The organism is Mangrovimonas futianensis (assembly GCF_021245805.1).
Classification (GTDB): domain Bacteria; phylum Bacteroidota; class Bacteroidia; order Flavobacteriales; family Flavobacteriaceae; genus Mangrovimonas; species Mangrovimonas futianensis.
In genome coordinates, this window is the sequence record NZ_JAJJNF010000005.1 from 1 (window position 1) to 115,343 (window position 115,343).

Sequence of the window (115,343 nt, forward strand, 5' to 3'; positions counted from 1 at the left end):
ATACTGCAACGGTTACGGTCTACGACAACCCAGAGCCATCTGTTGGTGATGCGTCAGACTGTGAGGGCGAGGACATCACCTTGGACGGTCCTTCCGGTTATGTAGGTTACAGTTGGAGTTTTGGTGGTTCCGAGGTAGGAACTTCCGAAGATTTAACGATAACTGGAGCAACTTCGGCAGATGCTGGTGTTTATACACTGACGGTGACCGATAATAATGGTTGTTCTGGAAGCGATACTGCAACGGTTACGGTCTACGACAACCCACCTTGTGATATAAGTGGACCAACTGAAGTTTGTTTACAATCGCCTGACGGATCTGGATATGTGTATAGTTTTGAAGGAGATGCTACAGGTTTAACCTTTGAGTGGACTGTAAATGGTGGTACTATAATAGGAGCTGATAATGGAACTTCAGTTGAAGTATTGTTTGATTCTGAAGGAAATAATAAAGTATGGTTAACAGTTACAAATGGAACAACCAATTGTACTTCTACTTGTAGTTATGATGTTATGGTTTATGATTGCTGTAGCGATGAAACGGCCTATGCCTATAACACCCAATGTACAGGAGTTGATAACCTTTGTTTCTTGGATTATGAAGACGAATTAAATGAGAACCGATGGGGATGGACACTTTCAGGAATCGATTTAGAATCTGATATCAGTGATGATTTGGGAATACAATACAACAGTTATACGGTTGACTTATATGCCGGAAATGGGAACGATTGTATGCCAACAGATGGTCCTGGACAGTATGTAGGTACAGCCACCATTACTAGAAATGGAGATGATATCACTGTGTCTTATAACTTAATTGATGATACTGAAGATACCTATTACGCACTTTATGGTTTGCATGTGAATATAGGATGTTACCAATTTGCTTTGAAGCCAAAGGGTAAAAAGAAAATGGTTAATACAGTAGCACCTGGTCAATATAACGCTAGTGGAAGTGGTAATGGCAGTTCAGAGGGTGTTGTTACTATTGATGTTGATGATACAGTAAAAGACGGCAATCAGTATTGTTTGGACAACCTTTATGTGATTGTTCATGCCGAGGTTGAGATTTGTACAACGGAGCCTATGACTTCAACGCCAACAGCGGTTAGATTGGTAGAGACAGCGAAGGTTGAACCGATACAAAATGAGACAGTAGCTGTAGATTTTAAGGCCTATCCAGTGCCATTTAAGGATATAGTCAATATTAGTTATCGTTTTGATTTCGATACTAAAGTAACGTTGGAAATCATTGATTTAAGTGGTCGTTTGGTTTACACCAAAAACATTCAAAATTATGTAAAAGGAACCAATGGTATGGAGACTATTGACTTGACCAAAACAAATAGTCAAATGTTATTTGTTAGATTGATTACTGATCATGGAATTAAGATTAAGAAAATTGTAGCCAAGTAATAGTAGCTATTAAATAAGTGTGCCTTCAATCAAATGATAGGTACAAGTAAAAAGGGTAAATGATTTCATTTGCCCTTTTTTATTATTAAAAGTAGGATAGAGGTTACTAATTTTTAATTATGCACGCATAACAAAAACAGTTATATTTGTGATACAAACTAATTTAATATGACTGATACCACACTTACCAAAATGCTTGATATCAAGCATCCTATTATTATGGCTCCTATGTTTTTGGTGTCAAATGTAGCCATGGTAAAAGAAGCTATGGCTTGCGGTATAGCTGGATGCATTCCTGCATTAAACTACCGTACCTTAGCTGAATTACGTTCTGCTATTCAAGAATTAAAGGCAGCTAAAGTGGCTGGTGGCGCATTTGGTTTTAATTTAATTGTCAATAAGTCCAACGTTAAGTATCAGGAGCAGCTGCAAATTCTTTGTGAAGAAGGTTGTGATTTTATAATCACCTCTTTGGGAAGTCCGCAAGAAACCATCCGAAAAGCGCATGAGGTAGGAATAAAAGTGTTTTGTGATATCACAGATTTAGCTTATGCCCAAAAGGTAGAAGCACTGGGAGCGGATGCCGTAATAGCCGTAAATAATCAAGCAGGAGGGCACCGGGGTGAAATGAAGCCGAAAGACCTAATCTCCTTGTTAAACGAGCATTGTAATATTCCCGTCATTTCTGCTGGAGGTGTGGGAACCAAAGAGGAATTAGATAAAATGCTGTCATACGGAGCTATTGGGGTTTCAGTTGGAAGTCCGTTTATTGCCTCCAAAGAATCAAATATTACGGAAGAATATAAACAGGCTTGCGTCGATTTTGGAGCCCAGGATATTGTAATGACCGAACGTATTTCAGGAACACCTTGTACGGTGATAAACACCCCTTATGTTCAAAAAATAGGAACCAAATCCCCATGGCTAGAACGCACCCTCAATAAAAATAAAAAACTTAAAAAGTGGGTGAAGATGTTACGATTTTATATTGGTATGAAGGCCACAGAAAAGGCAGCCCAACAAGCAACTTATAAAACAGTGTGGGTGGCAGGTCCCAGTATTGAGCATACCAAACAAATTTTACCAGTAAAAGATATTGTTGAAAAGCTGATTCATTAAGGTTCTTTTTAGATTCGAAATGCTTCAAGGGGAATTTAAAATTTGGATTTGATTTTCAATTTTTAAAGATTTAAATTCGTCATCTTATTTAATCTTATATTATGAAAAAGTTATTCCCTTCTGTTTTTATTGTGTTAATGGTTTTGATTTCTTCCTGCCAAAAGGAAGTTACTAAACAAAGTGATTTATTATTAGGGTCAGGATGGGAATTGGAAGCCATCTCAAATACTGGTAAATCTTTTGAAGAATTGTTTCCAGGTAAAAAACCCTATTTGGAATTCGACCAAGAAGGATCTGTAAAGGGAAATAGTGGATGCAATGGGTATACCTCAGAATATAAAATCAGTGAAAATCAAATGTCCTTTGGTGAGCCTGGTCCAACAACAATGATGTATTGTGGCGAGGGAGAAAATATGTTTCGTGATGCTTTAAAGAAAATTACTCATTACGAGGTAGATGATGAAGGAAAGCTTAAACTAGTTTCAGAGAGCGAAACTTTGCTAATCTTTAAAGCCTCTGATTTGGAAAATGATGCTAATGAGACTTCTGTGAACGTACGATTTGATAAACAAGATATCACCGATAAAAGTTATTTCAAAGCTAATGGAACAGAGCCTTTTTGGGGCTTGGAGATTGATGAGCAATCCATTACCTTAAAAATGATGGAAGACACTATTACAGTGCCAAATCCTAAAAGTATTAAGGCTATGGACGCCAATGTGAAACAATATGATGTGGAAACTGAGGCTTACGCTCTAAGGATTGTAATTATTCAGGATCCTTGCGAAAATCAAATGTCTGGAGAAAAGTTTCCATATTCGGTGAAAATGGAATTAAAATCAACAGGTGATTCTGAAATCAGACCTCTTCATGGATGTGGTTATTATATGACAGATCCAAAATTAAATGATATCTGGACTCTGGAAGAAATGAATGGGAATCCTATAGACAGGAGCCAATATCCAAATAAACTCCCATCAATTATAATCGATTCGGAAAAGAATATTTTTATTGGCCACACTGGTTGCAATGACATGAAAGGGTCATTATTTTTCGAGCCTAATCTTTTGAGGTTTAAAGATATTATAACTACCAAAAAAATGTGTGTTCCCGATAACGGACAAGAACTGGCTTTCTTGCAGGCACTGAAATCAAGTATTACCTTTAAAGTTGATAATGATCGATTGACATTATCAAATCCTAATGGGGAACTATTGATGTTTAGAAAAGATAATTGATTTTCATTCTCCAGCTAGTTCGGATACGAGATTCATATTTATTTCATGCCCTCCTTCAAAAGGGTAAATTTCCAATCTATCGCCAAATAAGGATTTGGCACGGTTGATTTCTATTTCAATTTGTGGCGTATCCAAGTATTCGTCTTGGTTTCCATAAATTAAAAGGACTTTGGTCGATTGTTGTAAATGTTCAAAGTCTAAAGGTTTCAATTCATGTGGAATTTTACCGGAATGAATAATAATTTGATCACATGAAATTCCCCTTTTTGCTAAATATCTTAGAGCGACACTAACTCCTTGAGAAAATCCCAAGACAATAAAGTTGCCTTTTGGAGGTAGTTTTTCTTGTTTGAAGAGGCCATCAAAATACCTTATTATATTTTCCATTTCCAATGGGGTATTCTCCTTGGTAAGCCAACTAGCTCCTACATGTCTCATTTTAGGCGGTAGGTAATATTTGCTTGGTGCTTGAGGAGCGATGATGAAATTTTCTTCCTTATTTAAGGATTCAAAATATCTTAAAAAGTATCTGGTTAAAAAGCCCATCCCGTGGCAAACAAACCAAATATTCTTTGTTTTATCTGTCAAAGAATTGAGTGTTTCATAAGTGTTGGAGGTTTGATAGGATATTTCCTTTTGGGTTGAATTCATTTTAACAGCTCGTTTTGTATTTTTACAGCTCCTAAAAATACATCAAATTTATGCCACTATCTAAAGAAGACGTTCTTGCCCAAGCCAATTTGGCAAGTAAAAACACCTTAATGGAAACCTTGGAAATTGAAATGATTGATTTTGGCGAAGATTTTTTGACTGCGCGAATGCCCGTTAATTCTCGGGTTTATCAACCAGATGGCGTACTTCATGGTGGGGCTACGGCGGCTTTGGCAGAAAGTGTGGGTAGTTTTGCATCTCATATTTTCACCAACATTGAAGAGAAATTTGTTCGTGGTATTGAAATTACGGCAAATCATTTAAAAAGTGTGACCGAGGGGTATGTTTATGCCAAGGCTACTTTTATTCATCGGGGGAAAACAACACAATTATTGGATATCCGTGTTACAGATGAACATGATAATTTGATTTCCATTTGTAGATTGTCTACTATCTCGCTTCCAAGAAAGAAATAATGGATCAAGATCTTTTTTTCTCAAAAATAAAATTACAGTTTCAAAAGCAATTACCCTTTGTAGCTTATCGCAAACCAAATCAATCTCAAGTTGATTTACTGTTGCAACGGACCAATGATTTACATGAGGTTGAAAGTTATCAAGAATCAGGCTTTGTATTTGCGCCATTTAAACTGGAAGAAAAAACAATTTTATTTCCCTTTACTGATTGTGAATCGTTATCTCTACAGAGGTATAATAAGGAATCACAAGAAACCTTTCAAGGCACATCAAACTCTTCAAAAAGTGATATGCTAGAACACATGGCATTAGTTGAAAGGGCAGTAGAAACAATGGTTCAGGAAGGTGAGTTTAAAAAGGTAGTCCTTTCAAGAAAGGAGATTGTTAAAACCGATGACATTAATCCCGTTACGGTTTTTAAAAACATTCTTGGTTTTTATAATGGTGCGTTTTGTTACATTTGGTATCATCCCCAAGTAGGGTTATGGCTGGGAGCTACACCAGAGACTTTGCTTCAAGTAAGCAGAAATAAATTCTCTACCATGTCATTAGCCGGAACTCAAAGGTTTAAAGATACTTTAGAAGTTGAATGGGGAGAAAAAGAACTTGAAGAGCAGCAAATTGTAACCGATACAATTGTGGAAGCGATAAAAAATGTCATCCCAAAAATTGAAGTTTCTAAAACCAAAACACATCAGGCAGGCAGTTTATTGCACTTAAAAACCGATATCTCAGGAATACTAAAACCATCATCTCTTCAATTAAAGGAATTGGTAAAAGTTATACACCCAACACCAGCGGTATGTGGTTTGCCTAAAGATAGAGCCAAAAAATTCATTTTGGAAAATGAGCACTATCAGCGAACTTACTACACAGGGTTCTTAGGCGAATTGAATAAAGGGGAAGTTCAGGAGAGAAATCGAAACCGCAGAAATGTTGAAAATTCAGCCTATAGATCATCCTCAAAAAACACCCACTTTTTTGTTAATTTAAGATCTATGGAGTGCCTTAAGAATGAAGTGCACCTGTTTGTTGGTGGAGGTATAACCACTTCATCAAATCCGTTGGCTGAGTGGCAGGAAACGGTTTTTAAAACAGAAACTATGAAGCAGGTTTTATAATTTCTTCTGGTAAGCTTCCCGATTTTTTAAAATAGTTGCCATGTGCTGCTTTGACCAATCTGATAAGGCATCTACATAAGGAATTAGACTTTTTCCCAAATCGGTTAGTCTATATTCTACCTTAGGTGGTATTTGTGGATATACTTTTCTATTAACCAATCCATCCGCTTCTAAATTTTTTAAAGATACCGAAAGCATTTTTTGAGATATATCACCAATGGCTTGATGTATTTCATTAAAACGCAAGACCTCCTGCTGTTCCAAAACCATTAAAATGAGAAGTGACCATTTATCACCTATGCGATCTAAAATGTTTCTTACGGGGCAATTTGATGATTCACTAAAATTAACAAATTCTTTATTCATGATAATCAACTGGTTTTTAATAATACTAACTTTTAAGTAAGTATTTGATGTTCAGGTTCGTTCTTGTTTAAAAGAAACTTACTTTTTATCTTTGACTAACCAAAAGTAAGTAAATATATTTAATAAACTATAAAAGAATACAAATGATATTAATTACAGGGGCCAGTGGCCATTTAGGAGCAGCAGTTGTTAATGAACTTTTAAATAGAGTAGAAGCATCTCAATTGGCAGTTTTGTCAAGAAACGCTGAAAAAGTCAATAAATTTAAGGAATTGGGTGTAGAAGTAAGACAGGGTGATTATGATGATTATGATTCTCTTGTCAAGGCTTTTAAAGGAGTTGATTCTCTTTATTTTGTATCTGGAAATGATATTGCCTCAAGAATGCAACAACATGAAAATGTGGTTAAAGCGGCTAAAGAAGCAGGAGTAAAACATATTGTTTATACAAGTTTTCAACGCCAAACAGACGAATTGGATTCAATCATTCAATTTGTTGCCGAATCACATATTAAAACAGAAGACCTTATAAAGGAGTCTGGAATACCTTATACCATTTTAAAACACGGTTTGTATCTTGAGGTATTACCACTTTTCATAGGTGATAATGTTTTGGAAACTCAAACGGTATTTTTACCAGCAGATGAAGGTAAGGTTTCTTTTGCATCTAGGGCAGATATGGCTCAAGGGGCTGCCATTATTCTTTCAACAAGTGGTCACGAAGGAAAAACTTATGAGTTTGGAGGAGAGGTATCTTATGGAATGAAAGATGTGGCCGAGATTTTATCTACGTTATATGGAAAGGATATCTCCTATGTAAGTCCAACGATAGAAGACTTTATTAATGCTTTAAGCGAAGTAGGAGTTCCTCAGGGTGCTATTGATGTGACAGTTGGATTCAGCCAAGGTATTGCCGCGGGTGAATTTGATCAACCTACAAACACTTTAAAGGATATTTTAGGACATGAGTTATTATCGCTTTCTACCTTTCTTGAAGCAACATTTATTGGTGAATAATCCATAAATTGTATCATCTATTATTCATGCAATGACAACCAAAGACCTTAAAAACTGGCAGAGCGCCTTACCCTATAAAGACACGACTCAACCTGTGTTATTTATAGGGCATGGTTCTCCCATGAACGCCATTCAAGACAATCAGTTTACTAAGCAATGGAACCAATTAGGAGAATCATTAGAACCTCCAGTCGCCATATTGTGTATTTCAGCACATTGGTTGACCAATGGTACTTTTGTGACTAACATGGAAGCCCCTAGAACTATTCATGATTTTGGCGGATTTCCTCAACAACTTTTTGAAGTAGAATATCCAGTAAAAGGGGAACCAACTTTGGCAGAGGAAATTAAGCATCATATAACCTCTACTCATGTAGGTTTGGATGAAGAATGGGGATTAGACCATGGGGCTTGGAGTGTCATTAAACATATGTACCCTAAAGCCAATATTCCAGTTGTGCAATTGAGCATCAATTATTTTAAGCCGCCAGAATACCATTATGAATTAGCGCAACAGCTTTTGGATTTACGAAAAAAAGGCGTGTTGATAGTAGGTAGCGGAAATATGGTTCATAATTTAAGAATGGTGGCTTGGCATAAAATGGAGGACACCTATGGTTATGACTGGACGTTAGAAATAAATGATATTTTCAAATCTAAAATCTTGGATGGAAATCATCAAGATTTAATGAATTATCAAAAACTGCATAAGGATATCGCTAAAGCGGTGCCCACTCCAGACCATTACTATCCTTTGCTTTACACTTTGGGGTTGCAAACTAAAAATGACAGGATTGAATTTTTTAATGATCAGGCGGTAGCGGGTTCTTTAACCATGACATCCGTTAAAATTGGATAAATTTTATCTATCATTCCATAAATTTAAAAATACGTTAAAGCCTATACATATTGATGCTTTCATAGTTATCGCTCGTAATTTTATAGGATAAAAATCAAAATATATACATATGAAAACTTTTAAAAATAAATCAATTATTATAACAGGAGCCGCTATGGGATTAGGTTATGCAACTGCAAAATTTTTAGCCGAAAAAGGAGCAGATCTTACCTTGGTGGATTTTAATAAAGAAAAGCTAGAAGAAACAGCTAAGGAATTAAAGGACGCATTCTCAATAAGAGTTGTTTCTGTTGTTGCAGATGTATCTAAAGAAGAAAGTGTAAAAGAATACGTAGCTAAGGCCAAAGAGGCTTTTAGTAAGATTGATGGATTCTATAATAATGCTGGAATTGAAGGTCGACAAGCCGATATGGTGGATTATGATCTAGACGTATTCAAAAAGGTGATTGATATCAACTTGATGGGTGTTTATTATGGTTTACGTTATGTACTTCCAGAATTGGTTGCCAATGGTGGTGGACGAATTGTAAACGTGGCCTCTGTAGGTGGTATTCGAGGGGTTTTGAACCAAACACCTTATGTGGCTTCAAAACACGCTGTGGCTGGAATGACTAAAAATGCAGCTTTAGAGTATGGAAAGCACCAAATTTTCACTAATGCCATTGCACCTGGGGCAATTTTAACACCTATGGTTGCTGAGGCTTTTAAACAGGTTAATCCAGATGATCCAAAGGCAGCGGAAGCAGATTATGCACAAAGAAACCCAACCAGACGATTGGGGAAACCTGAGGAAGTTGCCAGTTTGGTAGCCTATTTGTTAAGTGATGACTGTAATTATGTCAACGGTCAGGTAATAGCCATAGATGGTGGTGAATCTAATATGTATGGTAACGCCTAAGGTAATGGGTAAGAAAGCCAATCACTATAGATTAACAATGGAGGAGGTGATTTTAAAAGATCCCAATGAACCTCTTAAAGATCCGATCACTTTGGAATTTGATAATCATGATGACATTTTTAAAATTATGGATATCGTGAAACAAAAGCAATTGTTTGAAAGTGAAAGTCAGGCTCAAGAATTTGCCTTAGGACTTAAGCTTTTTGGCGAAGTGATGCTAAAAAATAGAAACCATCCAATTTTTGAATCATTTTATCCAGCGTTTAGTGCTTTTATGAAGACACTAAAAAGTCAATGATTCATATTCAAACTTAATTTAAAAGGAGCCAATTTGGCTCCTTTTTTTTTATCGATTTCATTGATTTTTATAAACCGTATTGAAAACATAATTAAGATTTTATAAAAATTATAAACTAAATCGATTTCGTTTTCCGGGAAAAATTTGAACATGATTTTTATCATGAAACCCTCTTTACAACTACTCTAACTTTGATGTATAATAATGATTAATCATTTTAAGTCATGAATATTTCGCACATAGAACACATTGGAATTGCGGTAGATAACTTGGAAGAATCCATTCAATATTATGAAAATGTATTGGGGTTAACATGCTACTCTATTGAAGAGGTAAAGGATCAAAAAGTAAAGACGGCTTTCTTTCTGGTTGGTGATACTAAAATTGAATTATTGGAAAGCACTTCACCTGATGGTCCAATAGGAAAATACATTGAAAAAAGAGGGCCAGGAATACATCACTTAGCTTTTGCTGTGGATAGTGCTAATAAAGCCTTAAAACAAGCAGAGGAACGTGGAGTGAGATTGATAGATGCCCAATCTAGAAAAGGTGCAGAAGGACTTAATATTGGCTTTCTTCATCCAAAGTCAACAAACGGCGTTCTAACAGAACTTTGCTCCAAAGAGCTATAATAAGATAAATAATTTATAAAGTTTGGAACTTATGACAACGCAAGATAAAATCAACGAACTTATAGAAAAACGAGCTAAAGCACGATTGGGTGGAGGTGAAAAGAGAATTGATTCACAACATGCTAAAGGAAAATTAACAGCAAGAGAAAGAATAGAAATTCTTTTGGATGATGATAGCTTTGAAGAGTTTGACATGTTTGTAACCCATAGAACGAAATCATTTGGGTTGGATAAACAAATATTTCTTTCTGATGGTGTGGTAACAGGTCACGGTACCATAGATGGTAGAATTGTCTATGTGTTTGGACAAGATTTTACCGTTTTTGGAGGATCACTTTCTGAAACCTACGCTTTGAAGATTTGTAAAATTATGGATATGGCCATGAAGGTAGGTGCACCTGTTATTGGGCTTAACGATAGTGGAGGGGCACGTATTCAAGAAGGAGTGAGATCTTTGGCTGGTTATGCTGAGATATTCCAGCGTAACATTATGGCTTCGGGAGTGATTCCTCAAATATCTTCAATATTAGGTCCTTGTGCTGGTGGAGCCGTTTATTCTCCTGCATTAACCGATTTTACCATCATGACAGACCAAACCAGTTATATGTTTGTTACTGGGCCTAAAGTAGTACAATCGGTAACAGGTGAAAATGTTACCACTGAACAGTTGGGAGGGGCAAATATCCATTCTACAAAATCGGGGGTTTCTCACTTTTTAGCTGAAAATGACGAAGAAAATTTATTGTTGATAAGAAAGCTTCTTAGCTACATGCCTTCAAATAATTTGGAAGATCCACCAATAATTTCAACGTCTGATCCAATAGATAGATTGGATGATGTCTTAAATAGCATCATACCTGAAAATCCGAATCAACCTTATGACATTTTGGATGTGATCAGCACAATTACCGACAATGGGGAATTTTTAGAGGTTCACAGAAACTATGCTAAAAACATTGTTGTTGGGTTTGCGAGATTTAATGGCCGTTCCGTAGGAGTGGTTGCCAATCAACCTAAATTTTATGCGGGTGTTTTAGATACAGAAGCTTCTAGAAAGGCAGCGCGTTTTGTTCGTTTCTGTGACGCTTTCAACATACCATTGGTTACTTTGGTTGATGTCCCTGGGTTTTTACCAGGAACAGGTCAGGAATATGCTGGAATTATTCTACACGGAGCGAAACTGTTGTTTGCTTATGGTGAGGCAACAGTGCCGAAAGTGACCATTACCTTAAGGAAATCTTACGGAGGTGCCCATGATGTAATGAGCTGTAAACAACTCCGTGGCGATTTAAACTATGCCTGGCCAACTGCAGAAATAGCTGTAATGGGAGCAAAAGGAGCGGTGGAAGTTTTGGAAGGTTCCAATATCAGAAAAATTGAAGATGATGATGAGAAGCAACATTATATCGAGGAAAAAGAAAACGAATATACCGCCAAATTTGCCAACCCTTATGTGGCAGCCAAATATGGTTTTATAGACGATGTGATTGAGCCAAGAAATACAAGATTCCGAATTATTAGAGCCTTGGAACTATTAGCTAATAAGAAAGAGGTGAATCCACCTAAGAAACATTCAAATATTCCATTGTAATGAAAACGATCCTATTATATACCGATGTTTTGGATGAGGGATATATCATCCTGATGACAGGACTTTTGATTGTCTTTGGAGGACTACTATTACTTACGTTATTCTTTAAGTATGGATTGCCTTTTATGCTTTATATCTACAAGTTGATTACTAAAGGTCCAGACAAGAAGGTTAAAGAAATTTCGCCAACAGTCAATGAAAATTTCACCGGGGAAATTGCAGCAGCTATTTCAGTGGCAGTACATATGTATCTCGATGAACAGCATGACAATGAAAATGCCATACTTACTATTAAGCAAGCAAGGAAAATGTATTCACCATGGAGCTCAAAAATTTATGGTGCCTATAACAATAGATTTTAACCCATTTATTTAGAAAATCTAAAGATCATGAAAAATTTCACATTCAATATAAACGAGAATAGCTACAGTGTTAGAATCTTATCGCAAGAAGATAACACCATCGAGTTAGAAGTCAACGGAACAAATTACTTGGTGAAAATGAAGGAAGAAATAAAAAGCAGGAAGACACCTACTTTAGTTCGTAAACCTTCAACAACAGCACCAGTTGAGCCAATTAAGGTCAATCCAAGTTCTTCAAAAACAACCATCACTGCACCAATTCCAGGTGTTGTGTTATCTCTTAAAGTTCAGGTTGGAGATACTATTAAAGCCAATGATTCCTTGATGATTTTGGAAGCCATGAAAATGGAAAACAATATCGTATCAGAAAAATCAGGAACCGTTACTGCTATTAATGTAAAACCTGGTCAGCAAGTATTACAAGGAGAAGTAATGATAGAGATTGAATAGAATTGAGAATGCTTATTGTCTTTACGGCTAATTAAGCGTAAAAAACTACACAATGAAAAAAATATTATTGATAATAGGTGTAATCTCCCTTCTCATCTCAATGAGACCTATTTTGGGGTTGACTTCAGCAGCTTCCAATACAGTTGGAACTACTGCTGTGACAAGTGTTACAGAGGAAGAGCAGGAGGATAGTTTTATTTCAGAAGGAATTAGTGGTGTTAAACAGTTTTTAAGTTATACGGGTTTTGCTAATGCCCAAGCGGGTAATATCATTATGATCGTAATTGGAATTGTTTTCATTTACTTGGGAATTAAATTTGACTATGAACCCCTTTTACTGATTCCGATTGGAGTAGGGGTGATTATAGGGAATATTCCATTTGTTGCAGGGAATCAAACCGGGATTTATGAAACAGGATCTGTTTTGAATTACCTTTACTTTGGGGTGGTTAAGGGAATTTATCCTCCTTTAATTTTCTTAGGGATAGGAGCTATGACCGATTTCTCATCTTTGATTGCCAATCCAAAATTAATGCTTTTGGGGGCTGCGGCGCAAATAGGTGTTTTTGGAACCTTTTTGGGAGCACTATATCTAGGTTTTAATTTACCCGAGGCAGGAGCGATAGGCATTATTGGTGGGGCTGATGGTCCAACAGCGATTTTCTTATCTTCTAAATTGGCCAACGGAGTGAACCTTTTACCAGATGGAACTACGGTTAAAAACCTAATTGGTCCTATTGCCATTGCAGCCTATTCTTATATGGCATTGGTGCCAGTCATTCAACCTCCAATAATGAAGTTGTTGACTACCAAAAAAGAACGACTCATTAGAATGAAACCACCAAGAGCAGTTTCTCAAAAAGAAAAAATGATTTTTCCTGTTGTTGCCTTATTATTGACTACCTTTATCTCACCAAGTTCATTACCATTATTGGGAATGTTGTTCTTTGGAAATTTGTTGAAGGAATCTGGTAGAACAGAGCGTTTAGCAGAGACTGCAAGGACCAAAATGATAGACATCGTAACCATTCTTTTGGGTGTGACCGTGGGAGCTTCTACCCAAGCAGATATTTTTATCACCAAGGACTCTATGTTGATCTTTGGATTGGGAGCTATTTCCTTTGTTATAGCCACTATGGGAGGTCTTATTTTTGCTAAATTCATGAATCTATTCCTTAAGGGAGATAATAAAATAAATCCTTTAATCGGGGCTTCAGGAGTTTCTGCTGTTCCAGATAGTGCAAGGGTGGTACATGCTGAAGGTTTAAAAGCAGATCCTAAGAATTATTTACTAATGCATGCTATGGCACCAAATGTGGCTGGAGTTATTGGGTCAGCCATTGCGGCAGGTATTATTCTAAGCTTTTTAGGCTAACATTATTTTAAAGTATAAAGTAAATTGTAATACATTTTGTATGAGTACTCAGAATAAATCACTTTTTTCAAATTTCAGTCCTACCTCCAAGCAGGAATGGAAAGATAAAGTGGACACCGATTTAAAAGGTGTGGATTTTAATAAATTGATTTGGAAGAATTTCAACGGTTTAAATTTTCAACCGTTTTATAATTCAGAAGATGGTATAGAGAGTTTGCCAAATACGGGCCTTAATTCTCAAGACTTAGTTAACTTTAGAAGTATTAAAGTAAGCACTTCAGAAGAAGGGAACCAGTTGGCAAAACTGGCCATAAATGAAGGGGTGAATGGTTTGTTGTTTGAAATTGATGGTAAAATTCAGGTCGAAGCACTTTTAAATGGCGTCGATCTCAATAAAGTTGCTATAAGTTTTTTACTTCAATTTGATCAAATAGACTTTGCCAAATCCTTTTTGATTTATGCAGTTTCAACTTTGAAGCAAAAGGAAAACTTAAAAGGTTATTTTGACTTTAGAGGTATTTCAAATTATGTCACAAATGGTTCTTTAAATAAAGCTTTTTTTGACAATTCCTTAGAATTATTGAAACTTACGGGAGCTTTCCCAAACTTTAAAGCATTTACTATTACTGGGGCTTCTTATTTGGATTCAGGTTCCAACCAAGTTCAAGAGGTTGCTTATTCATTGAATTCATTGGTATTTGTTGTTGAAAAATTGATGGAAAAAGGTGTTGACGCCAACCAAATTTTTCAAGGCTTACATGTGGAATTGGCGATAGGGTCAGAGTATTTTATAGAAATAGCTAAGTTTAGAGCCTTTCAGAGTCTTTTAAATTTACTAGCTAATGAATATGGAGTTACAGATTTTAATCCATTTATAACGGCTAAAACTTCGGTTTGGAGTAAATCGGTTACCGATGCCCATACCAATTTGTTGAGAGCTACTACTGAGGCTATGTCTGCAATTCTTGGTAATGTTGATGGTGTTTTGATTGATCCTTATGATAAAGAATTCAATGAAGCATCCCAATTTTCAAATCGTATAGCAGGAAATATTGCCACCATATTAAAAGAAGAATCCTATTTAGGAAAGGTAGCTAACCCGGTTGACGGATCTTATTATATTGAAGAAGCTACTCAAAAGATTGCAGAAAAGGCTTTGATTTTATTCAAGGAGGTTGAAGCTCAAGGAGGCTTTTTTGAAGCCTTTGAAAAAGGCTTGATTCAAGATCAAATTTCTGAAATAAGACAAGAAAAAATAAAATGGATTAGCCAGAGAAGGTTACCATTGGTTGGAGTCAATAAATATCCTAACCTTATGGAAACAGTTTCTTCAGAAGTTTTATCCTCAGGAGCGTCTTCAGACCAAAAACTTTTAAAACCGAGAAGAGCATCGCTAGAAATAGAGGTTGTTAGAAAAGCAACTGAATTATTGGTAGAATCTATTGGGAAAAGACCTGTTATTGAGCTTTGTAGTTTTGGAAATTTAACCATGAGAAAGGCAAGAGCCGCTTTCTCCTATGATTTTCTAGGGGTATCAGGATTTAAAGTTTTAGATGAGAAAAGTTATGAAACGGCTCAATTGGCGGCAGAAGCGAGTGCAGAATCTGATTCTGAGGTGGTTGTTATTTGCAGTTCCGATCCAGATTATCAAGAAAGTGCCTTAAACTTTGTTGAAACTTTCCGAAGTAAGAATTCTGAAAAGGTCTTATTGTTGGCTGGAAATCCAGTAGATTTACTCGACCAATTAAAAGAAGCAGGACTCGATGGTTGTTTGCACATAAAGTCGGATGTCATTCAAACCTTAACAGCCATTCAGAATAAAGTTCAAGAACATTATAAATCTTTAGAAGTATGAGAAAAGATTTTTCAAATCTAACATTAGATACGGTAAAGACTTCAAATAAACCTCCAGTAGAGGATCAAGATATTTGGAATACCCCAGAAGGGATTCCAGTGAAGAAACATTTTTCAAAAGCAGATATTGAAGACGCAGAACATTTAGGGTTTGCCGCTGGTTTACCTCCGTTTACAAGAGGGCCATATAGCACAATGTACACCACAAGACCATGGACCATTAGACAATATGCTGGTTTTTCAACGGCAGAAGAGTCTAATGCTTTCTATAGAAGAAATTTGGCTGCAGGTCAAAAGGGACTTTCTGTTGCCTTTGATTTAGCAACACACCGTGGGTATGATTCAGATCATCCAAGGGTGACTGGTGATGTAGGTAAAGCTGGTGTGGCCATTGATTCTATTTTGGATATGGAAGTGCTTTTTGATCAGATTCCATTGGATAAAATGTCGGTTTCCATGACCATGAATGGAGCTGTATTACCTGTGATGGCTTTTTATATAGCCGCGGCTAAAAAGCAAGGGGTGGCCTTAGATCAATTAAGTGGAACCATTCAGAATGATATTCTGAAAGAGTTTATGGTGCGTAACACTTACATTTATCCACCACAACCATCTATGAGAATTATTGGTGATATTTTTGAATATACGACCAAATATATGCCTCGTTTTAATTCCATTTCCATTAGTGGATACCACATGCAAGAAGCAGGAGCAACAGCCGATATAGAATTGGCTTATACGTTGGCCGATGGTTTGGAATACATTCGTACGGGATTGTCTTCCGGATTAAAAATCGATGATTTTGCGCCTAGATTGTCTTTCTTTTGGGCTATAGGGATGAATCATTTTATGGAAATTGCGAAAATGAGAGCGGCCAGAATGCTTTGGGCTAAGATCATTAAGCAGTTCAATCCGCAGAATCCAAAATCTATGGCATTGAGAACGCATAGCCAGACTTCTGGTTGGAGTTTGAGTGAACAAGATCCGTTCAACAATGTGGCAAGAACCTGTATTGAGGCGATGGCTGCTGGTTTGGGTGGTACACAGTCTTTACATACCAATGCATTGGATGAAGCTATCGCGTTGCCTACTGATTTCTCAGCTAGAATTGCACGAAACACACAAATTTATATACAAGAGGAAACACAGATTACTAAATCTGTAGATCCTTGGGCCGGTTCATATTATGTAGAATATTTGACTAAGGAAATTGCGAAAAAAGCGTGGAAGCTTATTGAGGAAGTAGAGGAATTGGGTGGTATGGCCAAAGCCATTGAAACCGGAGTTCCTAAAATGAGAATTGAGGAAGCAGCGGCGCGTAAACAGGCAAGATTGGATTCTGGTCAAGATATTTTGGTTGGTGTAAACAAATATCAAACGGACGAGAAGTCACAGATTGAAATCTTGGAAGTTGACAATTCAGCTGTTAGAAATTCACAAATTGAGCGTCTTAAAAAGCTGAAAGCCAACAGAGATCAAAATGTGGTTGATGCCAAATTAAAAGCCTTATCTGCATGTGCAGAGAGTGGTAAGGGTAATTTATTGGAATTGGCCGTTGAGGCGGCAGAAAATTTCGCTACTTTAGGTGAAATATCTGATGCTTTGGAAGTTCATTTTGGACGTCACAAGGCTGATACGCAATTAATAAGTGGTGTGTATAGAAAAGAAGTGAAAAATGATAGCGTGTTTGAACAGGCTCAAAAGTTGGCAGATCATTTTGCTGAAATAGAAGGGCGTCGTCCTAGAGTTATGATTGCAAAAATGGGACAAGATGGTCACGACCGTGGTGCTAAAGTGGTTGCCTCAAGTTTTGCTGACTTGGGATTTGATGTCGATATGGGACCTTTGTTTCAAACACCAGAAGAAGTGGCAAAACAAGCCATAGAAAATGACGTACATTTCGTTGGTGCCTCCAGTTTAGCTGCTGGTCACAAGACATTGATTCCTCAATTGATAGAAGAATTAGAAAGATTGGGAAGACCAGATATTATGGTGTTTGCTGGTGGGGTGATTCCAGAACAGGATTACCAATACCTTCTAGATAGAAAGGTTGCTGCCATCTTTGGACCAGGTACTGTGATAGCCAAATCGGCTATTACCATCATGGAAAAATATTTGGAACAAGAATAATTTTTAATAAAACCTAAAAATTAAACCCGGTACTGAAAAGTATCGGGTTTTTTCTATTATAAAGATTTTTTGAAGCTATTCAATATAAGTTGTGCGGCCTCAACAGGAGATATATGAGAGTCTAGAACTTCTTTTTTCAATTGAATTAACTGTTCTGAAATCTCTGGGTTTCCATAGAAGAGTTGTTTGAGATCTTCATTGATGTTATCATACATCCAGCGCAATTTTTGATGATTTCGGTTTTTCTCAAAGTAGCCACTTTCTGTCACCTGTTGTTTGAATTTGAGGATTTCTTCCCAAATAGTTTCAATACCCATGCCTTTTAAAGCAGAAGCTTTGGTTACCACGGGTGTCCATCCAGATGCTGCAGGTGGAAATAAATGCAATGCATTTTGGTATTGAATTCGGGCTCTGTCACTTTGTTTTATATTGTCCCCATCGGCCTTATTAATAACAACCATGTCAGCCATTTCCATGATTCCCTTTTTGATCCCTTGGAGTTCATCACCAGCTCCAGCCAACATTAATAATAGGAAGAAATCTGTCATTCCATGCACCGCTGTTTCCGATTGACCAACACCTACGGTTTCAATTAAAATAATATCATAACCAGCAGCTTCACAAAGTAACATGCTTTCTGCTGTTTTATTGGCAACACCACCTAAGGTTTCTCCAGATGCTGAAGGTCTGATATAGGCTTCATCCATCCCACTAAGTTCCTCCATTCGAGTTTTATCACCCAAAATACTCCCTTTAGAACGTTGGCTACTTGGGTCAATGCTCAAAATGGCAACCCGATGCCCGTTTTTAATCAAGAATTTTCCAAATGCTTCAATGAAGGTGCTTTTACCTACACCAGGGACTCCAGTAATCCCAATTCGGAGTGATTTTCCGGAAGCAGGCAAAATACCTTGAATGATTTTTTTTGCTAGCTTTTTGTCGCTTTCCAAGCTACTTTCAATGATGGTAATAGCGCGAGACAGTATGACGCGATCTCCGTTTAAAATACCATTGATATATTCTTGGGCAGAAAGTCTGTTTTTAGGTTTGTATGCCTTCATTTTGGGATTTCATTAAGCCTTGTAAAGATACTGATAACCTCTGTAAACACCATATAATATGAGGGTCTTTTATAGAGGGTTCAAGGGGATTTATGAAAAGTTTTATCGAAAAAGAATTATGAATAATTAGGCGTTATTAGTATCATTTGCCCCAAAGTTTCTGTAATTTTGTGCGACTATTTTTTCTATTACATGATTTATCCCAAAATCCCTTTAGCCCAAACAGTAATTCAACTTTGTAAGGCTAAAAATATTCAACATATTGTTATTTCACCCGGTAGCCGTAACGCACCTCTTACCATTGGTTTTACCAATGATCCTTTTTTTACTTGTTATAGTATAGTGGATGAGCGTTCAGCTGCTTTCTTTGCCATGGGAATTGCCCAAAAAATAACACATCCTGTAGCTGTAGTTTGTTCGTCGGGAAGTGCGTTATTGAATTATTATCCTGCCGTTGCAGAGGCTTTTTATAGTCATATTCCTTTGGTTGTTTTATCTGCAGACAGGCCCGATTATTTAATAGGAATTGGAGATGGACAGACAATCAATCAGGAAAATGTTTATGAAAATCACATTTTATATTCTGCCAATTTGAAAGTAAGCTCTGAAAAGAAACCAAAGCATTTGGATGAAACTGAGCCGGCTATAATCAAAAATATTGAAAACAAACTGGAGCGATTATTGGGACTAAAACAAGCCATTCATGAAGAGAATGTAGATGAAATAAACATGGCTATTAATAAAAGTATATCGTTACAAGGACCTGTTCATATCAACATTCCGTTTGAGGAACCTTTGTATTTAACCGAGGAGAAATTGAGCGTACAACCTGAGGTTGTTGAACTTGAAACAAAACCCAAAAGAATAGACCAATCTGAATTAAAGGGGCTTCTAGAAGATTGGAGTAATGCTTCAAAAAAAATGATTTTGGTTGGTGTAAATCAACCTAATAGTATTGAAGAAAAGTGGCTTGAAGAATTAGCTTCAGACCAAAGTGTTTTGGTATTTACCGAAACAACCTCAAACCTGCATCATCCCGAATTTTTTCCTAGTATAGATACTATAATTGCTCCTTTAGATGAGGCAGAATTTCAAGAGTTACAACCCGATATTTTGGTGACTTTTGGTGGGCTGATCGTGTCGAAAAAAATAAAAGCATTTTTAAGAAATTTCCAACCAAAACATCATTGGCATATTGATTTGCATCAAGCAAACGATACTTTTTTCTGTTTAGATAACCATATAAAAACCACGCCGAATCATTTCTTTTCTGAGTTTCTACCAAAGTTGACACATTTTAAAAAGAGTAACTACAGGACTATTTGGAAGGAAGTGAAGAAAAAACGCTTGGAAAGGCATGATAGTTATCTTCAAGACATCCCTTTTTCTGATTTTAAGGCTTTTAATTGGGTATTAAATAAATTACCAAAGAAAAGTAGTTTACAGATTAGTAATAGTTCAGCAATCAGGTATTCCCAATTGTTCAATTTGGATGAAACTATAGATGTGTATTGCAATAGAGGAACTAGCGGCATTGATGGGTCAACAAGTACTGCTGTTGGTTTTTCAGTGGCTAATGATAGGCCAACCACTTTTATTACGGGTGATTTGGGATTCTTTTACGACAGTAATGCACTTTGGAATAATTACATTCCCAACCATTTTAGGATTATAGTAGTTAATAATGGCGGTGGCGGTATCTTTAGAATTCTTCCGGGGGAAAAAAATACTGATAACTTTGATACCTATTTTGAAACCAAGCATCAACTAAATGCCCAACATTTATGTGCCATGTATGGTTTGGATTATCATTCAGCTCAAGACGAAACCGAACTAAAAAACGAACTAGAAAGTTTCTATAGTGAATCAAATAAAACAAAGCTATTGGAAATTTTTACACCTCGAACTTTAAACGATGAGATTCTTCTGAATTACTTCAAGTATATTAAATAAATGTTACAAGTGTCATTTCCTTTTTGTTTGGGTTTTTAATTATGTAATTTTAAAGTTATTATCAATCTAAAAAATAATCAAATGAGTAAAAGAGATGAACTAATTGAAAAATATGCAGCCGATATTAAAGATAAAATTGGCGAAACTGTAGATATGGATCTTTTGACAAAAGTAACCATAGGTTTAGGGCCATCTATCTACAATGCTGATTCCTCAACGGTTTCTGGGTCTGATGCTTCGGAAGTTGAACGTGTTAAAACCAATTTTTTAATCAAGAAACTTGGTTTGAAAGATGGACCAGAATTAGATGAGGCAATAGCTAAAGTGATGGAACAATATGGTGTTTCAAATCGCAATAAATATCGAGCAGTAGTTTATTATTTATTGGTAAAACATTTTAATAAGGCTTCTGTTTATTAGGGAGCGTTTATAAAATTAAGATACGAGCGTCACAAGTTGTGGCGCTTTTTTATTTTCGGTAAGTTAATTCGTTATACCTTTGCCACATGATACACTTAGGAGAATTCAATACCCTCACTATATTAAGGGATACAGAGCCAGGATTGTTTTTAGGAGACCAAGAAGATAATGAAGTTCTTTTGCCTAACCGATATGTTCCTCAATCATTTGAAATAGGTGATGAAATAGAGGTGTTTGTTTATTTAGATAACGAAGAGAGAATTGTTGCTACCACCGATAAACCATATATCATTAAAAATCAATTTGGTCTTTTACGTTGTAATCAAGTGAATCAATACGGGGCCTTTTTAGATTGGGGTTTGGTCAAGGAATTGTTCTGTCCTTTTAAGGAACAAGTATTTAAAATGACAGCAGGTCATTATTATTTTGTTCATTGTTATCTCGATGAAAAGACCGATCGCTTGGTAGCTTCAAGCAAAACCAATAAGTTTCTGGACAATACCCAACTAACAGTTGAAAAGTTTCAGGAAGTAGATTTAATTGTTTCCCATCCTACAGATTTGGGAATGGTCGTGGTGGTTAACAACTTGCATTCGGGCTTAATTTATAAAGATGATTTATATGGTGATGTAGAGGTTGGTGATCGATTAAAGGGTTACGTGAAAAAGGTACGTAATGACAATAAATTGGATATTGTATTACAGCCTATAGGTTATAAAAATATTGAACCAAGTGCCCAAAAAGTTATGGATGTCTTAAATGATAACAGTGGCTTCTTACCACTTCACGATAAATCAAATCCAGAAGAAATAAAAGAATTATTGGAAATGAGTAAAAAGAGCTTCAAAAAGGCTGTCGGCTCATTGTACAAACAGCGATTGATTGAGATTAAGCCTGATGGAATTTATTTAGTCTAGGGATTTTATTAGTCAATTTAAATAGATTTAGCTGTTCTTGAACCCATTTTTCAGCAGATAATAAGGATTTAAACTGTTTTTTGTTGGGAAATGAACAGAAGTGGTTTTCAAGTTCTATAGCCTTTTCCGATTGCTTGGAGTAAGTCACTATAGCTCTTGCTACTAATCCGTTGGCGGCGTTATGTAATTTCTCAAGATCTAATAAATTGATGGAGAATGAATTTATTCTGTTGCAAATCATACCATATGGTCGGCCATCAGAAAAATGCTCCCGAATTGCGTAAATCAATTCTTGGCCATTTATGAGGTCGACATTTGCACCTTCATCCATTTCAGTAAGTAAGTAATTCTCAAAAAAATAAACAGTTCCAATACTCAATTTAAAACTGTTTTGAATATCGCTTTTTAAGGCGCTATTTTTAACGGTCATATTAGTTTAGCTAGTTAATCAAAAGGATTATAAAAGTAATATTTATCTTCCAATTTCAAATCAAACTAGTTTAATTTAACACTAAGAGAATTTTAAAAAATTATTAGTTTCTATTGAATGCCGAATCTTTGTTTTATCCCTTTAGGTAAGGCTTCTTTATGAATCAAAATGGATATGGCTTTTAACCTCATATAAGCTTCGCTAAAATACACATAACCACCATAAGTAACACGGCTTTCATCAGTTCCCCACGAATTTTTAACCTTAAAATAAGTATTTCCTTTTTGGTCTTTGGCTAAACCTGTAATATGCATTAAATGGTCATCTGTTGTGTGGAAATTCTCGAATTCTTGTTGTCGGAAATCTGGGGTAATAGCCTTTTCTGATCTAATTTCAGTAAGAATCTCCTTGTTCATGCTTTCATCTTCAGGAATTACAGCGACACCGTGTTTGGCAGAAAAGGTTTTTTCGCTTACATCACAATCTAGCTCAACTGTATAACCATTTTCTAAGGCATGAGTAATTACTTGCATCAAATCATCTAAAGGTAGATTGTAAAAGCTGCCATTTGAAAAATTGTCTGGAATATTTAGAATAAATTTCGAATTGTATGGTTGGTGAGTAAAACTTGTTAAACTGATGTAATCATCAGGGTTTATTTGCACCATTTCCATAAACGATTTTGGCGTGTAGGATGTACCTTCAAAAGTAAAGGACTCCACTTGTTTTCCTAAATAGGAGTCTAGAATACCTTCTACAACCGTTTTCCAAGTTGGAGATAAGGTGTTGGCTGGGTTTTCTATGTAGGTGTCCAATACATTTTTTAATACCTCTTCCAGTTCAATATGGTTGTATTTTGTTTGACCGTTTAAATAACCGGTGTAAACTTCTTGCGGAACCAATCCAGCATCACGAGCACTATTAATAACATCATGTGCCAAACCACCTTGGCTAAACTGAGCATTGCCTTGTCTCATTAAATAATTCCAGGCTTTCTTAGGATAGGTTTGCCTAACTGAGTACATTTCTGAGAGATCAATAAACTTACCCGTCTTCCTAATGATTTCACTTTCCAAAAAGGAGGTTGTGGAAAAGCTCCAACAGGTTCCTGTGATGCCTTGACTAACCACTTCCGTGGCATCTAGATCGATTATAGGTGTGAACTCATATTTTTGGGAATAAAGTGAAAAAGACCCCATTAAAATTAGAGTCAAGAATGTATAAATTTTCATGCTTAGGGAGCTATATTGGTAAAAACATTTATTTTTGGCTAAAATAAAAAAAATGAGTGTAGCAGACTGGAAAATAGCCAAAGAATACGAAGACATCACTTATAAAAAATGTGGTGGTGTAGCAAGAATTGCCTTTAACAGACCAGATGTCAGGAATGCCTTTAGACCCAAGACAACAAGTGAGCTTTATGACGCTTTTTATGATGCTAATGAAGATACCAATATTGGTGTTGTTTTACTGTCGGCAGAAGGACCATCCTCTAAAGATGGCATCTGGAGTTTTTGTAGTGGAGGTGATCAAAAAGCGAGAGGTCATCAAGGTTATGTTGGAGAAGATGGTTACCATCGTTTAAATATATTGGAGGTTCAGCGTCTTATACGTTTCATGCCAAAAGTGGTGATTGCTGTTGTACCAGGATGGGCTGTTGGAGGTGGACATAGTTTGCATGTCGTTTGTGATTTAACCTTGGCTAGTAAAGAACATGCTATTTTTAAGCAAACCGATGCTGATGTTACTAGTTTTGATGGGGGGTATGGTTCGGCATATTTGGCGAAAATGGTCGGACAAAAAAAGGCACGGGAAATTTTCTTTTTAGGAAGAAATTATTCAGCACAAGACGCCTATGAAATGGGTATGGTCAATGCAGTTATTCCACATGATGAATTAGAAGCTACCGCTTATGAATGGGCTCAGGAAATCCTAGGCAAATCACCATTGTCTATTAAAATGTTGAAATTTGCAATGAATTTAACAGATGACGGAATGGTAGGCCAACAAGTATTTGCAGGAGAAGCTACTAGATTGGCATACATGACCGACGAAGCCATTGAAGGAAGAAATGCCTTTTTGGAAAAGCGTAAACCAAATTTTGATAAAAAATACATTCCATAGGAACCCAAATCGATTGTTATGGCATCATTTAAAACCTGGGTATCTGCTCTTAGGTTAAGAACTTTACCTCTATCTGTATCAGGTATTATTGTAGCTGGCTCCTTAGCTGAGTATAATGGCCTGTTTCATTGGGGGGTATTTACAATGGCAATATTGACTACATTAAGTTTTCAAATATTGTCTAATCTGGCCAATGATTATGGTGACGGCGTGAAGGGAACTGATAATTTGGACCGAATAGGACCACAAAGAGCCATTCAAAGTGGGGAAATAACCCCTACGAGTATGTTTTTTGCTATCCGAATTAATATTTTGATCAGTATTTTTCTAGCCGTTTTTACTATTTATGTGGCTTTTGGTTCGAAGTATTTTCTTTTGGGTTTATTGTTTTTGGTTTTGGGCATGTTATCCATTTATGCTGCCTTGAAATATACCATAGGTGGTAATGCTTATGGTTATAGAGGCCTAGGTGATATTTTTGTTTTTATCTTCTTTGGATTGTTAAGTGTTATTGGTGCTTATGTGCTTTTTGCAAAACAAATAGACCACGTTACTATTTTACCAGCATTCACTATAGGTTTTTTAAGTACTGCGGTTTTAAACCTTAACAATTTAAGGGATATAGAGTCTGATAAAAAAGCCAACAAAATTACGATGGCTGTAAAAATGGGATTTACAAGAGCAAAAAGATATCATATGTTCTTGGTTGGTGGTGCTATATGTCTCTCTTTTTTGTTTGGAATTTTATATTATAATTCCCCCTACAATTTTATTTTTTTTATTGCTTATATTCCGTTGATTATCCACATGAAGAAGGTACACAACTGTATTGAACCTGTTAAGTTAGATCAGGAACTTAAAAAGTTGGCTCTTTCAACTTTTTTATTAAGTGTTCTGTTGGCTGTAGGACATCTTTTGTAGGAAAAAGTTAAAATATTGTTTTCCAGTTTTATAAGTCGTATATTAGGGTGTTGGTAAGTCCTTTATCAACATAATGAAGTGTATAAATGACTTCATATTTTGGGGATTGAAAACTCAAACAGATTCAAGGATTTGTTTGAGTTTTTTTGTATTTTCAATGTTCAATTAAACACTTACCTAATGAAAATTACATTTTACGGTCATGCTAGTCTTGGAATAGAAGTTGGAGATGTCCACATTTTAGTAGATCCTTTTATCTCTGCCAATGAAGCGGCTGCAAACATCGATATTTCAAACCTAAAGGCTGATTACATATTATTAACCCATGCACATCAAGATCATATTCTGGATGTCGAAACCATAGCCAAACAAACCGATGCCGTTATCGTTTCAAACTTTGAAATTGCCAGTTATTATGAAAATAAAGGGTTTGAGGTTCATCCTATGAATCATGGAGGAGCTTGGGATTTTGAATTTGGTGTGGTTAAATATGTTATTGCACATCATACATCTTCATTTCCAGATGGAAGTTATGGTGGACAACCAGGAGGTTTTGTGATTGAAGGAGAACATAAAAATATTTATATTGCTGGAGATACTGCGCTGACCATGGATATGAAACTTATTCCTATGCGTACCCAATTGGATTTGGCCATTCTACCTATCGGAGATAATTTCACAATGGGAGTGGACGATGCCATAATTGCCAGTGACTTTGTACAGTGTGATAAGGTGCTTGGGTATCACTTCGATACTTTTGGATATATTAAAATAGACCACGAAGAGGCCAAAAGAAAATTTTTTGATAAAGGGAAAGATTTGATGCTGTTGGATATAGGAGAGAGTATTGAATTGTAAACAAGCGTGAAAGCCAAATAAGTAAACTGGCTGAAACATCAAAAAGTTTCACATTAACAGCTTCCAATTCATGAACCACGGAATAAAATCTTTAATAGGTCCGAAATCTCTTATCATTTGGGGAATTTTTTTCACCAGTATACAAATATGGTGTCAGGATTTAAAAATGCCTGAAACAACTGAAAACCGGAAACCTAAAATTGCTCTGGTTTTAAGTGGTGGAGGTGCTAAGGGTATTGCTCATATTCCTTTGCTTCAAGCTTTAGATTCCTTGAATATTGTACCAGATTTTGTTGTTGGTACAAGTATGGGAAGTATTGTAGGTGGCTTGTATGCCATGGGATATTCTGGTGACAGCATCTCTCAGATTGCTCACCAGGCCAATTGGCGAAAGCTGCTAGGAGGGAAAACCTTATTATCTAGTGTTGGTGTTGAGGAGAAAAGTGAGTTTGGCAGGTATCTATTCGAACTGAATTTAGTGAATGGAAAACCAAATATCAATCCAGCCATTCTCAATGATCAACTACTACGTGAATTTTTGTCTCAATTAACTTATCCGGTATACCGAATCGACTCTTTTGATGATTTGCCCATTCCTTACCGTGCTGTAGCCACAGATATTGTCAATGGAGAATTAGTTGTTTTAGATCGCGGATCACTTGCTCAAGCTATGAGAGCTAGTATGTCTATTCCAACAGTTTTTAAACCAGTAAGATATGAAAATACGCTTCTTGTCGATGGAGGTATTTTAAACAATTTCCCTACGGATATAGCAAAAAGCCTGGGTGCCGACATTATCATTGGTAGTGATGTAGGAGGCGGTATGTTAACTCGAGATAAATTAAGTGACCCGATTAAGCTTATTTTTCAAACAAGTATGCTTACTAGTAATTTAATTGTAGAAGAGAATAGGGCACTTTGTGATATTTTATTGAATCATGAAAAACACTTAACCTATTCCACAGGAGATTTTGTAAAGGCCAATGAAATTTATGTGGAGGGGAAAGAAGCTCTGATTCAAAATATGGATGCTTTGGAGCAGTTGTCCGAGATTTTAAAGAAGTATCCCAAACCTCGTCCTAACTTGCCTAAAATAGCTCCAAAATTCACTTTAGATACCATCGTCTATAAAAATATTTCTAGAGACAACCTTGATTTGGTGCGGGCTCGAATCAGAATTGAGCCAGGACAGACCTATAACGTAAATGATTTAAACTCAGGAATCAACCGATTAATGGGCACGAACCTCTTTGATGCCATTTATTTTAATCCGTTGGTTAAAAAAGACAGTTTGGGAATTGAATTGGAAGGGTTGGAGCGGTCAAGACATACCGTAAAAGGAGCTTTACATTATGATACTCACAGAGGTGTGGGTTTACTTATGAACTACACAGGAAGAAACATCATAGGTAAAGCTTCTAGAACTTTGGTAACAATAGATATTGCAGAACAACCTAGTTTAAGGTTACAACATCAAAAGATTTTTGGAGTACAAAAAAATTGGTGGTGGCGAACGGATTTGTTGGGACAGCTACTAAATGAAAGTGTTTACATCGAGGGTAGGAGAGCTGATGATGTGAATCACGATGTTGTTTTGTTTCAAAGCCAATTCAATAGAAACCTCTTTCCCTTTAAAAGTTATGTGGGTTTTGGGATAAAACATCAATATGACTATTTGCGACCCAAAACAGATCCTGATTTGGGAGATAATGTCCTAGGTCTTCGCAAATATGGGTTTCATAATTTAGAAGCTGGGGTACATTTCTTTTCTAACAGTATGGAAAGTGTGTTTTTTCCTAAAAGAGGAACCCTTATAAACGCTTTTATAAAACGTTCTTTATGGCGCCATATCAGGATTCAAGGTACAAACGCCTCTGAGACAATCAATGAAGGTTCAACCAACGGGTTTACAAAGTTTGGAGCCCATTTTGAAAAGCGCATCCATCTGGACAGGCATTTAGCATTTTTATTTTCAGGATCGGGATATTTTACTATAATCAACAAATTGGACGACAATGAAATCTCTTATGCCGATTTTGGTATATCATCGCAATATTCTCTAGGAGGTTATAATCCCAGTCCCATACCCGATAATTTTGTTTTCCCTGGGTTATATGAAACAGAGATTTTTGCCAGTCAAGTGATCATGGGGTCTGTTGGGTTACAATGGGAGCCAACCAGAAATATTTATTTTTCACCACATTTTCATTTGGCCTCCTTGGGATATGAAGGGTTTAAAGAATATTTTGAAAACTTTTCAAACCAAACAACAAGTTGGCATACCAATTTAAATTCAGGTTTACTAATTACAGGGGGGGCGACTCTATCATATGATTCCTTTTTAGGCCCAGTTCATTTGGATTTATCCTATGTTAATGGGATTAATAAATTACGTTTGTTTTTTTCGGTAGGGATCCCTTTGGGTAAGTCTAATTAATAAAGGTTCAGATACAGATGGTTTATTTGATAACATCGTTTTCAAAAATGAAACTGATAATTGATAACTATTAAAATGATTAAATTTTTTAGAAAAATCAGGCAAAATATGCTGAAGGAAAATAAATTCAGTAAATACCTAATATATGCGGTAGGAGAAATCATTTTGGTAGTTATAGGGATTTTAATAGCTCTTGCTATTAACAATAGTAATCAACATCGTGTTACGAGAAAAAAAGAACAAACTTATTTGAACGGTTTAAAAGCAGAATTCCAGATTAGTAAAATTAAATTGGGTAACCTAATTGAGGTCAATAAGAATAATTTTTATGGAGCTAAACAACTTTTGGAATTTATATCAGATAAAAATGAGAGACCAACTGAAAAGCAATTTTCAGAGTTGCTGTTTAATACATTTTCTTCCGATATTTCTTTTAATCCCAATAATTCACTTTTGAATGAAATAATAAACTCTGGAAGTTTAAAAGATATTTCAAACAAAGATTTGAGGATCCAATTGACTAATTGGATTTCTACCATAGAGGATGTTACAAAACAAGAAAATGAACTTGGAATTCAAAGAGAAAAAGTTCTCGATATTTTTAGAGAGGATGGTAATAGTTTAAGAACGATTTTTGAATTAACCGGTGTAAATGAAGAACTTGGATTAAAAGAAACCGAGCTTAACTTAAGCAATCTGGATTTATTGGATTCTCGAAAATTTGAAAATAATATTTTGATGTTTATCCTAACCGTGAAGGCCATGGAAAAGGCCCATTACGAACCTCTTATGGAAGATTTGAACTCTATTTTATTGTTGATTGACAATGAAATAAATTAAAATAGAAAACAACATTTTTTTATGAATAGCATTTAGTGGGAATATAAATTTTGGAATTTAGATGTGACCTAAAAACCATGAACAAAACCGTATTTGAAATATCCAAAATGGATTGTCCTTCAGAAGAAAATTTAATTCGAATGAAATTGGACGGGATGACTGGTTTAGTCCATTTAGAGTTTGATATTCCAAATAGAATTTTGACGGTTTTCCACCATGGGGGAATAGATTCTATTGAGAAAAGTATAGATGAACTTAACTTAGGAAGCACATTTCTTTCCACTGAAACATCAGACCAAACCGAGATTAAGGAACACACCAATCAAAAAAAGGTGCTGTGGATAGTACTAGCTATCAATTTTACTTTTTTCATTTTGGAAATGATCACAGGTCTGGTTTCAAACTCAATGGGTTTGGTGGCAGATAGTCTTGACATGTTAGCGGATAGTTTTGTTTATGGCATTAGTTTGTTTGCCGTAGGAGGGTCTTTAGTTAGAAAAAAACAAATTGCCAAACTGGCCGGATATTTTCAGATGTTTTTGGCGGTTGTTGGTTTTGTTGAAGTTTTGAGGCGTTTCTTGGGGGCAGAACATTTACCAAATTTTTCAACCATGATAGTTATATCCGTTTTAGCGCTTATTGCCAATGGTCTATGTCTTTACATTCTACAAAAATCAAAAGGCAAAGAAGAAGCCCATATGAAGGCGAGTATGATTTTTACATCTAATGATGTCATTATCAATCTCGGTGTAATTGTGGCTGGTCTTTTGGTACATTGGTTAAACTCAAACAAACCCGATTTAATTATAGGAACCATTGTATTTATTTTGGTAGTTCAGGGTGCTTGGAGAATATTAAAGCTGAGTAAGTAGTTGCAATGAAGATATATCTAGATAGAATGGCTCAATTAATAAAAGAAAGTTTAAGAAAAAAACTTTGGCTTATAGCCATCCTTTTGCTATTCAATTTTGGCTTTTCACAAACTGAAAAAGACCATAAGGACTTATCTGATTGTGCCTTAGAACTAACCAAACAGCAGGTTACTTATGACCCTAGGTATTTTTCAATTGATTATCCCAATGGCGATGTTCCAAGTGATAAAGGGGTTTGTACTGATGTGATAATTAGGGCATATAGAAAAATGGGTGTAGACTTGCAAAAAGAAGTACATGAGGATATGAAAATTCATTTTAATGAATATCCAAAACTTTGGGGATTAAAAACAACTGATAGGAACATTGATCATAGAAGGGTGCCTAATTTGATGACATTTTTTAATCGGATGGGCACGGAATTGTCAATATCTCAAAAGGGGCAAGATTACTTACCTGGAGATATTGTATGTTGGAATTTGGGAGGGGCCATAACCCATATTGGTATAGTGGTAGATAAAACATCGATCGATGGGAAGAGACCTTTGATTGTCCATAATATAGGTAATGGGCAAGTTTTGGAGGATTGCCTTTTTGATTTTAAGATTATAGGACATTACCGTTATAAAAATTAAATCCATTTTTACAATTGCATCCTTGTATATGTTTCAGTTTATAGTAAATCCTATTTCTTTTAATTATCTTTATTAGGTGATTTTTCAAAGCTCTTATTTTGAGGTAATTAAGGCTTTGTTTAAAAAGCTATGATATGACTTTAGAATTACTCATTAATTTATTGACTTCCATAGGTGTTATCATTTCGGTTATTTTTCTGGCTATTGAAATTAAAAAGAACACCCAGGCAGTCCGTTCTAATTTTTACGATTCTTTTGCTAACTCCAATCGGGAATTCCTAAATCAATTGATTATGGATAGGGATTTAGGAAAACTATTTGAAAAAGGAACGAAGTCATGGAGCAAATTGAACGAAGAAGACAAAAGAACCTCTAATTTTCTATACATCCAAATGTTTCGAATTTGGGAAAATTTGTATTATCAGAATAAGATGAAAGTTCTAGAGCCCTGGTTATGGGTGAGTAATAAAAACACAATCATTTCTTACTTCTATTTGGAAGGTATTCAAGAATGGTGGCAAATAAGAAGGCAATCATTTTCTAAAGAGTTTGTTCAGTTTTTAGAAACTTCAATTAAGCCTGAAAATGGCATTAAGGTTATTGAAGATTTATTGAAGTCAAATCTAATGGTGGAAAAACCAACAAAGAAAGTCTAAAAATAGCTTTAAATAGGTGTTCAAACAACCCAAATAAGAATGGAATCCAAAATAAGATATCAATTTTCAGAAGCCATCTGGAAACATGAGGGAACCGGAGGTTGGTATTTTGTGTCTCTACCAATAAAACTTTCAAAAGAAATACGGGAACATTTTAAATGGCAAGAGCAAGGTTGGGGAAGAATGAAAGCTAAGGTTCAACTTAAAGGACTGGAATGGCAAACTGCTATTTGGTTTGATACTAAAAGGGATACTTATTTACTTCCCATAAAGGCTGAAGTCAGAAGGAAAACAGATGTGGGAATAAATGAATGGATTGACCTGATACTTTGGATCTAATGAAAACTCATATTTTTACATTCTACATATTCATTTTCAAATAGTTGCAACCTTTTCTATTTTGTAATTAATTGAAAATCACTATATTTGGTTTGTACTCCTTATTTATAGCCATAGCTAGCTAAAATGGCCTCTAAACGAATTGATAGTTTTAAAATAACAACTTAAATAAAACTAAAATGATAAGAAATTACCGTAATGAGGAATGGAAAGAGGTTGTTTTTGACGATAAAATTCACGAAACTGAAAAATTTAAGATTTCAAATTATGGACGAGTTATCAATTGCAAGCAAGAGAAGGAGTTTATTCCCAAAGCATCCTTTGTTAACGGGTATCAAATACTACGTCTTCATTTGAAAGAGAAGAAAAGATGGACTTGTAGATATGTCCATAAATTGGTAGCAGAGCATTTTTTAAAGCGAGATGAGGGTATATATGTGATTCACCTCAATTATGACAAAACAGATAATCGCATAGCTAACTTGAGATGGGCTACCAAACGAGAAAAGGAAATACATCAATTCAGTAATCCAGAATATATTAACGCACCCAAAAGACGTACTTATTCGAAACTTACCGAAAATAAAGTCAAATTGATTAAGCGTAAAATCAATGATCCAAATCGTCGAACCCGCATGAAAATGATTGCCAAACAATTTGGCATATCAACCATGCAATTGTATCGTATTAAAACGGGAGAGAATTGGGGTTCGGTTACTGAAGATTAAAAACCGTTTGGTCAGTGGACATATTCCTTCAATCTGTTTTCTATTACCTCGTTATTTGTTAAATTAGATGCTATAACTAATTGGCTAATTTGCCCTCAATTTTAGCTCCTTACTAATTAACCAAATGACTAGCCATCAAGATCAAATAAATCAACTGCTAACCCGGCTTAATAGCCTTGTGGAAAAGCAAAGAGGTTTTTCTAAGGAAATAGATGATTTAAAGCACGCTATAGAAAAGCTGCAAAACTCGCAACCAGAGTCACTTCAAGAACCTGAAATAAAAAAGGAGGAGTTTACAGATAATGAGGTAAATGAAAAGAGTGATTCTTTAAGCTCTATTGAAGCGGAGACACCCTCAGATACTTTAAAATCCATACAACCTCGTATTCGTCCTGTTGAACCAAAAAGAGATACTGCAAAAGTTAAGTCAGATCTTGAAAAATTTATAGGCGAAAATCTTATCAATAAAATAGGAATAATCATTACCGTTATTGGTGTTTTCATTGGTGTGAAATATTCCATAGAACACGATTTGATAAGTCCGCTTACCAGGGTCATTTTAGGTTACCTTGCCGGTTTGGGACTTTTGGGCTTTGGTGTCAAACTGAAAACCAAATATGAAAACTACAGTGCTGTACTTGTTAGTGGGGCTATGGCAATTTTTTATTTTATTTCCTTTTCTGCCTATAATTTCTATCAGTTAATACCTCAAGCCTTGGCCTTTGTGCTTATGGTCATATTTACAGTTTTTACCGTGCTGGCTGCCTTAAATTATAATCGGCAAGTGATTGCTCATATTGGCCTGGTTGGTGCTTATGCGGTACCTTTTGTTTTGAGTAACGAATCTGGTAGGCCAGAAATATTATTTGGTTATATGGCCATTATCAATATTGGGATTTTGGTCATTGCATATAAAAAATACTGGAAACTACTTTACTATGTAGCTTTTGGTCTTACTTGGGCTATATATTTTACATGGTTTATCAGTGATTACAGAACTTCAGAATATTTTGGATTGGCTTTATCCTTTCTTAGTCTATTTTTCTTCATTTTTTATGCGACTTTTTTGGCTTATAAACTTCTGCAAAAGGAAAAATTTCAAAGAAGTGATATTGCTTTATTATTATTTAACTCATTTATATTTTATGGAAATGCCTATGTAATACTTTCTGGTCATGAAACAGGAAAGCAATTATTAGGACTTTTTACTTTGGGTAACGCATTGATTCACTTTTTGGTAAGTCTGGTGATTTATAGACAAAAGTTAGGGGATAAGAATTTGTTTTATTTGGTAGCAGGATTGGTTTTGGTCTTCATAACCATTGCCATTCCGGTTCAATTAGATGGAAATTGGGTGACCTTCCTTTGGATAGGGGAAGCTGCTCTTTTATTTTGGATTGGAAGAACCAAAAAGGTACCGGTTTATGAAAAGTTGTCCTATCCTTTGATGCTGTTGGCCTTTTTGAGTATCATCCATGATTGGATTGTGTTTTATAATGCCTATACACCTTCAACACCTGAGGATAGGATGATGCCTTTGCTTAACATTCAATTTTTAACATCCTTATGTTTTATTACCGGTTTTGGGTTTATTTTAAAGTTACATTTCAATCAAAAATATGATGCAGCTTGGAAGTCAAATAAGATTCTTTCAAAAATGGTTTCTTTCGGTATACCTGCAATTTTTCTATTGGGCATTTATTTTGCTTTCAGAATGGAAATTGTGAATTATTGGGGGCAACTTTTTACAGATTCATTGCTTGAAATTAAAGAAGATAACCAGCAATATCCTATGACTTATTGGAATTATGATTTACTCAAATTTGAAACTGTTTGGGTTATCAATTATTCTATGTTATTTATGTCATTGCTTGGGATTGTTAATATAAGGTGGTTTAAAAACAAATCTTTAGGTTTTGTTAATTTGGGTTTCATTGTTTTCGTGTTATTAGTGTTTTTAACCAATGGTTTGTATGCGCTAAGTGAATTACGGGAGAGTTACTTGGATCCAACTAAATTACCATATTATAAGACTAGTATCATGCATATTTTAATAAGATATTTGTCGTTTGTGTTTGTAGTACTACTTCTGATTACTATCTACAAATACCTTCAAGAATCATATCGAGAAAATAAATACAAACGAGCCTTTGATTTTTTGTTGCACACTACCATTTTATGGGTTGTAAGTAGTGAATTAATTCATTGGCTAGATATGGCTGAGTCTTCTCAATCTTATAAACTTGGTTTGAGTATTTTGTGGGGAGTTTATTCCCTTTTCCTTATAGCCTTAGGTATCTGGAAAAGAAACAAACCTCTTCGTATTGGTGCCATAGTTTTATTTGGACTGACGCTAATAAAACTCTTTTTCTATGATATTTCCCACTTAGATACCATAGCAAAAACCATTGTATTTGTCTCATTAGGCGTATTGCTGCTGATTATATCATTTTTATACAACAAATTCACACATAAAATTTCAGATGAAACGCCTCAATAAACAATTGTGTCTAATATTTCTTTTCACTACTTGCTTTAAGTTTTTTGGCCAAATGGGTCAATATGACTACCAAAGGGAATTACAAGGTATATCCCAAACATGGCATAAGGTGATTCTACCAGACGATATGTTTGGTAAGATTTCACAAGATCTCTCTGATGTTCGCATTTTTGGATTGACGAAAGAGAATGATACCATACAAGCTCCTTTTCTTTTGGAGGATACGTCTGATCAGTTTAATGCAAATGAAATTCAATTTAAATTACTTAATACGTCATTAAATAGTACAGGGTATTATTTCACTTTTGAAATTCCCTCCGAAGAGGTTATGAACCAAATGATCTTGGATTTTGAAAATGAGAATTTTGATTGGCATCTTACTTTACAAGGAAGTCAGGACCAGCAAGAATGGTTTACCGTCATGGAGGATTATAGAGTATTGTCTATTAATAATGACCAAACCAACTTCAAATTTACAACATTAAATTTCCCAGATTCAAAGTACAGATTTTTTCGAGTGCATATTCAGACAGACCAAAAGCCAGATCTAAAATCGGCCAGGCTTATAAAAAATGTGAAAATTACGGGAACCTTAAAAACCTATGCCATTAAAAAAATGGAGGTTGAGCAAGACAAAATTAATAAACAGACGCTTTTGGATGTGGAACTACTTATGCCCGTTCGTATGAGTAGTATTAAAATTAATGTGAAGGATACCTTTGATTTTTATAGGCCTCTAAAAATCGAATTTTTGGCGGATAGTATTCAAACTCAAAACGGCTGGAAGAATCAATATAATATACTTACAAGAGGGACTTTGGCTTCTGTAAAGGACAATACGTTTCCCTTTGAAAGTACAACGGTTAAAAAATTTAGGGTGATTATTGACAACAACAACAATCATCCTTTAACTATAGAAGATATAGAAGTAAAAGGCTTCTTATACCAATTGAAGGCGCGTTTTGTTGAGTCTGCAAAATATTATCTCACATACGGAAATAAAAGAGCCTTAGAACCAGATTATGATATCTCGCGATTTAGTTCGCAAATACCTGATTCTTTAATCGTATTAGACCTGGGAATTGAAGAAAAGATAGAAAAAAAAGGATTGCATCATAAAGAACCACTTTTTAAAAGTAAGTTCTGGTTATGGGGAATTATGATATTAATTATATTAATTCTAGGATTCTTTTCCGTTCGAATGTTAAAGAAATAAGACTGGGATGAAAATCTTAGTGTCCCGTTCTTAATTTAACAGAATTATAAGGCTTTTAAAACTTTGAAGGGTAGGGGATTTCGTAAATTTGAAAGTGAACTTTAAAATATAAAAAATGTCATTATTAGATAATAAAGTAGCATATGTTTCTGGAGGTGGATCTGGAATAGGGAAAGCTATTGCCCTATGTTATGCTAGGGAAGGTGCAAAAGTAGCCCTTTCAGATATAAATGAAGATCATGGAAAAGCTGTAGTTGATGAAATCATTAAAAATGGAGGTGAAGCCCTGTTTATTTTGGCAGATTCTTCAAAAGCTGAAGACAACGAACGCATTGTAAAAGAAATTGTGGCGGCTTATGGCCGTTTGGATGTGGCGTGTAATAATGCTGGTATTGGGGGGCAAGTTGCCATAACAGGAGAATACGCTATAGATGCTTGGGATAAAGTAATTGCCTTGAACCTAAATGGCGTTTTTTATGCGTGTAGATACCAATTGGTGCAGATGGAAAAAAATGGTGGCGGAAGCATTGTAAACATGGCGTCCATTCACGGAACGGTAGCAGCTCCTATGAGTCCAGCATATACGGCTTCAAAACATGGAGTGGTAGGATTAACCAAAAATATAGCTGCTGAATATGGGCAGAAAAACATTCGTTGTAATGCAGTGGGGCCTGGCTATATAGCTACACCTTTACTAGATGAAAATCTAGACGAGGAGACCAAAGCTTTTATAGCAAGCAAAGCCAGTATGAACCGATTGGGGAAGGCTGAAGAAATTGCAGAATTGGTGGTGTTTTTAAATTCAGATAAGTCATCCTTTACCACTGGAGGTTATTTTATAGCCGATGGTGGTTACACTGCTGTTTAATTTCTTTAAACTTTAAACAAAAAATAAAGGTTGCTAAATTAGCAACCTTTATTTTTTATGTGGATTAATTACCTATTCCAGGTAACCCTTCGGGCTTTTTAGTTTGCCAGTGAAACGTTTCTGCTTTTTGTTCCTTAGGCCATACTTCGTCTAAATTGTTGGCGTCATAAACCTTTCCGTTTTTAACAACATATTTGAGGGTATTGGTATTTCTTAATTCCTCCAATGGGTTTTCATCCATGATATTGATATCGGCTAATTTTCCAATCTCAATGGAACCAAGATCTCTTTCAAGTCCGAGAGCTGTGGCACCAATAATCGTAGCTACTTTTAGCGCATCATGATTTTTCATGCCGCCACTAGCTACAGCCCATAGTTCCCAATGATAACCTAATCCTTGTAATTGTCCGTGGCTTCCTATACCTGCCAGTCCATCAACTTCTACCAAATCCTTTATAAATATTGCATGCTTTTTAAATACATGTTCTTCATCCATAAACCATGCTGGTCTTCTACGACTTTTTTGTGCCAATTCTTCATATGGAGTGAAATATTGAAGTTTTTGATCGCCCCAAACATTCTCTCTGGAGTAAAAGTAATTCTCTCCCCAAGGACCTCCATAGGCTACCAAAAGGGTAGGGGTTACTGCCATTTGAGATTGTGCAATTGTTTTAATCACATCCTCATAAATAGGATAGATAGGTAGGGCGTGTTCATGCCCAGGGTATCCATCTAATAATTGTGTCATGTTCAATTTAAAATCCAAGCCACCTTCGGTTGTTGGCATTAAGCCGAGTTCTTTTGCTGCCATGATGACCCATTGGCGTTGTTGGCGGTTACCTACCAAGTACATTTTGATGGTTTTTGTTTGGTAGTATTCACTGTATTGTTTCAAAACTTTCTTGGCATGATCCAAGCTTTCAATTTGGTACATCCAGTAACCTACACCTGGTCCGGTACTATAGACTCTAGGGCCAGCCAGCATACCAGCATCAACCATATCGGCATAGGTTAGAACATCGGTGGTCATGGTTTGAGGATCTCTGGTAGTGGTAACGCCATAAGCTAAATTGGCCGAATACATCCACATTTGATTTTTATGGACGCCCCAAGTAGGCCACATATGAGCGTGAGTGTCTACAAAACCTGGTGTAATTGTCTTTCCCGTCACATCAATCACTTGGGTGCCCGAAGGAATATTTAAGCTTCCTGAGGAACCAATTGCTTTGATGCGATTATTTTCAATAAGAAGGTCTCCATTTTCAATGACCTCGTCATCCTTCATGGTTATAATGCGAGCTCCCTGCAATAATAAATTCCCTTTCGGAGTATCTTTTTTGTAAAAAACCTTAATTTTTATCTCTTCCGCTTCAAAATCATCAAATTTTTCTTCCTTTTTGTCCATGATGATGTCTTTGACCGTGCTATCCAATTTCTTGGTTGCTTCCAATTTCTCTTTTTGCTGCTTTTTTAGTTCAGCTATACTATCATTGAAGCGTTTGCCCTCGGCTAGATCATATCGGAAATGACTGGATCCAAGAGACCAATGGATGGTGTTACTATCATTTGACCAGGCAGGGAATTCGCCTCCTAAAACGGTTAATTTCATCGCTGGAAATGCTGCTTTTTCTGCTTTGGCAACAGAAATGGTAGGCGTTTTTCCATAACGCGGAATGGTAATGCTAAAAATATCATTATTAATTTGTGCTAAGGCTGTTTTGCCATCTGGTGAAATGAACACTTCACTAGGCTTGGAAGATTTATCATCTTCAGCACGATTGTCATCCATTTGTGGCAAAAGACTCGGTTCATGACTATCGCTATGATGGTCGCTAAACACATCGTAGGATCCAAAAGTTTCAATTCCTTTTAATTTTAAATGGCTTTTTTCATCTGTACCGTCCCAACGAACAGAAAGCAAACCGTTCTCTGGATGACTTAAATAAATGCGGTCATCCACTTTTGTGAAATGTGGCTTTTCCCTGCCCTTAGTCTTATCAATAAACGTTATATCCCCGCCATCAGAAGAAATCCAAACCAAATCCTCATTGGCTCTTTCTGCTACAGGACCAATGACATCTTTATAGGTTTGCGCCGAACTTCTGTGAAAGGCAATTCGATTTTGTTTGTATGACCACCTAGGGAAGGTGTAAATTCCAGGTTCTTTGGTAAGTTGTATAGGTTTTCCTTTTCCATTGGCGCTGACTTTATATAAATGGCCGCCATCGTTTTTCCAGGTGGTAAATACAATTTGACTTCCATCTGGAGACCAGGAAGGATGTGCCTCAGTAAAGTCATTTTCTGTAAGTCGTTTGGGTTTTCCATCAGGAAGTTCCATGACGTATAATCTATTTAAGGCTGTAAAGGCCAATTTGGAACCATCTGGAGACGGTTTGGCATCACGTATTTGCGTTATCAAAGCTTCTTCACTATCCTCAATAGGGTAATTGAATTTTACTCGAGGACCTAAATCCAATTTTAAATCCACAGTGAAAGGGATTTCCTTGGCTGTATTGAATTCGATAGAAATGGAATGGATTTTCCCACCGTATGAAGCGATTAAATTTTTACTATCGGGTGTAAACGACATACCAGGAAGAACACCTAAAGGGGCAATGGACTCTTGTTCGTCCCGTTGAACTGGATAAGCTAACCATCGTTCTTCACCAGAACTTAAGTTTCGAAGCACTAAACCTGTTTCAGCCTCAAACCGTGTTCCGTAAACCAGCCATTTGCCATCTGGCGATAGGGTTGGAGTAAATGCAGAGCCATATCTAGAGGTAATAACAGCCATATCTGCGTCTTCCATATCATAGGTGCCTATTTGATATTGGGGCAACTGGGCATTATAATTCCAAGCTTTGTTACGTTGTGAGAAATAGAGCAATTTACCATCCGCTCCAAAAGCTTGATCAATGGCCTTTAGATCTTTTGGCTTATCAAATAACTGACTTCCAGAGCCTCCATCTTTATGGTAGACGTGAAGTTTGATATTTCGACGACCTTTACTGCCTATGAGATAATCACCATCTGGAGTCCAGACTACAGAAAAGAAATTGTGTTTTTTCTCTTCGCTAATTTGTTTGTCTTTTTTAGTTTCCAAATCTAAGATCCAAATGTTATCGCAACCACTTTTATCAGAAATAAAAGCCAGTAATTTACCATCTGGACTAAAACGTGGATGAATATCATATGCCATACCCTGAGTGATTTGAGTAGCTTTACCACCAGAAATCGGAATGGTATAAATATCTCCCATTAGGTCAAAGGCTATGGTTTTACCATCTGGGCTAACATCCACAGAAATCCAGGTTCCTTTATCTGTGCTAAAGGAAATAGTTCTTTCTGGTTCCAGAGGTAATTCTTTGGTAGCTTTTTTTAGACTGTCGGCTGGTTTTGTTTTTTGTTGGGCTTGAATTGTAAATTGAAGAAATAAAACAAGGGCAATGGAAAAGAATTTTAAAATTTTCATTTAGAGATTGATTTTAGATAGTTAAATATAAGTAATTGATTTATAAGAAAATGACTTGATACTGTAATCGGCAAGATTTTTTTTGTTTTGGTTAGACGTTCCACTTTCATATAATAGATTTAGAGCTTATTTTTATTACTTTAGTATAAATGCCAACGTTTGGCTTTTTGAGAATTATTATAGCAGGCTCATGATTAACATTTTAACTAAAATATTACTGTATTTTGGTATCGGTTTGGCACCACTTTTTATCACAAGTCAAACCAATGAAATACAAATTAAATTCATTGGGAATTGTGGCTTGTACATGACTGATGGAACCACCCATTTGTATGTCGATTTTCCCTATAAATCGGGAGCTTATAATTATATGGAATACGAGAATGAGGAAATTGAGCAAATTAAGGAGGATGCCATTTTTTTATTTACCCATAAGCATGCAGATCATTATTCAAATAAACTATTAAAACCTTTTGAGGGTGAGAAATATGGCCCTTGGAATGTTGAAGAATTAGAAGAATTGGGATCGAAAACTTTAGATTTTCAAATTGAACCTTTTAGAACAGAACACAAGGTTTATGGCATATCTTTTAAACATTATTCCTATGTGATTACGTGGCATGGAAAACGAATTTTCCTCTCTGGTGATACTGGGGATGTTGAGGTAATTAAAAGCTTGAAAGAATTGGATTTGGCATTTATGAACCCATGGATGTTTATGAATTTGCAAAATGAGAGAATTCCTGTAGAAACCAAAATGTTTGGTATTTACCACCTATATCCCAATGAAAAACTTCCTGAGAAAGTACCTTCCAATATTATTTTTTTAAAAGAGCAGGGGAGGAAAATAAGTATATCTTATGAGTAATTATAATTTCAAGCACTAATTATGAATTGGGTTTTACTCATTATTGCCGGACTATTTGAAGTAGCCTTTGCTGCCTGTTTAGGGAAAGCCAAGGAGTCAACAGGAAGCGAAGCCACGTATTGGTATTTGGGGTTCTTAATTTGTTTAGCCATAAGTATGTTGCTATTAGTGAAGGTGTCTAAAGAATTACCCATAGGAACTGCTTATGCGGTTTGGACAGGAATAGGAGCTGTGGGAACTGTGCTTGTAGGTATTTTTGTGTTTAAGGAGCCAGCGACGTTCTGGAGGCTCTTTTTTATTTCTACGTTAATTATATCGATTGTTGGACTCAAGTGGGTTTCCCATTGATTAAAATCGAGACATCCAGCGTTTGGCTTCACTAAGTTTTCTTCGGGATATGGGGATTTCAGTCTTGTTTTTCAGAATAAATGCGTTATTCTGAATGGAGTCAATATGGCGTTTATTTACTAAAAATGATCGGTGACATCTAAAGAAACCTTTGTCCACTAAGATTTCATCAAAATAAGCCAGAGTTTTTGAAGATAGTTCTTTAGATCCATTATCAAGATGGATGTAACTGTAGTTTCGATCACTTTCAATTTTTACTATATGCTTTAAGGGGAGTTTTAAATAACCGTTTTGGGTTTGCAATAGTAAGTTCTGTTCGTCAAAAGTACTGGAATGGATGTTTTTTAACGCATTTTTTATTTGTTCTTGGCTATTGGTAAATGAGGTTGTTGTAAAACGATTAATAGCTTCTTTCAGTTCATTTTCATTAATAGGTTTTGTCAAATAATCCAAAGCATTAAAACGAAATGCCTTAATGGCATATTGGCTGTGTGCCGTAGTGAAAATGGTTTTGAAAGTAATATCCTCTATTTGTTCTAGCATTTCAAAACCGGTCATATCAGGTAGTTCTATGTCTAGGAACACGAGATTGGGTCTCAAGAGATTAATTAATTTCAAAGCTTCTTTCCCAGAATGGGCAGTACCTAATAGTGTTATATTGTAGGTGTATTGCTGTAACATATCCTGCAATACGGTAGCCATAAAGGCATTGTCCTCCACTATTAATGCTTTTGTTGGATTCATAGAGTGAAATATACAGATTATTTGAATACCGTTTGATAATTGCTGTGGCCACTTGATAATTGTTGTAAACCTTAAATGGCAATGCTTTACTAGATTAGAAGAGAAAATTATTTTTGCTATGTTCTATTCGCAGGGTGTTAAACCATTTTTCTTTTTATTCCTCATTACGTCTTTTGCGTTTGGCCAAGGGATGGATAAGGATTCCTTGTACCATGTATGGATGGACAGAAAGGCCAACGACCTAGAAAGGCTCAACGCTTATTACAACTACTATTATTCAGAAGAAGGAGGAGTTATAAATCATTCTAGAAATTTTGTTGCAGAAGTAGATGAAGCCATAGAACTGACCAAGAAATATAACAAACCTGAGTACTTGGGTATACTCTATCTTGTTGCTGGCCATAATATGGAAGATAGAGAAAATGATGAAAAGGTTTGTGAATATTTCCATTTAGGATTGACACAGTTGTTAGAACAAAAAGAAGATAAGTTTGTGCTTCCACATTTGCCAAGAATGCTCAGGATGAAATGCGCTAAGTATGATGAAAAGCATGTTGAAAACATCTTAAAGGTTCTGGAAAACAGACTGGAAGATAAAAATAGAGCAATGTTTAATTATATTTCCGCCTCTCTTCAACTTTTCTCTAATCCAGGAAAAAACAAAGAAATAGCTTGTGAATTTTATAGGAAAGGCTTGGAAGCTGCTTCGCAACAAAAACAGTTCGGACTTTTCTTTTTTGGTATAGAAAGAGCAAAACGGGCAAAATGTGATTTCGTTGCTCCAGAAAATATTGATAGAGTTATTGAGGAGTTTATTAAGACTAATGAAAGCAGTCTTAATATTAATGAAAATCATAAGAATTATTTATCGTTCTATTCAGAATTAAACGATTATTATTCAGATACTGATCAATATCCAGAAGCTTTGTGGGCCGGAAAAAAAGTGATTCAATATGCTGGAAAATATAAAGAGTTTAAAAGAGTTTATGCATTTAATTTAAATAGAGTAGGGAGAATCCATTCGGATATTGGAAATTATGAAGAGTCTGAAAAATACTTATTAGCAGCCTTAAAAATAGCCAAAGAACGTGAAAGTTTGACCAGTATAGGAGGAACTTATCTGGATTTAACCAATCTATACATAAATGAAAAAGAGATAGATAAAGCCAGTAAATATCTAGATTCGTCACTTACTGCAATGAAAGACAAAACTGAGTGTGTTCCCTGTTACGCTTTAGCTCGTAGAACAAGAGCTAGCTTTAATAATCTTTCTGGCAAGTATCAGGAAGGATTAGATGAGCTACTGGAGTTAAATGACTTTTACAAAGATAGGCTCAATCATCTTAATTCTTTTCAATTTTATGTTACTTTAAGTGAAACCTATTTAGGGTTGAAGCAATATGACAAGGCAATTTCTACAGCCAATTTTGCCGGTGGTTTAAAAATAAAAAACTTGAGTGCTGGTTCAGATTTATATGAAGTACTATATAAAGCTTATGAAGCCAAAGGAAACTATGCCAATGCATTAAAAAACCACAAGCAATATGTCAAGTTAGAGGATTCTTTAGTGGGTTTACGTAATAGAGAGGCTACGACCAAACTAGAGTTGGAAAGTCAGTTTGCACAGGAACGTTTGACAGATAGTTTGTACGTAGCCCAACAAAAGCGTGAAACCGAACTAGCCTTTCAAAATCAGCTAAGCAAGCAAAGATCAACAAAGAATCTTTTAATAGTATTGGGGATAGGTTTAACACTTTTTATTATTGGATTGTATTATCGTTTAAAATTTATACGAAGAACCGAGGCAGAGCTCAAACAAAAAAATGAAATCATTGAAGCCGAAAAGGAAAAAGCACAAGCTAGCGAACGTGCCAAACATCAATTTTTGGCCAATATGAGTCACGAGATTCGCACGCCCATGAATGCCATTAAAGGGATGACCGATATTCTCTTACGACGCAGACCTAGAAAAGATCAAACCGAGTATTTAGATGGTATCAAACAGTCTTCAGATTCATTGTTGGTTATTGTAAATGATATTTTGGACATCTCAAAAATTGAAGCGGGCAAGATTGAATTGGAAAGCGAACCGTTCTCAATAAATGACGTGGTAAACAATGTACAGACCATTATGCAGTTCAAAGCAGAAGAAAAAGGCTTGCAGTTGAAAACCATTTTGCCTCAGCAAGAAATAATGGTTAAAGGTGATGACACACGATTAAAACAAATTCTCATTAATCTGATAGGGAATGCCATTAAGTTTACCGAAAAGGGCATGGTCACCGCAACGGTTACTTCCAAAGAAGAAAACGACACGTTGAATTTACAATTCACTGTTTCTGACACAGGCATTGGTATTGACCAAGACCGAATCGAAAAAATATTTAAATCCTTTGAGCAAGCTTATAGTGATACCTCACGAAAGTTTGGTGGTACGGGCTTAGGCTTGAGCATTTCCAAAAAGTTGGTTGAACTCCATAAAGGTAAAATTTGGGTTGAGAGCAACAAAGGCAAAGGGAGTGCTTTCCATTTTACCATTCCGTATGAGGTTGCTGAAGTTGTTTCGGTCCAAAAAGAACCTGTAACTACTTCAGATAACAAGATTTCAGAAGCACTAAAAGGCACCAAGGTATTGTTGGTAGAGGACAATCAATTCAATGCCGTAGTGGCCGGGGAAGAACTAGAAGACGCCATAGAACATGTGACCGTTGATCTTGCCGAAAACGGTGCCATTGCCGTGGAAAAAGTAAAATTGAGCCATTATGACGTGATCTTGATGGATGTACAAATGCCAGTTATGAATGGTTATGAAGCTACCCAAGCTATTAGACAGTTTGATAACAACAAGTCAAAAATCCCCATTATAGCCATGACGGCCAATGTACTCAAAGAAGAAGTAGATAAATGTTTTGAGATGGGAATGGACGATTTTATAGGGAAACCATTCGATACAAAAGAATTAATTGAGAAAATTTATAAACTCACAAAACTTAATGGTCATGAATAATTTAAATCCAACAGTATGCATTGTAGATGACGAACCCTTATTGACAGAAATGTTGACCGATTACCTAAAAGGGCAATATGCAGGTTTTAACATAAAGACATTTCCAACAGGGGAAGCTTGTTTGAAGCATCTGCACGAAAATCCAGATGTCATCATTTTGGATTATTACTTGAATTCCAAAGAAAAAGAGGCCGCAAATGGAATTGATATCTTGAAGGAAATCAAAAAACAGAACAGGCATTTACCTGTTATCATGTTGTCCAGTCAAAAAAGCTACGGAACAGCTTCACAGACCATTATGTATGGTGCGATTCATTATGTGATTAAAGGTCAGGATGCTTTTGAGGAAATTTATGAACTTATCAAAGCCAATGTGTAATGGTTGATTTAAGTTTTTTAGAAAAATTCACAAAGGGAGATTCCAAGAAAATGCGACGTTATATAAGTCTGTATCTGGAGATAGCCCCCCAAACTTTGGCACAGATGAAAACCGATTTAGAAGCAGAAGCTTGGGAACAATTACGAATCAACGCCCATTCCTTAAAACCGCAAACCGATTATGTTGGGGTTAATGATTTGAAAGACGTTTTGATTGCTATTGAAAATGCAGTAAAATCTGAAGCATATGGAAATTTGAAAGAACTCTATAATAGGGCTATTGCACTTCATTTAGCTTCTGAAAAAAAGTTGAAGGAATATTTAAAAATATGGAACTAACTACTCATTGTTAATTATTCATTGACTTTAACCACTCCTCACGCAAGTCATGACTCAATTTTCCAGTACCATCATGTTTCCATCCAGGTGGTTTGGTTACATAATTCCAACGGTCTTTTAAGGTTTTCTTTCCCGTAAAAACATCTTTAAACATATAAGCCCATTCTAAAAATGCAATTTTAATAGGATTGAAGGTGTTGAGGTTTTTAACCAGTCCGTATTTAACCTTTTCGGTTTCCAATTCGGGTTGGAACGTACCAAAAAGTTTGTCCCAAATAATTAAAATACCAGCGTGGTTTCTATCCAAATAAATAGGATTACTTCCGTGATGTACACGATGATGGGAAGGCGTATTAAAAATGGCTTCAAACCATTTAGGTAGTTTATCAATGGCTTCCGTATGAATCCAAAATTGATAAAGCAGACTAATGGACATCTGTAGCATGATCATGGCTGGGTGGAAACCTACTAAGGGTAGCCAAAGCCAAAAAATAAAGGAATAGAAACTTCCAGACCACGTTTGTCTAAGAGCCGTACTTAAATTGTAATGTTGCGACGAATGGTGAACTACGTGCGAAGCCCAAAATAAGCGACATTCGTGTGAAATACGATGAAACCAATAGTAGGATAGATCATCAGCAAAAAATAACAAGACAAAGCTCCACCAAGTAACGGGAATAGTAAAAAATCTAAGATGTTCGTAAACCAGAAAAAGGCATCCTAAAACGATGGCTTTACTCAAAAAGCCTAAAAAGACATTGCCCAAACCCATAGCAATAGATGCAAAGGCATCTTTAACTTCATAGCCCTTGGTTTCCTTAAATTTTGAGCGTGTTGTTACAAACAATTCCACCAACATAGCCAAAATAAAAAATGGAATGGCGAATAAAATAATATTTGGAAAATCTGGCATATATCTTTTAAAAAATCTCTCTAAAATAACCATTTTTTATCAGTAATTTTGAGATGTAATGACAGCAGAGTACAAACAACACCAACTTCAGTTTAAAAAACCTAGCGGTACATCAAGAGGCATATTAAAAACCAAAGAAACGTGGTTTATCATTTTAGAACAGAATGGTAAAAGGGGAATAGGAGAATGTGGTATTTTAAGAGGACTAAGTGCCGATGACAGACCTGATTATGAGCATCAATTAAAATGGACATGCCACAACATTTCATTAGGGTTATCCGCACTATACAAGGCTAATAAAGAATTCCCCAGTATTCAGTTTGGATTGGAAATGGCCTTTAAATCTCTAGAAAGTCAAACACCATTTGAACTGTTTCCTTCTGCATTTACAAAAGGAGAGGAATCTATCGCTATCAATGGTCTTATTTGGATGGGCAATGAAGATTTTATGAAAGAGCAGATTGAATCTAAACTGTCCACTGGCTTCAATTGTATCAAAATGAAAATTGGTGCGATTGATTTTGAGACCGAATTCAAGTTGTTAAAGTCGATAAGAAAAACCTTTTCTAAAGAAGAAATAGAAATAAGAGTGGATGCCAATGGTGCTTTTCCTCCTTCAGAAGCCTTGGATAAATTAAAAAAATTGGCTGAATTGGATTTGCATTCCATTGAGCAACCCATAAAACAAGGTCAATTTCAAGAAATGGCACAACTTTGTGAGCTGACGCCTTTGCCTATAGCCTTAGATGAAGAATTAATTGGTGTTTTTGATGTAACAAGTAAGCAGGAATTGCTACAAACCATCAAGCCACAATACATTATTTTAAAACCTAGTTTTGTGGGAGGATGGGAAGGAAGCCAAGAATGGATTAATTTGGCAGAAAGAGAGAATATAGGTTGGTGGATTACTAGTGCATTGGAAAGTAATGTGGGTCTTAACGCTATTGCGCAATGGACTTACACACTAAATAATAAGATGCCACAGGGGTTAGGGACTGGTGGTCTATTTACTAATAATTTTGACAGCCCTCTAACGGTAAGTAATGGTACGTTACAGTACCAAAATAATTTAAATTGGAAATTTAACTTGTAGTTTATGTATATAACCCAAGCGTTTAATGTGCTGCATGATTGGTGGCGCTATTTGATAGGTCTTTTAGTTGTTATTTTTGCGGTAATTATTGGTCAAATACCCTTCACGGTAGCCGTATTTTTTAAGGCCTTTGAAAGCGGCGAGAATATATTTGGTATGGATGAAACCCAAATGATGGGCATGTTGGAATCCAACCTTAATTTATTTCTCATGTTATTATCTTTTGCAGCAGGTTTGGTTGGCGTCTTTTTCGTGGTCAGGACTTTACATAAACAAACAGTTACTTCCTTAACAACAGCACGAAAAAAAATAGATTGGGGGCGTATTTTATTTGCCTTTTTGCTTTGGGGCATTTTGAGTTCTTCCTTTGTTGTAGCAGATTATTATATGAACCCTGAAAATTACCAATGGAATTTTAAAATGATCCCATTTTTAATCCTCTTGTTGATTTCTGTGGTGTTTATCCCCTTACAAACCAGTTTTGAAGAGTATTTGTTCCGAGGCTATTTGATGCAGGGAATAGGTGTTATATCAAAAACTAGATGGTTGCCTTTAGCAATTACTTCACTTATTTTCGGTTTGTTACATATTGCAAATCCCGAAGTAGAAAAAATGGGCTACATCATTATGATTTATTACATAGGAACGGGACTTTTTCTTGGAATTATGACCCTTATGGATGATGGTATGGAATTGGCTTTGGGTTTCCATGCGGCCAATAATTTGTTTACTGCTTTGTTGGTTACCGCAGATTGGACAGCGTTTCAAACACACTCCATTTTAAAGGATATTTCCGATCCGACTGCTGCTGGTTTTTTTGACGTTTTTTTACCCGTTTTTGTTTTATTCCCAATCTTATTATTCATATTTTCGAAGAAATATCGATGGACCAATTGGAAGGACAAGCTTTTTGGTCATGTAGAAGAACCTATTAAAGAAGATTATAAAATTTTAGACTGATGATTCCAAAGTTCGATAAAATCCATAACCGTTTCAAACTCAACGAGTATCATTTTGCTCAAGATGATTTAAAGGAAGTTGCTTATAGCTACATAAAAGAAGGTTTACCCTATGAGAAGAAGGTGGGTGATTTTATTAATAACTGGATGGATGACAGTCCGCTTATTACCATTCAATCTTCTGGTTCTACAGGTGCTCCAAAAGAATTTCATGTAGAAAAACAGGCCATGGTTAATTCGGCGATTTCTACCGGTGATTTTTTCAAATTAAAACCAGGTGATAGCGCCTTACATTGTTTACCTATTAATTTTATTGCAGGGGAAATGATGTTGGTTAGAGGTCTTATTTTGGGCTTGGAATTGGATGTTGTTGAACCAAAATCCAAAATAGTTTTAACCAAAGACTATGACTTTGCTGCCATGACACCCATGCAATTGGAAAATAGCTTGGACACCATTGAACATGTCAAAATTTTAATCGTTGGAGGAGCTCCCATTTCAAAAGAATTGGTAGCCAAAATCCAACACATTTCTACACGTGTTTATATGACTTATGGTATGGCCGAAACTTTAAGCCATATTGGCTTGAAAAAATTAAATCATACCACAAAAAAGAACGCTCCATACAGAACACTTCCTAAAATTACGGTTTCCAAGGATGACAGGGGATGTTTGGTCATCAATGCCCCTAGATTATCTCAGGAACCTATAGTGACCAACGATTTGGTTGAGATTTATTCTGAAACCGAATTTGATTGGTTAGGAAGAGTTGATAATGTTATTAATTCAGGTGGGATAAAATTACTTCCAGAGTTGATGGAAGCCAAGATTCAGGACCAAATGGATAGACGTTTCTTTTTTGCCTCCCAACCAGATCCTACATTAGGAGAGAAGGTTATTTTGGTGGTTGAAGGAGATTCCAATGTGGTAGAGCCGAAAGTTTTTGAAGCTTTGGATACCTATGAGAAGCCCAAAGCCATTTACAATATACCTCAATTTGAAGAAACTTCCTCTGGAAAAGTAAGAAGAGAAGAAACTCTTACAAAACTTTTGAAAATGTAAGAATTTCTTGTAGTTTTAGTAGGTAAACTTCTGAAACTATGAGAAATCAGTTAATCTTTGTTCTTCTTCTAGGGGGTATCCAATTATTTTCACAAAATGTACCGACTAGGAATCTTTATGGTACTGTATATGATGAGGCCATAAAACCATTTTATGGTGTTGAGGTCACTCGTAAAGGATATTCTGAAAGGACTAATACAGATAGAGGAGGTAATTTTACATTTCGGGTAAAGTCTAGTGATACTTTAGATTTCAAGAAGGATGGTTACTTACCTAAACGTACCATTGTAGGAAATACGACATTACAGGTTGTTTACATGAGGCGGGAACCAATGTTTGAAGATCTGAGGCGATCTAAACCTGTAGATGGTGCTTTGGGAATGAAAAAAGATCCGAATTCCATCGTTTATGCCTACCAAACGGTAAATTCTGATGATTTGAATATAGGAAGAAGTTCCAATGCTCTTGAAGCTTTGGATAGTAAAGTGAGCGGATTAATTTTAGTCGATAAACGCCTTCCTCCAAATGCTACTCCAGCTGATAGGGCTGAGAAAACTAAAGAAATACAGTTGCGAGGTATTCGATTTTTACAAACTACTAATTCAGCACTTGTAGTTGTGGATGGGATCCCGTCCACTTATCAATATTTTGTAAATCTCGATCCTACAAACATCGAGTCGGTTACCATTTTAAAGGGTGCCAATGCAGCTGTTTTATATGGGTCGCAAGCGGGCAATGGGGTGGTAATGGTAAAAACGAAGAAATCTGTTCAAACTGGTCGTAAGGAAAATTATGTTCCCAATTATTCTACCGAAACCTTTTATTTCAAAACACCTAAAGTTGATTTAAAGGAAAAGGCTCCTGATTTTTTAGGCAAACTTGAAAAGGCAGCGAGTATGGATGAAGCTTCAACCATTTATACCAATTATAACCCGAAAAAGAATGAAATTACCTCATATTATGTAGAGGGCTATAAATTTTTCTCATCCCAAGGACAGGAGGATAAAGCTGCTTCTATCTTAAAGCAGCTGTTGGACAGCTCATTTACAAACCATTTCACCTTAAGGGCTATGGCTTACCAATTGGAGAGCGAAGGCCGATTGGAACAGGCCAATCTGTTTTACAATAAAATATTTTCCCTTCAGCCTCAAGATGCTAGGTCTTATCGCGAACTGGCTTTATCCAATTACGAAGTGGGCCAGTTTGAAAATGCCTATAATTTCTTTAATAAATTATATAATGAGGATCTCATGGAAAAACTAGAGGTTCTCAATTATCTAAAAATACAGGAGGTAAGTTATAACGATGTGGGTAAGGTTTTGATGGAGCTTGAGGATTATTCCGACAAAAATTTAAAAATTCAATACAAGTTGCGAATATTGGTAGATTCCAATCGGGATGATGTGGATATCAATTTGAAATTGATTGATCCCAATAGGGAAATAAGCAGTAATGACCATATGAAGACCGAAATGGGAGGTAATTTTTTTAGCATGTACGGTTTAGTTGAATATACCAATGCTACGGCTCAGATGGGATCCTATTTTCTTATGGCAGACTATCAAAATAGGTCGGATAAACCTGTTTATATAAAGCTTACCGTATTTAAGAATTATGGAAAGCCAGAAGAAACTCAGGAGATCAAAGTGATAAGGCTCTTGCCAAAAAAGAAAGAACAAATTCTCTCCAAGATCGAATTTTAAGCGTTGACTAGTTCATGCTGATGCTTCCCTAAGCCAAAGGTATAGTTGCCTAAATATCATTGTTTTGATTGGTTTGTAGGATTTAGTTTTATGCTAAATCAATAAACACACTAATCATGAAAGCAATTTTAAACACCTTATTTGTTTGCTTAGTTAGCTTACAAATAGCGGCTCAGGAAATGACCGTTTCAGGAATGATAGCAGACGAAAATGGTTTACCATTACCCGGAGTCAACATTGTAATTAAAGGAACCCAAGAAGGCACCCAAACAGATTTTGATGGAAAATATACCATTAAAGCTCAGGTTGGCGATGTTTTGGTTTATACCTATGTAGGTTATGTGACTACTGAAAAAAAAGTTGAAAGGCAGACAGGCTTCAGTTTTGCCATGGAGCCTGATGTTCAAAGCATAGATGAAGTTGTAATATCCGTTCTTGGTACCAAGAGAAGTCTTAATCAAATTACAACATCTAGCCAAGTGATAAAGGCAGAAGAACTAAGTCAGGCACAAAACCCAAATTTAGTCAATAGCCTATCTGGAAAGGTTTCTGGTCTACAAATTAATAATGGAAATCCTAATAGAAAGCAGAATACCCGTATTGTTTTAAGGGGAAACCGCTCAGTAAATAGAAATAGCAATACTTTAATTGTTATTGACGGGGTTATTTCCTCAGAGAAGGAATTATCCAAAATAAACCAGAAGAACATCAAAAATGTAGAGATTTTAAAAGGAGCCAATGGAGCTGCATTATATGGGGCTCAAGGAGGTAACGGCGTCTTGGTAGTTCAAACAAAAAGTCAGGGCAAATCCAAAAAAATTAAAGAAGCTCCCTTATATATTGTAGATGGAATGCCCATCCCTCAAAATAATAATTCATTGGTTGAATCCATTGCAACGGACAGTATTCACTCAAAGGTTGTTTATGACAAAGCGGAGGCCAAAAAGAAATTCGGGAGAATAGCTAAAAATGGTTGTATTGTAATCACAACACAAGGTGGGAATTTTAGAATTTCTGATAACGAAAGTTATGCGACGATCCAAGAAAACAATTTTGAGAATGTTCATTCCTCACCTTTGTCTACATTTTCTATAGATGTAGATAAGGCAGCATATAGCAACATTAGGCGAATGATTAATAGTGGTTATGTTGTTGAACCTAATGCCGTCAAAATTGAAGAAATGGTGAATTATTTTTCTTATGATTATCCGCAACCAACGGGAGAGCACCCCTTTTCCATTAATACAGAGGTGGTGGAAACACCGTGGAATAAAGACTCCAAATTGATACGTATTGGTTTGCAGGGTAAAACCATTGAAAATAAGAATTTACCACCATCCAATTTAACCTTCTTGATAGATGTCTCTGGCTCTATGGACTCAGAAAATAAACTCCCGCTTTTAAAGCAAGCATTTAAACTTTTGGTCAATCAATTACGAGAGAAGGATAAGGTGTCTATAGTGGTTTATGCAGGGGCTGCTGGAATGGTTTTAGAGCCTACTTCAGGAAAGTTTAAGTCTAAAATAATCAATGCTTTGGACCGATTGGAAGCAGGTGGATCTACGGCGGGTGGTGCCGGGATTACTTTAGCTTATGAATTGGCCCAAAAGCATTTTATAAAAGGAGGGAATAACCGTGTGATTTTGGCCACTGATGGAGATTTTAATGTCGGAGCTTCAAGTGATAATGATATGAAGCAACTGATAGAAGAAAAAAGAAAATCTGGTGTGTTTTTATCGGTACTTGGGTTTGGATATGGTAATTACAAGGATTCTAAGCTTGAAACTTTGGCAGATAAAGGAAATGGCAATCATGCCTATATAGATAACATGCAAGAAGCTCAAAAGGTATTTGGGAAAGAGTTTGGAGGCACCCTTTTCACCATCGCCAAGGATGTAAAGATTCAAATAGAGTTCAACCCAGCTAAAATACAAGCCTATAGATTAATAGGATATGAAAACAGAATGTTGGCAGATGAAGACTTTATTGATGACACAAAAGATGCGGGAGAATTAGGCAGTGGTCACACGGTTACCGCCTTGTATGAGGTAATTCCCGTGGGTGTCAGCAGTAAATATTTAAGAGAAACACCAGATTTGAAATATACAAAACCAACAAATGTCAACGCTTCGAATGAATTATTTACCGTAAAATTTAGATACAAAAAGCCTGATGAAAACTCCAGTACTGAGATGGTACATGTACAACGGGATGAGTTGAATACTCCAAGTGTTGATATGAAGTTTAGTGCAGCCGTAGCCTTGGCTGGTATGCAGTTACGACATTCTAAATATACCAATGATACCAGCTTAGAAGATGTTGTTGCTTTGGCCAAAGCGGGCAGAGGAGCAGATAGAGATGGGTATCGCGCAGAATTTATCCGACTGATTCAAACCTATCAAGGAATTTAAAATAAAAGCGACCAATTGGTCGCTTTTTTTACTGTTGCATTTTAAAGTAATAGTCAGCAGAATGTTTTCCCGAGCCATAAAAAATGAAGAAAATACATACCATCAGTGTGGCTGTGGCGACAACAAGGTTGCCTACATGCATTTCTCCTACAAAATTGATCATTATAGCTCCAATCAAAATTGGTAATTGGGCAATTATGGCCCAACGCGTCAATAGACCAAAAGCTATCAACATACCTCCAATAAAATGTGCAGGAGCCACATAATGAACAGTAATCATACCTCCCGCTAAATTTTGAATAGGAGTAAAGAGATCCATTAATATTTGGGTGTTACTCATGAAGTGTATTCCTTTAATAAAAAGAAAGACACCTAGAGCCACCCGTACGGCATCTAATGGGTAATACGTATGCGCATTAGCCCACTTGTTAAGTGTTTTAATTGTTCCCATCGCTATTAATTTGTTGATTGTTAATGCTTAAGGTACGAAAAAACACGATTATTCTAAACTTGTAACACCCCTAAATTAAATTGTTTCTCAATAGGAGCATGATTGGCGGCCTCTATTCCCATTGAAATCCATTTTCTGGTGTCCAAAGGATCAATGACGGCATCGGTCCACAATCTAGCTGCGGCATAGTAAGGAGACACTTGATTGTCGTATCTTGCCTTGATTTGATTAAATAATTTTTCTTCTTTCTCTTTGGTAATCTTTTCTCCCTGTTTTTCTAAGGATGCCTTTTCAATTTGAAGTAAAACTTTAGCTGCCGAATTACCACTCATTACAGCAAGCTCAGCACTAGGCCAGGCTACAATCAATCTAGGGTCATAGGCTTTACCGCACATGGCATAGTTTCCTGCTCCGTAGCTATTTCCTATGACGATGGTGAATTTAGGAACAACGGAGTTACTAACTGCATTCACCATTTTTGCTCCATCCTTAATGATGCCACTGTGTTCACTTTTACTCCCTACCATAAAGCCCGTCACATCCTGTAAAAATACCAAGGGTATTTTCTTTTGGTTACAATTTGCTATAAATCGGGTCGCTTTATCGGCAGAATCATTGTAGATCACGCCACCAAACTGCATTTCACTTGGTTTGGTTTTAGATTTTGTCGTTTTTACTAACGTCCGTTGATTGGCAACAATACCAACAGACCAACCGTCAATCCTTGCATAACCCGTGATAATGGTTTTGCCATAACCTGCCTTGTATTCTTCAAATTCTGAACCATCTACCAAGCGTTTGATAATTTCATACATATCGTATTGATCGGCTCTACTCTTAGGTAAAATACCATAAATATCACTTGGATTTTCTTTAGGTTTTATGGCATCTTTTCTGTTGAATCCTGCTTTGTCAAAATCTCCTATTTTATCTACAATATTTTTAATAGTATCCAAAGCATCTTTATCGTCCTTGGCCTTATAATCGGTAACGCCACTCACCTCACAATGTGTAGTGGCACCTCCTAAGGTTTCATTATCAATAGATTCACCTATGGCAGCTTTTACCAAATAACTTCCTGCCAAAAAGATGCTTCCCGTTTTATCAACGATTAAAGCTTCATCACTCATGATAGGAAGGTAAGCCCCACCGGCAACACAACTGCCCATGACAGCAGCAATTTGTGTGATCCCCATACTGCTCATCACGGCATTGTTTCTAAAAATGCGTCCAAAATGCTCTTTATCTGGAAAAATTTCGTCTTGCATGGGTAAATAAACCCCGGCAGAATCTACTAAATAAATGATTGGTAGTTTATTTTCTATGGCAATCTCTTGAGCTCTCAGGTTTTTTTTACCTGTGATAGGGAACCAGGCTCCTGCTTTTACAGTGGCATCGTTAGCGACTACAATGCATTGTTTCCCTTGGATGTAGCCTATTTTTACGATAACACCTCCAGAAGGGCAGCCACCATGATCGGCATACATTCCATCCCCTGCAAAAGCACCAATTTCTATATTTTTGGAGTCTTTATCCAGCAAGTAATCGATACGTTCCCTTGCAGTTAATTTGCCCTGAGAATGCTGTTTTTCAATCCGACTTTTTCCACCACCCATTTTCACTTGGGCCAATTTGCTTTTTAAATCGGAAACTAAAAGTTTATTAAAATCTTCGTTCTTATTGAAGTTAATATCCATGTTTGTAAAGTTTGTGTGTGCTAAAATACAAAACTTGTTAGGACTCAAATCGCTCTATGCATAAAAATGAGGATGTGAATCTTTAATTTATTTTCCTTGGAAAATAAATATTATTGTCATATATTTGCCATGGAAAATAAATTGAAAAGGATATGAAAAAAATAATAGCATTTGGAGCCAGTATTGGGAAAGCATCTATCAACAAGCAATTAGCAAGTTATGTTGGAGGGTTAATGGAAGGGGTAGACTATGAGGTTTTGGATTTAAATGATTTTCCGCTACCCATTTATAGTGTCGATTTGGAAGCGGAAATGGGAGGGCAACCAGCCAATGCTCATTCATTTTTTAAAAAATTACAAGAAGCAGACGGTATAGTGATTTCTTTAGCAGAGCATAATGGCGCTTATTCTGCTGGGTTTAAGAATTTGATGGACTGGGTTTCTAGGATAAAGGGAGAGTTTTTTGAAGGTAAACCAGTATTTTTGATGGCTACGGCTCCTGGACCTCGTGGTGGAAAATCGGTTTTAAATATTGCAGAAAATAGGTTTCCTTTTCATGCCGCCGACATTACAGGTACTTTTTCAATGCCCATGTTTTATGACAATTTTGTAGATGGAGATATTGTTAATGAAGATTTAAAGTTGGAACTCAATCGTTACTTAGATATCTTCCAGTCAGCCGTTGTAACTGAAGCGCAATTAGTATAAATTTTAAATTATGGGTGATATTTCAAAAGATGTAAATTCTAAATTCAAAGACCAGCGTACCAAGGCTTTGATAAATATTCTATACACGGCGGGCTGGATTACAGCCAAACAAAATACTTTTTTTGGAACGTTTGGATTATCACCGCAGCAATACAATATTTTAAGAATTTTAAAGGGAGCCAAAGGCCCTTTAAGGGCTCAAGTTGTTAAAGAGCGTATGATAGAACGTTCTCCCAATGCAACTCGTTTGATGGATAAACTATGCGCTAAAGGCTTAGTAGAGCGTTTTGATTGTAAAGAAGACAGAAGGGTAGTTCATGTGGTAATTACCAATAAAGGTTTGGAGCTTTTGGATGAGATTTCAGACGACTTTAATGACGAATGGCTTAAAAATATTTCAGAAGAAGAAGCAACACAATTAAGTGATTTGCTCGATAAACTAAGATGAAGAAAGGAGATTAAAAAATGAAAACAATAGTACATAAAGCAGAATCCAGAGGGTTTGCAAACCATGGTTGGTTGCAAGCGAATCATTCCTTTAGCTTTGCGAGATGGTTTGATCCTGAGAGGATTCATTTTGGCGCCTTACGTGTTTTGAATGATGACATAGTGGCTCCTGATATGGGATTTGGAACCCATCCTCATGATAACATGGAAATTATAACGATTCCTTTGAAGGGGGTGTTGAAGCATAGGGACAACATGCATGAAAAATGGCAGCCAGTAGTTCCAGGTGAAGTACAAGTAATGTCAGCTGGAACAGGTGTTCAACATTCCGAAATAAATGGAACCAGCGATGAATACCTTAATTTGTTTCAGATTTGGATTATTCCAGATACCCAAGGGGTTTCGCCTAGGTATGATCAAAAGACATTTTCTGATGAAGACAGAAAAAATGAATTGCAAGTGCTTGTCAGTGGTATGAATTCTGGATATGATGGCAGTTTGAAAATTCACCAAGATGCCAAAATTTCTAGAATAGATTTAGATACTGATAAAGAGTTCACATATAAAGTTTCTAGTGAAAACCATGGTGTCTATATGATGGTGATTGATGGTGATATTGCTATTGAAAGTCAAGAATTAAAGACTCGAGATGCCATAGGTATTTCAGAAACTAATGATTTTTCTCTAAAAGCAATAACTGAAAGTCAGTTGCTATTTATTGAAGTGCCCATGATTGTGTTATAAATAAGCTTTGGAACTTCAAAGAAAGCATCACGTAAGTGGTGCTTTTTTTTATTTTAAAAAACACGATATTTGTATTTTAAAATTAAAAACAAATTAAAGATGGCAATGAACAAAAATACTGTGTTGGCCTGGGCGACATGGATCATGATATTAGTAGGATTGAGTTTAATAGCGTTGGGAGCTTTTAGATATGATGATGTAGCTGGTTGGGGCTTTGCTTCAGTGGGTATCGGATTTTTTGCCATAGCATGGGTTTTTAATGCTTTGAAAGGAAGGGTATAGCTAAAGCTTATCTTCAAATTTATTTTACTTAAAACAATTACAATTTATGAGCGACGATAAAAAAGTCATTTTTTCAATGGCCGGTGTTACTAAAACATACCAAAGTGCCAATACACCAGTTCTAAAAAATATCTATTTAAGCTTCTTTTATGGGGCCAAGATTGGTATCCTAGGATTGAATGGTTCTGGTAAATCGACCCTTTTAAAAATTATTGCAGGAGTTGATAAGAATTACCAAGGAGATGTAGTTTTTTCTCCGGGTTATTCGGTTGGCTATTTGGAGCAGGAACCTCAATTGGATGAGAATAAAACGGTTTTAGAGGTAGTCAAGGAAGGCGCTTCGGAAACAGTGGCCATTTTAGAGGAGTACAATAAAATCAACGATATGTTTGGATTGGAAGAAGTCTATAGTGACCCAGACAAAATGGAAAAGTTGATGAATCGTCAAGCAGAACTTCAGGATAAAATTGATGCCTCCAATGCTTGGGAACTAGATACCAAACTAGAGATAGCCATGGATGCTCTTAGAACGCCAGACGCTGATAAAAAAATTGGAGTTCTATCAGGAGGAGAAAGACGTCGTGTTGCATTATGTCGCTTGCTTTTGCAAGAACCAGATGTGTTGTTGCTTGATGAGCCTACCAACCACTTGGATGCGGAATCTGTTCATTGGTTAGAACATCACTTAGCACAGTATAAAGGAACTGTGATTGCCGTGACTCACGACCGTTATTTCTTGGATAATGTCGCTGGGTGGATATTGGAATTGGACCGAGGAGAAGGTATTCCTTGGAAAGGGAATTATTCTTCTTGGTTGGATCAAAAATCAAAGCGATTGGCTCAAGAACAAAAACAAGCGAGTAAGCGTCAGAAAACGTTGGAGCGCGAGTTGGAGTGGGTTAAGATGGCTCCTAAAGGTCGTCAAGCTAAACAGAAGGCCCGTTTGAACAATTATGACAAACTTATGAGTCAAGACCAAAAACAATTGGATGAGAAATTGGAAATATATATTCCTAATGGTCCAAGACTTGGTACTAATGTAATTGAAGCCAAGGGTGTGAGTAAGGCTTATGATGATAAATTGTTATATGAAGATTTAAATTTTAAATTACCACAAGCAGGTATTGTGGGAGTGATTGGTCCCAATGGAGCTGGAAAAACGACTATTTTCAGAATGATAATGGGCGAAGAAACACCAGACAAAGGAACATTTGAAGTCGGGGATACGGCAAAAATTGCCTATGTAGATCAAAGCCATTCCAATATTGATCCGAACAAAACCATTTGGCAAAATTTTAGTGATGAGCAAGAGTTGGTCATGATGGGGGGCAGACAAGTCAACTCCAGAGCTTATCTAAGTCGTTTCAATTTCTCGGGTAGTGAACAAAATAAAAAAGTGAATTTACTTTCTGGAGGGGAAAGAAACAGATTGCATTTGGCAATGACCTTGAAGGAAGAAGGTAACGTATTGTTATTGGATGAGCCTACCAACGATTTGGATGTGAATACACTTAGAGCTTTAGAAGAAGGTTTGGAAAACTTTGCAGGATGTGCTGTAGTCATATCCCACGACCGTTGGTTTTTAGACAGGATATGTACACATATCTTGGCGTTTGAAGGAGACAGTCAAGTGTATTTCTTTGAAGGTAGTTTTAGTGACTATGAAGAAAATAAAAAGAAACGTCTAGGAGGTGATTTGATGCCCAAAAGGATTAAGTATAAAAAACTTATTAGATAGTAATTTGTAAGCCTGCTTTTAGCAGGCTTTTTTATATCCTTCAGTTTTCTTATTTGGTTAGGAACCTTAATCATTTATATGATTTAAATCATGATAAATGGCATAATGCAATTGTAAATTTGTTATAGTAAGAGGCTAAACAACTATCAGGATCTCCATAATTTAAATTCATTCCTATGAAAACACAAATTATAACACCGTTACTTTTGCTAGTCACAACTTTGTTTTTTGCTCAATCTGGTCATATCATGCAAGGTGTAGGAGCAGTTAATATGTCTATGGGAGGGGCAGCAACTGGTCAGCCATTAGATATTTCTGGCGCTTTACAGTGGAACCCCGCTGCTATTTCACAATTTGATCATAACACTTTGAAGTTAGATGTGGGACTCTTTTTTTCATCACCAAAACTTTATTCGACGGTACCAGAATTTGGTCAAGACGGTCAACCAACCGGCAATTTTTTTAGTGGTAGTACAGCAGATGATAGAGGTTCTTCTGTTATGCCTAACCTAGCTTATATTTGGAGTAAAGAAGGCAGTAAACACACCTTTGGTTTTTCTGCGTTTGGAATAAGTGGCTTTGGAGTCACCTTTCCAGAAAGTATGACCAATCCGGTTAATATGCCACAGTCAATGGGAGGATTTGGACGTATTGAATCTGACTATATGCTATTGCAAATAGGTCTCTCTTGGGCTTACGAACTTTCAGAAAAATTTTCCATTGGGGTACAGCCAAATTTTGATTTTGCTACCCTTGAACTTATGCCGAATCCCACGATGTACCCAAATTCATCAGGTTATCCAAGTACAGATAAAGCATCTGCTCTAGGTTTTGGAGCTCAATTTGGAGTGTTCTACAAGTCAGAATTTGGATTTAAAGCTGGGGTTTCCTATAAAACAAAACAATCTTTCGCTGATTTTGAATTTGATAATACGTATCCAAATGGTGAAACTGCTAAAAACAATTTCCAAATGGACTATCCAGCAATTTTCTCTATTGGGGTGGGGTATTCGTTATCCAATTTTGATTTTGCCTTAGATTATCGTTTTGTTGATTATGAGAATACAGAAGGTTTCGCCAATACGGGGTGGACAGAAAATGCAGCGGTTGCGGGATTTGGCTGGAATAATATATCCATAGTTTCAGCTGGAATACAATTTAGGGGTATTAATAAGTTACCTTTACGATTGGGATATACTTATAATTCAAATCCAATCCCAAGCGAAGTTACTTTCTATAATATCCCAGCCACAGCTGTTATTAAGAATGCCTATCAATTTGGTTTAAGTTATTTGGTTAATAAAAACTGGCAATTGGATGGAGTTTTCCACTACGGTGATAGTTCTGGAAAGACATCGGGTTCATTGCTAAATCCTATGTTTGCCGATGCATATCCACCATATGGGGCAATTCCTTATAGTGAGGTCTCATACGATATGACAACTTCCATGATTATGTTGGGAATAAGCTATAAATTTAATAGCGGGCAAGAGAAGAGTAAGTAAGCGAAATTATTAGGTATTACAACCTTTTGAGTCTTGAAAAGCAGAGACTGTCATTTACAAGAAAGAAGGATTGCTGTTATATAAAAAAGGGCTGTTATTAAAACAGCCCTTTTCATTTTTTGGTTAGTATTGGTAAGTAAGTTAGTTTAAAAAGTCTTTCTTATTTCAGCAACCCTTTAATAGATTGTCTATTTGCTTGCTTAAATGAAACTTCAGTATTTAAAGTTGCAGATGGTCTTCCAGAGTTATCAAATACACCGATTAAAGTTCCATCAAAATCTAATCCGATAGCGCTTCCATCAATTGAAGATGCATAAATGAAATCAGTAGTTGTGGATTCTAATGTAATATCAGAACCAAAAGAGATGTTACCATCATCATTGGCTCCTCCTTCTGAAAGAATTTCAGTTCCACTAAGAGTCATAGCATACAATTCAATATAAGTATTAGCTGTAGTGTTAGGTAAAACGATACCACCTTCAGAATCTAATTCAGTTGCGAAGTCAATTTCTATATAGTTTTGAGCTGTTTCAATGTTTTCTACAGTACCAGAAAATCCAACCATTGACCAATAAGCATGAGTTGCAGCTCCAGTCTCACCTGGGTCATAACCACCCCAAAATACTAAAGCAGTATTATCAATAAGGTAATTAACGCCATTGTAAAAAACAGAATTTGGTTCAGCCGTAACAGGATCGTTTACAGTTAAAGAAATGGTGTTACTAGTTAAATCACCATTTGTAGCGGTCACGTTGTAAGTTCCAGCTTCAGTTGCTGTAAAAGTATTGCTTGTGGTAGCTTCCATTTGATTGATTTGAAATGAAGAAGTGGTTGTTACGTTTTCATCCAAATCATTCATAACAGTGAAAGTGAAAGTGTCACCTAAATCAACAGTTGTTACATCTGATGCTAAAGTAATAGAAGTAGCTACTGGTGTTTCTGTGTTACCGTCTCCATTTCCATTTCCTCCATTGTCTGAGGTACTGTCATCATCACTACTACATGACACAAAAGCAAGTCCGCTAAATAAAAGAGTGCTTAATAAAAATAATCTTTTCATAAATTTAATATTCTTGGTTTACAATTAATCAGTGCCAAAAATAGGTTTATCAAGAAAAGAACCAAATAAGCTGAATGTTAAAAGTGTTATTCTTAATGAAATGAAGTTTGTTTAAAAAATTAAGCATTTATTTATGTATTCTATTTAGATAAAATATATAATATTATTAATGCTTTACTGAAACAGCTAAAAAACAACCAAAAACCCTATTTATAATCAAAATAAATTATTGCAAAATCTTACGATTTTAATTAAAATACTGATAATAAGATGGATTTTGTAATGCTTTTGTGGTTAAAGCGAATTTAAGGTTTCAATTTGATATATTAGCTTTTTGGGATTAGCTCCATATTTTCCAAAAAAAAAGCCTTTAAGAAATTAAAGGCTTTGTAATTTTTTGAATAACAACTATTTGTATAATTTATGATAATTACTCATAAAGATGGCCATCTGTAAAATCTTTATAGGTTTTGTTATCCTCTGTAGAGCTCAATTGACTTTTATTTGCCAAACGCTCATTTTCCTTTTTTAACTTATAAGATTTTCTAATCCCAAGAATCAAAAGAATTAAAAAGAAAACAACACTAATTGAAAGCAACATCACAATACTGCTCTGTTCAATTAGAAAAACCGGTGGAGGAATAGAGTTTAAAGTCATTTACGTAGGTTTTAATAGATTGGGTTAATAGCTCGGTCAAAGATAATATTTTTTATTTAGTAAACAATTAAAAATGAAATATTTAGTAGCTAGGATACCATTCTAATTGAACTACTTGAATGTCCTTATTTCCAGCGCTAACCAACTTTTTAAACATTTTTACATCACTTAACCCATCAGTTCCCCTGTAGTGGTAAGGAAAAACTTTTTTAGGCTTAAATTCCAAAACGGCATCGGCAGCACTTTCTACAGTCATTGTATATGGGAGATTCATACAAACTAAGGCTAAATCAATATTTTTTAAATTTCTCATTTCGGGAATGTCTTCGGTGTCCCCAGAAATATAAATACGTTTTCCTCCCACTGTTAGAATGTAACCATTCCCTCTCCCAGGTTCATGATATTGCAATGCTTCGGGTCTAATGTTATACATGGGGATAGCCTCTATATCGACATTCATTTTACTAGTTTTTAAACTAATACTCTGACCATTTGAAAGGACATCGGTTTTTTCTTTAATAGATTCAGGTAATTGTTTTTTAACCTCTTTGGGCACCACCAATTGTACGTTTGGCTTGTAAAGCCCTTCTAAGGTTTCGGCATTTAAATGGTCTCCATGAATGTCAGTTACCAAAATGATTTGTGGTTTCGGGGAATTTTCGAAGGCTTCAGCACCTCCTACGGGATCTACATAAATGACCGTATTGTCTGTTTCCAAGACAAAGGTGGCATGACTAATTGGAGTAATTTTTACATCATCCGTATCATAGCTTATGGCATAACTTTCATCAGCAGCTTCCTTATCTTCAATTACTGAAGGGGCCTCTGTGGTGATAGAGTCCTCTGTCATCTCCATATCCGTAGCGTCTTCAGATTTCTTGTTATTAAATTGACACCCCACAATTAGAATAGAAGCAAATAGGAGTAAATAAATTTTTTTCATGAGTTTGATCTTTACTAGGTTTTAAGTTTGATATTAGAATTGTTTTCCTTGTATTAAGAAATTTATTCTGCTTATCCTTAAAGATACAGATTGTCATTTATTTTTAACATCTTTTGTAACAATTAAATATAAATTCGTACTGATAATTTGAGCAAGTTTAATTTTTATAATCGTAAAATTTAGCGAAATTGCTTACCCTAACTATTGTTAAACATTAACACGACTTAATATGTCAGACGAATTTGACTTACTGGAAACCAATTCCAATGAAAAACAATCCAAAGTAGATGTCAATTGGGGAAAGGCCATAGACACTATGAAATCAAAATTAGCCCAGGAAGATGATCCCGAGGTGCGTCAAAAAATCTTGAATGCCACTTTGGATGATGTGGTGCATATGGCTGAAAAGGATAGAACTACCCTGTTGGATGCCATTAAAGATTTGACCGATTACCAAGATGAGGTGGGTATTATTTTTGAAGCTTTTTCCTCTCTTAATGCTGAAGAGCAGAAGGTAATAGACAATGCCATCAAGAGATTGGAAAGGGCAAGAGTTGAATTGGAGGATGCAGAGGCTAAACCAGATACTTGGTGGAATAACCTATGGGGAAGAAAGGCCAAAATCAGAAAGGCAGAAGAAGAGCTTAAAGCTGCCCAAAAGGCAAGAGATGAAGCCGATACTAAAGCTAAGGCCATGTTTCAACAACGTATTGAAAGTGCGGATGTGCAAACCCTTTTAAATGAGTTGTCATTTAAGAGTCAGGCAGCCGTAAAAAGGTTGAAAGATCGTGAAGTTGAAATCAAGGAAGTAGAAGACAAGTTGCAAGATGCAATTGTTGAAGCAACTAAAAATCATACCAAAGCATTAGAGAAGAAGAAAGAAGTTGAAACTAAATTAGAAGAACAATATGCTTTATTAAAACAAGCGCGCCAAGCTTTGGAAGAAATTGTAGATAAACAGTCTGCAGAATATGCTGAGGCAGTTGGAAAAGTAACAACTCTTGAGCAAAAAGTAGAGGAATTGGAAGGTTTGAAAAATGCCTACACCACCTTAGCGGCAAGTAAAGATAGCTTTGTTCATAAGCATAATTTAACAATAAAAGTATTGACTTCTTTAAGAAGTAATCTCCAAACCCATCGTGCGAAACTAAAAAGTGATACCGAAGAGCGACTTAAATATTATGATGGTTATGTAGTTGCTTTAAAGGCTAGAACAGATCAAGAATTTGCTGCCATTTTAGAGCATCTAGGGGTGAAAACCGATGAGCACATAGGTGAAACATTAGCTGCAATGCATACGGCAAGTGCCAAAGCACGTCAAGAAATGATGGATAACATCCCAGTTCATGAAAAAGTAATGCAAGGTGTTTACAGTAGTTATGCTGAAGCATTACAAGAAATAAGGGCTAAAGATGTTGATATTCAGAAGAATTTTGCTGAACGCTACGGTATTGATATGAAGCAAATTTTTGAAGATTATTACGCAGCCGAAAATGAGCCTTCTAAACCTGAAGGAGAAAGTGCGAAACCTGAACCAAAGTCAGGTGATGATGATTTATTATCCTAGGCTTAAATGATACAATCAAATTTTGATTTTTAACGAATGATTGTAACGCCGTTAGATTCAGCACAATTAGATTCCAAAGAGCATTATGTGTTTTACCATAGAATGGTAGATTTTGTGCTCAAGGAATTGATTGTGAGTATTCAATATCAAGGGTTGTGTACTGGTCAGGAACTTACCTTTTTTAAACAATATTGTGATTTGTTGTTGTATTCCATAGAAGCAATGCGAATCAAATATATGTTTGATGATGAGGAACACATGAAGGTTGATTTGACAGATTCCGGATTTCCAAACTATTTAGAGTTTCGTTATTTGTTTAATGATCTCGAATTGCGAGACCATTATTTAGAAAAATTAACGCCTATTCAGCAATTGGAAGAGGAGTTTCTAGATACCCTTTTAAGAAAAAAGCAGCCTGTCAAACGAAATAGACTTTTTCAAGCAGCTTCTATTGCCTATTACAAGACGGTTAATAAACAATATATATTTAACCGTTTTGTTCAAGGCAAAATCATAGAGGTGGAAGATAATCCCATGGCAAAATTGATGACCAGTTGGAGTTTTTATGATGTAACACATAATAGGCCATTCGTTTGTTTTATGTATTTCGATTATGATGGTTCCAATATTTTAGAAGAAAAGGAGGAAATGTATGAGGCCTTGAAGCAAATTGCAGACCGCGAAATGAATTTGGATACCATGGCTTATGCTATTGATAGAAAATTACCACATATTCATCCTAAGCAGGTCAAGCGAATTGATTTAGGTCCTTTACATAACATTTTTGCCAAAGATGAACACGATTTGACGCACGCATTATTGGAGAGCATAGGTAAAAAGGAAATTCCTCTTGAGTCCTATGCCATTTCGCTTACGGTAGATGAAGTTTTTTCTAAGGGTGAATTTAAAGAAGGGAACTTTTTTAATAAACAAGTCCTTCAAAACTGGAGTGACGTCATGCAACAAAAATATGTGTTTGCACCGCACAGGGTTATTCAAATGTTATACAACAAAACGCCAGATTGGATGAATGGATTGGCAAAACCACCTATTCAAATGAGTAGTTTGCCAACCAATGGAGATTAATTAAAAAAGAGTAGTTCTCTTCTGCTCACCGAATATTGAAATTAAAAAATGCAACATAACTCAACATTTCCCATAAAACAAAACGAATTGGATATGCTTCGTGATGAGGCGACATCCTATTTAAAGAGTATTCAATGGGAGCAAGGGCAACGAGCCAAAAATCGAGATAAAGATCAAAATGATAGTTCCATATTACTTTACTTATCTCGCGCCAATAACGGTAGTCAAGCTCATATAACCTCGGTATCAAAAACTATTTTAGGTCTTAAAAAACGGCTGCTCCCAGAATCGGTGGCTATTCCTTTACATTTAAATCAATCGCTATTTGCGGTTCAAGAAGGGATTACCCTAGGACTTTGGATTCGTGATAGTTTTTATGATGCATCGGGCTTGTCCAGTTTAAGTGAACGAAGGTCCACATTAGATCATTCTGGGAAAAGAGAATTTGAAAGCAAGCAGCATACTGCTACAGCATTTATGTTATTCTCTATGGCCTATAAAATATTACACGATTTAAGAAATAGTGCATCGGATGACTTAAGTGTGATGAAGCAGAAATTTGCTGGGATTCCAGAGGTTTCCTTATTGTCTCCCTTAAAAGGAATTTCATGTGCGTTATTTTATTATGATAAATACTTGGACCATCCTGAAATCATAACAAGTGACCAAGATGTCGTCGATTTTACTATGGTATATTTTGAGGCGCTTATTGCTGAAATTCAAATGCGCAAAAGTACTTTGGAATATCAAGAAACCATATTGGATAGAACTTACAAATTGGAAAAATCTGATTTTTCAATTTCTGGTTGGGATAATGTGTTTTCAGGAGCAGCCAAAAGTATCGAATTCAATAAGGTACAATTTGAACAAATTGTAGGAAACCGAGATGCCAAACACTTTGCAAGAAGGTTGACTGAAAGGATGTTGAGTTACGACTTTGCTGAAAAGAAAAATCCATTTCAGGAGTTGGGAGGGTTTATGCCCGTGTTTATGGGGTATGGAATACCTGGTACAGGAAAAAGTATGTTGATTGCTGCTATTGCCACCAAGCTTAAAGACCATTGTGATCAATTGGAAATTCCTTTTCTTTTTCATCCTATGCCAGATACTTTAATAAGCACGTTTCAAGGGGGATCGGCAGAAAAAATGGTGGAATGGATGAAACCTTTACAGGATCCTTCCAAATTAATTTTTGCTCCTATTGACGATGCAGAAAATAATCTTCAAGAAAGAACTGCACAAGGAGTTTCGGCAGGGGTGAAGGAAGTAATAGGTGTTTTTTTAAGATACACCGAAGGGGCTTATGCCGTTAACTATGGAAATAGTTCCATAGGATTGTTTACTAATTTACCTGAAATGCTGGATAAAGCCGTCATTTCTCGTGTTCAGGGACGTTTCAAAATAGATGGAGCTAGAACAGAGCATGATTTCTTGGATCAAGACTATCTGTGGTGGAAAAAGTTTGAAAAGACCATGCCAAGTTTTGTCAACATGAATAATCCAAATGGATATGAGTTTTTAAGTAATCAAGGGTTAGCCAAAAACATGGGTGATATTCTTCAGTCTGTAGAAAGACCTTCAGAAGAACGTGTATTGGAAACGTTTGACAAAGTTGAAAGCCTTCACAAAGACGATGATCACATGTTTTATGCGTCACTATACAAAGAAATACAAAAGATATTTCCGTTTTTCTCTTCTCGAGATGTTAGGAATATCCAATCTGCTATTTCCTTGAGATTGACAGATTTTGATTTGGAATCTGATTGGTTTGAAAACCCGGAAACCTATTTCAAAAAAGATTATCAAACTAAATTTCATATGCTTCAAGAACTTATGAAGGCCAATATGAAAGGGTTAAACTTTTCAGATATCAGAAAACAAGAAGTCATTAGATATTTGGATAATGTGGCAACCATAGCCGATACCGATTTTAAGCGACAAGTGGAGGCGAGGGTTAATCAACTGAATATTGAAATGGAAGCAAGAAAAATGTATGGAGGAAACTAAAAGAATAAAAAATATTTCTGACACGGTACTTTCTGATCATTGGGCCAAACTAAATAAAATTGATTTTGATTATCAATTGGAAAATGGGCGATGGATTAGGCAGTCAAGAGAAACGTATCATAGAGGCGATGGTGCCGTGGTATTGTTATATAATCCTATAAAGAAAACGGTTATTCTTACTAGGCAGTTTAGGATGCCTGCCTTTGCCAATGATCCACAAGCTGGTTTTATGATTGAGGCCTGTGCGGGTATGCTTGATAAAGATGACCCTGTAACATGTATAATAAGGGAGGCGGAAGAGGAAACAGGTTATAGAGTACCTACTGCCACAAAAATATTTGAAATGTATTCATCTCCAGGAGCGATGACCGAAAAACTTTTTTATTTCATAGCAGAATATGATGATTCCATGAAAGTGAGTGATGGCGGAGGGTTAGACTGTGAGCACGAAGATATTGAGGTCATGGAGTTGCCGTTTAAAACGGTTATAGACATGCTTGAAAATGGTGAAATCCAAGATGCTAAAACCTGTATATTATTGCAATATGCTCAGGTACATAAATTGATGGAGTAATGCAGAAACTGAAGGAAGCACATCTTTTTCGGGGACAATTGATTCCTATAGGAGGTAAAATGGTAGAACGCTACAATGATTGCCTTAAAACTTTGGGATTTGAACCAACCAATTTAGTGGCTTTTTCAATTGATGGTTTGGGTTGGAGTCCTGAAATCGCTGAAGAGAGAGATAATCTATATTACTTAAATCACGGAGAAGCCAACTCCCATGGTATTATAGTTTCCCCATTGCAAAAGGGAGCACCGGTTTACATGCCCAACCATTCCTTTGATAGGGAGTTGATGAAGTTAATTTTTAAAACTTATTCCGATCAGATTACTGATATTACAAGAGATTCGGCCATATGTTTGGATTTTGATCAAGGGATTGATGCTTTTTATGAGCCATTGGATATGTTGCGTTATCGAGAGGTCATTGTTCGATTTAAGTTAATTCACGGTATTGGTAAAGCGCAACAAGAGCAATTTCAGCTGATTGAGAAGTTTAAATCAGGTAACAATTTTATTGATGAAAAGATTCATGCCCAATTATTGGACTCGGCTAAAAAATATGGAGATTTAAGACATAGAAATTTAGATTTACCTGAATTGAAATATGAAGTAAGCTCTTATTTTTCTAGAGCTTTTGGTGGGGTTTATGTTTTGAAAGACTTTATAAAGGACATGATCATCTTTGAGGATGAAACCATGTTCAAAAAGGCGATTGATGATATCTCTTATGATATTTTGATGTTTCATATTGATCATGATGAGTTGGTGGAAAAATTAAGAGATCACTTGATTGCAGAATGCCATTTAGATCAAGTGGTTCAAACACCTCGTTATGAACGTATCAAAAAGTTTGAATTTCATCAAGAATTAAAAAATGGATCTCATCCTATAAAAGAAATATTGGAAGACAAGATTTTATTTAAAAGCTATTTAAACAAAATTGAATTGAATTCTCTCAAAAAAATCAATGGCGTTGAAATTTATTTGGAGCGTTTGCAACGTAGCAATCAATACAAATTGGAGGATATGGTTGATTTGGATTTTTATCATGCCTTACATCAGCCCCATTCCTCATTGGAGCCAATTCATCAAGATTTGATATGGAAGCTTTTAGTCAATATTTCTCCAAAGGATGTCTTATTTTTATTTTGGTATGACAAAGAGCAATTTTATAAAGCTTACCAAACATGGGATGACTCCTTTCAGGATTGGGTGATTGAACAAATACGTAACAATATTTGATTTTATTAGACTAATTTTATAGAAACCAACAATCTTAAGCCTTATGACACTGGAACTTATAATTTTTATTGCTGCTATTTTATTTGGAGCGCTTATCTATTGGAGGGAATCCAATGGAAATAAATTGTATCGCTTTTTTAACAAAATGATATATTCCAAGGAGCTTCAAATGAAATCAAATGATCGTACTGGTTTTGTATTCCAGCAATCCTTTCTGTTGCGTTTGGTATTCATTTCAGCTTTTTTTCTTGTAGCTATTGTCATTGTAAGATTTTTAATACCGATAGATATAGCGACCATTTCCTTGTTTGCTTCCATGATTGTAGGAACGTTAATTGGAACTTATTTGGCCAGTTTTATTTTCAAGTCAAATGAGATTATAGAAGAAGAAGGTGGGCTGATTGAAGATAAGTTCAAACAGACTATTGAAAAGGGGAAGGATTTTTTAGAAGATTTACAGGACAGGGATGAAAAACAATTGGAGGAGCCAAAAACTGAAATTAAGGAATCCCCAAAACCAGAAGAAAAAAGTGCTAGAGAACGCTTAAAAGATAAAGGACTACTATAACAACCAGACAAGAATGAAACATACTTTCTTCCTACTTATTTTTACAATTACACAACTTGCCATTAGCCAAGAACGGAAAACAGGAATAATAAAAGATGCAGACACGAAAGAACCTTTGGAGTTTGTGAGTGTTTATATTGATAATGGTCCAGATTCAAATTATACCGGTTCTATCTCTAATGGAGAAGGCGAGTTTTCTATCATGGATAACGGCTCTAAAGTCACTTTTAGCTACTTAGGTTATGAGGAAAAGGAGGTGGAACTTCAAGAAGGTTTTAACGAAATATTTTTAAAACCTAAAGATTTTGTTTTGGATGAAGTTGTCATTTCAGATGTTTCTGCAGAAGATTATTTAAAAAGTGTCATTAAGGCTGCAGACAATAAGATTGATAAGAACACCCTATTTAAAAGTTATTGTCGTGAAATTGTCAAGGTAAATGATGAATACACTAAATTTTCTGATGGTTTGGTTAATTATTATGTGAAAAAAGGGAATGGGAAGTCTGTTATTACCTTACCGCAACATCGTGCCTTTAAAAGTGATAAAATTAGTGAAGAGGACTTTGGAAGTATAGACAACATCAATTCGGCATTTACTTTGGATGAATATGTTAAAAATGCCTATAACTATAAGTTTATAAAGAAACTTCTCAAGGATAAAAATTATGATTTTGTCAGAAAAATAAAAAAAGAGGAAGGCGGGTTAGAATACGAATACATTGAGGTTAGCCCTAAAAGTGATGTGGAAGAACTTCTTTTCAAAGGCTATGTGGTCATTGATCCAAAAACAGGAGATGTTTTAGAACTTAAATTTTATACATCAAGTGATCATCTTAAATACTCTAAACTTCAAAATGTGATGTTGATTATGAAAGTAAAGGTCAATAGCCTTCTTATTTGGACGAAATTTAGAGTCATTGAGGACAAATATGTCTTATCATACAATCAGAAATCTGTTGGGATGTATTTGAAGTTTGGAAAATATGTAGATGATAATTTGAATTTCAGTTCAGATTTATTTGTTTATGCTTTTGAAAATGACGTGGAGATTCCTGATGATGGTTATGATAATAGAACGATTTATGAAGCCGGGACTAGCTTTACAGAGAATTTTTGGGAAAATTACAATGCATTTCCGTTGAATAACGAAGAAGAAGCATTCATTGAATCCGTTTCAAAATAACACACAAAAAATGATTAAGAATTACTGGAATAAGGGCAAGAAGCAAAAACGTATAACCATTTTCGTGTCTATCGTTATTTTAATTTTGTTGTTTGTTTTACGGGATGATTACCAGCCTGCACTACTATTCATTAGGAAATATATTTTCGTCCTTCTTTTAGCAGGGTTGTTCTTATATTTTGGATTGAGGAAATTTCGAAAAACAGCAGGAACAGGAGGACGTTTGGGCATCTTGGGAATGCTTATTGCTTTTTTTGCATTGCTCTATATCATCGGTTGGCATTTTAAAATGTATGATTATATGAAGACCTACAATGTATTTCTTCATTTAAATCGTGTTGAAGTGAGTGAATTGCCATTGACTCAAAATGAGCGCATTCAACCAATGAGAAATATCTTTTCAATGGCCAATGAAAGTGTAGGAGAGACCAAGGATGTATCTTTGCCGCATTTGGTAAGGGTTGATAATGAGAACAAATGGACCATGGCTATTCAGCCTACAGAGAAATATGTGTGGCAACGTATCAGTGATAATACAGAAGAAGTATTTTCAGTGTCAAGTACAACACCTTTTCCAAGGTTTTCAAGTGACAATAGGATACCGGTCACGTTTTCTATAGGGGAATCCTTAAAATTTAGCCGTAATACTTACAATGCCGTCGTTCAAAGATTTGGTCTTTGGAAACTGCTTTCCTATGAACCAGGAGATGTATTTTATATGAAGAATGATTCTGGTGAATGGGTGGAAGTGGTGAGTTTAATCAATTGGAAAGGATTTTTCTTTCCGTATCCCACCTTTGGAGGAGTTATGGTCATTGATAATGGTGCTCATGATTTTAATGATTATGTGGAACGCATTTTAATTGGGAAAGGAACTTATATCAGTCCTGAGGAAATGAAAAATCACGAATTCCTGCAAAGACAAAATACCTTATCAGAAAAAGTATCAAGACTGCAAGCCGAATCTTTAAAGTTTTTGGGAGGATTTAGTGATCCCTTGCCTTGGAATATGCAAACAGCCGTTAAAATTCCTGACTTGCCAGATGATCAAAATGAGCAGCCATTTGTAACCGATTTCGACTTTTCAGGAACTGGAATTCCAGCTTACAATGGGTTGTATCATTGGTTTGGATTGGAGCCAGTAGGAGATGAACGCACCAGTTTGTCTTATAGTGTTTTTATACCCGCCGACGGTACAGACAAATTATTCTATTTTGATCACGCCTCCAAAAAACAAGGGTATGCCGGAGTTTCAGCTATGCCACTCAAGGTTATAGAATCGCGAAAGGAGTATGATTGGTCGGTGAACAAACCCGTGGAATTTAGACCTTATATCAAAGATATTGCCGGTAGAAAAAGACTGTTTTATCTCAGTACGGTTTCTGCGGTACGTGAAGGCGATAAGAATTTTGATGGATCGGCAACTCCAGATCTAGCCTTAATCGATGCCGAATATCGTGATGTCATTTGGATTGATGTCAAGCATCCAAGTCAGTGGGACCTTGATGTATATAAGCAATTAAATGAAGCATGGAGATCCAGTGAAGGTATCGGGTATTTTTATCAAGATGAAATGAAGGAAACAGATATAAAAACAGTAACTGATTCGGTTCCTGTATTGCCAAATATCAACAGGAATGAAAAGGAAATTGAGCAACTCCAAAAAAGAATCGATTCTTTAAAAGCAATCAACGGAGAATAATTAACTAAATTTTTTGTTGATTTCCTCAACCACTTGAGCTATTTCCATGTGTTTTTGTTGTTTTAAAATCTTGATGGGTTCTGCCTTTCTGACTTCACAGTTTTTAATTTGGCAGCGCTCACAAGTGACGCCCACTTGTTTAGATTCAATATTCGGATCATTCAAGAATTTAACCTTGTTCTGAAGTTGCTTATTGATCAACAATCCCAATGTAATGCTGCGGTAATAACCTTCCTTAAATGGATCTTTGGTTGCTGATGATAAAACCAAGTATTTAAAGCCGTCCGACGGATAATTTGAAATTTGAATATCAAATTCGTGGTTTGATTTGTTTGTTTTTATTTTTTCCAAAACCTTCAATGCAATCCATCTTCTGCAATAATGTTCGTTAGTTTCATTAGCTCTAGGGGAGTGGTGGTGTGATAAATGTAATTCTTTATCCAATTGAAAATGGTCGCTTCCTTCCCTGTTTTGGAATCTTAAAAAGAATAAGTTTTGCAGGTTGAATGCTTCTGGAAGGATGTTTGTTAGCCTCTGGAAAAAGGATTCTGGAGAGGCGTTAAAAGTATTTAATGTGTTTAAAAAGAGATCGGTATCAAAATAATCTTTGGAAAATAGATTTGTCAATTCCTGACTAAGCTGTTTTTTTGGAATGATAAGGGCTCCCGCAAAATAGGAGGCATAGAAATTATTTAATACCTGATCAAAATGATCAAATTTTATCCAAGAAAAGGTATAGAGCCTTTCGGTAATCTTTAGATAATTATAGGCTATTTCTTTGGCATAGATAAAATTTCTTTGAGCATCGTCCATATGATCCGCCAATAACAAGTTTTTTGTCTTCGGAACAAATACAGATCTTAGGTTATCCAAGCTTTTATGTTGTTTAAGTTCTTCTTTGTTTATGGTGTAACCAAATTCCTCAATCAATATTTCTTCAAGCTCTTTTGGAGATATGGGGTGATCGAGATCAATGTGATAGGATTTAGCAAAAGACGCTACTTTCTTTTCCAAATCATCAAAATAGTTGTTGTTAGTCTCCTGAAAAGTGCGAACGGAAGCTAAGTAAAAACTTTCCTTGCCAAAGTTGTAGTTCTGGGCAATTTCAATAATGGTACTAATAAACGTATTGACTTTTGCAGGAGCATTACTGATGATGTCTATCAAATCATTTTCATGGATACCGAAAAGATCCAAGGGAATCTCTTTCAAAATTTTAGATTGAAGAATTTCACCAATTGGTGCTAAATTCTTATCCAATTTTAAAGATACCAATTGGTCATAAGGCACATCCAATTTTTCTGAAAGCAAAACTATTTTATCCGGTTTTGGATATTTTTTTCCTTTTTCTATCTCATTTAAATAAGACTTGGAAAGACCTGATAATTTGGATAGACCAAATAAGGAAAGATCTCTGTCAGTCCTTATCTGTCTCAGTTTTAAACCAAAAATAAGCTTGATATATTCTTCTTCCATAACAACAAATATAATCAATTTTGCGAACTTCTATTTTTAGCGTAAAATAAAAAATAGCGAACGTTCGCTTGTTTTTTCAAATTCTTTGTTTTAATATTGTTCTCATCTTAAATACTTTACCATGTTTCAAAATTCAATTATTGCAGAACGAGTTCGCTACGCTAAAGAAGTGGATCACTACTATCCAGATATTTTAACCGATGAGGCTTTGGAGTTTCTAGTAGCACTTCACGAGAAATTTAATAGCTCCCGTTTGGAACTTTTAGAAAGAAGAATCAAACAGCAAGCTATATTTGATAAAGGGCAATTTCCAGACTTTCCAATTGAAACTAAGCATATTCGAGAAGGAGAGTGGAAGGCAGGATCTATCCCGAAAGATTTACAGGATAGACGAGTTGAAATTACTGGTCCGGTAGATAGAAAAATGGTTATAAATGCCCTTAATTCTGGTGCCAAGACCTTTATGGCTGACTTTGAAGATAGCAATGCCCCAACTTGGTATAATACCATCCAAGGGCAACAAAATTTATTTGACGCTAATACGAAAACGATTTCGTTAACAGATGTCAAGAGAAATAAATCTTATACGCTAAATGAAGAACATGCTGTTTTATTAGTGAGACCAAGGGGTTTGCATTTAAATGAAAAGCACCTATTGATTAATGGTGAACAAGCATCGGGTAGTTTGGTAGATTTTGGATTATATGTCTTTAATAACACTAATGTCCTACGCGAGAAAGGAACCGCTCCTTATTTTTATTTACCTAAGCTTGAACACTATTTAGAAGCAAGGTGGTGGAATGATGTCTTCAAGTTTGCTCAGGAATTCCTAAGTGTACCAATTGGTACTTTTAAGGCAACGGTTTTAATAGAGACTATTACTGCCAGTTTTCAATTGGATGAAATCATTTATGAACTAAAAGACCACATAGTAGGCTTGAATTGTGGGAGATGGGATTATATTTTTTCTTATATCAAGAAATTTACAAACCATAAGGATTTTGTTGTTCCCAATAGAGATCAAGTGACAATGACAGCTCCTTTTATGGATGCTTACAGTAAATTGGTCATACAACGCTGCCATAAAAGAGGAATTCTTGCTATTGGTGGTATGGCGGCTCAAATTCCTATTAAGAATGATGCATATGCCAATGAATTGGCCATTGAAAAAGTAAGACAAGATAAATTAAGAGAGGTAATCAATGGACATGATGGTACTTGGGTGGCTCATCCTGGCCTAGTAGAAATCGCAATGTCTATTTTTAATCAACACATGCCTCATTCCAACCAATTGGAGGTTTTAAGGGAAGATGTTTATGTGACTGCAAAAGATTTGGTGGAATTACCTCAAGGAACAGTAACTGAAGCCGGAATCAGAAAAAATATTAATGTGGGAATCCTTTATTTAGAATCTTGGCTAAGGGGACAAGGAGCGGTAGCACTTTATCATTTAATGGAAGATGCTGCCACAGCAGAAATATCCAGAACACAGGTATGGCAGTGGTTGAAGAATGGAGTCCTATTGGAAGATGGAAGAGAATTTACAACCCAACTATATGCAGATATTTTTGACGATGAAGTAGAAAAACTCATTAAGGAGTATGGACAGGAATACGTTAGAAAATCCAAATTTGATTTAGCTATAAAACTATTTAACGATTTGGTAATCAGCAATGATTTTGAAGAATTTTTAACGCTATCAGCTTATCAATATTTATAAACAAAAAAATCCTGAGAGTGCTGGCACACTCCGCAGGATTTGAATATTAACATTTTAATACCCATTACAAAACTATGAAAACTAATGACAGAATTCAAGAATTAATTACAGATTGGACCGTAAACCCAAGGTGGAAAGGCATTGAAAGACCTTACACAGCAGAAGAAGTTATCAAACTTCAAGGATCCTATAAACTAGAGCATAGCATTGCTAAATTGGGAGCTCAAAAATTATGGGAAAAGTTGAATACTCAGGATTATGTGGCTGGTCTAGGTGCATTAACAGGCAATCAAGCTATTCAGGAAGTTGAGGCTGGATTGGAAGCTATTTATTTGAGCGGTTGGCAAGTAGCTGCAGATGCCAATTTAGCAGGGGAAATGTATCCAGATCAATCTTTATATCCAGCTAACAGTGTTCCTCAAGTGGTTAAAAGAATTAATAATGCACTTTTAAGAAGAGACCAAATACAATCAGTAAATGGCGTTGCAGATAAATTGGATTATTTGGTGCCTATCGTTGCAGATGCCGAGGCTGGGTTTGGAGGAAATTTGAACGCCTTTGAACTTATGAAAGCCATGATAGAAGCAGGAGCTTCTGGGGTCCATTTTGAGGATCAGCTTAGCTCTGCCAAAAAGTGCGGACATCTAGGAGGGAAGGTTTTGGTGCCAACTCAAGAAGCTATCAATAAATTAATTGCCGCTAGACTGGCAAGTGATGTTATGGGGGTTCCTTCATTAATTATTGCTAGAACTGACGCAGATGCCGCTAATTTACTAACCAGTGATATCGATGCACGTGATAAGAAATTTGTAACCGGAAAAAGAAGTTCGGAAGGGTTCTTTTATGTGAAAAATGGAGTAGAGCAAGGAATAGATCGAGGGTTAAGCTATGCGCCTTATGCCGATTTATTATGGATGGAAACCTCTACTCCAGATTTGGCACAAGCTAAGAAGTTTGCAGATGCCATACATGCCAAGTATCCAGGGAAAATGTTGGCTTATAATTGCTCTCCATCTTTTAATTGGGCGGCTAAATTAAGTGTTTCTGAAATGGAATCATTTAGAGAGGAATTGGCAAAAATGGGTTATAAATTCCAGTTTATTACATTGGCAGGCTTCCATGCCTTAAATACAAGCATGTTTGAATTGTCAAAGGCTTATAAAAGCAGAGGAATGGCAGGTTACTCAGAATTACAAGAACGTGAATTTGCTTTGCAAAAAGAAGGCTTTCATGCCGTCAAGCACCAAGGATTTGTGGGAACTACCTATTTTGATGCTATCCAAAATACGGTTACATCAGGAGCTTCCAGTACTGTTGCTATGAAAGATAGTACAGAAGTAGCCCAATTTTAGTTAGGTGTTATTTAGTTGAGCACCTCAGTTTTGAGGTGCTTTTTTTATTTGATTTCGTGGGCTTTTATAAAATCTGTTATCAGATATGAAATTACCTTACCAATAGGATTTGATGGTTTATCTTCATTAATGAATCCTTCCGAAATATGGAGGTAGGACGCATTGGGTTTTTGCCCAAAATAGGTGATAAACTTTCTTACCTTATTCAAATTGAATCCGCTTGGATTGGATTGGGAGCCCGAAGCATGCTGAATTGATTTACAGTCAATTTCGATTCCAAAGGAGTCATCACAAATAAATTCGCTTGCTCTTTTAAGTTCTTGTTTAAACTTCAATTCTTTCCTATTAAAGGCATCGAAAGTATTGAATTCAATTTCATTCAATTTATTTAGGGTTGCTAAGTTTGATTCAAGAATATAACTCTCATGCATTCCAAAAATAAAATACTTGTTTAGAAAACCTTCACTAAAGGCATAACTAAAAGAATTGGAGCTATGACGTCCATCTTCTTTATTGAAATCTGCCTGAATATCGAAATTGATCGCATTAATAGGTTTTTGAAAGCCTAAAGCGCTGCCTTTAAGACAGCCATAGGCATTATTTTGTCCACCTCCAATGACGATTGGAATTTTACCTGCTTTGACAATTTGATAAACTAAATAGCTTACTTCAATATCTATTTTTGATACATATTTTCGGGCTTTGATCTGGTCTTTTTTCTTTTTCGGTTCTAGTTTTTCCAGTTTCTTCTCATAATTTTTAAAATCGAAATGACCTAAAATCAACACTTTCTTGGCAGGAGTGAATGGGTTGCTTTGCGTGTTTAACAAAACTTTAAGCGTCTCTTCCCAAATATCGTAAGTCCCAGAATTTCCATTGTGTGCAAACACTCCAGCATTTTCATTTATGCCAAAAATGACATAAGAAACGTCTAAGTCCTTGAGTTGATCGTATATAGAAGAAATGGTGGTTAACTTTTTTATTTGTTCCCCAAGTTTTGATTCGGCCGTTCTTTTATTTAAATAACCTTTCAAGTTACTTTTATCGAATAAAATGAAATTGTCCATCAAGTTTGGCATATAATGTTTAAAATTGTTATTCTAACCTAAACTAAAATTAGTAAATCTAAAAATTAAAACGAGTTATTATGGAAAACAATAAGAGTAATACAGGATTAAAAGTTGCATTAGGTATTGCCCTAGTTTTATTTCTTGGTGCGGCATTTTACTCTTTTAGCCTACTAAACGAGAAAAAGGAGACTGAAGCTCAATTGACTAAAGAGAAACAAATGGTCATTAATGATTATGATAAATTGGCCAAACAATATGATTTAGCTATTAAAGACAATGAAATTTCAAACCAAAATTTGGTAGATGCTAAAGCACGTATTGAAGGATTAATTGATTCTTTAAAAGTATCGGAAACCAACGTTCAAAGTCTTTGGAGATACAAAAAGAAATATTTGAACCTTCAACAAGAAATGGATGTGTTAATGGCTGAAAATGATAAATTGAAAATTGAAAATCAACTATTGGCTACTTCATTGGATAGTACAAAAATCAGACTTGAAGAAAGAACCATGTTTACTGACTCTTTGTTAGTTCAAAATACTGCCCTTGCTGAAGTTATGAGTGATGCCTCTGTATTGCAAACCGTTGATTTAAAAGGGTTTGGAGTTATTGAGCGTTCTTCTGGAAAATTAATACCAACTGAGAGAGCTAGACGTTCTGATAAAATCAGAGTTTGTTTCACCGTAGCGAAAAATAAGTTGGTTCAAGCTGGGGAGCAAGAATTGTATGTTCAGGTTGTAGGACCTAATAATCAAATTTTAGGTGTGAATGAGCAAATTCAAATGGGAGAAGAAACGATCAATTATAGTGTGGTAAGTACTTTTAATTATGAAAATACCAATTTGAATATTTGCGAGTTTGTTGAGCCTTTAAATGATAAATTTGAAGATGGACGATATAAAGTAAATGTTTACAATGATAAAGAATTGATTTCTTCAACTGAGTTTACCCTAAAGTAAAATAAAACATAGAAAATAAAATAATCCCCGGAAGTGATTAACTTTCGGGGTTTTCTTTTATGTAAATTTAAATCTTTACGCCATTGATGTATACGGCGTCAATGTGATTATCCCCAAAAGCATAGGGTAGGTAGTGATAGCTTGGAATTTCTTTGGTAATCATTATATTGGCCTTTTTGCCCCGACAAATACTTCCATACATATTACTAATTCCCATGGCATAAGCACCATTGATGGTTGCTGCATTAATAGCCTCTTCAGGCGTCATTTTCATTTTGATACAAGCGGTACTTACTACAAAATTCATATTCCCGCTTGGGGTAGAACCTGGATTGTAATCTGATGCCAAAGCTATTGGGATTCCAGCATCTAAAAGTTTTCTTGCAGGTGTATAAGGAATACTCAAGAAGTAGGAACAAGAAGGTAAGGCCACCGGCATGGTATTACTGTCTTTGAGAACAGCAATATCTTCCTCTGATAATTCTTCAAGATGATCTACTGATAAAGCATCGTATTTTACTCCTAGGGCAATTCCCCCAAAAGCATTAAACTGATTGACGTGAATTTTTGGAATTAACCCGTAAGATGCTCCCGCTTGTAAGATGCGTTCGGTTTGTTCTAAAGAGAAGTATCCTTTTTCACAAAAAACATCTATATTTGAGGATAACTGCTCTTTAGCTATTTGAGGAATCATTTCCTCAATGATTACATCTACATAGCCATCGGGATTATCTTTAAACTCTTTTGGAATAGCATGTGCCCCCAAAAATGTGGATATCACCTTAACGGGGAAATCGTGTTTTAATCTTTTTATGACACGGAGCATTTTTAATTCGGCATCCAAAGTCAATCCGTACCCTGATTTTATTTCGATAGCTCCAGTTCCCATTTTCATGACCTCCGTTAGCCGTTGCGCAGATTGATCATACAAGTCATCTTCAGAAGTATTTTGAAGCTTTTCAGCAGAATTTAGGATACCTCCACCACGATTAGCAATTTCTTCATAACTAAGTCCATTAATTCTATCAACAAACTCTTGCTCCCTGTTTCCTGCATAAACTATATGAGTATGGGAATCGCACCATGTGGGTAGTACCATTTTTCCTGAGGCATCGATTACTTCATCTGCATCCATGTCTTCAAAATCGTCCATTTTTCCAAATTCAACAATGGTATCATGTTCAATGAGTAAGTAGGCATTTTTAATGGAGGGCAACTCTTTCATTTCTTCACCATTTAAAACGGTTACGTTTGTGGTTCGGGTTTGAAGGAGCTCTTTGATGTTTTTAATTAAAATAGTCAAAATGCAAATTATTAGGTTGGTTTTTGATAAAAATAAAAAAAACGCTAATAGAAATCCCTTAGCGTTTTAAAAATATGATAAATTCTAATTATTTTAAACTGCCTACCATTTCTTCGGGTTTAACCCAAGAATCGTAATCTTCTGCCGTTACATACCCTAAATTAATGGCCTCCTCACGTAGGGTAGTACCATTTTTATGAGCAGTATTAGCAATTTCAGCGGCTTTGTAATAGCCAATTTTGGTATTAAGTGCTGTAACCAACATCAATGAATTGTTCAAAAGTGTTTTGATAACATCATGGTTAGGTTCGATTCCATTAGCACAGTGGTCATTAAAACTTACACATGCATCTCCTATCAATTGGGCAGACTGTAAAAGATTTGCAGCCATAACAGGTTTAAAAACATTCAATTCATAATGTCCTTGTGTACCTCCAACGGTAACTGCTACATCATTCCCCATAACTTGGGCGCAAACCATAGTAAGTGCTTCACACTGCGTTGGATTTACCTTACCGGGCATTATAGAACTTCCAGGTTCATTTGCTGGAATAATAATTTCTCCAATCCCTGAACGAGGACCAGAAGCCATCATTCTTATATCATTTGCTATTTTATTTAAAGAAACAGCCAATTGTTTTAGAGCACCGTGTGATTCAACCAATGCATCATGCGCAGCCAAAGCTTCAAATTTATTTTTAGCTGTGATAAACGGTAAGCCAGTGAAATCTGCAATGTATTTGGCAACCAAAACATCATAGCCTTTAGGAGTATTTAATCCAGTTCCAACTGCGGTTCCTCCTAAAGCTAATTCAGCTAAATGGTGAAGCGTGTTTTCAACGGCTTTAATACCATGATCTAATTGTGCTACATAACCAGAGAATTCTTGACCTAAGGTTAAAGGCGTTGCATCCATTAAATGCGTTCTACCAATTTTCACAACATCTTTAAACGCTTGTGATTTTTCATAAAGCGTATTTCTTAATTTGATTACTCCTGGAATAGTAGTTTCTACTATCTTTTTGTAGATAGCGATGTGCATTCCGGTAGGGAAGGTGTCGTTTGAAGACTGCGATTTATTTACATCATCATTTGGTTGAATGGTTTTTTCGCCTTCTCCTATGGTTTTACCTGCCAATTGATGTGCTCTATTGGCAACAACCTCATTGACATTCATATTACTTTGGGTTCCAGATCCTGTTTGCCAAATAACTAATGGAAATTGATCATCATGTTTTCCAGCTAAAATCTCATCACATACCTGAGCAATCAAATTTCGTTTACTTTCATCTAAAACACCCAATTCATGGTTGGCATATGCAGCTGCTTTCTTTAGGTAAGCAAAACCATAAACTATTTCTAAGGGCATGGATGCAGGTGCACCTATTTTAAAATTATTTCTAGATCTTTCAGTTTGGGCACCCCAAAGTTTATCTGCAGGGACTTTTACTTCGCCCATCGTGTCTTTTTCTATACGATAGTTCATTGTGAGATACGTTATAAATTTCCAACAAATTTAAGGTTTTTGGTTGGTCTTTTTGCCATCGATTTTTAAATAGTTGTAGACTAAATTGAATTTTTTTAAGGTCTTTGGAGGTGTTTAATTTATTCCCTTTTACATATGGAATTTTAATGAAGAATAACATGATATTTATCCTTTTAATTGGTCAATAATTATTGTCTAAATGATATAACTTTTTTTGAAGTTACTTATCATTTCGAATCGCATTTTGTTTTACATTAGCATCGTTATTTAGCGATGACATTATACCGAAAAATCCAAGCCGTGGAACGGGTGTTCAAAGGATTGGAAAAGGACGTGGCGGCCTTTAAACATGTCACAAGGCTTGAGTGCTTGGTAGGTTGTGGAAAATGTTGCAACAAACCAGATATAAGTGCTTCTCCTTTGGAATTTTTACCTTTTGCTTATCACCTTTACAAACGAGGTTTGGCTTTGGAATATTTGGATCGAATTAAGGATCATCCAAATTCCAATTGTATTGTTTTATCACCACTTTTGATTCCGGATAAACCAGGGTTTTGTACAGAATATCCTTATAGAGGATTGATTTGCAGACTATTTGGTTTCTCGGCTGCTATAAATAAATATGGGAATCCAGAATTGGTAACATGCAAATCTATTAAGGAAACTTACCCAGATGCTGTAGAAAAGGCAAAAAGCCACATAATGGAGGGAAAGGATACACCCATTATGCGTCATTATTATTTTAAATTACAAAGTATAGATGGTGATCTTTGTTCTAAATTAATGCCTATTAACAATGCGATAGAAGAAGCTCTCAAAATAGTTTTAAGTTACTATGCTTATCGCCGGCCGAGGTCGGCTTAATTGACATTCTATTTATAAGTTTGTGAAATAACCATAAAAAAAAGGGTAGCTAAAATGGCTACCCTTTTTTATAAGAAGTTAGAACTTTTAGTTTTTAATAATTCGTTTGGTGAACGACTCGCCATTAGAACCAATTACTTTTAATAAATAAGTGCCAGAGGTTAGATGGCTGATGTCTATTCCTTCCGAGGATTTAACATCATTGGTATTCATGACTTCTTGCCCCATTAAATTGTAAATAGATAAGGAGTTTAAAGAAGTTAATGATTTAACATAAATTAGATCATTTGTAGGATTTGGATAAACCGAAAATCCTGCAAGCTCATGTTCATCAGTAGTTAAAGAAGGACCATAAGTAATGGTGATTTTCCATGTGTTATTATTTACCCTATTATAATTGGTTCCGCATCCAGAACCTCCCCATGTTCTCCAAGCATGAAGTTCAAAATCAACATCACCTGATAATCCATTAGCGATATCAATACCTTCTCTATGATAAGTGAAAGTACCTCCACTGTTACTTGCTCCTGTTGCAACTGATGATTCGGTTGCTCCTGAAGTTGTACAAATTAAAAAGGATCTTTGCTCAGACATCCAGGCTCCTGCGGCCGCTGTCATTTCATAATCAAGCGTTATATTTGAAATTTCATAACCCTCAGGCACACTTATCGTCATGGCTCCAGGACAGCTACTTGTTGATGAAGTAGTAGGAGTACCATAAAGTGTTTCAATATCTCCTGAGTCATATGTAAAACTCATTTGTCCTGTGGTAAAACTTACCATATCCCAATCTGTGGCATCCTCTGCAGAGCAATTGGTTCTTATCCAGAAATAGTAGGTAGTACCAATTTCCAATTCGGTTAAATCAAGAGCATTTTCAGTTGTTGGAATAGTACCGGTTGGAGTTGTTGATACATCAGGTGTTTCTGTGCCTGTAGTTAAATAGTAATCATAAGGTAAACCAGGTGAAGAAGGTGAAGCTTCCCAAGTAATAGTGGCGTCATCTACACCTGTTGTAGCAGCCAAAGTATTGGCATTTATACAGGAAGGAGCCAATTCAGCTGTAACTCCCATAATATTTATGACACCGTTTGCACCTCCACCAGAAGCCTTGGTTATAATAATACTCTCAATCGTTTTTACTTGATTGGCAGTGGAAATTTCCAATTCTATTTGGTATAATCTCGGCTCGGAGGCGTATTCTTCAATTGCGTCAGTTGTTCTATTAACCCTTCCAAATCCTGAAAGAGCAACTGGTTGCGTTGTGCTGTAAAACCAATCTGGCAATAATTGACCGGTAAAAGATTCTGAAGTGGCATCATCAAAAGTTACTTCTACATCAAAATTAGAAGTTCCACTACCCGAAGTTCCCAAAATAAATAATTTAGAAGCCTCTAAAGTATTAGAAAAAGTTAAGGTTCCTGTTGATCCCGTTCCGGTTATTCTTAATGCATTGCTAGCTCCGTAATCAGCAAATAGAAAAGGTAATTCAGAATTTGCTTGCGAGGTGAAAGTTCCACTATTGGGTAGAGCATCTGTAAGTGAGGTTGATCCTGTTGGATCAAAATCGTTACTCATAAAGCAAAAATTAGCATCATCAGCAGCAATGGTAGATGAAGACATAGCTGTACCAGCCCCATTTGCAACAATATCTTGATTGTACCCACCAGTAATTACAAGGGGTTCATAAGTTTGTGCCATAAGGCTTTGACTAAAGGAGAATAAGCCAAAAAGGCTAAAATAGAGTAATTTTTTTTTCATAAACAGTTGAATAAATTAGTTGATAATACTTTAAAAATTTGTTTCTAAAATAAATCATTCGAATAAAATTATTATCAATTTATTTTTAAAATTTTAAGTTAAAAATTGTCAACTTTATAAATTTTTATAGGGAAATATTATTTTAGTGCAACGTTAAATTTGAGTTGTATTACTTTGTTAATTAATCTTAAAGTTTATTAACTCCTACTTATTTAGTAGGAATTATGTTTATCTTTGATTTATAAATCAAAACAAATCAAATTATGGCAACAATAAGATTAGGAGATGTTGCGCCCGATTTTAAGGCTCAAACATCAGAAGGAGAAATTCAATTTCATGACTGGTTAGGTGACAGTTGGGGAGTGTTATTTTCGCACCCTGCAGATTATACGCCTGTTTGTACTACAGAGTTAGGAACAGTAGCTAAATATAAACCTGAGTTTGACAAGCGTAACGTGAAAGTAGCTGCACTGAGGGTGGATGGGTTGGAATCTCATAAAGGTTGGATTAGTGATATAAATGAAACCCAGAACACAACGGTTAACTTTCCAATTATTGCAGATGAAGACCGAACTGTTTCAGAATTATATGATATGATTCATCCCAATGCCAGTGAGAAGGCAACAGTACGTTCAGTTTTTGTAATTGATCCTGCCAAAAAAGTCAAGTTGATAATTACTTATCCAGCTTCAACAGGGAGGAATTTTGATGAATTAATAAGGGTAATAGATTCTTTACAATTAACAGCTTACCACCAGGTAGCCACACCAGCAAACTGGCAAAATGGGGATGATTGTGTTGTCGTTCCATCCATTGCAACAGAAGATATACCCAAGCATTTCTCTAAAGGATACAAGGAGATAAAACCATATTTACGCACTACACCGCAACCGAATTTAAATTAAAGATAAGCACCATATTTTGGTGCTTTTTTATTATGAAAAAACCAATTGATAATTTTTCGGCCCAATCAGGAGCTTATAAAAAGTTTCGGCCTACCTATCCTCAGGAATTGTATGTTTTTTTATTTTCTCAATGTTCCAATTTTGAATCTGCTTGGGATTGTGCAACAGGAAATGGGCAGGTAGCTGCTGTTTTAGCCGATAAATTTAAATCTGTTTGTGCCTCAGATATCAGTCAGCAACAACTTGAATGGGCAATTTCTAAAGACAATATTCAATATAGTATTCAAAGAGCAGAGAAGACCCATTTTCCTGATGATTCTTTCGATCTTATTACTGTGGCTCAGGCTATACACTGGTTTGATTTCAATGCTTTTTCAAAAGAGGTAAATCGTGTTTTAAAACCTAACGGTTTGGTTGCGGTTTGGGGGTATGGTTTGGGAAGAATTTCAACAGAAATAGATGAAAAAGTCGATCATTTTTACCATGAAATTGTGGGTGATTATTGGAATTTTGAAAGACGGCATATCGAAGAACAATATGAAAACTTGACGTTGGGGTTGAAATACATCAAATCTAATCATGAGTTTTATATAGATACCTTATGGAATATGACACAATTTGAAGGTTTCTTTAATTCGTGGTCTGCAGTTCAAAATTATATCAAAGCAAATAAAGGAATAAATCCAGTTCCGAATTTGGTTGAAGATGTCAAAGGGTTTTGGCAAGGTGAGGAGATGAAAGTCTCATTTCCATTGTTTCTAAAATTGTATTCAAAATAACCAAATTGAATGGCTCAAAGAATTAAAAGATATTGATTAAAATTAGGTTTTCCTTGTTTGTGAAAAGTGTTTGACAGTAAAAAATAGATCATGAATTTTATTTTTTAAGAAGAAAATCATTACATCCATTTTTAAATGAGTTATTATATCTGTCTGATTTATATGTGTTTAATTTTAAATACTTAAAACTGTTTATAACCCTGTTGATAAATGTTAGTAGGGTATTGTGTAACAATTACCTTTGTTTTATCTTTGCAAAAAGAACAAAAAATAAACCAACATGTTTGAATTTGACCAATATTTAGGATTTTTAGCATTTTTAACCATTTTGACCATTGGTTTTTGGTTATTAATTTTCTTAGCAACGTTCGTAGTTCCTTATTGGATTTTTGGTTCTGCAATTGAAAGATGGAAAGAAATAAGAGCTGAGAAGAAAGCTAAAAGAGGTCAAGCCTAATTTCGTTTAAAATATACAATAATAAAAAAGGGAAGCATTTGCTTCCCTTTTTTATTAGGTTGGAATTTGAAGGCCTTAACCTTCAAATTCCATATCTCCATTGGTATCGCCGTTATTTCGGTTTCTTTGTTGTTGCCTTTTCTGTTGATTAAATCTATAGATAAAAGTAAGATTAATTGTTCGTGGTCTCCACTGCATTTCACTATATCTACTAAAAGTAGATGTTGTTGTTGTGGCCATTCTTTTTCTGGAATTAAAAACATCTCTAACATTAAGGGATAGTGTGGCATTGTCATTCATGATTTCTTTACTGAATGCTAAATCCATTGAAAACATCCCTTTGGTATCTGTTTGAGCATCTTGTTCTGGTCCTCTATAAAAAGCATTGGTTTGCCAATCAATTTTCCAAGGTAAGCTTACTTTTGAGCTAAATCTAGCAAACCAGCTGGTATTCTTTGCATCGTAGTTTACGTTATTGAAATCACCTTTCGTTTCAAATTGGAAAAAGTTAAAGCTAGAGTTCAATCGAAGCCATTTAGTTGGATTATACATAAGCCCAAGTTCACCTCCAATTCGGGTATTGCTTGATAAGTTTACGGGTATGGTTCTAATGATATCGATACCATCTGGAGTTTGATACCCTGTATTCTCCTCTACACGTTCAAAAGACCCAGTTTCATGTTGATAATATAATGAAGTGGTTAAGGTTAACTCCCCCCATCTTTTTAAATATCCTAAGTCGAAGGCGCTTGCAAACGCTGGCTCTAAATTAGGGTTTCCTTGCCAAACGTTGGTTCTTGAAGACCTGGAAGGGAATGGATTGATAAACCAGCTTCTTGGACGGTTAATTCTTCTATTGTAACCAAAGCTTAGGTTTTCTTCACTGTCATTGTCAGAACCACTTAAGTTATAGATGATATTTACCGTAGGAAATAGGCCTAAGTAGTCGTTTTCAAAATCGGTTTCAATAGGAAAATTGTAAGCATCTTGTAGCTCTTGATCACTAAGCAATGAAGTGATTTCACCTTTAATTTTTGTTTGTTCCAATCTTAATCCCAGTAAGAATGAAAACTTTCCAATTTTATTCCCGTATTGAGAGTATATGGCATTGACATTTTGTGTATAATCAAAAATATTGGTTAACTCATCATTGATTTCTAGTTCTCCTGTCTCTTCATTTTCTTGCTCTAATACATAATCCGTGTTTTGATTATCAAAATTTCCACGGTATCCCGCCTCAAAACGTCCATTTTCTCCTAATGGTTTGACATAATCTACTTGTACCAAGATTTTTTTATCATCTTGAGTGCTGTTTACCAGTTCGTTAGCGATAAAATCAGGGTCCTCTTGGGCGGTAAACACATAGTTTTCGCCGTATGTTGTATATTGGTCTTCTGATCCATTTTCGAATTGAAAATCTGCCGTCAATTCATGTCCTTTATCATCAAATTTGGTGATATAGTTTAAAGCAAACTGATAGTTGTGGTCCTCTTCAGTATTTTTTTCACGTCTGAAGGTTCTTTCCACATTATTTGCAGTAATAAATCGATCACTGAAATTTTCAGAAAGGTCAGCATCCTCTCCATACCTATAAAATATGCTCCCAGTTAAGGATGTTTTTTTAGAAAGGAAGTATTCCATTCCTATATTCCCGTTGTAGTTTCTGTTTAAGCGTTCTACTTCTTGATCTTCACGTACTCTATCAAAATCACCTTCATCCACATTAAAGTAATTAGCATCACTAAAACTAGTACGTGGCGCATTAAAATATCTCCATCCAATATTTGAAAACAGGTTGAATTTCTCAGTACGATAATTTAAGTTGAAATTTGTACTCACATTATCTGGATGACCCACTGTTAAATTAACCGATCCATTAAATCCTAAAGTTTCCTTTTGTCTTAAAATAATGTTTAAAATTCCCGCGGTACCTTCGGCATCATATCTGGCGGAAGGAGAGGTAATCACTTCAACACGTTCAATAGCCTCGGCTGGTAATTGGCTTAATAGATTGGTATCTCCAAACCCTGCCATAGCAGAGGGCTTTCCATTAATAAGGATTCTAACATTTTCATTTCCTCTTAAGCTGATAGCTCCTTCAACGTCCACAGAAACAGATGGTACATTGTTTAAGGCGTCGCTCACTGTACCACCGGCGGTAGTAAGGTCTTTTCCAATGTTGTATATTTTTTTATCCAATTGAATCTCTACAGTGGTTTTTTCTGCAATAATCTCAACTTCATCCAAGGCTTCCGTAGAGGGTTCCAAAGAAATGGTTCCAAAATCTTTACTGGAACTCAATTGTTGATTGCTCAAGGTTTTCTTCTTGAAGGTCATAAATTCAATAGTCACATTGTAAATGCCACTTTTAAGTGTCAGTTCAAAATTTCCATTTTCATCTGTGACTCCTCCCGTGACCAATTGGTTGTCGCTTGTGCTATAAAACGCAATTGTAGCGTATTCTAAGGGTTGTTTTGATGACTGATCAATTACTTTTCCCGTTACGGTAATATTCTTTTCTGGTTGGGCAGAAAGGCTAACGGTAGTAAAAATAAAAGTTAATGCTAAAAGCAGGTATTTGTTCATATTCTAGGTTGTTTTGGAAGTAAGACGGCAAAAATAACCTATGGTTTAGTGGGGATTGGTTAAATGTTTGTTAAATAAAAAACCCTGAAAAATCAGGGCTTGGTGTTAAATTATGGATTCGATTTTCTCTGGAGGTCTTCCTATGACCGCCTTATTGTTATTTACAACAATGGGTCTCTCAATGAGTTTGGGATGTTCCAACATGATTTGAATGAGTTCATCATCGGATAAATCTTTTCTTTTAAAATCGGATTTCCAAATAGCTTCATTTTTTCTAACCAATTCTATGGGGGAAATACCAAGTTTCTTAAGAACTTCTTTAAACTCTTTTTCCGAAGGAATATCCTCCAAATATTTGATGACCTCAAATTCTTTTCCACTATTTTCTAAAATGGCCAATCCTTGTCTTGATTTTGAGCATCTGGGATTGTGATAAATCTGAATCATTTTTATAATTATTAAATGTTAATTTGAAATTTTTCCAAGCTTTCTCCAAGCTGATCTGGGTCTTTAAAATGAATGCCATTGATACCTAATTTTTGAGCTGCCTCAATATTTCTTAAGTTATCATCAATGAAAAGGGAGCATTCAGGCTGCAGATCAAATCGACTTAAAGTGATTTCATAAATTTCCTTAAAAGGTTTTCTGGTTTTTTCTTCACCTGAAACAACGATTCCCTCAAACCAACTCAAAAAATCAAAGCGTTTCTGTGCAATAGGGAAAGTTTCGCTACTCCAGTTGGTAAGGGCCACCACTTTGTAATGGGGATTCTCAATCAAAGATTTTAAAATGCTAACTGTTCCAGAAATTTCACCTCCCAACATTTTCTCCCACTGACCATAATACATTCTAATTAAACGTTCATAATCTGGATATTTAACAACTAAATCTTCGGTTGCTTGTGAAATGGGATATCCTGCATCTTGATTTTCGTTCCAGTCACTTGTACAGATATTGTCAAAGAACCAGTTCATTTTCTCGTCATTTTGAAAAACCTCACGAAATACATAGGCAGGGTTCCAATCGATAAGGACACCGCCCAAATCAAAAATGATGGTATTAATGGGTTTCATCATAACTCATTTGAATCTTCCGTTTTCTGTCCCATCATCATGAGGTATGACTTCAAAAAGGGTTCAATATTACCATTCATTACATCATCTACATTCCCGGTTTCATGGCTTGTACGAACGTCTTTGACCAATTTGTAAGGATGCATAACGTAATTCCTTATTTGGCTTCCCCACTCAATTTTCATTTTTTCAGCCTCAATATCTTCCCGTTGTTCCATGCGCTTTTGAAGTTCAATCTCATATAATTGCGACTTCAACATTTGTAATGCTCTAGACCGGTTATCATGTTGCGATCTAGTTTCTGAACAAGAAATTTGAATTCCCGTAGGCTTATGGGTTAGTTGTACCTTGGTTTCTACCTTGTTTACATTTTGTCCTCCAGCACCACTGGATCTAGCCGTGGTAATTTCAATATCTGCTGGATTGATTTCAATCTCAATGGAATCATCAACCAATGGATATACATAAACGGATGCAAAACTTGTATGACGTTTGGCATTACTGTCAAAAGGTGAAATTCTAACCAATCGATGTACGCCGTTTTCACCTTTAAGCCAACCAAAAGCAAATTCCCCCTCAATTTCCAGGGTAACGGTTTTAATCCCAGCTACATCTCCTTCTTGAAGATTAAGTTCTTTTACTTTAAAGCCGCTTTTTTCAGCAAACATGAGGTACATACGCATTAACATACTAGCCCAATCACAACTCTCTGTTCCTCCAGCACCTGCGGTTATTTGTAAAACAGCACTTAGGTTGTCACCTTCATCAGAAAGCATGTTTCTGAATTCAAGATCTTCAATCTTTTCTAAAGCTTTTCCGTAGCGTTCTTCAACGTCTTCGGTAGTCGCTTCATTCTCTTTATAGAACTCATAGATGACCTCGAGGTCTTCGATAAAAGTTTTGGCAGCATCGTAGTCTTGAACCCATTTTTTCTTACTTCTAAGGGATTTCATGACTTCTTCCGCCGCTTGGGAATCGTTCCAAAAGTTGGGGTCAAAGGTTTGTTCTTCTTCGTTTTGAATTTCGATGAGTTTGGCATCTAAGTCAAAGATACCTCCTTAACGCACCAAGGCGTTCAATAAGATCTTTTACGTGATCTGATGTTATCATAAGAAGTTAAATTTTCATCAAATTTATAATTAAAGTCCATGTGAGTGAAATTTTCAAACATTAAATTTTTAGTTTTAAGGATAATTTAAGGTTATGATAGATTTAAGAAGCGATACAGTCACCAAACCAACTGAAAAAATGTTGGAAGCCATGTTTCAGGCTAAAGTAGGGGATGATGTTTATAAAGAGGATGCTACAATAAATTTACTTGAAGAGCGAATAGCCGATATGTTTGGGATGGAACAGGCTTTATTTTTCCCAACCGGAACTATGGCCAACCAAACTGCTATAAAATTGCACACACAACCAGGAGATCAAGTCATCTGTGATAAAGATGCACATATTTATCATTATGAAGGAGGCGGTGCTTCATTTAATAGTGGTGTATCTTGCAAACTGGTCCATGGAGACAAAGGAATGTTTACATCTGGGCAAGTAATCGAGGCGATTAATCCCCCAGATTTTTATCATAGTCCGCTTACAGCCTTGGTAGAAGTTGAAAACACCGCAAATAGAGGAGGAGGTTCTTGTTGGGATTTTGAGGAATTAAAAAAAATCAGAGCAATTTGTGACCAAAACCACCTTGGTTTTCATCTTGATGGTGCACGTCTTTGGAATGCCCTAATCGCCAAGAATGAGTCGCCGAAACAATATGGGCAACTGTTTGATACTATTTCTGTTTGCCTCAGTAAAGGACTGGGTTGTCCGGTAGGTTCCGTTTTGGTTGGTAAAAAGGAGTTGATGAAGAATGCCATGAGGATTAGAAAGATATTGGGAGGAGGGATGAGACAAGTTGGATATTTGGGAGCAGCAGGTTTGTATGCGCTTGATAATCATGTTGAAAGGCTTAAAGAGGATCATCAAAGAGCTAAAGAAATTGAAATGGCTTTAAATAAATTGGACATGGTGAAGCTAGTGACTCCTGTAGAGACCAATATTGTTATTTTTGAATTGAACCAAAAAGAAGATGAAAAGACATTTTTAAATCATCTTCAGGAAAATAAAATTGTGTTAAGCGGTATGGGGAATGGTAAGCTTAGAATTGTTACTCATTTAGATTATACCCAGGAGATGCATGAGAGGTTTTTGGAAGTTCTGTCGACTTTAGAATCATAAAAAAACTTCCTTTTTGGGAGTTTTTATTTATTTAAACATATCCAAACCAGGAATATTTGGCATGCCTTCCTTGGCAACGGCGCCAATTTCATTTTCGTTGATGCTTGTTGCCTTTTCTATCGCTTTATTAAGCGTTAGGATCAGATAATCTTCCAGCTCTTCTTTATCTTCTAACAGGCTTTCGTCAATTTCTATAGCTTTAATTTTTCTATTGGCATTTATGGTTACTTTTAGTTTATTGTCATTGCTTGACTCATCAATTAGTACCGTATCCAGTCTTTTTTTGGTGTCTTCAACTTTTTGTTGGGTTTCTTTCAATTTGTTCATCATACCCATCATATCTCCAAACATATCTTCTATATTTTTAGTTTATTAATGCAAAACTATTTAATTTTTATATTTTTGGTCGATTAATACCCTATAATTTTCTCTCTTTGAATAAGGACATTTTCCCCGTAAAGGCAAAAAAAATCCCCATGGAACTTGAGGCACATAATGACGTTAGAATTGACGATTATTATTGGTTGAACGAACGAGACAATCCTGAGGTCATAGATTATTTGAACGCTGAAAACAGTTACACTAAAAAGGTGATGGAGCATACAGAACCTTTTCAGGAAAAATTGTTTCAGGAAATGAAAAGTAGAATTAAGGAAGATGATGAATCGGTTCCTTATAAACTTAACGGGTATTGGTATATCACTAGATATGAAATGGGAAAGGATTATCCCATATATACTAGAAAAAAGGAAACCTTGGAAGCCGAGGAGGAGGTGTTGTTTGATTGTAATGACATGGCCAAAGGACACTCTTACTTTAAACTAGGGAGTATTTCTGTTAGCCCTGATAATAAATTGGCTGCTTTTTCAGTGGATTTAGTTAGTAGAAGGCAATATATCATTCAAGTAAAAAACTTGGAAACCCAAGAGATTTATTCGACTAAAATCTTGAATACTACTGGGAGTGTTACGTGGGCCAATGATAACAAAACCTTATTTTATGCCAGAAAAGATGAGCAGACTTTAAGATCTCATAAGATTTTTAAACATTTACTTCACTCTAAGGTTGAGAACGATAAAGAAGTATTTCATGAAAAGGATGAAACGTATAATACCTATGTATACAAAACCAAATCCAGGAAGTATATCGTCATTGGTTCTTCAAGTACCTTAACAACTGAATACCGAATTTTGGATGCAGATAATCCAGAAGGTGACTTCAAGATATTTAGCAAACGTACCAGGAAGCTGGAGTATGCCATTGCTCATTTTGAAGATTATTTTTACATTATCACAAACAAGGACAAGGCAGATAATTTTAAGGTAATGAAAACAACCACCGATAAAACTGATAAGCAGTTTTGGCAGGATGTTATTCCTCATCGCGAAGAAGTACTTATTGAAGACATCGATATTTTCAAAGATTATTTAGTGGTTAGTGAAAGGGAGCAGGGACTGAACAATTTAAGAATCATCAGTTGGAATGGAGAAGAAGATTACCATTTACCATTTTCAAGTGAAACTTATACCGCTTATGTCGGCAATAACCCAGACTTTAATAGCGATGTTTTGCGCTATTCTTATAATTCCTTAACCACTCCTAGTTCGGTCATTGACTATAATTTTAAAACCAAAACCAAGGTTGTTAAGAAAGAGCAAGCTGTTTTGGATCCCACATTTGAGAAGGCGAATTATGAGTCTCATAGAATTTGGGCAACAGCCAGAGATGGGGTTAAAATTCCTATTTCTTTGGTTTATCATAAAAAGTTTAAAAAGGCAGAAGGAAATCCCTTATTGCTATATGCATACGGTTCCTATGGATCAACTATTGACCCTTATTTTTCAAGCATCAGGTTAAGTTTATTGGACAGGGGATTTGTTTATGCGATAGCTCACGTGAGAGGTGGTGAATATTTAGGAAGGGAATGGTATGAAACAGGAAAGCTTTTAAAAAAGAAAAATACATTTTACGATTACATTGATTGCTCCAAGTTTCTTTTAGATGAAAAATTAGCGGCTAAAGGACATTTATATGCTTATGGAGGCTCTGCTGGTGGCTTATTGATGGGAGTTGTAATGAATATGAACCCAGAATTATATCAAGGAATTATTGCCGCCGTTCCATTTGTAGATGTGGTAACGACCATGTTGGATGATAGTATTCCTTTAACGACAGGGGAGTATGATGAATGGGGAAATCCTAATAAAAAGACCTATTACAGGTACATGAAATCTTATTCACCTTATGATAATGTGAAAAGCCAAGATTACCCCAATGTTTTGGTAACGACCGGACTACATGATTCCCAGGTACAATATTGGGAGCCAGCCAAATGGGTTGCTAAATTGCGAGATTTAAAAACAGATGAAAATATTCTATTGCTTTATACGGATATGGATTCGGGGCATGGTGGGGCTTCAGGGCGATTTGAAAGCTTGAAAGAAGTGGCTTTAGAGTATGCATTCTTATTAGATTTGGAAGGAATTAAGGAATAGTTAAAATTTTTTTTTACTTTTGTCAGGTTTGAGAGGCAGTTTAAGATTGCCTTATTCTAAATTTTCTCTATGGAACAAAAAAAGCAAGTATGTGAAAATGTCTTAGATTTAGTAGGTAACACACCGATCATTAAGCTAAAAAACATGACATCTTCATTCAAGGGAAACTATTATGCAAAAGTAGAAGCTTTTAATCCCGGTCACTCCTCAAAAGATAGAATAGCACTTTACATTATTGAACAAGCCGAGAAAAAGGGAATTCTTAAACCTGGCGACACCATTATTGAAACTACGTCTGGTAATACAGGATTTAGTATTGCAATGGTTAGTATCATCAAAGGTTACGAATGTATTTTGGCGGTGAGTTCAAAATCTTCGGCTGATAAGATTGATATGCTGAAAGCTATGGGAGCTAAGGTGTATGTTTGTCCGGCTCATGTAAGTGCAGATGACCCAAGATCATACTATCAGGTGGCGAAGAGATTACATGAAGAAATTAAAGGGTCTGTATATATCAATCAATATTTTAATGAATTGAATATTGATGCGCATTACCAATCGACTGGTCCAGAAATTTGGAATCAAATGAATGGTGAAATCACCCATTTGGTAGCATGCAGTGGTACCGGTGGAACTATTTCTGGTACAGCAAGATTTTTAAAGGAAATGAATCCTAATATTAAAGTCATTGGAGTTGATGCTTTTGGTTCTGTGATTAAAAAGTATCATGAAACCAAAGAATTTGATGAAAACGAAATTTATCCTTACCGCATTGAAGGTTTAGGGAAAAATTTAATTCCTTCTGCAACTGATTTTGATGCGATTGATGAATTTATCAAAGTAACCGATCAGGAAAGTGCCCATACAGCTAGAGAAATAGCCCATAAAGAAGGTTTGTTTGTAGGATATACTTCTGGAGCAGCAATGCAAGCTATCAAACAGCTTAATGAAGAAGGAGAGTTTAAGGAAGGAGATGAAGTAGTTGTTATATTCCCAGACCATGGGTCGAGATATATGAGTAAAGTTTATAGTGATCAATGGATGAGTGATCAAGGATTTTTTGATACTGAAAATGAAGAAGCTGCTCAAAGTATTCAATATGTAAAATAAATTACCTTTACTACATAAAAATAAAGCCGTTCTAAACAATGAAATTAGAGCGGCTTTGTTGTTAACAAGAGTTCATAAAAATATTATGCAAAATTCATTTAAATACATACATTTGCATGATATGCAATTTTGATTATAGCTAAACTATGAGAGATTTATTTGATAAGATTTACAGGGATAAAGGACCGTTAGGAAAATGGGCTTCTCAAGCAGAGGGATATTTCGTATTCCCAAAATTGGAGGGTCAAATTTCTAACAGAATGAAGTTTCAGGGTAAAGATGTTATCACCTGGAGTATTAATGATTATTTGGGATTAGCAAATCATCCAGAGGTAAGAAAAGTTGATGCCGAGGCAGGAATTGAATATGGTTCTGCCTACCCAATGGGAGCCAGAATGATGTCTGGACATACAGATTTACATGAAAAGCTTCAAAAAGAATTAGCAGCATTTGTAAGTAAAGAAGCGGCTTATCTTTTGAATTTTGGTTATCAAGGAATGGTTTCCACTATTGACGCTTTGGTTTCTAAAGATGATATTATTGTATATGATGTAGATGCTCATGCCTGTATTATTGATGGCGTTAGACTTCATATGGGTAAACGTTTTACTTACAAGCACAATGATGTTGAAAGTCTTGAAAAAAACCTAGAAAGAGCTACTAAAATGGCAGAACAAACAGGGGGAGGTATCCTTGTGATTTCTGAAGGTGTTTTTGGTATGCGTGGTGAACAAGGAAGATTGAAGGAGATTGTTGAGCTTAAAAAGAAATTCAAGTTTAGATTCTTGGTAGATGATGCGCACGGATTTGGTACTTTAGGTAAAACTGGTGCAGGAGCAGGTGAGGAGCAAGGTGTTCAAGATGGTATCGATGTGTATTTTGCAACCTTTGCAAAATCTTTGGCAAGTACTGGAGCTTTTATTGCTGCCGATCAAGAAATCATCGATTATTTAAAATACAATTTACGTTCTCAAATGTTTGCTAAGTCATTGCAAATGCAATTGGTTAAAGGAGCTTTAAAGCGTTTGGATATGCTTAAAACCATGCCTGAGCTTAAAAACAAGCTTTGGGAAAACGTAAATGCACTTCAAAATGGATTGAGAGATCGCGGTTTTGATTTGGGTACGACACAAAGTTGTGTGACTCCAGTTTATCTAAAAGGAAGCATTCCTGAGGCAATGGCTTTAGTAAAGGATCTTCGTGAAAACTACGGTATTTTCTGTTCTATCGTAGTGTATCCAGTGATACCAAAGGGATTAATTCTATTACGTTTGATTCCTACGGCAACACATACATTAGAAGATGTTGAGGAAACCTTAAATGCGTTTTCAGCAATTAGGGATAGACTTGAAAACGGTACATACAAAAGACTTTCAGCGGCTGTATCTGCAGCTATGGGAGAGTAAATGATATAGTGTATTTCATAAAAAAAACCAGCTTGAAAAAGCTGGTTTTTTTATTTGTAGTTTAAAGACTTTTCTTAAATGTTTTTCTACGCTTAATCACTTCACTACCTGAATCCTTCCAAATTTGTTGTTCGGCAGTGTTGTTTGCCAATTCTGGCAACCTAATACAATTTACAACTCCTTTACTCTTAAAAGTTTGATAGAATTCATGAAAGACCACAGCATGGGCAGCCTTGTTCTGATATTCTGGATCAACACCTATTAAATAAAGTAAAAGTGTTTCGGTTTCTTTTTTGGCTTTTAACAACTTAAGAAAGCCTAGAGGCCATAATTTCCCATTGATTTCTTGAAGTGCTTTCGAGAAAGATGGTAAAGCAACCCCAAAAGCTATCAAACGATCATCTTTGTCAAAAACAAATTTGATATATTCTGGATTTACAAAGTTGATAAATTTCTTCTTTAAATAGGTACGTTCTTTGGCACTGATAGGAACATAAGATGGTAAATCCCCAAAAGAGCGATCCAACAGGGCAAACATGTCATCAATATGCGGAATGATTTCTTTGGTTTTATAAAAGTTCCTTGGCTTATATTCATATCGAGTGACGATGGCATTATATGCTTTTAGGAATCTGGAATTAATTAGGGACTCCAATTTAAATTTGCTCTCTACATATTCCTTTTCCTCTAAATAACCCAATTTACCAAAATGCTCAATGTAATAAGGGTGGTTATACCATGTGGCCATAGTACCTATATGGTCATATCCAAAGGTCAAAGCTCCAGCTTTATCCAAGTTGGAAAATCCGAGCGGCCCTTCAATAAAGTCTAAGTTATTTTCTCTACCTATTTCTTCTGCTTGATCCAATAAGGCTTTTGAAACTTCGAGGTCATCAATGAAGTCCATCCAACCAAAACGCATCCGTTTAATCTGTTGTTCATTGATTTCGATCCAATTGATTAACGCTGCAATACGTCCAACCACTTCACCATTTTTATAGGCTAGAAATAATTGAGCTTCAGCATTTTCAAAAACTGGATTTTTATCCTGATTGAAGGTGGTCATTTCCTCAGCAATCAAAGGTGGTACCCAGTATTTGGATCCTTGATATATTTTGAAAGGAAAGGTTACAAATTCCTTAAGTTCCTTCTTGTTGGAAACTTTTTTTAACGTCACATTACTCATAAGGCACTTTTAGTCTAACTATCAAAATCGACGTCTTTTTGTTTTTTTCTATTCTGCTTACGTTGTCTTTTCTTTTCTTTTTTATTCTCTCCTCGAGAGTTCATTTCTCTTTCCAATTCTTCTTCAGCAGAATTAGCATTGTCTATTTTCTTGTCTACATGGAAATCCAAGCGGTATGAGGCCCCTAGAGTTGCTCCAAAAACAGAGGGCGTATCTTTTGTGTTTAAGGTAACGCCAGCATCCAATTGGAAGTTTTTACTCCAAAGATAAGCACCTCCAAAACGGAATAAGTTATCAGCATAGAAATCACTTTTGATTCCTTGTGTTTCTCCAAATGCCACCCACTGGTCTGTTATAGATTTGGTTAAGGTTAATATATAGGAAAAATCATTTTGATCGGTTCCGATGCGGTCCAAAATAAAATTGGTTACAAACACCCAGCCTCCAGCTAAGTTGTTTTGTGTCGCCAACATAACTTTGGGGCTAAATCCTTCAACGCCATAATCCGTAAATGGGTTGTCTTTGGTGTCAAAGTTAGCGCCTACATAAACAGCAACGGCAGGAATTAAATTTTTCCATTTGAAGCTATGGTTTGCTTTCCAACTATAAATATTCGGTTTTTCTTCTTCGGAATTCTTGTAGGGATCATACACCAAATATTTAGCTCCTATTGTTAAAGTTTTAAAATTTGAGAATCTGTCATCTTCTGCCAAATTATTAGAATATGTTCTCTTGGTTGATTGAAAGGTACCTTCGACATTTATTTCTAAAGGGGACCATAATAAACCATATCTAGCTGCAAAATCAAGTCCAAAACTATTGTCTTTTCTATTGGCTAAATTGTGTTTTTCAGTAAGCATGTAGGGACCAGCTTCAAATTGGAGAACATTGGTGCCAACAGCAAAGGCGCTTTTTGAAACTCCCGGTCTGTTGGAGTTTATAACCTCCGTATATTGGGAAAATCCATTCAAGCAGGCAAAAAAGGTAAGTGCAGATAATAAGGGCTTTATAGCTTTCATTAAATTTTGGTTTTGGAATTAAAATAAGAAATTCAATTGCTCTGAACTCCTTAAATCACTATGTTTTTTCACTAAAGTTAAAAATCAAATATATTGATTTTATAGATTTTTTAAGTATTTAAAACGGAATAAAAGATTTGATAATTGTATTTTTGTTGAAAACTATACGCATGTTGCAATACGCTTCATTTACTGGTTTGCTAAGGACCTTATTAATCATTCTATTGATATATTATGGATTGAAAATTCTATCAAGAATTTTTGCGCCTGTATTAGTAAAGTATGTAGCAAAAAAGGCAGAGGAGCGTTTTAATGGTGGTTTCAATAATTATCAAAACAAAACCCAACAAAATAAGGAGGGAGAAGTTACCATAGATAAGATGCCGCAATCTCGCCAATCTTCAAATAAAAAGGTGGGAGAATACGTAGATTACGAAGAAATTGATTAATTTTCCCCTTCAAGATTTAACATAATTTGATGCAGTTTACTTTTAAAAAGTTACTTCCACATTTCTTGGTATTTATAGGTTTTGTGGTAGTTTCCCTTGCTTATTTCAATCCCGTTTTAAAAGGTCAGGAAATCTATCAGAGTGACATCCTACATTACATAGGTATGTCTAAACAGCAAAACGATTTTCGTGAAGCTACCGGAGAAGAAACCTATTGGACCAATAGTGCTTTTGGTGGGATGCCTACCTATCAATTAGGAGCAAAGTATCCTCATAATTATATTAAAAAATTGGATTTGGCTATTAGATTTTTGCCAAGGCCTGCCGATTATTTGTTTTTGTATTTCATCGGTTTTTATATTCTTTTGTTATGTCTGAAAGTGGATTATAAGTTATCAGCATTGGGGGCGTTAGCTTTCGGGTTTTCAACTTATTTAATTATCATATTGGGAGTAGGCCATAATAGTAAGGCTCATGCTATAGCTTATATGCCATTGGTATTAAGCGGTATCATTTTAACCTTTAGGAAAAAATATATTATTGGCTTTTTAGTATTGACCATTGCGATGGCTTTGGAGTTGGTGGCCAACCATTTTCAAATGACTTATTATTTGCTGTTTTTGGTTGTGGTTTTGGGAATTGCCTATTTAGTAGATGCCTATAGGAAAAAAGAACTACCTCATTATTTTAAGTCGGTAGGTATTATGGTTGGAGCAGTTGTTTTAGCGATTGGATTAAATGCTACAAACATCATGGCAACTCAAGAATATGCCAAAGAAAGTACACGTGGTAAGTCAACGTTGACTATTAACCCTGATGGTTCTTCAAAAGAGATCACCAGCGGACTTGATAAGGATAAGATTACCGAATATAGCTACGGATTTTTAGAATCCTTAAACTTGTTTGTTCCAAGATTAATGGGAGGAGGAAGTTTGGAAGATGTAGGAAAGGAATCCGCTTCCTACCAGTATTTTTTAAAATTGGGAGCAACACCGGTTCAAGCCTTAGAGCAAACTAAGCGCATTCCTACTTATTGGGGAGAACAGCCTATATTAGAAGCACCTGCCTATGTTGGAGCCGTTATTATCTTTTTGTTTGTTCTGGGGTTATTTTTGGTCAAAGGCAGACTTAAATGGTGGTTAGTAGGAGGTACTCTTTTATCACTATTGCTATCTTATGGATATCATTTAGCCTTTTTGACCGATTTTTTCATCAACGTAGTTCCACTTTACGACAAGTTTAGAGCTATTACTTCAATTCAGGTAATTTTGGAATTGTGTATGCCTATTTTGGGAGTTTTTGCATTGGTTCGTTTGTTTAATGATGTTGTTAGAGAAGAGGAGAAATTAAAAGCTTTAAAATATACGGCTGCCATTACTGGTGGTTTAGCCATATTACTTTTATTGTTTAAATCGTCTTTTGATTTTGCAGGAGGAAATGATGGGTTTTATCGTCAGAATTATGGTCAGGAATTTATCAATGCCGTCAAAGAAGACCGTATGTCCTTCTTTATGAAAGACACGTTTAGAACTTTGATATTAGTGCTTATATCTGCTGGAATGATATTTTTCTTTTTGAGAAAAAAAATCTCGCAAAATGCCATTATAATAGGCTTTGCAATTATAATAGTGTTTGATTTGGTTGGGGTTGATAGAAGATATGTCAATAATGAGAATTTTACAGCTTCAATCAAGGTGAATAAACCTTACCAGGAAAATCAATTGGATCAATACATTCGTAAAGACACTACAGAATTTCGGGTGCTTGATTTATTCAATAGGGAACCTGCAAGAGCTTCTTACTTTTATAATTCATTGAGTGGGTATCACGCTGCTAAACTGAAACGTTTTGACGAATTATATGATTTCCACATTGCTAAAAATAATATGGAAGTTTTGAATATGCTGAATACCAAATATATCATTGCTGAAGATGAGAAAGGAAGTCCTTTTCCTTTTACTAATCCTGATGCCAATGGCAATGCTTGGTTTATCAATTCCTTGAAGAGTGTATCGAATAGCAATGAGGAGATTTTGGCATTGGATAGTTTAAATACAAAACATGAGGCCATTATAGATGCAAGTGTTTTTGATGACTATCTCAAGACTTTAAAATCCACTCAATTTGTTACAGATTCATTGGCTAGTATCAAGGTGCAGGACTATGAACCCAATAAAATTAAATATGTAACCAATAATGCTTCAGATGGTTTTGCAGTATTCTCTGAGATTTATTATCAGCAAGGTTGGAATGCTTATTTAGATGGAAAGAAAGTTCCTCATGTACGTGTCAATTATGTTTTGAGAGGGATGTTTATTCCTTCCGGAGCCCATGAAGTGGCGTTTAAATTTGAGCCTGAGGTTATTTCTAAAGGAAGCACAATTGCCATGGCAAGCTCCATAATCTTTGGTTTACTATTTTTAGGAGGCTTATTTTATATCTTCAAGACTAAAAAGGAGGAAAGTGCCTAAAAAAGTACTCATCATAACGTATTATTGGCCTCCTGCCGGGGGACCAGGCGTACAAAGATGGCTCAAGTTTGTAAAATACTTACCGCAGTTTGATGTAGAACCCATTGTTTTTGTTCCAGAGAATCCAACTTACCCGATAACTGATTCTTCTCTTGAAAGCGAGGTGTCAGAGCAGGTTACTGTTATTAAGACGCCTATTAAAGAACCCTATAAGTTAGCGAGTAGGTTTTCCAAAAATAAATCTAAAACCATTAGTAAAGGGATTATACCAGATAAAAGGAAGCAAGGAATTGTGGAGAAGCTCATGTTATTTATAAGGGGTAATTTTTTTATTCCTGATGCAAGGAAATCCTGGGTGAAACCTTCTGTATCGTATTTGGAGGACTATTTAAAGGTTCATAGCATTGATACGATAATTACAACGGGTCCACCTCATAGTCTCCATTTAATAGGATTAGAATTGAAGGAACAAATGGGGGTGCATTGGATTGCAGATTTCAGGGATCCATGGACGAGTATTGGGTATCATAAAGAATTAAAACTCTTGCCATTTGCCCAAAAGAAGCACAAGGCATTGGAACACTTAGTATTAAATTCTGCCGATCATATAATTGTTACAAGCCAAGTTACCAAAGATGAATTTTTGGGCCTTACGCAACAACCCATTTCTGTAATTACCAATGGATTTGATGATGAGAAAGTAAATCAACCACCTTTGGATACTAAATTTTCATTGTCTCATATTGGTTCCTTGTTGTCCAAAAGAAACCCGCAAATTTTGTGGCAAGTTTTAAATGAGCTGGTTCAAGAAGTCCCATCCTTTGCAACCGATTTAAGATTGGATTTTGTAGGATCTGTGAGTAAGGAAGTATTGGAAAGTATGAATCTTTATGGTTTAACTAAATTTGTAAATAAAGTGGGTTATGTATCACATAATGAATCTATTGTGTTTCAAAAAAAATCTCAATTATTACTTTTGATTGAGATTGATTCTGAGGAAACCAGGGCTATTATTCCAGGTAAGCTTTTTGAGTATATGGCTGCCAACAGACCTATTATAGCTTTGGGCCCTAAAGGATCTGATGTAGAGCGAATCATTACCAAAAGCAATACGGGAAGTTACTTTTATTATGATTCCAAACCTGCTTTAAAGGAAGTCATTTTAAAGTATTATCTTGAATTCCAAAGAGGTTCCTTAAAAACTAATCCTATTGGGGTTCAGAAGTACCATAGACGGGAACTGACTAAAGTTTTGTCTAATTTGATTCGATGGGAATAGTTTTAAATCAATCGGCAAAGAATACGGTATTGACCTACCTTGGATTTGGTATTGGCGCTATAAATGTCTTGTTTTTATATACCAAATTTCTTAGTCCAGAATATTTTGGATTGATTACCTACATCCTGTCTACTGCCAATATTTTAATGCCCTTAATGGCTTTTGGTGTTCATAACACGATTATCAAATTTTATTCTTCTTTCAGGAGCAAACAGTCCCAGAACAGTTTTTTAATTTTAATGTTGTTTTTGCCTTTTGCGATAATCATACCTGCAGGCATTTTGGGATGTCTATTTTTTTCTTCTATTAGTGAATGGTTGTCTGGTGATAATCCTATTGTTAAGGATTATGTTTGGCATATATACATAGCAGCGGTATCCTTTGCTTATTTTGAGGTCTTTTACGCCTGGAGTCGTGTTCAAATGCAATCAGTGTTTGGGAATTTTATGAAGGAGGTATTTCACCGTATTTTAACCACACTATTATTGGTTTTCCTCTATTTGGATTGGTTAACTGTAGACCAATTGATCTGGGGTATTGTAGGCATCTATATTTTAAGGATGATAGTTATGAAATTATATGCTTACAGCTTGCGATTTCCATCTTTTAAATTGAGTAAAATCCCGAATTTAAGTGCTATATTAAAATATTCAGCCTTGATTATTATAGCCGGTTCTGTAGCCAATGTTATTTTGGAAATTGATAAATTCATGATCAATTATTATGTACCCATTGAAAATGTTGCCTTCTACGGTGTGGCTATTTACATTGCTACGGTTATTGGGGTCCCTTCAAGATCTCTTCATCAGATTACAAGTCCTTTAACAGCTAAATTGTTAAATGAAAAGGATAAAGATGGACTAAAGTTGTTGTATCAAAAAAGTTCCATCAATTTATTTATTATAACAGGGTTTATTTTTCTGATTATCGTTCTAAATATTAATCAACTCTATATGATGCTAGAACCTGGATATGCTGATGGTTTGGTTGTGGTCTTTGTAATTGGTTTGGCGAAATTGATGGAAGGTATAATTGGTAATAATAATGCTATTTTGTTTAATAGTGATTATTATAGAATGGTGTTAATCCTTGGTGTTTTTTTGGCTGTTTTGACCGTCATCCTGAATGCTTTATTTATTCCTTTATTTGGCATTAATGGGGCTGCATTTGCCACATTATTGGCTATGTTTTTTTACAGCGCTTCAAAGGTAGGGTTTGTGTATAAAAAGTTTAGAATGTCTCCATTCACTTCCAATACGGTAAAAGTATTTATCCTTATTTTGGTTTGTATGGGAGCTTTTTATTTCTGGGACTTTTCATTTCATCCTATTGTCAATATAGGCTTGAAATCGTTATTGATTGCATTGGGATACGGCATAATTGTATATACGCTCAATCTATCTGAAGATATCAATCAAATTATTAATAAACTACTTAACAGGTAAAACGAGAAAATCCCGCGAATTTGCTTTGAGGCAAACTTAATCGCAGGACTTTCTAACTAACCAACCAAAAAATTTATTCTATCTTCTATTCGATCTGTTTGATGCACTTCTTGTTTGTTGTGCATTTCTATTAGAATTACGTGTATTTGAGTTATTTGGTTTATTTACACGTGAGTTATTTCTATTATTTAACGATTTTCCAACACTTTGACGGTTATTGGTCGTTTTTCTTTGGTTTTCCTTAACAGAATTACCTGAATTCCTTTGATTGGAATAAGTTCTTTGAGAACCTTGGTTATTCATGGCCACTCGATTTCTTTGAATAGAATTGGATCTATTACCAGTAGTTCTTTGGCTTGCTTGATTCCTTGATCTACCTTGAGATGAGTTCACAGATCTAGAGTTATTATTTCTGCTATTAGAAGAGGCCGTTCTAGTTTGTGAGTTAGACCTATTGCTTCTAGTTGCTTGTGTTGCACGATTGTTTCTAGATTGGGCTTGGTTACTTCTAGTTGTTGCATTTCTTCTAGTTGTTGCATTTCCTCTCGTATGTGTAGCTAAAGCACTGTTTCTTCTTACTGTGTTACCACGTCTACTTGCCACTGCCGTTGTTCTTCTATAATTATTAACGTAAGGATTGCTGTAATGGTATCTTACAGGAGTGTAATACCTTCTGTAAGGTCTATTGTAAACAACACAATAAGGTGCTGGAGGAATCATATAAAATCGATGCCAAGGTCTATAAACATAAACACGATTATAAACATTGATGAAACCAGTACAATGTGTGAAAACCCTATTGTTGTAATGTACATACAAGCCTCCGACTCTGGATACATAACCAAATCCGTTGTAATTGATAAATACATTACCTATTTGAGAAACACGCCCATAGTAATCATAAAAAATAGGAGTGTTTTCAATTTGCACGACAGCACCAAAATCATCATATTGAACATAGGCACCATAATCATATCCAGAGTTAAAACTAATGCTTACTCCAGGAGCATTTACCGCTACGTTCACATTAGGACCATAACTGGGCATGTAAAAATCAAATTGACCATCAGGAAATATGGAGAATTCAATTCCGCCTTCTACAAAAATGAAAGAATTTCCATAACCTCTCAAAGTTGTAGATTCGGCATTGTTATCAAGATTTGTATTAGCACTCACCATGGGTATGGCTAATAATGTTGTAAATATAAGAGCTATTAAATTTTTCATTTTGAAAGGGTTTTGAATTAAACTCGTTTTAAGTTTTACAAACAACGTGCCAAAGATTTTTTGTTCTTTCTAATTGATAAGTGAATGAATTCTCTTTTTTAGACTATATAATTGATTATGAGGAGTTATATTCGTAGTTGATAGAATTTTTAATTTCCAAATGGATTCTGATGTACTGGTAAAATTTCCTATTTGTTGGTTACAATAAAAACTAGAATAATCTGTTTGAAAATAATGGGAGGAGAATAATGACGGTAATAAATAGATCAAACCATCAATCTTTAGACCTAATTAACCAAATATGAAAAACATTTCTACAGCTTTCATTTTATTTATTCTTCTCGTTTCATTTAAACCAAATTCTGGTAACATTCAAAAAGTCTATATTGATGGGTATGTGAAGAATTCAAACAAAGAGCATGTTTGCTTAAACTATGTTTCAAGAATTCGAGGGAACCTCAACTTTGATAACTTTAGAAGCCTTGTTACTCATATTAATTCAAGAGGCCAATTTAATTTTAATTCAGATCACATCACTGATGGGGCAAATTATATTTTAGAATTTAATAAGCATTCAATACCTCTTATTTTGTTTCAGGGAGATAGTATCCAGCTTGAATTTGATATGAAAAATCCAAGTAATTCCCTTTTTGTTGAAGGTCGAGGAGCTGGTAAAATAAATACACTACGATTAGAACAATTTGGATATAATAATTTTGATTTTGACAACAATAAGACCCTCACTGTATTTACAAAACATATTGAAGAGGTAATTACAGGACAAATAAACCTGTTAAATAGTATATATTATAAAGACATAAAAAGTGATTGGGTTCTTAAAGCCGATAACAAAGTTGAAATAGAAAAAATTATATTAGAATCTCCTTTGACCAGAAAAGAATATAATTTCCTAGTTAATCGTATAAATTATCAGCAATATACTTTAGTGACTCATTTTTTATCAATGATATCAGCACAAGAAAAGTCTGAGACCTTAGAAATTGACTTAAATTCAAAAGCCTTTGATGTCTTCAATAGCAATGCCTATAGAAGTTTAGATAACATAAATGATTGGAATTTTGGAAATAGCTTAGAAAGCATTTTGAAAGTAGAGTATTTACGAAATTTAAAACAAAGGGAAGGAGTTAAAATCACTTATGAAAATTGGCAATCTTTTTTTAGTGGACCTCGCTATGAAAACTATATGGAATGGGCGGCAAACTTCATAAAAAAGAATTTCAACAACGATATTTATTCTAAATATTTTTCAACATTATCTGGATATAGCATGACTTTGGGGTATGACCATAATATGTATTATGAAAAGCTAGACACAATGAACTCAGGGAATAAATATGTGTCAAGACTCAAATTCTTTAATTCTTTGTTGAAAAATGGACTGTACAATGCAGATTATGATCTAATTGACAATTTGTTAGATCATGAGCAATTTAATGGGTTGCTAGAAAATTATAAGAACAAGCCTTTATTCATTGTATTTTGGTCTGCGCAATTTGCCGGCTCATCTTTGGTAAATAATTTACCTGTAATAAAAGAGTTTGAAGAAACGAATAAAGAAAGGGTAAACGTCCTTTATATATGCATAGATAACTTAGCTCATAAGAACCTGTGGGCGGCAAGGATAATTGATAATGATTGGAAAGCTAAAAACTATTTTTTATCTATTGAGGGAAATGAATCTACATTAAAGAGCTTTAGTGATAAAAATATTTCTGCCTTCTGTTACGGAGGAGCAACGTATTCCTTTATTGCTAAAAATGGAACCATTACTAATGATATTCCTTTTCCATTCTATCAATCAGTAGAGGAAATAAATAATTTGACTAAATGAAAAAGGCTAGCCAAGTTAATAAGTTAAGTTGTTCAATTTTCTAGCGTTTATTTAGATAATAGTGGCTCCTCAATTTTTTGAATTTGGGCAAATAGGAGCACAATCCATTTTAAATACCTAAAAGTCCAACCTTTCTTGGAAATCCTTTTTTTAAATCCTTAAATCCCTCTAATAAAAATGATTATCTTTAGCAAGACTCCAATCTTAAAGTTTCTTTCCTACTATAATTTTTGAAAACCAATCATCTAAATCATGAAAAACATATTTGTAATCTTTATTGCACTTCTCAGTTTAGCCTCGTGTAATAAAACTTCCAATATTGAAAACAAACCTGTTATTGAAATTACTGGAATTGATGAAAACTTGAGGCCTGGAGATGACTTTTTTAGGTATGTCAATGCAAAATGGTATGATACGGTAAGTATTCCATCTACACAAGCAGGGGTGGGTGCCTATCGGTTTATGAATTACCCTCAACGCATTAAGTTGAAAAGTATATTGGATAGTGTTTCTAGTCATGAATATCAGGAAGGAAGTATCGAACAAATAGTAGGGGATTTTTACGCTTCGGGAATGGATACGATTACCATAGAAAAAAGAGGTTACGACCCCATAAAAGGAATTCTTAATAATGTAGAGGACATTAAAAATAAGTCGGAAATTATGAGGTTTGTAGCGGAAGCTATGAAGATGAACAACAATTCTTTTATGGGCCTATATGTAGGTCCTGATGATAAAAATAGTGCCATGAATATGGCGCATGCTTATCAAACGGGCATTGGGTTACCAGATAGAGATTATTACTTTAAAACAGATGCTGCTACTTTAGAAATTCAAAATGCTTACAAAGAATATCTTGCTAGCTTACTTCAACTTATTGGAACTGATAAAGATGTTGCAGTCAAACAAGCAAACTTGGTTTATGATTTAGAAAAGCAAATGGCCAAATCACATAAGACTAGGGTAGAACGACGCGATATCAAAGCTAATTATAACAAAATGGCAGTAGCTAACCTCAATACAGATCAACCATTCATTGAATGGAGCCAATTTTTAGGTTATTTGAATACCCAAACAGACTCAATAAACGTTGCACAACCCGCTTATTATGAAACCTTAAATACAATATTAAATAGTGTTCCTCTTAAAGATTGGAAAGTCTATTTAAAAGCTAAAACCTTAACAAACTATGCAAATTACTTGAGCACGCCTTTTGTTGATGCTTCTTTTAAATTTACAAAAGTACTTTCTGGTCAAGCAATTCAAAAATCACGTGGAGAAAAGATGGCAAGTGCGGTAGATGGCTATTTGGGAGAAGCTCTAGGGCAGTTATATGTCAAGGCCTATTTTCCTGAATCAGCCAAAGCACGAATGTTGGATTTGGTTAACAATGTGCAAAAGGCGTATGCAGCAAGAATTGATAAGTTAGAGTGGATGAGTGATAGTACCAAACAAAAGGCACAAGAAAAGTTGTTTGCCATCAGCAAAAAAATAGGTTATCCTGATGTTTGGAAAGATTATAGTAAAGTGCATATTGATCGGGATCAATACTTTGAAAATGTGCTTTCGGCTTCTGAAAATTTGTTTCAAACAAATTTGGATAAACTTGGAAAGCCAGTCGATAAAGAAGAATGGTTTACAACACCATCAACTGTAACAGCCTACAACAATCCTTCGGCCAACGAGATTGTTTTCCCCGCGGGTATTTTACAACCTCCATATTTTAACAATGATGCCGATGACGCGTTAAATTATGGTGGAATTGGGATGGTCATCGGACATGAATTTACGCATACTTTTGATGATCAAGGAGCGCAATTTGATAAGGATGGCAATGTCAATAATTGGTGGACAGACTCTGATTATAAGGAGTTTAAGGGAAGAATACAGCAAGTCATTGATTTGTATGATACCTTTACTGTTTTGGATACTTTACACATAAACGGTGCTATGACAGTGGGAGAGAATACTGCTGATATGGCGGGAATAGCCGTTGCCTATGATGCCTTTAAAATGACTCCTCAAGGTCAGGATACTACTAAATTGGGTGGATTTACACCAGATCAGCGCTTTTTTCTTTCGGTAGCTAAAATATGGCGTGTTAAGATGAAGGATGAATATTTGCGGTTATGGATTAATAATAATCCACATTCACCACCTATTTGGAGGGTTAACGGTCCATTAATGAATACGACACCATTTTATGAAGCCTTTGATGTACAACCTGATGAAGCCATGTTTCTGAAGGAAGAGGATCGAATTACTATTTGGTAAAAGAACGTTATATATAGTGGGATTTTTTCTACCTGATTAAAGTTCTGATGATAGAATTAATAATCTCTTTTTATGTTGAAATTATTTTTCAGTAGAATAAGTTAAGTTCTTATTGGATTAACAAATATTTAATTGACTCAGTTTATTTATGTAAATTTAGTTCAAGAACAATCATTTTAGTTTAACCAACAATGATATGTAAATGTTTGATAGTGGACAGAGAGCTTGGGTCTGCCCAAGTTTTAAAAAAGCATATTCATTCTATATGTCAAATGAAACTATTGGGCCTCTATCAAAGTAGCGCTAAAGCAATGATAGCTTTAAGGAGAGAATCTATTGATTTAATTTTTTTAGATGTGGGTTTGCCTGACCAAAAATTGATGGTATATCTAAATGAACTTGTCAATCCACCAAAAGTGATTTTTACTTCTTCAAATAAAAATAGGTCTATAGAAGCTTTTAGTTTTAATGCCCTAGATTATCTATCAAAGCCTATTTTATACGATCGATTTTTAGAATCGTTAACCCGATATTTTAACCATTATTATTTTAAAAGTCATGAGCTTAATGGTTTGAACAAGGAATATTTATATTTTAAGGCGGACCGAAAAATGATTAAGGTTTTTATTGAAAACATTAATTATATTGAATGTTTTAAAGATTACATTGTTATACATAGTGTTGACCAAAAGCAAATAAGGGTGAAGCAAACATTATGTTCCACAGAAGCTCTTTTACCAAAACATTTATTTGTCAGGGTTCACCGCTCATTTATTGTAGCAGTAAATAGAATTTCAGCTTTTTCAAGCAAAGAAATTGAAATTGGAGATGTGTCTATACCTATTGGTAGAAATTATGGACACATTTCGGAGCAATTACTTCAAGGTGAAATTTAGCAGTTGGTATTTGTCGCTAATAATTAAGTTTCTGTCTCTAAAACAGAACTATTTATCGACCATGTAGTTATGATTTTTTTTCTTTTATTAACTTTATGTTGATAGATTTAATAACTGCATTTTAGTTAAATAATAAATGTAGAAGCTTCCTAAGTATTTGTTATTAGTTGATTTTGAAAAGACGTTGCTATCTAGAACGATCTTGCCAAGTCTTGTTTAAACCTCATTAATTAATTCTAATGTCAATTACTCATGAAAAAACTATGTGATTGGGCTTCTTTTTATCCGTACATAATAGGAGCCTTTTTTTTGTTAGGTTGTTCTTCTCAAGACACCAACCTAATTGATGAAAATGCTGGAATCAATTCCAACATGGATGTTATTTCTGCACAAAAGAAATTTGACAAGCTTAATGTGTTTAAAGGTCCTCAAGTGGATTTTGGAAGTGGTAAAGTGAGATCTTGGATAAGTGTGGACAAAGATGATTTCCCTGTGGAATTGGGAATTGAGATTACGCCAGAGGCTCTGGCAGACCTGGAAAGTCTACCTGGAGATGATGTTATCACCTCCATTCCTTTTCATTTAAAAGCTAAACAACTTACGCCATATGAGCACATAGGCTTAAATTGGGAACCCATGGGACATGCGCCAGAGTTTTGGATCCCTCATTTCGATGTGCATTTTTTTGAAATTTCTGATGCAGAACGTTTACAGATTCCCATTTATGATGCTAACAACCAGGAAATTGTTGATGCGGTAAATGTATTCCCAGAAGTGAATAAAATACCGGTTGGGTTTCTTAAATTACCTGGGCAATTAGGATATTATCCTTATACGGGGAAACATTGGTTACCTGTAGATTTTTTAGAGGTCGATAATGATTTTGATACGGCCATCATCCATGGTTCCTACAACCAAAAACATGTTTTTTTGGAAACTAAATTTGCCTTAGACTTTTTGCAAAGCGCCAGTGAGTTCAGTTCAGATTTTACGCAACCTTTGCAATTTGAAAAATCGGATACTAATTACCCAACAAAATACAACATGTGGAAAGATGAGGGTACTGGTCACATTTTTTTGACCTTGAGCGACTTTGTTCCTAGGTAGAGCAAATCTATGGTAAAAGGTCTACTTATA

101 protein-coding genes are annotated in these 115,343 nt (G+C 35.5%); 75 read left to right on the forward strand and 26 right to left on the reverse strand.

Going from position 1 to position 115,343, the window contains the following annotated elements:
• The 3 genes from LOK78_RS09000 to LOK78_RS09010 form a co-directional block, all read left to right on the forward strand.
• On the forward strand, window positions 1-1,418 hold a 1,418-nt coding region (locus LOK78_RS09000), incomplete at its 5' end, for a T9SS type A sorting domain-containing protein (RefSeq protein WP_232634658.1).
• Between the two features lie 168 nt (window positions 1,419-1,586).
• On the forward strand, window positions 1,587-2,537 hold the full coding sequence (locus LOK78_RS09005) for an NAD(P)H-dependent flavin oxidoreductase (protein ID WP_232634659.1): 951 nt from the start codon (window positions 1,587-1,589) through the stop codon (window positions 2,535-2,537).
• Window positions 2,538-2,638: 101 nt separating this feature from the next.
• Window positions 2,639-3,775: an META domain-containing protein gene (locus LOK78_RS09010; RefSeq protein WP_232634660.1), complete on the forward strand. Its 1,137-nt coding sequence runs from the start codon at window positions 2,639-2,641 to the stop codon at window positions 3,773-3,775.
• A gap of 3 nt (window positions 3,776-3,778) precedes the next feature.
• Here LOK78_RS09010 and LOK78_RS09015 read toward each other — a convergent pair whose 3' ends face one another.
• Window positions 3,779-4,426, reverse strand: coding sequence for an alpha/beta hydrolase (locus LOK78_RS09015; protein ID WP_232634661.1), 648 nt, complete (start codon window positions 4,424-4,426; stop codon window positions 3,779-3,781).
• Window positions 4,427-4,476: 50 nt separating this feature from the next.
• Between LOK78_RS09015 and LOK78_RS09020 the strand changes: the two genes are divergently transcribed.
• The gene (locus LOK78_RS09020) at window positions 4,477-4,902 is read left to right on the forward strand and encodes a PaaI family thioesterase (RefSeq protein WP_232634662.1); all 426 of its coding nucleotides are present in this window, start codon (window positions 4,477-4,479) and stop codon (window positions 4,900-4,902) included.
• Window positions 4,902-6,023, forward strand: a complete 1,122-nt coding sequence (locus LOK78_RS09025; RefSeq protein WP_232634663.1) for a chorismate-binding protein — start codon at window positions 4,902-4,904, stop codon at window positions 6,021-6,023. The genes LOK78_RS09020 and LOK78_RS09025 overlap by 1 nt, the downstream gene beginning before the upstream one ends.
• Here the strand turns inward: LOK78_RS09025 and LOK78_RS09030 are convergent.
• Complete coding sequence (locus LOK78_RS09030; RefSeq protein ID WP_232634664.1) at window positions 6,018-6,389, reverse strand: winged helix-turn-helix transcriptional regulator; 372 nt, start codon at window positions 6,387-6,389, stop codon at window positions 6,018-6,020. The genes LOK78_RS09025 and LOK78_RS09030 overlap by 6 nt on opposite strands.
• Before the next feature lie 143 nt (window positions 6,390-6,532).
• Here LOK78_RS09030 and LOK78_RS09035 point away from each other — a divergent pair, with 143 nt between their 5' ends.
• From LOK78_RS09035 to scpA, 11 genes are all read left to right on the forward strand, one after another.
• A complete protein-coding gene (locus LOK78_RS09035) occupies window positions 6,533-7,405 on the forward strand; it encodes an SDR family oxidoreductase (protein WP_232634665.1) in 873 nt (290 codons plus the stop codon).
• Between the two features lie 31 nt (window positions 7,406-7,436).
• Window positions 7,437-8,264, forward strand: a complete 828-nt coding sequence (gene ygiD / locus LOK78_RS09040; RefSeq protein ID WP_232634666.1) for a 4,5-DOPA-extradiol-dioxygenase — start codon at window positions 7,437-7,439, stop codon at window positions 8,262-8,264.
• Window positions 8,265-8,373: 109 nt separating this feature from the next.
• Window positions 8,374-9,162: a glucose 1-dehydrogenase gene (locus tag LOK78_RS09045; RefSeq protein ID WP_232634667.1), complete on the forward strand. Its 789-nt coding sequence runs from the start codon at window positions 8,374-8,376 to the stop codon at window positions 9,160-9,162.
• Entirely contained in the window at window positions 9,149-9,460 is a 312-nt protein-coding gene (locus LOK78_RS09050; protein WP_232634668.1) for a DUF3861 domain-containing protein, read from the forward strand. Before LOK78_RS09045 ends, LOK78_RS09050 begins: the two co-directional genes overlap by 14 nt.
• A gap of 224 nt (window positions 9,461-9,684) precedes the next feature.
• Window positions 9,685-10,092, forward strand: coding sequence for a methylmalonyl-CoA epimerase (gene mce / locus LOK78_RS09055; protein WP_053972607.1), 408 nt, complete (start codon window positions 9,685-9,687; stop codon window positions 10,090-10,092).
• 31 nt (window positions 10,093-10,123) lie between these two features.
• Window positions 10,124-11,683 carry an acyl-CoA carboxylase subunit beta gene (locus LOK78_RS09060; protein ID WP_232634669.1) on the forward strand — a complete coding sequence of 520 codons (1,560 nt, stop codon included), beginning with the start codon at window positions 10,124-10,126 and terminating at the stop codon, window positions 11,681-11,683.
• Complete coding sequence (locus LOK78_RS09065; protein ID WP_232394545.1) at window positions 11,683-12,045, forward strand: OadG family transporter subunit; 363 nt, start codon at window positions 11,683-11,685, stop codon at window positions 12,043-12,045. The genes LOK78_RS09060 and LOK78_RS09065 overlap by 1 nt, the downstream gene beginning before the upstream one ends.
• A 27-nt stretch (window positions 12,046-12,072) precedes the next feature.
• A complete protein-coding gene (locus LOK78_RS09070) occupies window positions 12,073-12,495 on the forward strand; it encodes an acetyl-CoA carboxylase biotin carboxyl carrier protein (RefSeq protein ID WP_232634670.1) in 423 nt (140 codons plus the stop codon).
• Between the two features lie 52 nt (window positions 12,496-12,547).
• Entirely contained in the window at window positions 12,548-13,870 is a 1,323-nt protein-coding gene (locus LOK78_RS09075; RefSeq protein WP_232634671.1) for a sodium ion-translocating decarboxylase subunit beta, read from the forward strand.
• 40 nt (window positions 13,871-13,910) lie between these two features.
• A complete protein-coding gene (locus tag LOK78_RS09080) occupies window positions 13,911-15,725 on the forward strand; it encodes a methylmalonyl-CoA mutase family protein (RefSeq protein WP_232634672.1) in 1,815 nt (604 codons plus the stop codon).
• Window positions 15,722-17,854, forward strand: coding sequence for a methylmalonyl-CoA mutase (gene scpA / locus LOK78_RS09085; RefSeq protein WP_053972613.1), 2,133 nt, complete (start codon window positions 15,722-15,724; stop codon window positions 17,852-17,854). Before LOK78_RS09080 ends, scpA begins: the two co-directional genes overlap by 4 nt.
• A 56-nt stretch (window positions 17,855-17,910) precedes the next feature.
• Here scpA and meaB read toward each other — a convergent pair whose 3' ends face one another.
• Window positions 17,911-18,915 carry a methylmalonyl Co-A mutase-associated GTPase MeaB gene (gene meaB / locus LOK78_RS09090; protein ID WP_053972614.1) on the reverse strand — a complete coding sequence of 335 codons (1,005 nt, stop codon included), beginning with the start codon at window positions 18,913-18,915 and terminating at the stop codon, window positions 17,911-17,913.
• Window positions 18,916-19,107: 192 nt separating this feature from the next.
• Here meaB and menD point away from each other — a divergent pair, with 192 nt between their 5' ends.
• The 3 genes from menD to LOK78_RS09105 all read left to right on the forward strand — a co-directional run bounded on the left by menD (window position 19,108) and on the right by LOK78_RS09105 (window position 22,205).
• Window positions 19,108-20,868 (forward strand): 2-succinyl-5-enolpyruvyl-6-hydroxy-3-cyclohexene-1-carboxylic-acid synthase, encoded by a 1,761-nt coding sequence (gene menD / locus LOK78_RS09095; protein WP_232634673.1) that lies wholly within the window; start codon window positions 19,108-19,110, stop codon window positions 20,866-20,868.
• Between the two features lie 81 nt (window positions 20,869-20,949).
• The gene (locus LOK78_RS09100; protein ID WP_232634674.1) at window positions 20,950-21,288 is read left to right on the forward strand and encodes a DUF2853 family protein; all 339 of its coding nucleotides are present in this window, start codon (window positions 20,950-20,952) and stop codon (window positions 21,286-21,288) included.
• Window positions 21,289-21,374: 86 nt separating this feature from the next.
• On the forward strand, window positions 21,375-22,205 hold the full coding sequence (locus tag LOK78_RS09105) for a CvfB family protein (RefSeq protein WP_053972617.1): 831 nt from the start codon (window positions 21,375-21,377) through the stop codon (window positions 22,203-22,205).
• On the opposite strand, the gene LOK78_RS09110 is transcribed toward LOK78_RS09105, so the two are convergent.
• Both LOK78_RS09110 and LOK78_RS09115 read right to left on the reverse strand, forming a co-directional pair.
• Complete coding sequence (locus LOK78_RS09110) at window positions 22,177-22,635, reverse strand: hypothetical protein (RefSeq protein ID WP_053972618.1); 459 nt, start codon at window positions 22,633-22,635, stop codon at window positions 22,177-22,179. The genes LOK78_RS09105 and LOK78_RS09110 overlap by 29 nt on opposite strands.
• A gap of 110 nt (window positions 22,636-22,745) precedes the next feature.
• Window positions 22,746-23,867 (reverse strand): C1 family peptidase, encoded by a 1,122-nt coding sequence (locus tag LOK78_RS09115; RefSeq protein ID WP_232634675.1) that lies wholly within the window; start codon window positions 23,865-23,867, stop codon window positions 22,746-22,748.
• A gap of 52 nt (window positions 23,868-23,919) precedes the next feature.
• Here LOK78_RS09115 and LOK78_RS09120 point away from each other — a divergent pair, with 52 nt between their 5' ends.
• The 13 genes from LOK78_RS09120 to LOK78_RS09180 all read left to right on the forward strand — a co-directional run bounded on the left by LOK78_RS09120 (window position 23,920) and on the right by LOK78_RS09180 (window position 37,629).
• Window positions 23,920-24,759, forward strand: coding sequence for a 1,4-dihydroxy-2-naphthoyl-CoA synthase (locus LOK78_RS09120; RefSeq protein WP_053972620.1), 840 nt, complete (start codon window positions 23,920-23,922; stop codon window positions 24,757-24,759).
• Window positions 24,760-24,777: 18 nt separating this feature from the next.
• Window positions 24,778-25,680: a 1,4-dihydroxy-2-naphthoate octaprenyltransferase gene (gene menA / locus LOK78_RS09125; RefSeq protein ID WP_232634676.1), complete on the forward strand. Its 903-nt coding sequence runs from the start codon at window positions 24,778-24,780 to the stop codon at window positions 25,678-25,680.
• A 180-nt stretch (window positions 25,681-25,860) separates the two neighbouring features.
• Entirely contained in the window at window positions 25,861-26,538 is a 678-nt protein-coding gene (locus LOK78_RS09130) for a metal-dependent hydrolase (protein WP_232634677.1), read from the forward strand.
• Window positions 26,539-26,608: 70 nt separating this feature from the next.
• On the forward strand, window positions 26,609-28,975 hold the full coding sequence (locus LOK78_RS09135) for a patatin-like phospholipase family protein (protein WP_232634678.1): 2,367 nt from the start codon (window positions 26,609-26,611) through the stop codon (window positions 28,973-28,975).
• A 108-nt stretch (window positions 28,976-29,083) separates the two neighbouring features.
• Entirely contained in the window at window positions 29,084-29,815 is a 732-nt protein-coding gene (locus LOK78_RS09140; RefSeq protein WP_232634679.1) for a DUF6090 family protein, read from the forward strand.
• Window positions 29,816-29,892: 77 nt separating this feature from the next.
• A complete protein-coding gene (locus tag LOK78_RS09145; protein ID WP_232634680.1) occupies window positions 29,893-30,687 on the forward strand; it encodes a cation efflux transmembrane domain-containing protein in 795 nt (264 codons plus the stop codon).
• Window positions 30,688-30,692: 5 nt separating this feature from the next.
• Window positions 30,693-31,322: a DUF1287 domain-containing protein gene (locus tag LOK78_RS09150; RefSeq protein WP_232634681.1), complete on the forward strand. Its 630-nt coding sequence runs from the start codon at window positions 30,693-30,695 to the stop codon at window positions 31,320-31,322.
• 134 nt (window positions 31,323-31,456) lie between these two features.
• A complete protein-coding gene (locus LOK78_RS09155; protein ID WP_232634682.1) occupies window positions 31,457-31,978 on the forward strand; it encodes a hypothetical protein in 522 nt (173 codons plus the stop codon).
• Between the two features lie 39 nt (window positions 31,979-32,017).
• Window positions 32,018-32,317, forward strand: a complete 300-nt coding sequence (locus LOK78_RS09160; protein WP_232634683.1) for a DUF1905 domain-containing protein — start codon at window positions 32,018-32,020, stop codon at window positions 32,315-32,317.
• 179 nt (window positions 32,318-32,496) lie between these two features.
• Window positions 32,497-33,045, forward strand: coding sequence for an HNH endonuclease (locus tag LOK78_RS09165; RefSeq protein ID WP_232634684.1), 549 nt, complete (start codon window positions 32,497-32,499; stop codon window positions 33,043-33,045).
• Window positions 33,046-33,169: 124 nt separating this feature from the next.
• On the forward strand, window positions 33,170-35,545 hold the full coding sequence (locus LOK78_RS09170) for a DUF2339 domain-containing protein (protein ID WP_232634685.1): 2,376 nt from the start codon (window positions 33,170-33,172) through the stop codon (window positions 35,543-35,545).
• The gene (locus LOK78_RS09175; RefSeq protein ID WP_232634686.1) at window positions 35,529-36,761 is read left to right on the forward strand and encodes a DUF3999 family protein; all 1,233 of its coding nucleotides are present in this window, start codon (window positions 35,529-35,531) and stop codon (window positions 36,759-36,761) included. Before LOK78_RS09170 ends, LOK78_RS09175 begins: the two co-directional genes overlap by 17 nt.
• A gap of 115 nt (window positions 36,762-36,876) precedes the next feature.
• The gene (locus LOK78_RS09180; RefSeq protein ID WP_232634687.1) at window positions 36,877-37,629 is read left to right on the forward strand and encodes an SDR family NAD(P)-dependent oxidoreductase; all 753 of its coding nucleotides are present in this window, start codon (window positions 36,877-36,879) and stop codon (window positions 37,627-37,629) included.
• Between the two features lie 64 nt (window positions 37,630-37,693).
• Here LOK78_RS09180 and LOK78_RS09185 read toward each other — a convergent pair whose 3' ends face one another.
• Complete coding sequence (locus LOK78_RS09185; RefSeq protein ID WP_232634688.1) at window positions 37,694-41,101, reverse strand: amidohydrolase family protein; 3,408 nt, start codon at window positions 41,099-41,101, stop codon at window positions 37,694-37,696.
• Window positions 41,102-41,291: 190 nt separating this feature from the next.
• On the opposite strand from LOK78_RS09185, the gene LOK78_RS09190 reads away from it, so the two are divergent.
• Together LOK78_RS09190 and LOK78_RS09195 are read left to right on the forward strand one after the other, a co-directional pair.
• Window positions 41,292-41,969 carry an MBL fold metallo-hydrolase gene (locus tag LOK78_RS09190; protein WP_232634689.1) on the forward strand — a complete coding sequence of 226 codons (678 nt, stop codon included), beginning with the start codon at window positions 41,292-41,294 and terminating at the stop codon, window positions 41,967-41,969.
• Window positions 41,970-41,990: 21 nt separating this feature from the next.
• Complete coding sequence (locus tag LOK78_RS09195; RefSeq protein ID WP_232634690.1) at window positions 41,991-42,317, forward strand: DMT family transporter; 327 nt, start codon at window positions 41,991-41,993, stop codon at window positions 42,315-42,317.
• Here the strand turns inward: LOK78_RS09195 and LOK78_RS09200 are convergent, their stop codons facing one another.
• Window positions 42,318-43,061 carry a LytR/AlgR family response regulator transcription factor gene (locus LOK78_RS09200; protein WP_232634691.1) on the reverse strand — a complete coding sequence of 248 codons (744 nt, stop codon included), beginning with the start codon at window positions 43,059-43,061 and terminating at the stop codon, window positions 42,318-42,320.
• Between the two features lie 118 nt (window positions 43,062-43,179).
• Between LOK78_RS09200 and LOK78_RS09205 the strand changes: the two genes are divergently transcribed.
• The 3 genes from LOK78_RS09205 to LOK78_RS09215 are packed head-to-tail and all read left to right on the forward strand — an operon-like array spanning window position 43,180 to window position 46,785.
• The gene (locus LOK78_RS09205; protein ID WP_232634692.1) at window positions 43,180-46,068 is read left to right on the forward strand and encodes a tetratricopeptide repeat-containing hybrid sensor histidine kinase/response regulator; all 2,889 of its coding nucleotides are present in this window, start codon (window positions 43,180-43,182) and stop codon (window positions 46,066-46,068) included.
• Window positions 46,061-46,447, forward strand: coding sequence for a response regulator (locus LOK78_RS09210; RefSeq protein WP_232634693.1), 387 nt, complete (start codon window positions 46,061-46,063; stop codon window positions 46,445-46,447). Before LOK78_RS09205 ends, LOK78_RS09210 begins: the two co-directional genes overlap by 8 nt.
• A gap of 50 nt (window positions 46,448-46,497) precedes the next feature.
• On the forward strand, window positions 46,498-46,785 hold the full coding sequence (locus LOK78_RS09215) for an Hpt domain-containing protein (protein WP_255673743.1): 288 nt from the start codon (window positions 46,498-46,500) through the stop codon (window positions 46,783-46,785).
• A gap of 10 nt (window positions 46,786-46,795) precedes the next feature.
• On the opposite strand, the gene LOK78_RS09220 is transcribed toward LOK78_RS09215, so the two are convergent.
• A complete protein-coding gene (locus LOK78_RS09220) occupies window positions 46,796-47,698 on the reverse strand; it encodes a sterol desaturase family protein (protein WP_232634695.1) in 903 nt (300 codons plus the stop codon).
• A gap of 58 nt (window positions 47,699-47,756) precedes the next feature.
• Between LOK78_RS09220 and LOK78_RS09225 the strand changes: the two genes are divergently transcribed.
• The 5 genes from LOK78_RS09225 to LOK78_RS09245 all read left to right on the forward strand — a co-directional run bounded on the left by LOK78_RS09225 (window position 47,757) and on the right by LOK78_RS09245 (window position 54,926).
• Window positions 47,757-48,791, forward strand: coding sequence for an o-succinylbenzoate synthase (locus LOK78_RS09225; protein WP_232634696.1), 1,035 nt, complete (start codon window positions 47,757-47,759; stop codon window positions 48,789-48,791).
• A 3-nt stretch (window positions 48,792-48,794) separates the two neighbouring features.
• Complete coding sequence (locus LOK78_RS09230) at window positions 48,795-49,751, forward strand: CPBP family intramembrane glutamic endopeptidase (protein WP_232634697.1); 957 nt, start codon at window positions 48,795-48,797, stop codon at window positions 49,749-49,751.
• Entirely contained in the window at window positions 49,751-50,812 is a 1,062-nt protein-coding gene (locus LOK78_RS09235; RefSeq protein ID WP_232634698.1) for an AMP-binding protein, read from the forward strand. Before LOK78_RS09230 ends, LOK78_RS09235 begins: the two co-directional genes overlap by 1 nt.
• Before the next feature lie 38 nt (window positions 50,813-50,850).
• Entirely contained in the window at window positions 50,851-52,515 is a 1,665-nt protein-coding gene (locus tag LOK78_RS09240; protein ID WP_232634699.1) for a DUF2135 domain-containing protein, read from the forward strand.
• 116 nt (window positions 52,516-52,631) lie between these two features.
• The gene (locus tag LOK78_RS09245) at window positions 52,632-54,926 is read left to right on the forward strand and encodes a VWA domain-containing protein (protein WP_232634700.1); all 2,295 of its coding nucleotides are present in this window, start codon (window positions 52,632-52,634) and stop codon (window positions 54,924-54,926) included.
• A gap of 28 nt (window positions 54,927-54,954) precedes the next feature.
• Here LOK78_RS09245 and LOK78_RS09250 read toward each other — a convergent pair whose 3' ends face one another.
• Window positions 54,955-55,377: a DoxX family protein gene (locus tag LOK78_RS09250; protein WP_232634701.1), complete on the reverse strand. Its 423-nt coding sequence runs from the start codon at window positions 55,375-55,377 to the stop codon at window positions 54,955-54,957.
• 53 nt (window positions 55,378-55,430) lie between these two features.
• Window positions 55,431-57,074, reverse strand: a complete 1,644-nt coding sequence (locus LOK78_RS09255) for an acyl-CoA carboxylase subunit beta (protein WP_232634702.1) — start codon at window positions 57,072-57,074, stop codon at window positions 55,431-55,433.
• Between the two features lie 152 nt (window positions 57,075-57,226).
• Here LOK78_RS09255 and LOK78_RS09260 point away from each other — a divergent pair, with 152 nt between their 5' ends.
• The 6 genes from LOK78_RS09260 (at window position 57,227) to LOK78_RS09285 (ending at window position 62,497) form a co-directional block, all read left to right on the forward strand.
• On the forward strand, window positions 57,227-57,781 hold the full coding sequence (locus LOK78_RS09260; RefSeq protein WP_232634703.1) for an NADPH-dependent FMN reductase: 555 nt from the start codon (window positions 57,227-57,229) through the stop codon (window positions 57,779-57,781).
• Between the two features lie 10 nt (window positions 57,782-57,791).
• Complete coding sequence (locus LOK78_RS09265) at window positions 57,792-58,229, forward strand: MarR family winged helix-turn-helix transcriptional regulator (RefSeq protein ID WP_232634704.1); 438 nt, start codon at window positions 57,792-57,794, stop codon at window positions 58,227-58,229.
• 17 nt (window positions 58,230-58,246) lie between these two features.
• A complete protein-coding gene (locus tag LOK78_RS09270; protein WP_232394577.1) occupies window positions 58,247-58,972 on the forward strand; it encodes a pirin family protein in 726 nt (241 codons plus the stop codon).
• Window positions 58,973-59,071: 99 nt separating this feature from the next.
• Window positions 59,072-59,254 carry a CAL67264 family membrane protein gene (locus LOK78_RS09275; protein ID WP_053972647.1) on the forward strand — a complete coding sequence of 61 codons (183 nt, stop codon included), beginning with the start codon at window positions 59,072-59,074 and terminating at the stop codon, window positions 59,252-59,254.
• A gap of 46 nt (window positions 59,255-59,300) precedes the next feature.
• A complete protein-coding gene (gene ettA, locus LOK78_RS09280; RefSeq protein ID WP_232394578.1) occupies window positions 59,301-60,992 on the forward strand; it encodes an energy-dependent translational throttle protein EttA in 1,692 nt (563 codons plus the stop codon).
• A gap of 176 nt (window positions 60,993-61,168) precedes the next feature.
• A complete protein-coding gene (locus LOK78_RS09285) occupies window positions 61,169-62,497 on the forward strand; it encodes an OmpP1/FadL family transporter (RefSeq protein WP_232634705.1) in 1,329 nt (442 codons plus the stop codon).
• 160 nt (window positions 62,498-62,657) lie between these two features.
• Here the strand turns inward: LOK78_RS09285 and LOK78_RS09290 are convergent, their stop codons facing one another.
• The 3 genes from LOK78_RS09290 to LOK78_RS09300 all read right to left on the reverse strand — a co-directional run bounded on the left by LOK78_RS09290 (window position 62,658) and on the right by LOK78_RS09300 (window position 65,158).
• Window positions 62,658-63,557: a hypothetical protein gene (locus LOK78_RS09290; RefSeq protein ID WP_232634706.1), complete on the reverse strand. Its 900-nt coding sequence runs from the start codon at window positions 63,555-63,557 to the stop codon at window positions 62,658-62,660.
• Window positions 63,558-63,987: 430 nt separating this feature from the next.
• Complete coding sequence (locus tag LOK78_RS09295; protein ID WP_053972651.1) at window positions 63,988-64,215, reverse strand: OadG family protein; 228 nt, start codon at window positions 64,213-64,215, stop codon at window positions 63,988-63,990.
• 82 nt (window positions 64,216-64,297) lie between these two features.
• Entirely contained in the window at window positions 64,298-65,158 is an 861-nt protein-coding gene (locus tag LOK78_RS09300) for an MBL fold metallo-hydrolase (protein ID WP_232634707.1), read from the reverse strand.
• A 229-nt stretch (window positions 65,159-65,387) separates the two neighbouring features.
• Between LOK78_RS09300 and LOK78_RS09305 the strand changes: the two genes are divergently transcribed.
• The 8 genes from LOK78_RS09305 to LOK78_RS09340 are packed head-to-tail and all read left to right on the forward strand — an operon-like array spanning window position 65,388 to window position 75,080.
• The gene (locus LOK78_RS09305; protein WP_232634708.1) at window positions 65,388-66,725 is read left to right on the forward strand and encodes a coiled-coil domain-containing protein; all 1,338 of its coding nucleotides are present in this window, start codon (window positions 65,388-65,390) and stop codon (window positions 66,723-66,725) included.
• A gap of 36 nt (window positions 66,726-66,761) precedes the next feature.
• Entirely contained in the window at window positions 66,762-67,811 is a 1,050-nt protein-coding gene (locus LOK78_RS09310) for a hypothetical protein (RefSeq protein ID WP_232634709.1), read from the forward strand.
• A gap of 48 nt (window positions 67,812-67,859) precedes the next feature.
• The gene (locus LOK78_RS09315; RefSeq protein ID WP_232634710.1) at window positions 67,860-69,818 is read left to right on the forward strand and encodes an AAA family ATPase; all 1,959 of its coding nucleotides are present in this window, start codon (window positions 67,860-67,862) and stop codon (window positions 69,816-69,818) included.
• Complete coding sequence (locus tag LOK78_RS09320; protein WP_232634711.1) at window positions 69,805-70,392, forward strand: NUDIX domain-containing protein; 588 nt, start codon at window positions 69,805-69,807, stop codon at window positions 70,390-70,392. Before LOK78_RS09315 ends, LOK78_RS09320 begins: the two co-directional genes overlap by 14 nt.
• Window positions 70,392-71,627 (forward strand): DUF6638 family protein, encoded by a 1,236-nt coding sequence (locus tag LOK78_RS09325; RefSeq protein WP_232634712.1) that lies wholly within the window; start codon window positions 70,392-70,394, stop codon window positions 71,625-71,627. The genes LOK78_RS09320 and LOK78_RS09325 overlap by 1 nt, the downstream gene beginning before the upstream one ends.
• 43 nt (window positions 71,628-71,670) lie before the next feature.
• The gene (locus LOK78_RS09330) at window positions 71,671-72,195 is read left to right on the forward strand and encodes a hypothetical protein (RefSeq protein ID WP_053972658.1); all 525 of its coding nucleotides are present in this window, start codon (window positions 71,671-71,673) and stop codon (window positions 72,193-72,195) included.
• Window positions 72,196-72,208: 13 nt separating this feature from the next.
• The gene (locus tag LOK78_RS09335; protein WP_232634713.1) at window positions 72,209-73,378 is read left to right on the forward strand and encodes a carboxypeptidase-like regulatory domain-containing protein; all 1,170 of its coding nucleotides are present in this window, start codon (window positions 72,209-72,211) and stop codon (window positions 73,376-73,378) included.
• A 10-nt stretch (window positions 73,379-73,388) separates the two neighbouring features.
• Window positions 73,389-75,080, forward strand: coding sequence for a DUF4199 domain-containing protein (locus LOK78_RS09340; RefSeq protein WP_232634714.1), 1,692 nt, complete (start codon window positions 73,389-73,391; stop codon window positions 75,078-75,080).
• Here LOK78_RS09340 and LOK78_RS09345 read toward each other — a convergent pair whose 3' ends face one another.
• Complete coding sequence (locus tag LOK78_RS09345; protein ID WP_232634715.1) at window positions 75,081-76,556, reverse strand: helix-turn-helix domain-containing protein; 1,476 nt, start codon at window positions 76,554-76,556, stop codon at window positions 75,081-75,083.
• A gap of 121 nt (window positions 76,557-76,677) precedes the next feature.
• Between LOK78_RS09345 and aceB the strand changes: the two genes are divergently transcribed.
• Window positions 76,678-78,276, forward strand: a complete 1,599-nt coding sequence (aceB, locus tag LOK78_RS09350) for a malate synthase A (protein ID WP_232634716.1) — start codon at window positions 76,678-76,680, stop codon at window positions 78,274-78,276.
• A 74-nt stretch (window positions 78,277-78,350) separates the two neighbouring features.
• Window positions 78,351-79,628, forward strand: coding sequence for an isocitrate lyase (gene aceA / locus LOK78_RS09355; protein ID WP_232634717.1), 1,278 nt, complete (start codon window positions 78,351-78,353; stop codon window positions 79,626-79,628).
• Between the two features lie 44 nt (window positions 79,629-79,672).
• Here the strand turns inward: aceA and LOK78_RS09360 are convergent, their stop codons facing one another.
• Window positions 79,673-80,695: an arginase family protein gene (locus tag LOK78_RS09360; RefSeq protein WP_232394591.1), complete on the reverse strand. Its 1,023-nt coding sequence runs from the start codon at window positions 80,693-80,695 to the stop codon at window positions 79,673-79,675.
• 80 nt (window positions 80,696-80,775) lie between these two features.
• On the opposite strand from LOK78_RS09360, the gene LOK78_RS09365 reads away from it, so the two are divergent.
• Entirely contained in the window at window positions 80,776-81,657 is an 882-nt protein-coding gene (locus LOK78_RS09365; protein WP_166958607.1) for a DUF8428 domain-containing protein, read from the forward strand.
• Window positions 81,658-81,724: 67 nt separating this feature from the next.
• On the opposite strand, the gene hutI is transcribed toward LOK78_RS09365, so the two are convergent.
• Window positions 81,725-82,960: an imidazolonepropionase gene (hutI, locus tag LOK78_RS09370; RefSeq protein ID WP_232634718.1), complete on the reverse strand. Its 1,236-nt coding sequence runs from the start codon at window positions 82,958-82,960 to the stop codon at window positions 81,725-81,727.
• 88 nt (window positions 82,961-83,048) lie between these two features.
• Entirely contained in the window at window positions 83,049-84,446 is a 1,398-nt protein-coding gene (fumC, locus tag LOK78_RS09375) for a class II fumarate hydratase (protein ID WP_166958603.1), read from the reverse strand.
• A 273-nt stretch (window positions 84,447-84,719) separates the two neighbouring features.
• Here fumC and LOK78_RS09380 point away from each other — a divergent pair, with 273 nt between their 5' ends.
• Window positions 84,720-85,310 carry a YkgJ family cysteine cluster protein gene (locus tag LOK78_RS09380; RefSeq protein WP_232634719.1) on the forward strand — a complete coding sequence of 197 codons (591 nt, stop codon included), beginning with the start codon at window positions 84,720-84,722 and terminating at the stop codon, window positions 85,308-85,310.
• Between the two features lie 87 nt (window positions 85,311-85,397).
• Here LOK78_RS09380 and LOK78_RS09385 read toward each other — a convergent pair whose 3' ends face one another.
• Entirely contained in the window at window positions 85,398-87,071 is a 1,674-nt protein-coding gene (locus tag LOK78_RS09385) for a T9SS type A sorting domain-containing protein (RefSeq protein ID WP_232634720.1), read from the reverse strand.
• A 263-nt stretch (window positions 87,072-87,334) separates the two neighbouring features.
• Here LOK78_RS09385 and LOK78_RS09390 point away from each other — a divergent pair, with 263 nt between their 5' ends.
• The 3 genes from LOK78_RS09390 to LOK78_RS09400 all read left to right on the forward strand — a co-directional run bounded on the left by LOK78_RS09390 (window position 87,335) and on the right by LOK78_RS09400 (window position 89,212).
• Entirely contained in the window at window positions 87,335-87,976 is a 642-nt protein-coding gene (locus LOK78_RS09390; RefSeq protein ID WP_232634721.1) for a peroxiredoxin, read from the forward strand.
• A gap of 32 nt (window positions 87,977-88,008) precedes the next feature.
• Window positions 88,009-88,755 (forward strand): class I SAM-dependent methyltransferase, encoded by a 747-nt coding sequence (locus tag LOK78_RS09395; protein WP_232634722.1) that lies wholly within the window; start codon window positions 88,009-88,011, stop codon window positions 88,753-88,755.
• A 280-nt stretch (window positions 88,756-89,035) separates the two neighbouring features.
• Window positions 89,036-89,212, forward strand: coding sequence for a hypothetical protein (locus LOK78_RS09400; RefSeq protein WP_166958593.1), 177 nt, complete (start codon window positions 89,036-89,038; stop codon window positions 89,210-89,212).
• Between the two features lie 75 nt (window positions 89,213-89,287).
• On the opposite strand, the gene LOK78_RS09405 is transcribed toward LOK78_RS09400, so the two are convergent.
• The 4 genes from LOK78_RS09405 to prfB all read right to left on the reverse strand — a co-directional run bounded on the left by LOK78_RS09405 (window position 89,288) and on the right by prfB (window position 93,981).
• On the reverse strand, window positions 89,288-91,798 hold the full coding sequence (locus LOK78_RS09405; RefSeq protein ID WP_232634723.1) for a TonB-dependent receptor: 2,511 nt from the start codon (window positions 91,796-91,798) through the stop codon (window positions 89,288-89,290).
• Window positions 91,799-91,903: 105 nt separating this feature from the next.
• Window positions 91,904-92,245: an arsenate reductase (glutaredoxin) gene (arsC, locus tag LOK78_RS09410; RefSeq protein ID WP_232634724.1), complete on the reverse strand. Its 342-nt coding sequence runs from the start codon at window positions 92,243-92,245 to the stop codon at window positions 91,904-91,906.
• Between the two features lie 11 nt (window positions 92,246-92,256).
• On the reverse strand, window positions 92,257-92,874 hold the full coding sequence (locus LOK78_RS09415; RefSeq protein ID WP_232634725.1) for an HAD family hydrolase: 618 nt from the start codon (window positions 92,872-92,874) through the stop codon (window positions 92,257-92,259).
• A protein-coding gene (gene prfB, locus LOK78_RS09420) for a peptide chain release factor 2 (protein WP_232634726.1) occupies window positions 92,871-93,981 on the reverse strand; the annotation gives its coding sequence in 2 pieces (ribosomal slippage) (window positions 92,871-93,917 and window positions 93,919-93,981; 1,110 coding nt in all). Before prfB ends, LOK78_RS09415 begins: the two co-directional genes overlap by 4 nt.
• A 93-nt stretch (window positions 93,982-94,074) precedes the next feature.
• Here prfB and LOK78_RS09425 point away from each other — a divergent pair.
• A complete protein-coding gene (locus tag LOK78_RS09425; protein ID WP_232634727.1) occupies window positions 94,075-95,097 on the forward strand; it encodes a threonine aldolase family protein in 1,023 nt (340 codons plus the stop codon).
• Between the two features lie 27 nt (window positions 95,098-95,124).
• Here the strand turns inward: LOK78_RS09425 and LOK78_RS09430 are convergent, their stop codons facing one another.
• On the reverse strand, window positions 95,125-95,448 hold the full coding sequence (locus tag LOK78_RS09430; RefSeq protein ID WP_232634728.1) for a YbaB/EbfC family nucleoid-associated protein: 324 nt from the start codon (window positions 95,446-95,448) through the stop codon (window positions 95,125-95,127).
• A 125-nt stretch (window positions 95,449-95,573) separates the two neighbouring features.
• Between LOK78_RS09430 and LOK78_RS09435 the strand changes: the two genes are divergently transcribed.
• The 3 genes from LOK78_RS09435 to capB all read left to right on the forward strand — a co-directional run bounded on the left by LOK78_RS09435 (window position 95,574) and on the right by capB (window position 100,108).
• A complete protein-coding gene (locus LOK78_RS09435; protein ID WP_232634729.1) occupies window positions 95,574-97,592 on the forward strand; it encodes a S9 family peptidase in 2,019 nt (672 codons plus the stop codon).
• Window positions 97,593-97,661: 69 nt separating this feature from the next.
• On the forward strand, window positions 97,662-98,702 hold the full coding sequence (gene capA, locus LOK78_RS09440) for a cysteate synthase (RefSeq protein ID WP_053972676.1): 1,041 nt from the start codon (window positions 97,662-97,664) through the stop codon (window positions 98,700-98,702).
• Window positions 98,703-98,848: 146 nt separating this feature from the next.
• Complete coding sequence (capB, locus tag LOK78_RS09445; protein ID WP_053972677.1) at window positions 98,849-100,108, forward strand: cysteate-C-fatty acyltransferase; 1,260 nt, start codon at window positions 98,849-98,851, stop codon at window positions 100,106-100,108.
• A 61-nt stretch (window positions 100,109-100,169) separates the two neighbouring features.
• On the opposite strand, the gene LOK78_RS09450 is transcribed toward capB, so the two are convergent.
• Window positions 100,170-101,294, reverse strand: a complete 1,125-nt coding sequence (locus tag LOK78_RS09450; RefSeq protein ID WP_232634730.1) for a GTP cyclohydrolase — start codon at window positions 101,292-101,294, stop codon at window positions 100,170-100,172.
• A gap of 14 nt (window positions 101,295-101,308) precedes the next feature.
• Window positions 101,309-102,313 carry a transporter gene (locus LOK78_RS09455; RefSeq protein WP_053972679.1) on the reverse strand — a complete coding sequence of 335 codons (1,005 nt, stop codon included), beginning with the start codon at window positions 102,311-102,313 and terminating at the stop codon, window positions 101,309-101,311.
• 170 nt (window positions 102,314-102,483) lie between these two features.
• Between LOK78_RS09455 and LOK78_RS09460 the strand changes: the two genes are divergently transcribed.
• Genes LOK78_RS09460 through LOK78_RS09475 form a run of 4 tightly spaced genes read left to right on the forward strand, consistent with a single transcriptional unit; the run spans window position 102,484 to window position 107,957 of the window.
• Window positions 102,484-102,762 carry a DUF4834 family protein gene (locus LOK78_RS09460; RefSeq protein ID WP_166958573.1) on the forward strand — a complete coding sequence of 93 codons (279 nt, stop codon included), beginning with the start codon at window positions 102,484-102,486 and terminating at the stop codon, window positions 102,760-102,762.
• A 29-nt stretch (window positions 102,763-102,791) separates the two neighbouring features.
• Window positions 102,792-105,233, forward strand: a complete 2,442-nt coding sequence (locus tag LOK78_RS09465) for a YfhO family protein (RefSeq protein ID WP_232634731.1) — start codon at window positions 102,792-102,794, stop codon at window positions 105,231-105,233.
• Window positions 105,226-106,512, forward strand: coding sequence for a glycosyltransferase family 4 protein (locus LOK78_RS09470; RefSeq protein WP_232634732.1), 1,287 nt, complete (start codon window positions 105,226-105,228; stop codon window positions 106,510-106,512). The genes LOK78_RS09465 and LOK78_RS09470 overlap by 8 nt, the downstream gene beginning before the upstream one ends.
• Window positions 106,503-107,957 carry a lipopolysaccharide biosynthesis protein gene (locus LOK78_RS09475; RefSeq protein ID WP_232634733.1) on the forward strand — a complete coding sequence of 485 codons (1,455 nt, stop codon included), beginning with the start codon at window positions 106,503-106,505 and terminating at the stop codon, window positions 107,955-107,957. The genes LOK78_RS09470 and LOK78_RS09475 overlap by 10 nt, the downstream gene beginning before the upstream one ends.
• A 78-nt stretch (window positions 107,958-108,035) precedes the next feature.
• Here LOK78_RS09475 and LOK78_RS09480 read toward each other — a convergent pair whose 3' ends face one another.
• Window positions 108,036-109,184, reverse strand: coding sequence for a hypothetical protein (locus LOK78_RS09480; protein WP_232634734.1), 1,149 nt, complete (start codon window positions 109,182-109,184; stop codon window positions 108,036-108,038).
• A 301-nt stretch (window positions 109,185-109,485) separates the two neighbouring features.
• On the opposite strand from LOK78_RS09480, the gene LOK78_RS09485 reads away from it, so the two are divergent.
• The 4 genes from LOK78_RS09485 (at window position 109,486) to LOK78_RS09500 (ending at window position 115,313) form a co-directional block, all read left to right on the forward strand.
• The gene (locus LOK78_RS09485) at window positions 109,486-111,036 is read left to right on the forward strand and encodes a hypothetical protein (RefSeq protein ID WP_232634735.1); all 1,551 of its coding nucleotides are present in this window, start codon (window positions 109,486-109,488) and stop codon (window positions 111,034-111,036) included.
• Window positions 111,037-111,288: 252 nt separating this feature from the next.
• A complete protein-coding gene (locus tag LOK78_RS09490; RefSeq protein WP_232634736.1) occupies window positions 111,289-113,310 on the forward strand; it encodes a M13 family metallopeptidase in 2,022 nt (673 codons plus the stop codon).
• A 212-nt stretch (window positions 113,311-113,522) separates the two neighbouring features.
• The gene (locus LOK78_RS09495; protein ID WP_232405856.1) at window positions 113,523-114,206 is read left to right on the forward strand and encodes a LytR/AlgR family response regulator transcription factor; all 684 of its coding nucleotides are present in this window, start codon (window positions 113,523-113,525) and stop codon (window positions 114,204-114,206) included.
• 252 nt (window positions 114,207-114,458) lie between these two features.
• Window positions 114,459-115,313 carry a hypothetical protein gene (locus tag LOK78_RS09500; RefSeq protein ID WP_232634737.1) on the forward strand — a complete coding sequence of 285 codons (855 nt, stop codon included), beginning with the start codon at window positions 114,459-114,461 and terminating at the stop codon, window positions 115,311-115,313.
• The last annotated feature ends 30 nt before the right edge of the window (window positions 115,314-115,343 follow it).

Excerpts from the sequence above, each read along its gene's own strand:
- LOK78_RS09145 (WP_232634680.1), top strand. The coding sequence starts at position 29,893 with ATGAACAAAACCGTATTTGAAATATCCAAAATGGATTGTCCTTCAGAA.
- LOK78_RS09225 (WP_232634696.1), top strand. The coding sequence starts at position 47,757 with ATGACAGCAGAGTACAAACAACACCAACTTCAGTTTAAAAAACCTAGC.
- LOK78_RS09480 (WP_232634734.1), bottom strand. The coding sequence starts at position 109,184 with ATGAAAAATTTAATAGCTCTTATATTTACAACATTATTAGCCATACCC.
- menA (WP_232634676.1), top strand. The coding sequence starts at position 24,778 with ATGGCATCATTTAAAACCTGGGTATCTGCTCTTAGGTTAAGAACTTTA.
- LOK78_RS09160 (WP_232634683.1), top strand. The coding sequence starts at position 32,018 with ATGGAATCCAAAATAAGATATCAATTTTCAGAAGCCATCTGGAAACAT.
- LOK78_RS09140 (WP_232634679.1), top strand. The coding sequence starts at position 29,084 with ATGCTGAAGGAAAATAAATTCAGTAAATACCTAATATATGCGGTAGGA.
- LOK78_RS09425 (WP_232634727.1), top strand. The coding sequence starts at position 94,075 with ATGATAGATTTAAGAAGCGATACAGTCACCAAACCAACTGAAAAAATG.
- LOK78_RS09180 (WP_232634687.1), top strand. The coding sequence starts at position 36,877 with ATGTCATTATTAGATAATAAAGTAGCATATGTTTCTGGAGGTGGATCT.
- LOK78_RS09460 (WP_166958573.1), top strand. The coding sequence starts at position 102,484 with ATGTTGCAATACGCTTCATTTACTGGTTTGCTAAGGACCTTATTAATC.
- LOK78_RS09025 (WP_232634663.1), top strand. The coding sequence starts at position 4,902 with ATGGATCAAGATCTTTTTTTCTCAAAAATAAAATTACAGTTTCAAAAG.
- LOK78_RS09300 (WP_232634707.1), bottom strand. The coding sequence starts at position 65,158 with ATGAAAAAAATTTATTTACTCCTATTTGCTTCTATTCTAATTGTGGGG.
- mce (WP_053972607.1), top strand. The coding sequence starts at position 9,685 with ATGAATATTTCGCACATAGAACACATTGGAATTGCGGTAGATAACTTG.
- LOK78_RS09490 (WP_232634736.1), top strand. The coding sequence starts at position 111,289 with ATGAAAAACATATTTGTAATCTTTATTGCACTTCTCAGTTTAGCCTCG.
- LOK78_RS09405 (WP_232634723.1), bottom strand. The coding sequence starts at position 91,798 with ATGAACAAATACCTGCTTTTAGCATTAACTTTTATTTTTACTACCGTT.
- LOK78_RS09395 (WP_232634722.1), top strand. The coding sequence starts at position 88,009 with ATGAAAAAACCAATTGATAATTTTTCGGCCCAATCAGGAGCTTATAAA.
- LOK78_RS09330 (WP_053972658.1), top strand. The coding sequence starts at position 71,671 with ATGACACTGGAACTTATAATTTTTATTGCTGCTATTTTATTTGGAGCG.
- LOK78_RS09165 (WP_232634684.1), top strand. The coding sequence starts at position 32,497 with ATGATAAGAAATTACCGTAATGAGGAATGGAAAGAGGTTGTTTTTGAC.
- LOK78_RS09045 (WP_232634667.1), top strand. The coding sequence starts at position 8,374 with ATGAAAACTTTTAAAAATAAATCAATTATTATAACAGGAGCCGCTATG.
- LOK78_RS09340 (WP_232634714.1), top strand. The coding sequence starts at position 73,389 with ATGATTAAGAATTACTGGAATAAGGGCAAGAAGCAAAAACGTATAACC.
- LOK78_RS09295 (WP_053972651.1), bottom strand. The coding sequence starts at position 64,215 with ATGACTTTAAACTCTATTCCTCCACCGGTTTTTCTAATTGAACAGAGC.
- fumC (WP_166958603.1), bottom strand. The coding sequence starts at position 84,446 with ATGAACTATCGTATAGAAAAAGACACGATGGGCGAAGTAAAAGTCCCT.
- LOK78_RS09240 (WP_232634699.1), top strand. The coding sequence starts at position 50,851 with ATGAGAAATCAGTTAATCTTTGTTCTTCTTCTAGGGGGTATCCAATTA.
- LOK78_RS09220 (WP_232634695.1), bottom strand. The coding sequence starts at position 47,698 with ATGCCAGATTTTCCAAATATTATTTTATTCGCCATTCCATTTTTTATT.
- aceA (WP_232634717.1), top strand. The coding sequence starts at position 78,351 with ATGAAAACTAATGACAGAATTCAAGAATTAATTACAGATTGGACCGTA.
- LOK78_RS09010 (WP_232634660.1), top strand. The coding sequence starts at position 2,639 with ATGAAAAAGTTATTCCCTTCTGTTTTTATTGTGTTAATGGTTTTGATT.
- LOK78_RS09305 (WP_232634708.1), top strand. The coding sequence starts at position 65,388 with ATGTCAGACGAATTTGACTTACTGGAAACCAATTCCAATGAAAAACAA.
- LOK78_RS09500 (WP_232634737.1), top strand. The coding sequence starts at position 114,459 with ATGAAAAAACTATGTGATTGGGCTTCTTTTTATCCGTACATAATAGGA.
- capB (WP_053972677.1), top strand. The coding sequence starts at position 98,849 with ATGAGAGATTTATTTGATAAGATTTACAGGGATAAAGGACCGTTAGGA.
- LOK78_RS09335 (WP_232634713.1), top strand. The coding sequence starts at position 72,209 with ATGAAACATACTTTCTTCCTACTTATTTTTACAATTACACAACTTGCC.
- ettA (WP_232394578.1), top strand. The coding sequence starts at position 59,301 with ATGAGCGACGATAAAAAAGTCATTTTTTCAATGGCCGGTGTTACTAAA.
- LOK78_RS09250 (WP_232634701.1), bottom strand. The coding sequence starts at position 55,377 with ATGGGAACAATTAAAACACTTAACAAGTGGGCTAATGCGCATACGTAT.
- LOK78_RS09215 (WP_255673743.1), top strand. The coding sequence starts at position 46,498 with ATGCGACGTTATATAAGTCTGTATCTGGAGATAGCCCCCCAAACTTTG.
- LOK78_RS09360 (WP_232394591.1), bottom strand. The coding sequence starts at position 80,695 with ATGGACAATTTCATTTTATTCGATAAAAGTAACTTGAAAGGTTATTTA.
- LOK78_RS09100 (WP_232634674.1), top strand. The coding sequence starts at position 20,950 with ATGAGTAAAAGAGATGAACTAATTGAAAAATATGCAGCCGATATTAAA.
- LOK78_RS09320 (WP_232634711.1), top strand. The coding sequence starts at position 69,805 with ATGGAGGAAACTAAAAGAATAAAAAATATTTCTGACACGGTACTTTCT.
- arsC (WP_232634724.1), bottom strand. The coding sequence starts at position 92,245 with ATGATTCAGATTTATCACAATCCCAGATGCTCAAAATCAAGACAAGGA.
- LOK78_RS09130 (WP_232634677.1), top strand. The coding sequence starts at position 25,861 with ATGAAAATTACATTTTACGGTCATGCTAGTCTTGGAATAGAAGTTGGA.
- LOK78_RS09105 (WP_053972617.1), top strand. The coding sequence starts at position 21,375 with ATGATACACTTAGGAGAATTCAATACCCTCACTATATTAAGGGATACA.
- LOK78_RS09080 (WP_232634672.1), top strand. The coding sequence starts at position 13,911 with ATGAGTACTCAGAATAAATCACTTTTTTCAAATTTCAGTCCTACCTCC.
- LOK78_RS09115 (WP_232634675.1), bottom strand. The coding sequence starts at position 23,867 with ATGAAAATTTATACATTCTTGACTCTAATTTTAATGGGGTCTTTTTCA.
- LOK78_RS09270 (WP_232394577.1), top strand. The coding sequence starts at position 58,247 with ATGAAAACAATAGTACATAAAGCAGAATCCAGAGGGTTTGCAAACCAT.
- LOK78_RS09205 (WP_232634692.1), top strand. The coding sequence starts at position 43,180 with ATGTTCTATTCGCAGGGTGTTAAACCATTTTTCTTTTTATTCCTCATT.
- LOK78_RS09485 (WP_232634735.1), top strand. The coding sequence starts at position 109,486 with ATGAAAAACATTTCTACAGCTTTCATTTTATTTATTCTTCTCGTTTCA.
- LOK78_RS09030 (WP_232634664.1), bottom strand. The coding sequence starts at position 6,389 with ATGAATAAAGAATTTGTTAATTTTAGTGAATCATCAAATTGCCCCGTA.
- LOK78_RS09170 (WP_232634685.1), top strand. The coding sequence starts at position 33,170 with ATGACTAGCCATCAAGATCAAATAAATCAACTGCTAACCCGGCTTAAT.
- LOK78_RS09265 (WP_232634704.1), top strand. The coding sequence starts at position 57,792 with ATGGGTGATATTTCAAAAGATGTAAATTCTAAATTCAAAGACCAGCGT.
- LOK78_RS09475 (WP_232634733.1), top strand. The coding sequence starts at position 106,503 with ATGGGAATAGTTTTAAATCAATCGGCAAAGAATACGGTATTGACCTAC.
- LOK78_RS09020 (WP_232634662.1), top strand. The coding sequence starts at position 4,477 with ATGCCACTATCTAAAGAAGACGTTCTTGCCCAAGCCAATTTGGCAAGT.
- LOK78_RS09185 (WP_232634688.1), bottom strand. The coding sequence starts at position 41,101 with ATGAAAATTTTAAAATTCTTTTCCATTGCCCTTGTTTTATTTCTTCAA.
- LOK78_RS09430 (WP_232634728.1), bottom strand. The coding sequence starts at position 95,448 with ATGTTTGGAGATATGATGGGTATGATGAACAAATTGAAAGAAACCCAA.
- LOK78_RS09435 (WP_232634729.1), top strand. The coding sequence starts at position 95,574 with ATGGAACTTGAGGCACATAATGACGTTAGAATTGACGATTATTATTGG.
- LOK78_RS09065 (WP_232394545.1), top strand. The coding sequence starts at position 11,683 with ATGAAAACGATCCTATTATATACCGATGTTTTGGATGAGGGATATATC.
- LOK78_RS09230 (WP_232634697.1), top strand. The coding sequence starts at position 48,795 with ATGTATATAACCCAAGCGTTTAATGTGCTGCATGATTGGTGGCGCTAT.
- LOK78_RS09260 (WP_232634703.1), top strand. The coding sequence starts at position 57,227 with ATGAAAAAAATAATAGCATTTGGAGCCAGTATTGGGAAAGCATCTATC.
- aceB (WP_232634716.1), top strand. The coding sequence starts at position 76,678 with ATGTTTCAAAATTCAATTATTGCAGAACGAGTTCGCTACGCTAAAGAA.
- LOK78_RS09075 (WP_232634671.1), top strand. The coding sequence starts at position 12,548 with ATGAAAAAAATATTATTGATAATAGGTGTAATCTCCCTTCTCATCTCA.
- LOK78_RS09285 (WP_232634705.1), top strand. The coding sequence starts at position 61,169 with ATGAAAACACAAATTATAACACCGTTACTTTTGCTAGTCACAACTTTG.
- capA (WP_053972676.1), top strand. The coding sequence starts at position 97,662 with ATGGAACAAAAAAAGCAAGTATGTGAAAATGTCTTAGATTTAGTAGGT.
- LOK78_RS09005 (WP_232634659.1), top strand. The coding sequence starts at position 1,587 with ATGACTGATACCACACTTACCAAAATGCTTGATATCAAGCATCCTATT.
- LOK78_RS09380 (WP_232634719.1), top strand. The coding sequence starts at position 84,720 with ATGACATTATACCGAAAAATCCAAGCCGTGGAACGGGTGTTCAAAGGA.
- LOK78_RS09310 (WP_232634709.1), top strand. The coding sequence starts at position 66,762 with ATGATTGTAACGCCGTTAGATTCAGCACAATTAGATTCCAAAGAGCAT.
- meaB (WP_053972614.1), bottom strand. The coding sequence starts at position 18,915 with ATGAAGGCATACAAACCTAAAAACAGACTTTCTGCCCAAGAATATATC.
- LOK78_RS09070 (WP_232634670.1), top strand. The coding sequence starts at position 12,073 with ATGAAAAATTTCACATTCAATATAAACGAGAATAGCTACAGTGTTAGA.
- LOK78_RS09135 (WP_232634678.1), top strand. The coding sequence starts at position 26,609 with ATGAACCACGGAATAAAATCTTTAATAGGTCCGAAATCTCTTATCATT.
- LOK78_RS09385 (WP_232634720.1), bottom strand. The coding sequence starts at position 87,071 with ATGAAAAAAAAATTACTCTATTTTAGCCTTTTTGGCTTATTCTCCTTT.
- LOK78_RS09325 (WP_232634712.1), top strand. The coding sequence starts at position 70,392 with ATGCAGAAACTGAAGGAAGCACATCTTTTTCGGGGACAATTGATTCCT.
- menD (WP_232634673.1), top strand. The coding sequence starts at position 19,108 with ATGATTTATCCCAAAATCCCTTTAGCCCAAACAGTAATTCAACTTTGT.
- LOK78_RS09175 (WP_232634686.1), top strand. The coding sequence starts at position 35,529 with ATGAAACGCCTCAATAAACAATTGTGTCTAATATTTCTTTTCACTACT.
- scpA (WP_053972613.1), top strand. The coding sequence starts at position 15,722 with ATGAGAAAAGATTTTTCAAATCTAACATTAGATACGGTAAAGACTTCA.
- LOK78_RS09245 (WP_232634700.1), top strand. The coding sequence starts at position 52,632 with ATGAAAGCAATTTTAAACACCTTATTTGTTTGCTTAGTTAGCTTACAA.
- LOK78_RS09390 (WP_232634721.1), top strand. The coding sequence starts at position 87,335 with ATGGCAACAATAAGATTAGGAGATGTTGCGCCCGATTTTAAGGCTCAA.
- LOK78_RS09450 (WP_232634730.1), bottom strand. The coding sequence starts at position 101,294 with ATGAGTAATGTGACGTTAAAAAAAGTTTCCAACAAGAAGGAACTTAAG.
- LOK78_RS09195 (WP_232634690.1), top strand. The coding sequence starts at position 41,991 with ATGAATTGGGTTTTACTCATTATTGCCGGACTATTTGAAGTAGCCTTT.
- LOK78_RS09155 (WP_232634682.1), top strand. The coding sequence starts at position 31,457 with ATGACTTTAGAATTACTCATTAATTTATTGACTTCCATAGGTGTTATC.
- LOK78_RS09255 (WP_232634702.1), bottom strand. The coding sequence starts at position 57,074 with ATGGATATTAACTTCAATAAGAACGAAGATTTTAATAAACTTTTAGTT.
- LOK78_RS09035 (WP_232634665.1), top strand. The coding sequence starts at position 6,533 with ATGATATTAATTACAGGGGCCAGTGGCCATTTAGGAGCAGCAGTTGTT.
- LOK78_RS09400 (WP_166958593.1), top strand. The coding sequence starts at position 89,036 with ATGTTTGAATTTGACCAATATTTAGGATTTTTAGCATTTTTAACCATT.
- LOK78_RS09345 (WP_232634715.1), bottom strand. The coding sequence starts at position 76,556 with ATGGAAGAAGAATATATCAAGCTTATTTTTGGTTTAAAACTGAGACAG.
- LOK78_RS09290 (WP_232634706.1), bottom strand. The coding sequence starts at position 63,557 with ATGAAAAGATTATTTTTATTAAGCACTCTTTTATTTAGCGGACTTGCT.
- LOK78_RS09015 (WP_232634661.1), bottom strand. The coding sequence starts at position 4,426 with ATGAATTCAACCCAAAAGGAAATATCCTATCAAACCTCCAACACTTAT.
- LOK78_RS09190 (WP_232634689.1), top strand. The coding sequence starts at position 41,292 with ATGATTAACATTTTAACTAAAATATTACTGTATTTTGGTATCGGTTTG.
- LOK78_RS09110 (WP_053972618.1), bottom strand. The coding sequence starts at position 22,635 with ATGACCGTTAAAAATAGCGCCTTAAAAAGCGATATTCAAAACAGTTTT.
- LOK78_RS09465 (WP_232634731.1), top strand. The coding sequence starts at position 102,792 with ATGCAGTTTACTTTTAAAAAGTTACTTCCACATTTCTTGGTATTTATA.
- LOK78_RS09150 (WP_232634681.1), top strand. The coding sequence starts at position 30,693 with ATGAAGATATATCTAGATAGAATGGCTCAATTAATAAAAGAAAGTTTA.
- LOK78_RS09210 (WP_232634693.1), top strand. The coding sequence starts at position 46,061 with ATGAATAATTTAAATCCAACAGTATGCATTGTAGATGACGAACCCTTA.
- LOK78_RS09365 (WP_166958607.1), top strand. The coding sequence starts at position 80,776 with ATGGAAAACAATAAGAGTAATACAGGATTAAAAGTTGCATTAGGTATT.
- ygiD (WP_232634666.1), top strand. The coding sequence starts at position 7,437 with ATGACAACCAAAGACCTTAAAAACTGGCAGAGCGCCTTACCCTATAAA.
- LOK78_RS09235 (WP_232634698.1), top strand. The coding sequence starts at position 49,751 with ATGATTCCAAAGTTCGATAAAATCCATAACCGTTTCAAACTCAACGAG.
- LOK78_RS09275 (WP_053972647.1), top strand. The coding sequence starts at position 59,072 with ATGGCAATGAACAAAAATACTGTGTTGGCCTGGGCGACATGGATCATG.
- LOK78_RS09315 (WP_232634710.1), top strand. The coding sequence starts at position 67,860 with ATGCAACATAACTCAACATTTCCCATAAAACAAAACGAATTGGATATG.
- LOK78_RS09060 (WP_232634669.1), top strand. The coding sequence starts at position 10,124 with ATGACAACGCAAGATAAAATCAACGAACTTATAGAAAAACGAGCTAAA.
- LOK78_RS09455 (WP_053972679.1), bottom strand. The coding sequence starts at position 102,313 with ATGAAAGCTATAAAGCCCTTATTATCTGCACTTACCTTTTTTGCCTGC.
- LOK78_RS09120 (WP_053972620.1), top strand. The coding sequence starts at position 23,920 with ATGAGTGTAGCAGACTGGAAAATAGCCAAAGAATACGAAGACATCACT.
- LOK78_RS09200 (WP_232634691.1), bottom strand. The coding sequence starts at position 43,061 with ATGAATCCAACAAAAGCATTAATAGTGGAGGACAATGCCTTTATGGCT.
- LOK78_RS09415 (WP_232634725.1), bottom strand. The coding sequence starts at position 92,874 with ATGATGAAACCCATTAATACCATCATTTTTGATTTGGGCGGTGTCCTT.
- LOK78_RS09050 (WP_232634668.1), top strand. The coding sequence starts at position 9,149 with ATGGTAACGCCTAAGGTAATGGGTAAGAAAGCCAATCACTATAGATTA.